Origin of the sequence: Bradyrhizobium sp. RD5-C2, assembly GCF_019972155.1 — a bacterium.
GTDB lineage: Bacteria > Pseudomonadota > Alphaproteobacteria > Rhizobiales > Xanthobacteraceae > Bradyrhizobium.
In genome coordinates, this window is the sequence record NZ_BOVL01000014.1 from 1 (window position 1) to 110,935 (window position 110,935).

Annotated in this window: 107 protein-coding genes and 2 pseudogenes (1 of these 109 cut by a window edge); 71 read left to right on the forward strand and 38 right to left on the reverse strand. The window is 65.1% G+C overall.

From position 1 onward, the window contains the following. From BraRD5C2_RS18040 to BraRD5C2_RS18065, 6 genes are all read left to right on the forward strand, one after another. Window positions 1–409 (forward strand): cupin domain-containing protein (locus BraRD5C2_RS18040; RefSeq protein ID WP_223968798.1); only part of this gene is annotated, 409 nt, incomplete at its 5' end. 249 nt (window positions 410–658) lie between these two features. Then, on the forward strand, window positions 659–1,675 hold the full coding sequence (locus tag BraRD5C2_RS18045; RefSeq protein WP_223970119.1) for a Gfo/Idh/MocA family protein: 1,017 nt from the start codon (window positions 659–661) through the stop codon (window positions 1,673–1,675). A gap of 50 nt (window positions 1,676–1,725) precedes the next feature. Then, window positions 1,726–2,877: a DegT/DnrJ/EryC1/StrS family aminotransferase gene (locus tag BraRD5C2_RS18050; protein ID WP_223970121.1), complete on the forward strand. Its 1,152-nt coding sequence runs from the start codon at window positions 1,726–1,728 to the stop codon at window positions 2,875–2,877. A gap of 42 nt (window positions 2,878–2,919) precedes the next feature. Beyond that, on the forward strand, window positions 2,920–4,449 hold the full coding sequence (gene murJ, locus BraRD5C2_RS18055) for a murein biosynthesis integral membrane protein MurJ (protein WP_223970124.1): 1,530 nt from the start codon (window positions 2,920–2,922) through the stop codon (window positions 4,447–4,449). Window positions 4,450–4,577: 128 nt separating this feature from the next. Continuing rightward, window positions 4,578–6,887, forward strand: a complete 2,310-nt coding sequence (locus BraRD5C2_RS18060) for a xanthine dehydrogenase family protein molybdopterin-binding subunit (protein WP_223970126.1) — start codon at window positions 4,578–4,580, stop codon at window positions 6,885–6,887. Window positions 6,888–6,989: 102 nt separating this feature from the next. Then, complete coding sequence (locus BraRD5C2_RS18065) at window positions 6,990–7,436, forward strand: c-type cytochrome (protein WP_223970128.1); 447 nt, start codon at window positions 6,990–6,992, stop codon at window positions 7,434–7,436. A gap of 81 nt (window positions 7,437–7,517) precedes the next feature. Here BraRD5C2_RS18065 and BraRD5C2_RS18070 read toward each other — a convergent pair whose 3' ends face one another. Beyond that, entirely contained in the window at window positions 7,518–7,940 is a 423-nt protein-coding gene (locus BraRD5C2_RS18070) for a CHRD domain-containing protein (protein ID WP_223970130.1), read from the reverse strand. A gap of 166 nt (window positions 7,941–8,106) precedes the next feature. On the opposite strand from BraRD5C2_RS18070, the gene BraRD5C2_RS18075 reads away from it, so the two are divergent. After that, on the forward strand, window positions 8,107–9,045 hold the full coding sequence (locus BraRD5C2_RS18075; RefSeq protein WP_223970132.1) for a c-type cytochrome: 939 nt from the start codon (window positions 8,107–8,109) through the stop codon (window positions 9,043–9,045). A gap of 24 nt (window positions 9,046–9,069) precedes the next feature. On the opposite strand, the gene BraRD5C2_RS18080 is transcribed toward BraRD5C2_RS18075, so the two are convergent. Both BraRD5C2_RS18080 and BraRD5C2_RS18085 read right to left on the reverse strand, forming a co-directional pair. Beyond that, the gene (locus BraRD5C2_RS18080) at window positions 9,070–9,423 is read right to left on the reverse strand and encodes a DoxX family membrane protein (protein WP_223970134.1); all 354 of its coding nucleotides are present in this window, start codon (window positions 9,421–9,423) and stop codon (window positions 9,070–9,072) included. Window positions 9,424–9,443: 20 nt separating this feature from the next. Beyond that, window positions 9,444–10,118: a hypothetical protein gene (locus BraRD5C2_RS18085; RefSeq protein ID WP_223970136.1), complete on the reverse strand. Its 675-nt coding sequence runs from the start codon at window positions 10,116–10,118 to the stop codon at window positions 9,444–9,446. Window positions 10,119–10,243: 125 nt separating this feature from the next. Between BraRD5C2_RS18085 and BraRD5C2_RS18090 the strand changes: the two genes are divergently transcribed. Next, window positions 10,244–10,849 (forward strand): TetR/AcrR family transcriptional regulator, encoded by a 606-nt coding sequence (locus BraRD5C2_RS18090; protein WP_223970138.1) that lies wholly within the window; start codon window positions 10,244–10,246, stop codon window positions 10,847–10,849. 43 nt (window positions 10,850–10,892) lie between these two features. Here BraRD5C2_RS18090 and BraRD5C2_RS18095 read toward each other — a convergent pair whose 3' ends face one another. Beyond that, the gene (locus tag BraRD5C2_RS18095) at window positions 10,893–11,138 is read right to left on the reverse strand and encodes an Lrp/AsnC ligand binding domain-containing protein (protein WP_016845986.1); all 246 of its coding nucleotides are present in this window, start codon (window positions 11,136–11,138) and stop codon (window positions 10,893–10,895) included. 193 nt (window positions 11,139–11,331) lie between these two features. Between BraRD5C2_RS18095 and thiD the strand changes: the two genes are divergently transcribed. The 4 genes from thiD to BraRD5C2_RS18115 all read left to right on the forward strand — a co-directional run bounded on the left by thiD (window position 11,332) and on the right by BraRD5C2_RS18115 (window position 15,309). Then, window positions 11,332–12,129 carry a bifunctional hydroxymethylpyrimidine kinase/phosphomethylpyrimidine kinase gene (thiD, locus tag BraRD5C2_RS18100; protein WP_223970140.1) on the forward strand — a complete coding sequence of 266 codons (798 nt, stop codon included), beginning with the start codon at window positions 11,332–11,334 and terminating at the stop codon, window positions 12,127–12,129. A 247-nt stretch (window positions 12,130–12,376) separates the two neighbouring features. Then, entirely contained in the window at window positions 12,377–13,189 is an 813-nt protein-coding gene (locus BraRD5C2_RS18105) for a UDP-2,3-diacylglucosamine diphosphatase (RefSeq protein ID WP_223970142.1), read from the forward strand. Continuing rightward, complete coding sequence (locus BraRD5C2_RS18110; RefSeq protein ID WP_223970144.1) at window positions 13,186–14,277, forward strand: glycosyltransferase family 4 protein; 1,092 nt, start codon at window positions 13,186–13,188, stop codon at window positions 14,275–14,277. Before BraRD5C2_RS18105 ends, BraRD5C2_RS18110 begins: the two co-directional genes overlap by 4 nt. A gap of 42 nt (window positions 14,278–14,319) precedes the next feature. Then, window positions 14,320–15,309, forward strand: coding sequence for a threonine/serine dehydratase (locus BraRD5C2_RS18115; RefSeq protein ID WP_223970145.1), 990 nt, complete (start codon window positions 14,320–14,322; stop codon window positions 15,307–15,309). Window positions 15,310–15,399: 90 nt separating this feature from the next. Here the strand turns inward: BraRD5C2_RS18115 and BraRD5C2_RS18120 are convergent. Then, window positions 15,400–15,636 (reverse strand): annotated as a pseudogene (locus BraRD5C2_RS18120) (ADP-ribosylation/crystallin J1); the annotation flags it as partial. Window positions 15,637–15,646: 10 nt separating this feature from the next. Further along, window positions 15,647–16,978: a hypothetical protein gene (locus BraRD5C2_RS18125; protein ID WP_223970146.1), complete on the reverse strand. Its 1,332-nt coding sequence runs from the start codon at window positions 16,976–16,978 to the stop codon at window positions 15,647–15,649. A gap of 75 nt (window positions 16,979–17,053) precedes the next feature. On the opposite strand from BraRD5C2_RS18125, the gene BraRD5C2_RS18130 reads away from it, so the two are divergent. After that, window positions 17,054–18,226, forward strand: coding sequence for an MFS transporter (locus BraRD5C2_RS18130; RefSeq protein ID WP_223970147.1), 1,173 nt, complete (start codon window positions 17,054–17,056; stop codon window positions 18,224–18,226). Here the strand turns inward: BraRD5C2_RS18130 and dgcA are convergent. Then, a complete protein-coding gene (gene dgcA / locus BraRD5C2_RS18135) occupies window positions 18,223–19,224 on the reverse strand; it encodes an N-acetyl-D-Glu racemase DgcA (protein WP_223970148.1) in 1,002 nt (333 codons plus the stop codon). The two genes, BraRD5C2_RS18130 and dgcA, sit on opposite strands and share 4 nt — an antisense overlap. Window positions 19,225–19,358: 134 nt before the next feature. Between dgcA and BraRD5C2_RS18140 the strand changes: the two genes are divergently transcribed. From BraRD5C2_RS18140 to BraRD5C2_RS18150, 3 genes are all read left to right on the forward strand, one after another. Then, on the forward strand, window positions 19,359–20,492 hold the full coding sequence (locus BraRD5C2_RS18140) for an MlaE family ABC transporter permease (protein ID WP_223970149.1): 1,134 nt from the start codon (window positions 19,359–19,361) through the stop codon (window positions 20,490–20,492). A gap of 2 nt (window positions 20,493–20,494) precedes the next feature. Next, on the forward strand, window positions 20,495–21,265 hold the full coding sequence (locus BraRD5C2_RS18145) for an ABC transporter ATP-binding protein (protein ID WP_223970150.1): 771 nt from the start codon (window positions 20,495–20,497) through the stop codon (window positions 21,263–21,265). A gap of 121 nt (window positions 21,266–21,386) precedes the next feature. Next, window positions 21,387–22,256 carry an MlaD family protein gene (locus tag BraRD5C2_RS18150; RefSeq protein WP_223970151.1) on the forward strand — a complete coding sequence of 290 codons (870 nt, stop codon included), beginning with the start codon at window positions 21,387–21,389 and terminating at the stop codon, window positions 22,254–22,256. Window positions 22,257–22,476: 220 nt separating this feature from the next. On the opposite strand, the gene BraRD5C2_RS18155 is transcribed toward BraRD5C2_RS18150, so the two are convergent. After that, a complete protein-coding gene (locus BraRD5C2_RS18155) occupies window positions 22,477–28,449 on the reverse strand; it encodes an apolipoprotein A-IV repeat region-like domain-containing protein (protein WP_223970152.1) in 5,973 nt (1,990 codons plus the stop codon). 380 nt (window positions 28,450–28,829) lie between these two features. On the opposite strand from BraRD5C2_RS18155, the gene BraRD5C2_RS18160 reads away from it, so the two are divergent. Continuing rightward, complete coding sequence (locus BraRD5C2_RS18160; RefSeq protein WP_092115455.1) at window positions 28,830–29,207, forward strand: Hpt domain-containing protein; 378 nt, start codon at window positions 28,830–28,832, stop codon at window positions 29,205–29,207. 162 nt (window positions 29,208–29,369) lie between these two features. Then, window positions 29,370–29,690 (forward strand): 2Fe-2S iron-sulfur cluster-binding protein, encoded by a 321-nt coding sequence (locus BraRD5C2_RS18165; RefSeq protein WP_092115454.1) that lies wholly within the window; start codon window positions 29,370–29,372, stop codon window positions 29,688–29,690. 104 nt (window positions 29,691–29,794) lie between these two features. On the opposite strand, the gene BraRD5C2_RS18170 is transcribed toward BraRD5C2_RS18165, so the two are convergent. Continuing rightward, window positions 29,795–30,256: an acyl-CoA thioesterase gene (locus tag BraRD5C2_RS18170; protein WP_223970153.1), complete on the reverse strand. Its 462-nt coding sequence runs from the start codon at window positions 30,254–30,256 to the stop codon at window positions 29,795–29,797. Window positions 30,257–30,418: 162 nt separating this feature from the next. On the opposite strand from BraRD5C2_RS18170, the gene BraRD5C2_RS18175 reads away from it, so the two are divergent. Next, window positions 30,419–31,447, forward strand: a complete 1,029-nt coding sequence (locus tag BraRD5C2_RS18175) for an NAD(P)/FAD-dependent oxidoreductase (protein ID WP_223970154.1) — start codon at window positions 30,419–30,421, stop codon at window positions 31,445–31,447. A gap of 127 nt (window positions 31,448–31,574) precedes the next feature. Further along, window positions 31,575–32,150 (forward strand): DUF2147 domain-containing protein, encoded by a 576-nt coding sequence (locus BraRD5C2_RS18180; protein WP_223970155.1) that lies wholly within the window; start codon window positions 31,575–31,577, stop codon window positions 32,148–32,150. Between the two features lie 63 nt (window positions 32,151–32,213). Here the strand turns inward: BraRD5C2_RS18180 and BraRD5C2_RS18185 are convergent, their stop codons facing one another. Next, complete coding sequence (locus tag BraRD5C2_RS18185; protein ID WP_374708019.1) at window positions 32,214–34,160, reverse strand: SGNH/GDSL hydrolase family protein; 1,947 nt, start codon at window positions 34,158–34,160, stop codon at window positions 32,214–32,216. A 115-nt stretch (window positions 34,161–34,275) separates the two neighbouring features. Beyond that, window positions 34,276–35,352 carry a lysylphosphatidylglycerol synthase transmembrane domain-containing protein gene (locus BraRD5C2_RS18190; protein ID WP_092115450.1) on the reverse strand — a complete coding sequence of 359 codons (1,077 nt, stop codon included), beginning with the start codon at window positions 35,350–35,352 and terminating at the stop codon, window positions 34,276–34,278. A 618-nt stretch (window positions 35,353–35,970) separates the two neighbouring features. Here BraRD5C2_RS18190 and BraRD5C2_RS18195 point away from each other — a divergent pair. The 3 genes from BraRD5C2_RS18195 to BraRD5C2_RS18205 all read left to right on the forward strand — a co-directional run bounded on the left by BraRD5C2_RS18195 (window position 35,971) and on the right by BraRD5C2_RS18205 (window position 42,012). Continuing rightward, entirely contained in the window at window positions 35,971–37,389 is a 1,419-nt protein-coding gene (locus BraRD5C2_RS18195; protein ID WP_223970156.1) for an MFS transporter, read from the forward strand. Between the two features lie 78 nt (window positions 37,390–37,467). Next, the gene (locus BraRD5C2_RS18200) at window positions 37,468–39,462 is read left to right on the forward strand and encodes a S9 family peptidase (RefSeq protein WP_223970157.1); all 1,995 of its coding nucleotides are present in this window, start codon (window positions 37,468–37,470) and stop codon (window positions 39,460–39,462) included. A gap of 147 nt (window positions 39,463–39,609) precedes the next feature. Further along, on the forward strand, window positions 39,610–42,012 hold the full coding sequence (locus BraRD5C2_RS18205; RefSeq protein ID WP_223970158.1) for an EAL domain-containing protein: 2,403 nt from the start codon (window positions 39,610–39,612) through the stop codon (window positions 42,010–42,012). Here the strand turns inward: BraRD5C2_RS18205 and BraRD5C2_RS18210 are convergent. Then, window positions 42,009–42,443, reverse strand: a complete 435-nt coding sequence (locus BraRD5C2_RS18210; protein ID WP_223970159.1) for a hypothetical protein — start codon at window positions 42,441–42,443, stop codon at window positions 42,009–42,011. The two genes, BraRD5C2_RS18205 and BraRD5C2_RS18210, sit on opposite strands and share 4 nt — an antisense overlap. A 44-nt stretch (window positions 42,444–42,487) precedes the next feature. On the opposite strand from BraRD5C2_RS18210, the gene BraRD5C2_RS18215 reads away from it, so the two are divergent. The 3 genes from BraRD5C2_RS18215 to BraRD5C2_RS18225 all read left to right on the forward strand — a co-directional run bounded on the left by BraRD5C2_RS18215 (window position 42,488) and on the right by BraRD5C2_RS18225 (window position 44,251). Then, entirely contained in the window at window positions 42,488–43,141 is a 654-nt protein-coding gene (locus tag BraRD5C2_RS18215) for a hypothetical protein (protein WP_374708020.1), read from the forward strand. Window positions 43,142–43,213: 72 nt separating this feature from the next. Next, window positions 43,214–43,807, forward strand: a complete 594-nt coding sequence (locus BraRD5C2_RS18220; protein WP_223970161.1) for a YdcF family protein — start codon at window positions 43,214–43,216, stop codon at window positions 43,805–43,807. An 87-nt stretch (window positions 43,808–43,894) separates the two neighbouring features. Further along, complete coding sequence (locus BraRD5C2_RS18225) at window positions 43,895–44,251, forward strand: hypothetical protein (RefSeq protein WP_223970163.1); 357 nt, start codon at window positions 43,895–43,897, stop codon at window positions 44,249–44,251. 277 nt (window positions 44,252–44,528) lie between these two features. Here the strand turns inward: BraRD5C2_RS18225 and BraRD5C2_RS18230 are convergent, their stop codons facing one another. Beyond that, a complete protein-coding gene (locus tag BraRD5C2_RS18230) occupies window positions 44,529–45,872 on the reverse strand; it encodes an aminotransferase-like domain-containing protein (protein ID WP_223970165.1) in 1,344 nt (447 codons plus the stop codon). A gap of 181 nt (window positions 45,873–46,053) precedes the next feature. On the opposite strand from BraRD5C2_RS18230, the gene BraRD5C2_RS18235 reads away from it, so the two are divergent. The 10 genes and pseudogenes from BraRD5C2_RS18235 (at window position 46,054) to BraRD5C2_RS18280 (ending at window position 57,788) form a co-directional block, all read left to right on the forward strand. Next, on the forward strand, window positions 46,054–46,290 hold the full coding sequence (locus BraRD5C2_RS18235; RefSeq protein WP_223970166.1) for a DUF1127 domain-containing protein: 237 nt from the start codon (window positions 46,054–46,056) through the stop codon (window positions 46,288–46,290). Between the two features lie 253 nt (window positions 46,291–46,543). Next, the gene (locus BraRD5C2_RS18240) at window positions 46,544–49,087 is read left to right on the forward strand and encodes an EAL domain-containing protein (RefSeq protein WP_223970167.1); all 2,544 of its coding nucleotides are present in this window, start codon (window positions 46,544–46,546) and stop codon (window positions 49,085–49,087) included. Window positions 49,088–49,379: 292 nt separating this feature from the next. Then, window positions 49,380–50,471 carry a helix-turn-helix domain-containing protein gene (locus tag BraRD5C2_RS18245; RefSeq protein WP_223970168.1) on the forward strand — a complete coding sequence of 364 codons (1,092 nt, stop codon included), beginning with the start codon at window positions 49,380–49,382 and terminating at the stop codon, window positions 50,469–50,471. A gap of 33 nt (window positions 50,472–50,504) precedes the next feature. Then, the gene (locus BraRD5C2_RS18250) at window positions 50,505–51,650 is read left to right on the forward strand and encodes an acyltransferase family protein (RefSeq protein WP_223970169.1); all 1,146 of its coding nucleotides are present in this window, start codon (window positions 50,505–50,507) and stop codon (window positions 51,648–51,650) included. A 246-nt stretch (window positions 51,651–51,896) separates the two neighbouring features. Next, a complete protein-coding gene (locus BraRD5C2_RS18255) occupies window positions 51,897–53,282 on the forward strand; it encodes a serine hydrolase domain-containing protein (RefSeq protein WP_223970170.1) in 1,386 nt (461 codons plus the stop codon). Between the two features lie 308 nt (window positions 53,283–53,590). After that, window positions 53,591–54,001 (forward strand): annotated as a pseudogene (locus BraRD5C2_RS18260) (VOC family protein). A 160-nt stretch (window positions 54,002–54,161) separates the two neighbouring features. Next, complete coding sequence (locus tag BraRD5C2_RS18265; RefSeq protein ID WP_223970357.1) at window positions 54,162–54,299, forward strand: hypothetical protein; 138 nt, start codon at window positions 54,162–54,164, stop codon at window positions 54,297–54,299. A gap of 235 nt (window positions 54,300–54,534) precedes the next feature. After that, window positions 54,535–55,683 (forward strand): HlyD family secretion protein, encoded by a 1,149-nt coding sequence (locus tag BraRD5C2_RS18270; protein WP_223970171.1) that lies wholly within the window; start codon window positions 54,535–54,537, stop codon window positions 55,681–55,683. A gap of 6 nt (window positions 55,684–55,689) precedes the next feature. Next, window positions 55,690–57,315: an MDR family MFS transporter gene (locus BraRD5C2_RS18275; protein ID WP_223970173.1), complete on the forward strand. Its 1,626-nt coding sequence runs from the start codon at window positions 55,690–55,692 to the stop codon at window positions 57,313–57,315. 50 nt (window positions 57,316–57,365) lie between these two features. After that, window positions 57,366–57,788 (forward strand): Ohr family peroxiredoxin, encoded by a 423-nt coding sequence (locus BraRD5C2_RS18280; protein WP_223970175.1) that lies wholly within the window; start codon window positions 57,366–57,368, stop codon window positions 57,786–57,788. A 16-nt stretch (window positions 57,789–57,804) separates the two neighbouring features. Here the strand turns inward: BraRD5C2_RS18280 and BraRD5C2_RS18285 are convergent, their stop codons facing one another. Beyond that, window positions 57,805–58,728 (reverse strand): LysR family transcriptional regulator, encoded by a 924-nt coding sequence (locus tag BraRD5C2_RS18285; protein WP_223970177.1) that lies wholly within the window; start codon window positions 58,726–58,728, stop codon window positions 57,805–57,807. 172 nt (window positions 58,729–58,900) lie between these two features. On the opposite strand from BraRD5C2_RS18285, the gene BraRD5C2_RS18290 reads away from it, so the two are divergent. From BraRD5C2_RS18290 to BraRD5C2_RS18305, 4 genes are all read left to right on the forward strand, one after another. Then, the gene (locus tag BraRD5C2_RS18290) at window positions 58,901–59,488 is read left to right on the forward strand and encodes an FMN-dependent NADH-azoreductase (RefSeq protein ID WP_223970179.1); all 588 of its coding nucleotides are present in this window, start codon (window positions 58,901–58,903) and stop codon (window positions 59,486–59,488) included. Between the two features lie 23 nt (window positions 59,489–59,511). Next, complete coding sequence (locus BraRD5C2_RS18295) at window positions 59,512–60,459, forward strand: alpha/beta fold hydrolase (protein ID WP_223970181.1); 948 nt, start codon at window positions 59,512–59,514, stop codon at window positions 60,457–60,459. A gap of 44 nt (window positions 60,460–60,503) precedes the next feature. Next, window positions 60,504–61,373 carry an alpha/beta hydrolase gene (locus BraRD5C2_RS18300; RefSeq protein WP_223970183.1) on the forward strand — a complete coding sequence of 290 codons (870 nt, stop codon included), beginning with the start codon at window positions 60,504–60,506 and terminating at the stop codon, window positions 61,371–61,373. 296 nt (window positions 61,374–61,669) lie between these two features. Continuing rightward, window positions 61,670–62,104, forward strand: coding sequence for a hypothetical protein (locus BraRD5C2_RS18305; protein ID WP_223970185.1), 435 nt, complete (start codon window positions 61,670–61,672; stop codon window positions 62,102–62,104). A gap of 271 nt (window positions 62,105–62,375) precedes the next feature. Here BraRD5C2_RS18305 and BraRD5C2_RS18310 read toward each other — a convergent pair whose 3' ends face one another. Further along, window positions 62,376–62,801 (reverse strand): universal stress protein, encoded by a 426-nt coding sequence (locus tag BraRD5C2_RS18310; protein ID WP_021077991.1) that lies wholly within the window; start codon window positions 62,799–62,801, stop codon window positions 62,376–62,378. 157 nt (window positions 62,802–62,958) lie between these two features. Next, window positions 62,959–63,501 (reverse strand): SixA phosphatase family protein, encoded by a 543-nt coding sequence (locus tag BraRD5C2_RS18315; protein ID WP_223970187.1) that lies wholly within the window; start codon window positions 63,499–63,501, stop codon window positions 62,959–62,961. 94 nt (window positions 63,502–63,595) lie between these two features. On the opposite strand from BraRD5C2_RS18315, the gene BraRD5C2_RS18320 reads away from it, so the two are divergent. The 5 genes from BraRD5C2_RS18320 (at window position 63,596) to BraRD5C2_RS18340 (ending at window position 71,641) form a co-directional block, all read left to right on the forward strand. Next, window positions 63,596–65,089, forward strand: coding sequence for an NAD(P)/FAD-dependent oxidoreductase (locus BraRD5C2_RS18320; RefSeq protein ID WP_223970189.1), 1,494 nt, complete (start codon window positions 63,596–63,598; stop codon window positions 65,087–65,089). A 78-nt stretch (window positions 65,090–65,167) separates the two neighbouring features. Then, window positions 65,168–65,668 carry a peptide-methionine (R)-S-oxide reductase MsrB gene (msrB, locus tag BraRD5C2_RS18325; protein WP_212310076.1) on the forward strand — a complete coding sequence of 167 codons (501 nt, stop codon included), beginning with the start codon at window positions 65,168–65,170 and terminating at the stop codon, window positions 65,666–65,668. A gap of 325 nt (window positions 65,669–65,993) precedes the next feature. After that, the gene (locus BraRD5C2_RS18330) at window positions 65,994–67,829 is read left to right on the forward strand and encodes a flagellar hook-basal body complex protein (protein ID WP_223970191.1); all 1,836 of its coding nucleotides are present in this window, start codon (window positions 65,994–65,996) and stop codon (window positions 67,827–67,829) included. A gap of 46 nt (window positions 67,830–67,875) precedes the next feature. Continuing rightward, window positions 67,876–69,753 carry a flagellar hook-associated protein FlgK gene (flgK, locus tag BraRD5C2_RS18335; protein WP_223970193.1) on the forward strand — a complete coding sequence of 626 codons (1,878 nt, stop codon included), beginning with the start codon at window positions 67,876–67,878 and terminating at the stop codon, window positions 69,751–69,753. A gap of 7 nt (window positions 69,754–69,760) precedes the next feature. Beyond that, window positions 69,761–71,641: a flagellar protein gene (locus tag BraRD5C2_RS18340; RefSeq protein WP_223970195.1), complete on the forward strand. Its 1,881-nt coding sequence runs from the start codon at window positions 69,761–69,763 to the stop codon at window positions 71,639–71,641. 132 nt (window positions 71,642–71,773) lie between these two features. On the opposite strand, the gene flbT is transcribed toward BraRD5C2_RS18340, so the two are convergent. Next, window positions 71,774–72,205, reverse strand: a complete 432-nt coding sequence (flbT, locus tag BraRD5C2_RS18345) for a flagellar biosynthesis repressor FlbT (RefSeq protein WP_223970197.1) — start codon at window positions 72,203–72,205, stop codon at window positions 71,774–71,776. 363 nt (window positions 72,206–72,568) lie between these two features. Here flbT and BraRD5C2_RS18350 point away from each other — a divergent pair, with 363 nt between their 5' ends. The 3 genes from BraRD5C2_RS18350 (at window position 72,569) to BraRD5C2_RS18360 (ending at window position 74,701) form a co-directional block, all read left to right on the forward strand. After that, a complete protein-coding gene (locus BraRD5C2_RS18350) occupies window positions 72,569–73,738 on the forward strand; it encodes a flagellin N-terminal helical domain-containing protein (RefSeq protein WP_212310071.1) in 1,170 nt (389 codons plus the stop codon). Window positions 73,739–73,944: 206 nt separating this feature from the next. Beyond that, the gene (gene flaF / locus BraRD5C2_RS18355) at window positions 73,945–74,310 is read left to right on the forward strand and encodes a flagellar biosynthesis regulator FlaF (protein WP_212310070.1); all 366 of its coding nucleotides are present in this window, start codon (window positions 73,945–73,947) and stop codon (window positions 74,308–74,310) included. Between the two features lie 28 nt (window positions 74,311–74,338). Further along, window positions 74,339–74,701: a hypothetical protein gene (locus BraRD5C2_RS18360; protein WP_223970198.1), complete on the forward strand. Its 363-nt coding sequence runs from the start codon at window positions 74,339–74,341 to the stop codon at window positions 74,699–74,701. A gap of 18 nt (window positions 74,702–74,719) precedes the next feature. Here BraRD5C2_RS18360 and BraRD5C2_RS18365 read toward each other — a convergent pair whose 3' ends face one another. The 4 genes from BraRD5C2_RS18365 to BraRD5C2_RS18380 all read right to left on the reverse strand — a co-directional run bounded on the left by BraRD5C2_RS18365 (window position 74,720) and on the right by BraRD5C2_RS18380 (window position 77,270). Then, complete coding sequence (locus BraRD5C2_RS18365; protein ID WP_223970199.1) at window positions 74,720–75,106, reverse strand: hypothetical protein; 387 nt, start codon at window positions 75,104–75,106, stop codon at window positions 74,720–74,722. A 162-nt stretch (window positions 75,107–75,268) separates the two neighbouring features. Continuing rightward, window positions 75,269–75,766, reverse strand: a complete 498-nt coding sequence (locus BraRD5C2_RS18370) for a hypothetical protein (RefSeq protein WP_223970200.1) — start codon at window positions 75,764–75,766, stop codon at window positions 75,269–75,271. Window positions 75,767–75,789: 23 nt separating this feature from the next. Continuing rightward, window positions 75,790–76,146: a flagellar assembly peptidoglycan hydrolase FlgJ gene (flgJ, locus tag BraRD5C2_RS18375; protein ID WP_373851884.1), complete on the reverse strand. Its 357-nt coding sequence runs from the start codon at window positions 76,144–76,146 to the stop codon at window positions 75,790–75,792. Further along, entirely contained in the window at window positions 76,146–77,270 is a 1,125-nt protein-coding gene (locus BraRD5C2_RS18380) for a flagellar basal body P-ring protein FlgI (protein ID WP_223970201.1), read from the reverse strand. Before BraRD5C2_RS18380 ends, flgJ begins: the two co-directional genes overlap by 1 nt. A gap of 266 nt (window positions 77,271–77,536) precedes the next feature. Here BraRD5C2_RS18380 and BraRD5C2_RS18385 point away from each other — a divergent pair, with 266 nt between their 5' ends. Further along, window positions 77,537–77,950: a flagellar assembly protein FliX gene (locus BraRD5C2_RS18385; RefSeq protein WP_223970202.1), complete on the forward strand. Its 414-nt coding sequence runs from the start codon at window positions 77,537–77,539 to the stop codon at window positions 77,948–77,950. 25 nt (window positions 77,951–77,975) lie between these two features. On the opposite strand, the gene BraRD5C2_RS18390 is transcribed toward BraRD5C2_RS18385, so the two are convergent. Continuing rightward, complete coding sequence (locus BraRD5C2_RS18390) at window positions 77,976–78,362, reverse strand: winged helix-turn-helix transcriptional regulator (protein WP_223970203.1); 387 nt, start codon at window positions 78,360–78,362, stop codon at window positions 77,976–77,978. 102 nt (window positions 78,363–78,464) lie between these two features. On the opposite strand from BraRD5C2_RS18390, the gene BraRD5C2_RS18395 reads away from it, so the two are divergent. From BraRD5C2_RS18395 to BraRD5C2_RS18405, 3 genes are all read left to right on the forward strand, one after another. Beyond that, on the forward strand, window positions 78,465–79,076 hold the full coding sequence (locus BraRD5C2_RS18395) for an NAD(P)-dependent oxidoreductase (protein WP_223970205.1): 612 nt from the start codon (window positions 78,465–78,467) through the stop codon (window positions 79,074–79,076). Window positions 79,077–79,298: 222 nt separating this feature from the next. Beyond that, on the forward strand, window positions 79,299–79,664 hold the full coding sequence (gene dksA / locus BraRD5C2_RS18400; RefSeq protein ID WP_021077973.1) for an RNA polymerase-binding protein DksA: 366 nt from the start codon (window positions 79,299–79,301) through the stop codon (window positions 79,662–79,664). 257 nt (window positions 79,665–79,921) lie between these two features. Beyond that, on the forward strand, window positions 79,922–80,728 hold the full coding sequence (locus tag BraRD5C2_RS18405) for a phytanoyl-CoA dioxygenase family protein (protein WP_223970207.1): 807 nt from the start codon (window positions 79,922–79,924) through the stop codon (window positions 80,726–80,728). A gap of 30 nt (window positions 80,729–80,758) precedes the next feature. On the opposite strand, the gene BraRD5C2_RS18410 is transcribed toward BraRD5C2_RS18405, so the two are convergent. Next, entirely contained in the window at window positions 80,759–81,187 is a 429-nt protein-coding gene (locus BraRD5C2_RS18410) for a winged helix-turn-helix transcriptional regulator (RefSeq protein WP_223970209.1), read from the reverse strand. Window positions 81,188–81,284: 97 nt separating this feature from the next. Between BraRD5C2_RS18410 and BraRD5C2_RS18415 the strand changes: the two genes are divergently transcribed. Next, window positions 81,285–82,313: an SDR family oxidoreductase gene (locus BraRD5C2_RS18415; RefSeq protein ID WP_223970211.1), complete on the forward strand. Its 1,029-nt coding sequence runs from the start codon at window positions 81,285–81,287 to the stop codon at window positions 82,311–82,313. Between the two features lie 109 nt (window positions 82,314–82,422). Beyond that, window positions 82,423–83,208 (forward strand): 2-keto-4-pentenoate hydratase, encoded by a 786-nt coding sequence (locus tag BraRD5C2_RS18420; RefSeq protein WP_223970213.1) that lies wholly within the window; start codon window positions 82,423–82,425, stop codon window positions 83,206–83,208. A gap of 36 nt (window positions 83,209–83,244) precedes the next feature. Here the strand turns inward: BraRD5C2_RS18420 and BraRD5C2_RS18425 are convergent, their stop codons facing one another. Both BraRD5C2_RS18425 and BraRD5C2_RS18430 read right to left on the reverse strand, forming a co-directional pair. After that, window positions 83,245–83,604 carry a ClpXP protease specificity-enhancing factor SspB gene (locus BraRD5C2_RS18425; protein WP_223970215.1) on the reverse strand — a complete coding sequence of 120 codons (360 nt, stop codon included), beginning with the start codon at window positions 83,602–83,604 and terminating at the stop codon, window positions 83,245–83,247. A gap of 96 nt (window positions 83,605–83,700) precedes the next feature. After that, window positions 83,701–84,453, reverse strand: coding sequence for a carbonic anhydrase (locus tag BraRD5C2_RS18430; protein WP_223970217.1), 753 nt, complete (start codon window positions 84,451–84,453; stop codon window positions 83,701–83,703). Window positions 84,454–84,929: 476 nt separating this feature from the next. On the opposite strand from BraRD5C2_RS18430, the gene BraRD5C2_RS18435 reads away from it, so the two are divergent. The 6 genes from BraRD5C2_RS18435 (at window position 84,930) to BraRD5C2_RS18460 (ending at window position 88,345) form a co-directional block, all read left to right on the forward strand. After that, complete coding sequence (locus BraRD5C2_RS18435) at window positions 84,930–85,253, forward strand: ArsR/SmtB family transcription factor (protein WP_223970219.1); 324 nt, start codon at window positions 84,930–84,932, stop codon at window positions 85,251–85,253. Beyond that, entirely contained in the window at window positions 85,250–85,681 is a 432-nt protein-coding gene (locus BraRD5C2_RS18440) for an SRPBCC family protein (protein WP_223970221.1), read from the forward strand. Before BraRD5C2_RS18435 ends, BraRD5C2_RS18440 begins: the two co-directional genes overlap by 4 nt. 162 nt (window positions 85,682–85,843) lie before the next feature. Continuing rightward, window positions 85,844–86,077 (forward strand): hypothetical protein, encoded by a 234-nt coding sequence (locus tag BraRD5C2_RS18445; protein ID WP_223970347.1) that lies wholly within the window; start codon window positions 85,844–85,846, stop codon window positions 86,075–86,077. A gap of 33 nt (window positions 86,078–86,110) precedes the next feature. After that, on the forward strand, window positions 86,111–86,545 hold the full coding sequence (locus BraRD5C2_RS18450) for a DUF1801 domain-containing protein (protein WP_223970223.1): 435 nt from the start codon (window positions 86,111–86,113) through the stop codon (window positions 86,543–86,545). A gap of 40 nt (window positions 86,546–86,585) precedes the next feature. Continuing rightward, entirely contained in the window at window positions 86,586–87,107 is a 522-nt protein-coding gene (locus BraRD5C2_RS18455; RefSeq protein ID WP_223970225.1) for a GNAT family N-acetyltransferase, read from the forward strand. 194 nt (window positions 87,108–87,301) lie between these two features. Then, window positions 87,302–88,345, forward strand: a complete 1,044-nt coding sequence (locus BraRD5C2_RS18460; RefSeq protein ID WP_223970227.1) for a phosphatase PAP2 family protein — start codon at window positions 87,302–87,304, stop codon at window positions 88,343–88,345. 26 nt (window positions 88,346–88,371) lie between these two features. Here BraRD5C2_RS18460 and BraRD5C2_RS18465 read toward each other — a convergent pair whose 3' ends face one another. The 8 genes from BraRD5C2_RS18465 to flgF all read right to left on the reverse strand — a co-directional run bounded on the left by BraRD5C2_RS18465 (window position 88,372) and on the right by flgF (window position 93,948). Next, window positions 88,372–88,779 (reverse strand): hypothetical protein, encoded by a 408-nt coding sequence (locus tag BraRD5C2_RS18465; protein ID WP_223970230.1) that lies wholly within the window; start codon window positions 88,777–88,779, stop codon window positions 88,372–88,374. A 147-nt stretch (window positions 88,780–88,926) separates the two neighbouring features. Then, window positions 88,927–89,226, reverse strand: coding sequence for a hypothetical protein (locus BraRD5C2_RS18470; protein WP_223970231.1), 300 nt, complete (start codon window positions 89,224–89,226; stop codon window positions 88,927–88,929). A 244-nt stretch (window positions 89,227–89,470) separates the two neighbouring features. Further along, the gene (locus BraRD5C2_RS18475; RefSeq protein ID WP_176530232.1) at window positions 89,471–89,764 is read right to left on the reverse strand and encodes an antibiotic biosynthesis monooxygenase; all 294 of its coding nucleotides are present in this window, start codon (window positions 89,762–89,764) and stop codon (window positions 89,471–89,473) included. Between the two features lie 96 nt (window positions 89,765–89,860). After that, window positions 89,861–90,295, reverse strand: a complete 435-nt coding sequence (locus BraRD5C2_RS18480; protein ID WP_223970233.1) for a hypothetical protein — start codon at window positions 90,293–90,295, stop codon at window positions 89,861–89,863. Window positions 90,296–90,562: 267 nt separating this feature from the next. Next, window positions 90,563–91,315, reverse strand: coding sequence for a flagellar basal body L-ring protein FlgH (gene flgH, locus BraRD5C2_RS18485; protein WP_223970235.1), 753 nt, complete (start codon window positions 91,313–91,315; stop codon window positions 90,563–90,565). Window positions 91,316–91,320: 5 nt separating this feature from the next. Further along, the gene (gene flgA, locus BraRD5C2_RS18490) at window positions 91,321–92,376 is read right to left on the reverse strand and encodes a flagellar basal body P-ring formation chaperone FlgA (RefSeq protein ID WP_223970237.1); all 1,056 of its coding nucleotides are present in this window, start codon (window positions 92,374–92,376) and stop codon (window positions 91,321–91,323) included. 2 nt (window positions 92,377–92,378) lie between these two features. Continuing rightward, window positions 92,379–93,167, reverse strand: a complete 789-nt coding sequence (flgG, locus tag BraRD5C2_RS18495) for a flagellar basal-body rod protein FlgG (protein WP_173637555.1) — start codon at window positions 93,165–93,167, stop codon at window positions 92,379–92,381. 16 nt (window positions 93,168–93,183) lie between these two features. Next, window positions 93,184–93,948: a flagellar basal-body rod protein FlgF gene (flgF, locus tag BraRD5C2_RS18500; protein ID WP_223970239.1), complete on the reverse strand. Its 765-nt coding sequence runs from the start codon at window positions 93,946–93,948 to the stop codon at window positions 93,184–93,186. A gap of 383 nt (window positions 93,949–94,331) precedes the next feature. On the opposite strand from flgF, the gene fliL reads away from it, so the two are divergent. The 5 genes from fliL (at window position 94,332) to BraRD5C2_RS18525 (ending at window position 101,596) form a co-directional block, all read left to right on the forward strand. Beyond that, complete coding sequence (gene fliL / locus BraRD5C2_RS18505) at window positions 94,332–94,820, forward strand: flagellar basal body-associated protein FliL (RefSeq protein ID WP_223970240.1); 489 nt, start codon at window positions 94,332–94,334, stop codon at window positions 94,818–94,820. 18 nt (window positions 94,821–94,838) lie between these two features. Next, window positions 94,839–96,038, forward strand: coding sequence for a flagellar motor switch protein FliM (fliM, locus tag BraRD5C2_RS18510; RefSeq protein WP_223970241.1), 1,200 nt, complete (start codon window positions 94,839–94,841; stop codon window positions 96,036–96,038). Next, window positions 96,035–96,508: a DUF6468 domain-containing protein gene (locus tag BraRD5C2_RS18515; RefSeq protein WP_223970242.1), complete on the forward strand. Its 474-nt coding sequence runs from the start codon at window positions 96,035–96,037 to the stop codon at window positions 96,506–96,508. Before fliM ends, BraRD5C2_RS18515 begins: the two co-directional genes overlap by 4 nt. Beyond that, entirely contained in the window at window positions 96,505–97,308 is an 804-nt protein-coding gene (locus tag BraRD5C2_RS18520; RefSeq protein WP_223970243.1) for a MotE family protein, read from the forward strand. Before BraRD5C2_RS18515 ends, BraRD5C2_RS18520 begins: the two co-directional genes overlap by 4 nt. A 445-nt stretch (window positions 97,309–97,753) precedes the next feature. After that, complete coding sequence (locus tag BraRD5C2_RS18525; protein WP_223970244.1) at window positions 97,754–101,596, forward strand: tetratricopeptide repeat protein; 3,843 nt, start codon at window positions 97,754–97,756, stop codon at window positions 101,594–101,596. A 94-nt stretch (window positions 101,597–101,690) separates the two neighbouring features. Here the strand turns inward: BraRD5C2_RS18525 and BraRD5C2_RS18530 are convergent, their stop codons facing one another. Then, window positions 101,691–102,536, reverse strand: a complete 846-nt coding sequence (locus BraRD5C2_RS18530) for a glyoxalase superfamily protein (protein ID WP_223970245.1) — start codon at window positions 102,534–102,536, stop codon at window positions 101,691–101,693. A 270-nt stretch (window positions 102,537–102,806) separates the two neighbouring features. Between BraRD5C2_RS18530 and BraRD5C2_RS18535 the strand changes: the two genes are divergently transcribed. The 5 genes from BraRD5C2_RS18535 to BraRD5C2_RS18555 all read left to right on the forward strand — a co-directional run bounded on the left by BraRD5C2_RS18535 (window position 102,807) and on the right by BraRD5C2_RS18555 (window position 106,462). Further along, on the forward strand, window positions 102,807–103,043 hold the full coding sequence (locus tag BraRD5C2_RS18535) for a hypothetical protein (RefSeq protein WP_092115402.1): 237 nt from the start codon (window positions 102,807–102,809) through the stop codon (window positions 103,041–103,043). Between the two features lie 25 nt (window positions 103,044–103,068). Next, window positions 103,069–104,028 (forward strand): LysR family transcriptional regulator, encoded by a 960-nt coding sequence (locus BraRD5C2_RS18540; protein ID WP_223970247.1) that lies wholly within the window; start codon window positions 103,069–103,071, stop codon window positions 104,026–104,028. A gap of 88 nt (window positions 104,029–104,116) precedes the next feature. After that, window positions 104,117–104,827 (forward strand): SDR family NAD(P)-dependent oxidoreductase, encoded by a 711-nt coding sequence (locus tag BraRD5C2_RS18545; RefSeq protein ID WP_223970248.1) that lies wholly within the window; start codon window positions 104,117–104,119, stop codon window positions 104,825–104,827. Window positions 104,828–104,846: 19 nt separating this feature from the next. Further along, entirely contained in the window at window positions 104,847–105,098 is a 252-nt protein-coding gene (locus BraRD5C2_RS18550) for a tautomerase family protein (RefSeq protein WP_223970249.1), read from the forward strand. Between the two features lie 122 nt (window positions 105,099–105,220). Further along, the gene (locus tag BraRD5C2_RS18555; RefSeq protein ID WP_223970250.1) at window positions 105,221–106,462 is read left to right on the forward strand and encodes a YbfB/YjiJ family MFS transporter; all 1,242 of its coding nucleotides are present in this window, start codon (window positions 105,221–105,223) and stop codon (window positions 106,460–106,462) included. Here the strand turns inward: BraRD5C2_RS18555 and BraRD5C2_RS18560 are convergent. The 4 genes from BraRD5C2_RS18560 to BraRD5C2_RS18575 all read right to left on the reverse strand — a co-directional run bounded on the left by BraRD5C2_RS18560 (window position 106,459) and on the right by BraRD5C2_RS18575 (window position 110,321). Beyond that, window positions 106,459–107,610 carry an aminotransferase class V-fold PLP-dependent enzyme gene (locus tag BraRD5C2_RS18560; RefSeq protein ID WP_223970251.1) on the reverse strand — a complete coding sequence of 384 codons (1,152 nt, stop codon included), beginning with the start codon at window positions 107,608–107,610 and terminating at the stop codon, window positions 106,459–106,461. The genes BraRD5C2_RS18555 and BraRD5C2_RS18560 overlap by 4 nt on opposite strands. A gap of 56 nt (window positions 107,611–107,666) precedes the next feature. Then, window positions 107,667–108,554, reverse strand: a complete 888-nt coding sequence (locus tag BraRD5C2_RS18565; RefSeq protein ID WP_223970252.1) for a hypothetical protein — start codon at window positions 108,552–108,554, stop codon at window positions 107,667–107,669. 85 nt (window positions 108,555–108,639) lie between these two features. Continuing rightward, a complete protein-coding gene (gene fliP / locus BraRD5C2_RS18570) occupies window positions 108,640–109,392 on the reverse strand; it encodes a flagellar type III secretion system pore protein FliP (RefSeq protein WP_223970253.1) in 753 nt (250 codons plus the stop codon). Beyond that, on the reverse strand, window positions 109,389–110,321 hold the full coding sequence (locus BraRD5C2_RS18575; RefSeq protein WP_223970255.1) for a flagellar biosynthetic protein FliO: 933 nt from the start codon (window positions 110,319–110,321) through the stop codon (window positions 109,389–109,391). The genes fliP and BraRD5C2_RS18575 overlap by 4 nt, the downstream gene beginning before the upstream one ends. Before the next feature lie 370 nt (window positions 110,322–110,691). Here BraRD5C2_RS18575 and flgB point away from each other — a divergent pair, with 370 nt between their 5' ends. Further along, a protein-coding gene (gene flgB, locus BraRD5C2_RS18580) for a flagellar basal body rod protein FlgB (protein ID WP_223970256.1) crosses the window boundary here: on the forward strand, window positions 110,692–110,935 show its 5' portion. It continues 167 nt past the right edge of the window; the window shows 244 of its 411 coding nt (coding positions 1–244); its start codon is at window positions 110,692–110,694; its stop codon lies beyond the right edge, outside the window.

Sequence of the window (110,935 nt, forward strand, 5' to 3'; positions counted from 1 at the left end):
GGACGCCAACGGGCTGAAGCGGCTGGTCGCGAAATTGAAAGTGGCGGCGCCCGGGGTGACCGAGAACCACATCAAGGTGCATCGGCCCTGGGGCTCCTATCAGTCGGTCGACAATGGCGATCGCCACCAGGTCAAGCGCATCATCGTCAAGCCGGGCGGGCGGCTGTCCTTGCAGAAGCACCATCACCGCTCCGAGCACTGGATCGTGGTGCGTGGCACCGCGCAGGTCACCGTCAACGAGCTGGTCAAGACGGTGCATGAGAACGAGTCGATCTACATCCCGATCGGCGCGGTGCACCGGCTGGAGAATCCCGGCAAGATTCAGCTCGAGCTGATCGAGGTGCAGACCGGCAGCTATTTCGGCGAGGACGACATCATCCGCATCGAGGACGACTACCGGCGCAGCTGAGGCGAGCCGGTTCCCGCGCCGATCGCCGGACGCGGGACGATGTAACTCTTTGAATCAAAACGTGTCCGGATTTCGTCCTTGGCATTCGCCACATTTGTGACGCCGTGCTATAGCGGCTGCCAACGAAGCGGGGTGATTTGCGCCAGAGGCGCAGATCGGGACGAGGGGCCTTGGTCTTACTCCCTCGGAGCCGGGATGGCTCCCTGAGGAGCCGGGACAACCGCCAGAACGCTACTTGGGGTCTACGATATGAATGCAAAAGTGTCCGCAGCCGGCGCGAGGGCCGATATCGGCCGCGCATTGCGCGTCGGCGTGATCGGCGCCGGCGTAATGGGCAGCAACCATGCCCGCGTGCTGGCCGGACTGCCCGGCGTCGTGCTGATCGGCATCGTCGACCCGCTGCCGGAGCACCGCACGCGCGCTGTCGACCTGGTCGGTTGCCGCGCCTTCGAGAGCCTCGATCAGCTGCTTGCCGAGGGCGTCGATGCGGTGACGATCGCAGCCCCCACCCACCTGCATCACGAGATCGCGCTCGCCTGCATCGCGCGCAACATCCACATCCTGGTCGAGAAGCCGGTCGCATCCACGGTCGAAGAGGGCCGCGAGATCGTCGCGGCCGCCGAGCGGGCTGGCGTCACGTTGATGGTCGGTCACGTCGAGCGTTTCAATCCTGCGGTCGCCGCGATCAAGCAGGCGATCTCGGGCGAGGATATCCTGTCGATCGGCATCACCCGGGTCGGCCCGTTCCCGCCGCGGATGTCCAATGTCGGCGTCGTGATCGATCTTGCCGTGCACGATATCGACCTGATCCGCTGGTTCACCGAGTCCGACATCGTCGAGGTGCAGCCGCAGCTCTCGAGCGCGGTCGCCGAGCGCGAGGACATCGCGCTGCTGCAGTTCCGCACGGCGTCCGGCGTGCTCGCCCACATCAACACCAACTGGCTGACGCCGTTCAAGGCGCGCAACGTGACGGTCGCAACCCGCGGCAAATACGTGATGGGCGACCTGCTCACCCGTCAGGTTACCGAATGCTTCGGCTTCAAGCCGGACGGCAGCTATTCGATGCGTCATCTGCCGGTCGGTCACGACGAGCCGCTGCGCGCCGAGCTGATCGCCTTCCTCGAAGCCGTCCGCAGCGGCAAGGTGCCGGCGGTGTCCGGCGACGAGGGCGTGGCGAGCCTCGAGATCGCGATCCGCTGCCTGGAATCGCCGGCGCGGCCCGCCGCCTCGACGATGCGCAAGGGACCGCGCCGCATCGCCGGCTGATTGCCTTCACTGGCTGATTGTCATTCATTCAACACGTGCAAAGAGCTTCCATGAACCAGCATATGCAGCTTGAGCCCATTCCCTTCATCGATATCGTCGCGCAGCGCCGGCGGCTCGGCAAGTCGATCGATGACGCGGTCGCGCGCGTGCTCGACCATTGCCAGTTCATCAACGGTCCGGAAGTCATCGCGCTGGAGAAGGCGCTGGCGGACTATAGCGGCGCCAAGCATGTGGTGAGCTGCGCCAGCGGCACCGACGCGCTGCTGATGGTCCTGATGGCGAAGAATGTCGGGCCGGGCGATGCGGTGCTGTGCCCGACCTTCACCTTCTGCGCGACCGGTGAAGTCGTGACGCTGACCGGTGCGACGCCGGTTTTCGTCGATGTCGATGAGGAGACCTTCAACATCGACGTCAATTCGCTGAAGCGCGGCATTGCGACGGCGCGGGCACGCGGGCTGAAGCCGGTTGCCGTGATCCCGGTCGATCTGTTCGGCCAGAGCGCCGATCACGACGCGATCGGCGCGGTCGCCGAGGCCGAGGGCCTGTTCGTGCTCGACGACGCCGCGCAGGGCTTTGGCGCAACCTACAAGAACCGCAAGCTCGGCACCTTCGGGCTCGCGACCGGAACCAGCTTCTTCCCGGCCAAGCCGCTCGGCTGTTTCGGCGACGGCGGCGCGATCTTCACCGACGACGAGGAACTGGCGCGCACGCTGCGCAGCATCCGCGTCCATGGCCAGGGCTCGGACAAATACGACAACGTGCGGCTCGGCCTCACGGCGCGGCTCGACACCATGCAGGCGGCGATCCTGCTCGAGAAGCTGAAGATCTTCGATGACGAGATCGCGGCGCGCAACAAGGTGGCGGAACGCTATTCGCGGGCGCTCGGCAACCTGGTCGCGGTGCCGCGCGTTGCTCCCGGCTGCACCTCGGTGTGGGCGCAGTACACCATCCGTCTGACCAACGGCATCGATCGTGACGCCTTCGCGGCCGCCTTGAAGGCGCAGGGCGTGCCGACCATGATCTACTATCCGAAGTCGGTCCACCAGCAGACCGCCTACAGCCACTATCCGGTTGCCGACGGCGGCCTGCCGGTCAGCGAGCGCCTGTCGAAGGACGTCATCGCCCTGCCGATGCACCCCTATCTCGACGAGGCGGCGCAGGACCGCGTCATCGCGGCTGTGCGTAGCGCGCTTTCTTCCTGATACGTCATTTTGACGTAGGGTGATGATGCGCTAGAAGCAGCCATGCTTGGGCGCATCTTCACCGTCGGCGGCTATACCCTGCTATCGCGGGTCACCGGGTTCGCGCGCGACATCATGCTCGCGGCGATCCTCGGTGCCGGGCCGGTCGCCGACGCCTTCTTCGTGGCGCTGCGGCTGCCCAATCATTTCCGCGCGATCTTTGCCGAAGGCGCGTTCAACGCCGCCTTCGTGCCGGCCTATGCCCATGTTCATGGCGAGCGCGGCGAGGCGTCGGCGCGGCTGTTCGCCGACCGCATCTTCACGCTGCTGTTCGCCTCGCAAGTGGTCCTGCTTGTCGTGGCGATGGCGTTCATGCCGCAGGCGATGAGCATTCTCGCGCCGGGCTTCACCGAGGACGCAGCCCAGCGCAAGCTCGCGATCGAGCTGACGCGGATCACCTTCCCCTATCTGCTGCTGATCACGCTGGTGACGCTCTATGGCGGCATGCTCAACGTGATGCATCGCTTCGCCAGCGCCGCCGCGGCGCCGATCTTCCTCAACCTCGCCATGATGATGACGCTGGCGCTCGCGGCGTTCTTCCCCAGCGCCGGCCACGCCGCGGCCTGGGGCGTCCTGATCTCGGGCTTCCTGCAGTTCTTCCTGCTCGCCGGCGACCTCGGGCGCCACGGCGGCCTGCCGCGATTCGCGCCGCTCAAGCTGGACGAGGATGTCCGCGCCTTCTTCCGTGCGCTGGGGCCGGCGACCTTGGGCTCAATGGGAACGCAGGTCGCGCTGTTCGCCGATACCATCATCGCGACCTTCCTCCCCGCAGGCGCGCTGTCTGCGCTGTATTATGCCGACCGTCTGAATCAGTTGCCGATCGGCGTGATCGGGATCGCGATCGGCACCGTGCTGCTGCCGGAGATGTCGCGGCGCCTGTCCGCCGACGATCACACAGGCGCCATGGCCGCGCAGCGCCGCGCCTTCGATTTCACGCTGCTGTTCTCGGTGCCGTTCGTGGCGGCGTTCCTGACCGTTGCCGATCCGATCATGCGCGCGATGTTTGCCCGCGGCGCGTTCTCGAAGGCCGATGCCGCCAGCGCCGGCGCCACGCTCGCGGCCTATGCGGTCGGGCTGATTCCCTTCGTGATGATCCGCAGCGCGGTCGCGACCTTCTACGCCCGCAAGGACACCGCAACCCCTGTCAAGGCGGCGCTGACGGGGGTCGCGGTCAATGTCGCGCTGAAGATCGCGCTGGTCGGCTCACTGGCGCAGGTCGGGCTCGCGCTGGCGACCGCGGTCGGGGCCTGGGTCAATCTCCTGCTGGTGCTGCTGTTCGCGGTGCGCCGCGGCTATCTCGTGTTCGATCGCGCGCTGATCCGCTCGTTCGGCACTTTTGCGCTGTGCGGCGTGCTGCTCGCGCTTGCGCTGTGGCTGACCTCGCATTTCGCCTATGTGTGGTTCGCGCCGATGCAGATCTTTCGCGATGAGATGATCCTGCTGTTGCTGATCACGGTCGGCGCCTTCGTCTACGCGCTGCTGATCCTCACGCTGTTCGGCCGCGGCTGGTTGTTCGCGCTGCGGCGCGTATAGTTTTACCTGTCAAATCAAATGCATAGGAGTTGGCCGTGGGATAGCGCCGCGTGCGGCGGAAAGCGGTTTGCGCTTCGCTGACAACCACGCCAATATGCGCGCAAACAACCAAGGCAATTGGAGAGACGATGGCAGCTCCCATCAAGTTCGGCGTCGGACAAAGTGTGCGGCGCAAGGAGGATGACGCTCTGATTCGCGGCAAGGGCCGCTATACCGACGACGTCGCCCCGTCTCCCGCATTGCACGCGCTGATGCTGCGTTCGCCGCATGCGCACGCGACCTACACGATCGATGCCGGCAAGGCCCGCGGCATGCCCGGCGTGGCGCTTATCCTGACCGCGGCCGATGTCGCCGAGCTCGGCGGCCTGCCTTGTCTGTTCAATCTCGAAACCGATCCGTTCACTGCACCGCCTTATCCGATCCTCGCCAAGGATGAGGTGCGCCATGTCGGCGACGCGATCGCCTTTGTGGTCGCCGATACCCTCGATCATGCTCGCGACGCAATCGAGGCGATCGAAGTCAAATGGACGCCGCTGCCGGCGGTGGCCGGCCTGATCAATGCGGTGAAGAAGGGCGCGCCGCAGGTGTGGCCGGACAAGCCCGGCAATCTGCTGTTCGACGTCTCGATCGGCGACAAGGGCGCGGCCGAGGCCGCCTTCGCCAAGGCGCATGCGGTGGCCGAGATCACCATCGTCAATCCACGCGTCATCACCAACTTCATGGAGACCCGCGCCGCGGTCGCCGAATACGACGCCAAGAAGGATCATCTGACGCTGACGATCGGCAGCCAGGGCAGCCACCGCCTGCGCGAGATCCTCTGTGACATGATCCTGAAGATGCCGAAGGAGAACATGCGGGTGATCTGCCCGGATGTCGGCGGCGGCTTCGGCACCAAGCTGTTTCCCTATCGCGAGTATGCGCTGATCTCGGTCGCGGCGCGCAAGCTCAAGAAGTCGGTCAAATGGACGGCCGAGCGCTCCGACCATTTCATGGGCGACGCGCAGGGCCGCGACAATCTCACCACTGCGAAGATGGCGCTCGCCGAGGACGGCAAATTCCTCGGCATGGATGTCGACCTGATGGGCGACATGGGCGCCTATCTCTCGACGTTCGCGCCATACATCCCGCATGGTGGCGCCGGCATGCTGCCGGGCCTCTATGACATCAAGGCCTTCCACTGCCGCGTCCGCACCGTGTTCACCAACACGGTGCCGGTCGATGCCTATCGCGGCGCCGGCCGCCCGGAGGCCGCCTACGTGATCGAGCGGCTTGTCGATGCCGCCGCGCGAAAGCTCGGCATGACGCCGGATGCCATCCGGCGGAAGAACTTCATCCCGCCGAAGTCGCTGCCCTATACGACGGCGACCGGCAAGGTTTACGACTCCGGCGACTTCGTCGCGCATATGAAGCGCGCGATGGAGATCGCCAATTGGAAGGAGTTTCCGAAGCGCGCCAAGGCCGCCAAGAAGGACGGCCTGGTGCGGGGCATCGGCATGGCGAGCTATGTCGAGGTTTGCGGCACCATGGGCGAGGAGACCGCCAATGTGGCGCTCGATCCCAATGGCGACATCTCGATCCTGATCGGTACGCAGTCGAGCGGACAGGGCCACCAGACCGCTTATGCGCAGATCGTCGCCGAGCAGTTCGGCGTGCCGCCGGAGCGCGTCCATGTGCTGCAGGGCGACACCGACAAGATCGCGACCGGCCTCGGCACCGGCGGCTCGGCCTCGATCCCGTCCGGCGGCGTCAGCGTGCAGCGGGCGACGCACGAGCTCGGCAACAAGCTGAAGGAGCTTGCGGCGCAGGCGCTGGAAGCCGGCGCCGGCGACCTCGAGATCGCCGATGGCCGCATCCGCATCGCCGGCACCGACCGCTCGGTCAGCTTTGCCGATCTCGCCAAGCGTCCCGGCGGCGATACGTCGAAGATGAATTCGAGCGCGACCTTTGCCAGCGCCGACGGCACCTATCCGAACGGCACGCACCTCGCCGAGGTCGAGATCGATCCCGCCACCGGCATCATCAAGATCGTCAGCTACGTCATCGTCGACGATTTCGGCGTCACGCTCAATCCGCTGATGCTCGCGGGCCAGGTGCATGGCGGTGCGATGCAGGGCATCGGGCAGGCGCTGATGGAGCAGGCGGTCTACAGCCCGACCGACGGTCAGCTCGTCACCGGCACCTTCATGGACTATGCGATGCCGCGCGCCGCCGACGGGCCGTCCTTCGTGTTCGAGACCAACAACGTGCCGTGCACGACCAACCCGCTCGGCGTGAAGGGTGCGGGCGAGGCCGGCGCGATCGGCTCATGTCCGGCGGTCGTCAACGCGATCGTCGAGGGGCTGCATCGCGAGTTCGGGATCGACCACATCGACATGCCGGCCACGCCGGAGCGGGTCTGGATCGCGATCCGCGAGGCGCAGCGCCGCCATAATCTCTGATGAATTGTCGCAGGCGGAATGAAGATTCCGCCTGCGGTGTTTGCAAACCAGGCCGGCCGCGTCCTGCGGACCGGGACAGAGCAGGATTGAGGGGTTTTACCGATGAAGCGGATTGTCATCGTTGCAGCGATGCTTGCGTTGAGTGCGGGGGCGGTGGTGGCCGACCAGGAGCAGGTCAAGGTGACCCAGGCCCAGATGAAGGAAACCGGCAAGAACGCCGGTGCGCTCGGCGCCATCATCAAGGGGGAGAAGCCCTACGACCAGGCAACGGTCGACGCCGCGCTGGCGAAGTTCGAGGACACCGCCAAGAAGCTGCCGACGCTCTTCCCTGATAGCAGCAAGGGGCTCAAGACGGAGGGCGATTACTCCGCCGGGCCGAAGATCTGGGAAGACAAGGCCGGCTTCGAGCAGCACATCGCGAGCTTTGCCAAATCCGTCACCGACGCCAAGGGCAAGATCAAGGATGTCGACACGCTGAAGGCCGAGCTGACCGTGATCGGCAAGCAGTGCGGCGGCTGCCACGAGACCTATCGCCTGAAGAAGGGCTGATCGCCATTCGGTCAACGAGAAGGGCGGACGCTGCGAGGCATCCGCCCTTTTTTGTGCCGGCCGTTTCTTGCTGGTGTGCCTCTACTTGGTGACCTGGCCGCGGATTTCGCCGCCCGGGTTGGCCGCGGTGTGGACGTTGACGTAGTACTTGCCGGCGAGGAGATCGGCGGCTTGCGCGTCGGTCAACGTCGCGCTGCCCTCGGCCGGGCTCGACGTCGCGTTCGGGATGGCAACCGCGACACCGGAATTCTTGCCGGCCTCGGCGGGGCCGTGGAAATGGGCGGCGGTCGCAGGGCCCGACAGGCCGGAATAGGTCAGCTTCCAGCTCAGCTTCTTGGAGGCCGCGTCGTAGTCGATGTCGGCGGTACCGGTGCCGGCGCTGGCGTTGGCAGGCACTTCGGACTTGCCGTCCAGCTTCGCCGTCAGCTTCTCGGCGAAGGCCGGACCGGCGAGGGCGATTGCTGCGCCCAATGTCAGCGTGGCAAGCAAGGTCTTGTTTGGCATGGTTCTCTCCCCTTTGACGTCACACGATGGTTGCAAATCTTCAAACCGCGGCTCTCCGGATTTATTCCCAAAATGATCGTGAGTGCGGCAAATTTGATGCGAGCTTGTGCGAACGGTTGCCATCATACTGGTTGATGAACTGACGCGACCAATGACGGATCGGTGAATGTTGCGACGAATTCTCCTCCTGGCCGGTTTGGCCGGCTTGATCGGCTTCGGTGTGTTCTGGTGGCTGACGATCCCCGCGACCGTCGCCGCGAGCGCGCTGCCCGCCTACCAGCCCAACCTGGCCAACGGGCTCACAACGTTCAATGCGGGAGGATGTTCCTCCTGCCACGCGGTGCCGAAGCAGGACGACCGCACCAGGCTCGGCGGCGGCCTCGCGATACCGTCGCCGTTCGGGACCTTCTATGCGCCGAACATCTCGCCGGACCCGAACGACGGCATCGGCCGCTGGAGCGAGGCGGATTTCGTCACCGCGGTCATGAAGGGCACCTCGCCGGCGGGGACGCACTATTTTCCGGCGTTTCCCTACACGTCCTATCAGCACGCCAGGGTCAACGACGTGCGCGACCTGTTCGCCTATCTGAAGACCCTGCCGTCGGTCGCCGGCAAGGTGCGCGACCACGACGTGCCTTTTCCCTTCAACATCAGGCGCAATGTCGGGGTCTGGAAATTCCTGTTCATGGACGGCAAGCCGTTCGTCGCGGATGCGAGCCGCTCGGCGCATTGGTATCGCGGCGCCTATCTCGTCAACAGCTTCGGCCATTGCGCCGAGTGTCACAGCCCGCGCAATTTGCTCGGCGGCATCATCACTTCGCAGCGCTTCGCCGGGGGCCCTAATCCGGAAGGCGAAGGCTGGGTGCCCAACATCACGCCGCGGGGGCTCTCGGACTGGAGCGCGAAGGACGTCGCCTACTTCCTCGAGAGCGGACAGACGCCGGACGGCGATAGCGCCGGCGGATCGATGGTGCGCGTGATCCGCAACACCTCGCAGCTCTCAACAAGCGATCGCGATGCAATCGCCGAATACATCAAGTCGCTGCCGCCGGTCGACGGGCCGCCGAAGCCGACGCGCAAGACGGACAAGACTGATCCTTCCTGATTGCGCCGGGCGATGCTTGGCCTGCTATCCGCGCCAAGCACTGGCGGCAATGACCATCAAGCCGCCGGCAATCGCGAGGTCCTTGAAGAATAGCGTTCGTTCCACCTTGTTGGCGAGGTCGAGATGAAACCCGAACGCGGTCGCGAGGCAAAACAGCGCCAGCGCGCCGGCGGCGAATGACGACTGCCAGCCGATCAGCAACGCCAGGCCGGCACCAAGCTCGAGTGCGATGACCAACGGCAGCAGCATGCCGGGAATATGGTGTGCCGCCATGTGGTCGAGGAACGGCTTCGGGCCGGCGATCTTGGCTCCGCCGGCAAGGATGAACAGCAATGCGAGCAGGCTTCGTCCGGCAATCGTGACCATCGTGATCGGCATCGGGGGATCCTCCGGGTTTGTTATTGGCTGTTTTGACCGTGGCTTCTGGCCTGTGAAGCGAACAGGACGGCGGACAGGATGAAGGCAAAGACGAAGAAGATCGTCCGTCCCAGGACCAGCGCCTTCGCCTGCTCCACCGGCGTGACCGAAATCAGCACCCCGAACGGGATGTAGCACCACAGCACAACCGCGATGGTCTTGCCGAGCCTGCCGAGCTGCAGGAAGCCGAACGAGAACAGCAAGACTGCGAGATAGCTGGCGTGAAACTTGACCTGGGAAGCGATCATCTGCAGCTCCCCATCGGCCGGCGACAGCGGCAATCCGTTCTGGATCGCGTGCGCCATGGTCATGATGTGGTGGTTCTCGACGCAATCGAGGATCACCGTGAGCATCATGGAGGCGAGCGCGATGCCCAGCAGATACGGGTCCATGATGGTGCGCAGCCGGGCGGCCAGTACGGTGAAAAACGCCCCGTAGAAGATCATGAAGAGATTATCGAGCCCGAGATTGAGCCGCAGGCCGAACGGCACCAGCGGGGTCCCGAGATACGCGCCATAGGCTTCGACGGAGCGTGCGGTCTGGAAGAAATCCTGCGAACCCTTGGTGGTGAGGATACCGATCACCATGGCCGCGACGGTCGACGCCGCGAGCGTCGCCAGAATCGCGAGCGTGCGGTCCAATCGGCTGATCTGCATGATATAGCTACTCCGTGTCCGTAAAGCCGACTCGTCGAGTTACAAATATCAGCTGCTATCTGAAAATAGATATCAGATGATATCTGAAAATCAATTGGTATTTGTAAGTTCGGGAGCCCAATCCGTTGCCCAGGCTAAATCGCGAGGAAAGTCAGGCCCGTACCAAGAGTCTCCTGATCGAGGCGGCGCGCGAGGAGATCATCAAGAAGGGGTTTGCGCAGGCGTCCGTGCGCGACATCGCCGACGCGGCCGGATTTTCGCAGGGCGCGTTCTATTCGAATTTTCCCGACAAGGAGGCGATCCTCCTGGAGTTGGTGCAACAGCACCAATCCGAGGAGCGTGCAAAAATCGAAAGCGTGCTGGGGCAGACGCCGGGCGAGCCAGCGAAGGTGATGGCGGGCCTCGAAAAATGGGCCGCCACCGCCAATTCGGATCCGGGGTTTGCCGTGCTGGCGATCGAGCTGCAATTGCAGGCGCTGCGCAGCCCGACTTTCGCGCAAGGCTATAACGAACTCAACCGCAAGCACCGCCGCGCGCTGGGCGTGCTGGTGACGCGCCTGTTCGAGGTGCTTGGCAAGCAGGCGCCCGCCGATCCTGTGGAGATCGCTACCGGCTTCATCGCATTGGGCCGCGGCATGGCGCTGTTGTCGAGGGGCGGCGAGGTCAGTCGCAGCGGCCGGATCGTCGTCACGTTCCTGAAGGCGCTGATCGACTCGGCGCCGGCCGCCTAGCGGCGCGCGCCTCGCCAATCGGACATGTGTGAAGATCGATGCGCTACTTCGCGCCGAACGCCTTGAAGGTGATGATGGTGAGGGTGTCCTGGATGCCCGGGATCACCTGAACCTTCTCGTTGATGAAATGGCCGATGTCGGTGTCGTGGTCGACGTAGAACTTGACCAGCAGATCGTAATTGCCCGCGGTGGAATAGATCTCGGACGCAATCTCGGCTTCCGCCAGCGCGTTGGCGACGGTGTAGGACTGGCCGAGCTTGCATTTGATCTGGACGAAGAAAGGAACCATCGAAGTCGTCTCCGGGGATTTCGGCGACTATAGGCCCAAAACGGGCGGTCAAGGCAAGGGGGCAAGGCAACGGGGCAACAAGGCCAACTCGCGGTAAAATCAGGCGAACTTGCTGCCGATGGGCGGCCGGGCTAGGACAGGTCATGATCCTGTTCGCAACGGTCTCATTCGTCTCAACCGCCGGTGCCGCACAATGACGCCGGTCGCGCTCACCATCGCCGGCTCGGATTCCTCGGGCGGGGCGGGCATCCAGGCCGACCTCAAGAGCTTTGCCGCGTTCGGGGTGTACGGCGCCTCCGCGATCACGGCGCTGACCGCGCAGAACACCACCGGCGTCAGCGGCATCCATCCGGTGCCCGCTTCGTTCGTCACGGCCCAGATCGATGCGGTGTTCTCCGACCTCGACGTCGGCGCGGTGAAGATCGGCATGGTGGCGCAGGCCGAGACGATCGTGGCGATCGCCGACGGGCTGAAACGCTGGGCGCCGCGCCACATCGTGCTCGACCCGGTGATGGTGGCAACTTCGGGCGATCGGCTGCTGGCTGCCGAGGCGATCGATGCGCTGAAGACCATGCTGTTTCCGCTGGCCTCGCTGATCACGCCGAACCTGCCGGAAACGGCGGCGCTGCTGAACGAGCCGGTCGCTGCGAGCGAGGCCGACGTCGCGCGACAGGGCAGGCAATTGCTGGCGATGGGATGTCGCGCGGTGCTGGTCAAGGGCGGCCATGGGCACGGCGCCGAGAGCATCGACTATCTGATCGATCGCGAGCGCAGCATCGCGCTCGCGGCGCCGCGCATTGAAACTGCCAACACGCACGGCACCGGCTGCTCGCTGTCATCGGCGATCGCAGCCGGACTCGCGAAAGGCGAAGGCCTGGAGACCGCCGTGCGCAACGCCAAGGCCTGGATCACGGAAGCGATCGCCGCCGCCGATCGCTTCGCCGTCGGACATGGCCACGGGCCGGTGCATCACTTCCACAAATTTTACTGACCGCTGCGCTTCATCCGGGCTACGTATTCAACCGCCACGCATTCGCCGCTCCGTTGTTCCGCTGCGATATGCAGGCAACACAACGCCTGTTCCGCACAGCTTCGCCCACCCATGTCGCCAGATTGTCGCACGCCGCTGTTATCCGCAGGGAAGGGGGCGTGCGGCTGATTCTCGTTAACTGTTAGTGAGGCCTTGGGGCGCGAGGGTCGTCATCGCCTTGTCACAGGAATCTGTTAGGTGCACAGGCATGGGAAGTGACTCCTTGAGTGAAGAGAGCCCCGAGCGGCGCTTTCGCACTTTGTTTATCTCCGATGTCCATCTCGGAGCCCGCGGTTCGCAAGCCGACCGCCTGCTGGACTTCCTCCGCTCCCACGATGCCGACACGATCTACCTCGTTGGTGATATCGTCGACGGCTGGGCGCTGAAGTCGAACTGGCACTGGCCGCAGACCCATAATGATTTCGTGCAGAAGATGCTGCGCAAGGCGCGCAAGGGCGCCAAGGTGATCTACGTCCCGGGCAACCACGACGAGTTCCTGCGCAAATATTACGGCACGCATTTCGGCGGCATCGACGTGGTGGAGAACACCGTTCACACCGGCGCCGACGGCAAGCGCTACCTCGTGATCCACGGCGACATCTTCGATCTCGTGGTGCAGAACGCGCGCTGGCTCGCCCATCTCGGCGACAAGGCCTACGACTTCGCGATTCAGATGAATCGCTTCGTCAACTTCTTCCGCAAGATGTTCGGCGTGCCGTACTGGTCGCTGTCGCAATGGGCCAAGCTGAAGGTCAAGAAGGCGGTGAACTATATCGGCGCGTTCGAGGCGACGCTGGCCGGCGAAGCGCGGCGTCACGGCTGCGACGGCGTGATCTGCGGCCACATCCATTACGCGACGATTCATGACGAGCACGGCATCCGCTACATGAATTGCGGAGACTGGGTCGAGAGCTGCACGGCGCTCGCCGAGCATGAGGACGGCAGCTTCGAAATCATCACCTGGACCGACCCGGTGCGCCGGATCGCGCCGGTTCCGCGAGTGACGGCACGCGCTGCATGACGCATATCCTGGTCGCGACCGATGCATGGCATCCCCAGGTCAACGGGGTTGTCCGCACGCTGACCATGATGGCACAGGCGGCGAAATCGCTCGGCGTCGAGGTGAGCTTCCTGACGCCGGACGAGTTCCGCACCTTCGCGATGCCGAGCTATCGCGATCTCCGGCTTGCGCTGCCGTACCAGGCCAAGGTCGCAAGCCTGATCGAGGCGGCCAAGCCCGACAGCATCCATATTGCGACCGAAGGTCCGATCGGGCTGTCGGTCCGCCGCTATTGCCGCAAGCACGGCCTGCCGTTCACGACAAGCTTTCACACCCGCTTTCCCGAATACGTCTCGGCACGGACGCCGGTCCCCGAGGCCTGGGTGTGGCGCGCGCTGCGCTGGTTCCACCGGCCGAGCCGGGCGGTGATGGCCGCGACCCCGGCGCTGGCCGCCGAATTGCGCCAGCGCGGCTTCCGCAACGTGGTGCTGTGGTCGCGCGGCGTCGACACCGCGTTGTTCCATCCGCGCGATGTCGATCTCTGCCTGCCGCAGCCGGTCTATCTCAGCGTCGGCCGGGTGGCGGTGGAGAAGAACCTCGAGGCGTTCCTCGATCTCGATCTGCCCGGCACCAAAATCGTGGTCGGCGATGGCCCGGCGCGGGCGGCGCTGGAGCGGAGATATCCGGAGGCCGTCTTCCTCGGCGCCCGCCATGGGGAAGAATTGGCTGAAATCTATGCCGCGGCCGATGTGTTCGTTTTCCCCAGCCGCACCGATACGTTCGGTTTGGTGCTGCTCGAGGCGCTGGCCAGTGGCCTGCCGGTTGCCGCTTTTCCAGTCACCGGCCCCCGCGACGTGATCGGCGCCGCGCCGGTCGGGGTGCTCGACGAGGATCTGCACCACGCCTGCCTGGAGGCGCTCGGCATCTCGCGGCAGGCTTGCGTCGATTTTGCCGCGCTCCACACTTGGCAGGCGTCGGCCCGGGTGTTCATCGACCGCTGCATGAACGTCCGCCCCGTCGCGCCCGACAGCGAGGGGGAGGCGTTCGAATTCGGCGCCGAAGAGCACCATTTTGCGGCATTGCCGGCGCCACAGCCAAACTCACGCTAAAGCGTCTTGCCCGCCGGGCCGCCGCCGCGATACAAATCGTGGATGACGGACATCACTCTCAATCCACCCGTCGCTGCCGCGGACATCGATGCCGCCGCACGGGTGGTCGCGCCGTTCGCGGTGCGCACGCCGCTCCTGACTTTCCCCGTTCTCAACGAACGCGTCGGCACCCAGGTCTTCCTCAAGCCCGAGATGCTGCAAAGGACCGGATCGTTCAAGTTCCGCGGCGCCTTCAACAAGCTCGCCTCGATACCGCAGGACAAGCGGAGCGGGGGCGTGGTCGCGTTCTCCTCGGGCAACCACGCCCAGGGCGTTGCCGCGGCGGCAAAGATTCTCAACATGCAGGCGACCATCGTGATGCCTGCGGACTCTCCGATCACCAAGCGCGAGCGGACCAAGTCCTATGGCGCCGAGGTCGTTCTGTACGATCGCGATCGCGACGACCGCGAGGCGATCGCCAATGGCATCGCCAGCAAGCGCGGCGCGACGTTGGTGCGTCCCTATGACGATCCCTTCGTGATCGCAGGCCAGGGCACCGCCGGCCGCGAGATCGCCGAGGACATGGCCGCGCTCGGGCTCGTGCCCGATATCGTGGTCGCGCCGGCTTCCGGCGGCGGCCTGATCGCGGGTGTTGCCACCGCGGTGAAGGCGAAATTCCCGCAGTCCCAGGTGATCGTGGCCGAGCCCGCGGGCTATGACGATCATGCTCTGTCGCTCAAGGTCGGCCATCGCGAGGCGCATGCGGTCGCGCCGCGCACCATCTGCGATGCGCTGATGGCGATGATGCCGGGCGAGCTCACCTTCGCCATCAACAGCAAGCTGCTCGCAAACGGCGTCAGCGTCTCCGACGACGAGGTCGGTGCTGCCGTCGCTTTTGCCTATCGCGAGTTGAAGCTCGTGGTCGAGCCCGGCGGCGCAGTCGGCCTCGCGGCGCTGCTGGCGGGACGGATCGACGCCAAGGGCAAGAACGTCGTCATCGTGCTCTCGGGCGGCAATGTCGACGCCGACCTGTTCGCGAAGCTCGTCGCCTGAGAACAGCATCTTGAAGAGAAACGGGGCAGGGCGGTAGTCGCTCTGCCCCGTTTCGTTGTGCGACGCCGCTGATCAATGCCTGAAGCCGCCATAGCGATCGATGAAGCTTCGTTTGACCTGAAACCGTGTGACGAATCCGGCGCCGCTCGCGGGCACGTTCCAGTCGCGCGCAATCTTTGCGGCGTACTCTTCCGTCAGGACCGGATAGAAGATCGGTTGATCGGGAAGCCGCGGCGGAAAGGCACGCATGCCACCCTGCTCGATCAGCGCGAGCTCCTGGGGGCCCACCGGCCGCCAAAGAGTGATCGCGTCGGTTTCGTCGGGCATCGGACCGCGCTTACGAGAAGAACGCGATTCTCTCGACCTGGCTCATACGGCGGATCGGCGCGAGCGGATCGTTGGCTGCGACGCTCGGCTTTTTCAAAAGCCCACTCGCGATGATGGTCGAGCCGAGTGAGATTTCTGCCGCGGGAGCCGCGGCAGCCTCGACGGCGGGCCGGAGGGGCGGCGGCACGGCGGCCGGAGTCGCGGCAACCGGTGCTGCAGCAACTGGCGCTGCAGCAATTGGCGCTGCGGCCATCAGCGGCGGCTCGACCTTGACCTCGATCGGCTCAGGCGCCGGTGCGGGCTCGGGCTGAATCGCCGGTGCATCCATCTCGGGCTCGTCAGCCATTGCCTCGGCGACGCGCATCTCCTCGGCAGCGCGCATCTCTTCGGCGATTGCTTCTTCGTCGATCGGATCGGGCGCGCCCATCTCCATCGCGATGAGATCGAGCATCGCTTCGTCCTGGGCGTCAGCGGCGGCCTCGGTGACGCGGGCGAGCTCTGCGGCTTCGGCGTCGGCCAGCGCGGCCTCCGCCTTGATCCAGGCTTCGTTCGGCTCCGGCGTGGCGGCAGCCTCAATGCTCGGCGTTGAGGCAGGCATCGTGGCTTCGGCGGGCGGCGTTGCAACGGCTTCCTGAGGCGGCGCCGGTGGCGTGGCGGCGATCGTGGCTTCGGGCGCGGCGCTCTCGGCGGCAGTGCCTTCGGCTACCGGTTGCGGCGAGGGCGCAGCAACGAGCGGTTCCGCAACCGGTGCTTCGGTTACGGCCGCCGGCTCAGCCACGGGCGTTTCCGCCTTATCCGGATCGAATTCGCTGAGCCGGCGGGCGAGTGCCGCGAAGGCAGCATCCAGCACCGCCTTGGCGTCGTCCATCGAAACCTCGGTCGCACCGGCCTCGATCGCGCTGGCCTGCGAATCGATGATGTCGCAGATCCGGCCGTCATTGCCGATCTCGCGCAGCCGCCAGGAGATTTCCCGAATCACCCGCACGCCCTTGCGCACCGGCGCGAGGTTCGGCTCGAAGCTGATGCCGTCGAGCGCCGCGATGGCGGAGGCCTGGGCGGCCTCGATCGCGCCGCGCAGGGCGGCCAGCGCCTGCGCCAGCTGCTCGTCCCTGATGGCCGCTGCGGCGGCTTGCCGCTGCGCGCTGAGGCTGTCCTCGATCCGCGCCACGGCATCGAGCACCATGCGGGTATCCGCATTGCGGTTGCGCTTGGCGTATTCGCCGAGGAACCAGCGGCCCCGCGAGGTCTCCATGAAAGCCGCGCTGATCGCAGCATAGTCCTCCTCGCTCGGCAGGGCCGCGCGGGCGGATATCGGAGACAGGGCGAATGCTTCTTCGGCCATCACAATCTCTCCGCGCAAATCACTGCGCGTTACGCTAACGATCACCACGATATCGCGCGAATCGCAATTGAATTGATGTCTTCCGAATCACAAATCCCCATCGCAGCCAAAGTTGCGCCGCGGCGATTCGCGCGCAGCCTCGCGGCATTCTATGCCACGACGTTCGGGATGACCGGGGTCCACCTGCCGTTCTTCACGGTGTGGCTGAAGGCGATCGGGATCGATGCCACCTGGATCGGCCTCATCACGGCGGTGCCGCCGGTGACGCGCTTCACCGTGTTGCCGCTGGTCACCGCGGCTGCGGAGCGGCGCCAGATGCTGCGCGGCGCGATGATCGCCACGGGATTCGCCACCGCGGTGGGCTTTGCCGTGATCGGCACCCAGCACCAGCCGTTGGTGTTGCTCGCGGTCTATGCGCTGACCTGCTGCGTCTGGACGCCGATGGTGCCGCTCACCGACGCCTACGCGCTGCGCGGCGTCAGGCAATTCGGCCTGAGCTACGGACCGCTGCGGCTGTGGGGCTCGGCCGCCTTCGCGGTCTGCGCGCTGATCAGCGGGTTCTTGCTCCGCTATGTCGCCGAGGTCGATCTGATCTGGATCATCACCGCCGTGACCGTGCTCGGCGCGCTGGTCGGGCTGACGCTGCGGCCGCTGGGCCGCCCGGTGGCTACAGTCGCGCACGCGGCCGGCGTGCCGAGGCTGCTGCGTAATCCGACGTTCCTCGCGATCATCGTGTCCTCGGCGCTGATCCAGGGCAGCCACGGCGCCTATTACATCTTCGCATCGATCGCCTGGCAGCAGGCCGGCTTCAGCGGCCTGACCATCGCGGCCCTTTGGGTGCTCGGCGTGATCGCCGAGATCGTGCTGTTTGCAGCGTCGCCGCGCTTCACGCTGCCGTCGGCTGTGCTGGTGATGATCGCGGCCGCCAGCGCTATGGCGCGCTGGGCGATCACCGCGCAGGATCCGTCGCTTGCGGTGCTGGCCGTGGTCCAGCTCGGACACGGGCTGAGCTTCGGCCTGACCCAGGTCGGCATCATGGGGCTGATGGTGCATCACGTGCCGGTTCATGTGATGGCGCGCGCGCAGGGCTATCTCACCGCCTGCGGCGGCATCGTCGCCAGCACCACGGCGATCGTCAGCGGCTTGGTCTATGCGCGCTTCGGGCTTGGCGTCTACGACATGATGGCGGCGATGGCGGCGACGGGCGGGCTGGTGATGTGGTTCGCGCGCAAACGACTAACCCGCTAGCCCCAGAGTGCGGCGTCGGGCGGATAGACCAGGCTGCCTTCATAGCGCAGGCCGTTGTCGCGGTCCCTGGCCAGCAGCAGCGGGCCGTCGAGATCGACGAAGCGCGCGGCTTGCGCGATCAGCATCGCCGGCGCCATCGCGAGCGAGGTCGCGACCATGCAGCCGATCATGATCTCGAAGCCGAGCGCGCGGGCGGCATCCGCCATCGCCAGCGCTTCGGTCAGTCCGCCGGTCTTGTCGAGCTTGATGTTGACGGCGTCATAGCGGCCGCGAAGGCCCTCGAGCGAGGCGCGGTCATGCACGCTCTCGTCGGCGCAGACCGCAACCGGGCGCTTGATCCGCAGCAGCGCCTCGTCCTTGCCCGCCGGCAGCGGCTGCTCGATCAGCGTGACACCGGCATCGGCACAGGCCGCGAAATTGGCGGCGAGATTGTCCTCGGTCCAGGCTTCATTGGCATCGACGATGAGTTCGGAGGTGGGCGCCGCCTTGCGCACGGCGACGATCCGCGCGGCGTCGCCAGTGCCGCCGAGCTTGATCTTGAGCAGCGCGCGATGTGCGGCCTTCGCGGTGGCCTCCGCCATTACCTCGGGCGTCCCGAGCGAAATCGTATAAGCGGTGGTGCGCGGCTCGGGCGCAGGCCGGCCGAGCACATTCCAGATCCGCTGACCGGCGCGCTTGGCCTCGAGGTCCGCCAGCGCGCAATCCAGCGCATTGCGGGCGGCGCCGGCGGGCATGCTGGCTTGCAAGGCGATGCGGTCCATGCCATTGGCGAATGGCTCCTGCATCGCCTGGATCGCCCGCAGCGTCGCCTCGGGCGTTTCGCCGTAGCGCGGGTAGGGCACGCATTCGCCGCGGCCGGTGAGGCCACCCCGGCTCACCTCGACCACCACGACGACAGCCTCCGTCTTGGCGCCACGGCTGATCGTGAAGGTTCCGGCGATCGGCCAGCGCTCGATCCGCGTGGTCAGGGAAATCGCTCCGGGAGGGGTGGAAGTCATTTTAAAGTCTACTATTTCCTGAACCGTAGCTTGCGACGCGCAACCAACTATGGCTGGTTAGCGGCAGATTCGACAAGCCGATCCGGCAAGCCGCCGGAGATCAACGGCCAGCCGGCTTGAGGGGTAGGCAAAAGGTGAGCGGCGACCCGACACTGGAGCGGATAGCCCAAGGCGAAGGACTCGCGTTGTGCGCGGCGGGTAACTGGACAGCCCGCTTTGCTCCAGCGCTCGAGCGGATCGTCTCCGACGCTGAGAAACTGCGCGGCAGCCGTTCCCACATCTTCATCGACGTGTCGCAGGTCGCGAGCCTCGACACGTTCGGCGCGTGGCTGATCGAGCGGCTGCGCCGCAGCCTGAGCGATGCCAGCGCCGAAGCGGAGATCGCGGGCCTCTCCGCCAATTATTCCAGCCTGGTCGACGAGGTGCGCCGCGTCGGCCCTGCGCCCAAGACCGCGAGCAACCAGCTCTTGATAGTAGGCATGCTGGAGCAGATCGGGCGCACCGTGGCCGGGATCAGCGGCACCATCATCGGCCTGGTGGATATGCTCGGCGCGGTGCTGGCCGCCGCCGGCAAGGTGCTGATCCATCCGCGCAGCTTCCGCCTGACCTCGACGGTGCATCACCTCGAGCAGGTCTGTTTGCGCGCGGTGCCGATCGTGGTCCTGATCACCTTCCTGATCGGCTGCATCATCTCGCAGCAGGGCATCTTCCATTTCCGAAGGTTCGGCGCCGACATCTTCGTGGTCGACATGCTGGGCGTGCTGGTGCTGCGCGAGATCGGCGTGCTGCTGGTCGCGATCATGGTCGCGGGCCGCTCCGGCTCGGCCTATACCGCCGAGCTCGGCTCGATGAAGATGCGCGAGGAGATCGACGCGCTGCGCACCATGGGCTTCGATCCGATCGAGGTCTTGATCCTGCCGCGCATGCTGGCACTGGTGCTGGCGCTGCCGATCCTGGCCTTTCTCGGCGCGATGGCCGCGCTCTACGGCGGCGGGCTGGTAGCCTGGCTCTACGGCGGCGTCGATCCGGAGGCCTTCCTGCTCCGCCTTCGTGATGCCATATCGATCGACCATTTCATCGTCGGCATGGTCAAGGCGCCTGTCATGGCCGCGGTGATCGGCATCGTCGCCTGTGTCGAGGGGCTTGCGGTGCAGGGCTCGGCGGAGTCGCTCGGTCAGCACACCACCGCGTCGGTGGTGAAGGGGATCTTCTTCGTGATCGTGATGGACGGCGTGTTCGCGATCTTCTTCGCCTCGATCGGGATGTGATCATGGCCGAGCAGGACATCGACGCCATCATCCGGGTCCGCGACATCACGGTTCAATTCGGCAGCACGCGCGTGCTCGACGGCCTCGACCTCGACGTCAAGCGCGGCGAGATCCTCGGCTTCGTCGGGCCGTCGGGCGCCGGCAAGTCGGTGCTGACGCGAACCATCATCGGCCTTGTGCCGAAGGTCTCCGGCCGCATCGAGGTGTTCGGCGTCGATCTCGATGCCGCGAACTCGGCGCAGCGCCGCGGCGTCGAGCGGCGCTGGGGCGTCTTGTTCCAGCAGGGCGCGCTGTTCTCCTCGCTCACGGTGCGCCAGAACATCCAGTTTCCGGCGCGCGAATACTTGCGCGTCTCGCAGCGGCTGCTCGACGAGATCGTGGTGGCGAAGCTCGTAATGGTCGGGCTGAAGCCCGAGGTCGCCGATCGCTATCCGTCGGAACTGTCCGGCGGCATGATCAAGCGCGTCGCGCTGGCGCGCGCACTCGCGCTCGATCCCGAGCTCGTGTTTCTCGACGAGCCGACGTCGGGCCTCGATCCGATCGGCGCCGGCGATTTCGACGAGCTGGTGCGCACCCTGCAGCGCACTTTGGGGCTGACCGTTTTCATGGTAACCCACGATCTCGACAGTCTTTACACGGCGTGCGACCGTATCGCCGTTTTAGGGAACGGCAAGATCATTGCTGCAGGATCGATCGCCGACATGAAGGCATCGCAGCATCCGTGGCTGCAGCAATATTTCAACGGCAAGCGCGCCCGCGCCGTTGTGGCTTAGCCCATGATCCCGAAACGAAAAGACCGGTTTTCGGACGAGATCATGCGCCAACAGGGAATTCGACGGGCTCGAACGCAGGCCGACTGCGTGAGCGCCCAAGAGTGATGAACGCGAGCAATTGATGGAAACGCGGGCGAACTACGTCTTGATCGGGGCTTTCACGCTGGCGGTAATCGCCGCGGCGTTCGGCTTCGTGCTGTGGTTCCAGAGCCTGCACACCACCAAGCAGCGCAGCCCGTTGCGGGTGATCTTCGAGGGGCCGGCGTCGGGCCTGCGCAATGGCGGCAATGTCAACTTTAACGGTATTCGGATAGGGGAGGTGGTCTCGGTCAAGCTCGACAACCCCCGGCGCGTGGTCGCGCTGGCGATGATCGAGAACAACGCACCGCTGCGCAAGGACACCCTGGTCGGCCTCGAATTCCAGGGCCTGACCGGCGTCGCCGCGATCTCGCTGAAAGGTGGCGAGGAGGCCGCCCCGCCGGTGCCGCTGGATGAGGACGGCATCCCGGTTCTGACCGCCGATCCGAACGCGTTGCAGGACGTCACCGAGGCGATCCGCGCCACGCTGCAAAACGTCAACCGCATCGTCGCCGACAACCAGCAGTCGGTGAAGAATTCGCTGAAGAATCTCGAGGTCTTCACCCAAGCCTTAGCGCGCAATTCCGAGAAAATCGACAACGTCATGCTCAAGGTCGACGGCGTGATGGGCAAGGCCGACAATCTGATGCTGGGCCTCAATGCGATCGCGGGCGGCAACAATGGCAGCGAGCTGAACCTGATGGTGAAGTCGATCCGCGAGCTCGCCGACAACGTCGACAAGCGGTCCAATCTGCTGATCAACGACGGCCGCCGCACACTGTCCGACATCAGCCGCGCCGTGAACAATTTCGACCGCAACCCGAGCCGGGTGATCTTCGGCGGCAGCAACAACGCCGCACCCGAGCCCGCGCCGGCTCCCGCCGCAGCGCCGACCGGGCCGCGGCGGCGGTAGTAGGTTGCGCGAGTAGCTTTTCCCCGCTGCCAGGCCCGTCATTGCGAGGAGCGAAGCGACGAAGCAATCCATCGTGCGCCGAGTTGAGAGGTGGATTGCTTCGCTCCGCTCGCAATGACGGTTGTTCTCCATCGCGTCTCCGCGAGCCGCACGCCTTAGCCAAAACAAAAACGGAGACCTTTAGGTCTCCGTTTTCCATTCGCTAGTCGCTATTCGCAGCTTACCCCAGCCGTCCTGCCGCGTGGGCGAGCAGGGTGTAGACCAGCCCGGTCTCCGAGGTCAGGTGGCTGCTCAGCTCCTGCTGGCCGCGACCTTCGCGGGCGACTTCGTCGAGCAGGCGCTCGAACTCCGCGATGTAGCGGTCGACCGTCTGCTTGAAGCCGCGGTCGGCGCGGTACTTGCGGGCCACTTCATCGAAGGCCTTCTGGCCGGCCGGCGTGTAGAGGCGCTTGGAGAACGCCTTGTTCTCGCCGCGCTGGTAGCGATCCCACATCTCGGCGGCGAGCGTGCGGTCCATCAGCCGGCCGATGTCGAGCGACAGCGATTCCAGCGGATTGGCGGCCGGCTGCGGCTGCGGCGGACGCGGGCGCTGCTGGGCGTCGCGGCCCTGCGGGGCAGGCGGCGGCGCGTCGCTGCGGTTGAGCAGGTCGGACAGCCAGCCGTCGCCGTTGTTGTTGGGACCGGCCGGGCTCACCGACGGGGCCTCGGTGCGGCGCGAGGTCGCCATGCCGAGATCAGGCGGCGGCAGCGTCGAGGCGCTGTTGCCATTGTCGCGCACGCTGTCCCGCATGCGCACGTCGGCGCGGCCGCCGGCGGCAGCCATCACCGCCGGCTCCTCGTGGCGGACGCTGGCGCGGTTGGTCGAGACCACGTCGAGGCCGCGGCCGTGATGGGCGACGATGCGGTTCAATTCGGCCAGGGCCTCGATCTGGTCGACGATCACCTTGCGCATCTGCGCAGTGTTTTCGGCGGCCTCCTGCGGCATTTCCAGCACGCCGCGGCGCAGCTCGTTGCGGGTGGCCTCGAGCTCGTTGTGCATCTCGCTCGCCATCTGCTTCATCGCCGTGACCATCGCGGAGAACTTCTCCGTCGATTCCCTGAACATCGCATCGGTCTCGGCATTGCTCTGCTGGTAGAGGTCGTTCATGGCGTCGACGGTCTGCTGACGCTCGTTCTCGGCGGCCATGCGCACCGCCTCGAACTGCTTGCTGATCGCAGCCGAACCTGCGCCTGCGGTCTCCGCCACCACGCGCGCGATGTCGCGAGCGCGTTCCTCGGCCGCGCCGAGTGATTCATCGAGCAGTCCGGTGAAGCGCGACAGCCGCTGGTCGAGATCGGTGGTGCGCAGGTCGATGGTCGTGACCAGCGATTCCAGCGCCGACTTGCGCTCGCTGACGGAGGTCGTCGTCGAACGGTTGGCCTGCTCGACCACGGCAGCCGCATCGATCAGCGCCTTGCCATGGGTCTCGAACTGGCTCGACAGCGCACCGAGATCTTCCAGCGCCTTGCCGGTCTTGCTGTTGAACACCGTGAGCTGGTCTTCCAGCGTCTGGGTCGCCACGCCGTTGCGCGAGGTGACGTCGTTCATGGCGGACACGAAGTCGGCCACGCGGGTCACCAGCGCGCGCTCCAGCGAGTTGAGGTTGTCGTGGGCGCCGGTCAACACTTCCTGCAGCAGGATGTTGCCCTCGCGCAGCCGCTCGAATAGCGCCACCGTGTCGGTGCGCAGGATCTTGCTGGTCTCCTGCATCTCCGTGACGGCGGAGATCGAGACCTGGCGCGACTGGTCGATTGCCGCGCGCGAGGCATGCTCGAGCTCCTTGAGCGACTTCGCCACCGCACCGGTCGCCTGATCGCCGGCCGAGGTGATGTTGCGCGCGACATCGCCGCCGTGCGCCGCCATCGACTGCGAGAAGGCGAGGCCGCGGGTTTCGATCGCCTTCAGCGCGTCCGCGGTGGCGCGATCCATGTCGTTCGACAGCTGCGTGGTCTTGGCGGTCAGCGCCTCGACCAGCGAGCCGCGGCGGCCGTCGACCATCTGCGACAGCCGCTCGGTCTGCTGCTGCACATAGGTGACGATCTCGTCGGTCTTGCCGGTCATCGCCGAGCCGAATGCGCTGGAGGCCGACAGCACCGAACGTTCGATGTCGGCGGAGGTCGTCTTGACCTTGGTCGAGACCTCGTTGGACATCGTGATCAGCGCGGCCTGTGCGTTCTGCGCAGAGGTCTGGATGTTGTCGGTGGTCTTGGCCGTGACCGAACCCAGCGCGCGCTCGATATCGGTCGAGAGCGTGCGGATCTGGGCGGCGGCATCGGCGGAGGTCGCCGCAAACGAGCTCTGGGCCTCGCGGGCGCTGCCCAGGATGGTCTGTGCGGTCTCGGCGCTGGCCGCGGTCAGCGAGCGCTCGATCTCGACCGAGATCGCGCGCATCTGGCTTGCGGCCTCGCTCGATGTTGCCACGAACGAGTTCTGGGCATCGCGGGCACTGCCGACGATCGTCTGGGCGGTGTTGGTGCCGACCGACGTCAGGGTGCGCTCGACATCGGCTGCCAGCGACTTGACGTGGTTGGCTGCTTCGGTCGACGCGGTGACGAGGGTGTTCTGCGCCTCGCGAGCGCCGGCCGTCAGCGCCTCGATGGTGCCGGAACCGGCCATCGACAGCGCGCGCTGGATATCGGCGGCAAGCGCCGACACCTTTGTCGCAGACTCGGTCGATGCGTTGACCAGCATGCTCTGGGCTTCACGCGCGCCTGATGTGATCGATTCCGCGGTGGCGGAGCCGGCCATCGACAGCGAACGCTCCATGTCGGCGGCCAGGGTGCGGACCAGATCGGTGGCCTCGGTGGATGTGCTCGCCAGCGTGCTCTGGGCCTCGCGCGCCGAGGCGACGATGGCTTCCGCGGTGGCGGAGCCCGCCATCGACAGCGAGCGCTCGATATCGGCCGACAGGGTGCGGACCAGATTGGTGGCGTCGGTGGACGCACCGGCCAGCGTGTTCTGGGCCTCGCGGGCGGAGGCGACGACTGCTTCCGCGGTCGCGGTGCCGGCGGTCGAGAGCGAGTGCTGGATGTCGGCCGCGAGCGTGCGGGCGAGGTTGGTGGCTTCGGTCGACGCGCCGGCCAGCGTGCTCTGAGCTTCGCGAGCGGAGGCGACGACGGCTTCCGCGGTAGCGGACCCGGCCATCGACAGCGAGCGCTCGACGTCGCTGGCGAGCGACTTGACCTGGCCGGTGACGTCGTTCGACGTCGCGATCAGCGTGGTCTGGGCCTCGCGGGCACCGGTCATGATCGCTTCGGCAGCGGCAGAGCCGGACATCGACAGCGATTGCTCGACGTCGGCGGCAAGCAACTTGACCTGGCTTGCGGCTTCGATCGAGGCCGAGACCAGCGTGGTCTGCGCGTCGCGGGCGCCGGACAGCACGGAGGCCGCGGTGGCGCTACCGGCCGCCTGCAGCGTGCGCTCGACGTCCTCCGACAGCGCCTTGATCTGCGAGGCGACGTCGCCGGATGCGGAGACCAGCGACACCTGGGCGTCGCGGGCACTGGTGAGGATCGAGTTGGCGGCGCTGGTGCCGACGGCGGTCAGCACGCCCTCGACCTCGGCCGAGCTCAGCTTGAGCTGGTTGCCGACATCCGCGGACACGGTGAGCAGCGCCTGCTGCGCGGTGCGCGCGCCGGTCTGGATGGTTTCGCTGGTGTTGACCACGAGGTTGGTCAGCGAGCGCTCGGCGTCCTCAACATGGGACTTGATGCTCGACGACAGCAGCTCGGCGCGGGACATCATGTCCTCGCTCGCCTGGCGGCCGCTGCTCTCGATGCGGCCGGCGACGGCCTCGACGCGCGAGCCCAGCAGGTCCTCGAACTGCGCGACGCGGGTGTCGATGTCGCCGGCGATGGCGCCGACGCGGCTCTCGATGCCCTGCTGGATGTCGGCGAAGCGCGCCGAGATGGTGTCGGTCACGTTCGAGCTATGGCCACTGATGGTCTCGACGAGGCGGGTGTTGTGACCGTTGATGGTATCGGCGAGGCGGGTGCTGTGACCGTCGATGGTCTCGGCGAGGCGCGTGCTGTGGCCGTTGATGGTGTCGACCAGGCGGTTGCTGTGGCCGTCGATGGTCTCGGTGACGCCGTTGATGCGATGGTCGACCGCGGCGATCGCCTGCACGGTGCCCTCGGTCAGGGTCGTGGTCAGCAGGCCGAGGCGCGAGTCGATCGAGTGGATCGCCTGGGTGGCGCCTTCGGTCAGCTGGGTCGCGAGCGTGCCGAGATGGCCGTCGATGGTGTCGGTGACCGACTTGGCGCGGCTCTCGAAGGTGACTTCGAGCGACCTCATGCGACCGTCGATCGCGTCATCCAGCGACTGCAGGCGGCCGTCGAACGAGCCGATCTTGGTGGCGAGCGATGAATCGAACGACGACAGCTTGTCGGTCAGCGAGGCGTCGAGATTGGTGACGCGGCTGCCGAGCGTGGTCTCGAACTGCAGCAGGCGCTGGTCGAGCGAAGCGGTGATCTCACCGCTATTCGAGGTGACGCGATTGTCGAAGGTGTCGACATAGGTCTTCAGGCTGTCGGCGATGTCCTGGGTCCGCTGGCCCATGCGCTCGACGATGTCGCCGCCGAATGTTTTCACGGTGCGGTCGAATTCCGAGATGTGGCGGGTGATCAGCGCGCCGAGCGTGCCGGAGTCGCGGGCGAATTTCTCGGCGAGCTCGCTGCCGTGGTTCTTCACCAGGTCGTCGAACGCGCTCATCTGCAGCGACAGCGAGTCGTGCGCGGTCTCGGTCTGGCCCACCACCTTGGCGACCAGCGAGTTGACGGTGACGTCGAGCGCTTCGCTCGCCCTGTCGCCAGAGGTCATGATCTGGCCGGCGAGGCGGTTGCCGGCGTCGTCGATCTTGCTGACGAGGTCGTTGCTGCGCAGCTCGAGCTCGAGCAGCAGCGAGTCCGCGGAGTTCTTCAGGGAGTCGTGGACCTCTTCGGTGCGGTCGGAGATGCCGTCGACGATCGCGGACGAACGCTGCTCGAACTCGCCGGTGATGCGGTCGATGCGCTCGTTCAGCATCTCGTGGACGCGATCGGCCAGATCGACGAACTCGTCATGGACGTGACCGGTCTTGAAGTTGAGGCTGGTGGTGAGCCGCTCGGAGGCGTCCATCACCGCGCGCGTGGTCTCGGCGCTGGCTTCCTCGAGGCGGTCCAGCAGGTCGCCGCCGCGTTCACCGAGCGCGAGGATCATGTTGTCGCCGGCATGGCTCAGCGCGGTCGTGATGTGCTGACCGCGCTCTTCCAGTGCGCCGGTGATGCTCTTGGCGACCTCGTCGACGCGCGAGGCAATCGCGTCCGAGATCAGCGCGATGTCGTGGCGCAGGTCGATCTGCACGCCGGAGATCGCGCTGCGCACCTGCTCGGCCTGGCCGACCAGATTGTCGCGCTGGTGGGCGATGTCCTGCAGCAGCGCGCGGATGCGCACTTCATTGTCGGAATAGGCGCGCTCCAGCGCCGCCACCTCGTTGGCAACCAAAGTCTCGAGTTCGCCGGCGCGCGCGATCGCGCGCTCGACGCCGTCGCCCATCGCCGCGACCTCGCGGCGGATCGCCTGGCCGACCGTCACCATGGAATCGGCGGCGGCGTTTTCCGGCTCGGAGAATCGCATCGCGACCTGCGCCATCGATTGCGCGATCATCTGCATGCGCTGGCCGTGCGAGGCGAGGCTGGCGAGGTAATAGAACAGCAGCACCGGAACGGCGAACAGCGCGGCGAGGCCGGCGAGCACCAGCACGCCGGTGCCCTGGGCCATCGAAGCCTGCAGGGCCGGCCAGAACGCGATGGTGAGGATGACGCCGCCGAGCAGCCAGGCGCCGGAGCAGACGAAGAACAGCGTGAAGGCGTTGCGGGCGCGGCCTCCCTGCAGCGTCTGCAGCATCTGGCCGATGGTCTCGCGATCATCATTGGCGGCGCGGCGCGGCGCGCGCGGTTCCTCGCTCGGCTCGAACACCGAACGATCGCTATTCGAGCGGGACTCGAACGATGCGGCTGAAAAATCCGGAGCTGACGGCGGCAGGTTCGGCGGCGCGGCGCCGTCGTTGAGGGGGCTGCGGCTCTCAGCGCCTTGCTCGCCGATGTTGAGGGCTTCCTGGATGGCAGAAAGCGCGACCTCGGTGGGATCTTTGACCTTCTTGGGAGTGTTCGCCATGTTCAGTCTGAGCCCTCTCACTATTTTACGCGTCGGCGAGCCTGCGAAACGTCCCCGCGCAAGCTCGAAGCCGGTGCCCACAAGCGGAGCGCAAGCGCCCCCTCGGCGGCTTGTCCGCTACATCCGCAAACATCCTATTGGGAGAGCGATGCGAATGAAATGCTTGCGATTAATACTTTCTTAATCATCGTTAACAGCTTTGCGCCATAAGGCCTTATGGGTGCTCGAAATTCCCGCTGGAGAGGGCCGATTGTGTCCGGAAATTGTCCAGAATCGGGCGGTTTTGCCGATCATCCCGACAACAATTCGTTAACCAGTTTCGTGATTGGCTTGGCGAACGGTCCGCCGGTGAAGCCCGGCAGAGACGACAGGGACAGGCCATGCCGCTTCATCTCGAACGGGTTGAATGGACGCAATCGCCGCCGCTCGCGCCGGGCGACGGGCCGATCGACGTCGATCACCTTCGACGGATGACGCTGGGCGACCCGGGCCTGGAGCGGGAAGTGCTGGCGATGTTCTCGACCCAGTCGGCCCGGATCCTTGGCGAGCTGGCTGCCTTGCCGCCCGAGGCTCCGACCCACGCCCACACCCTGAAGGGATCGGCGCGGGCGATTGGCGCCTTCGGTGTCGCCGAGGCTGCCGCCAACCTGGAAACCGCGCTGACCGCCGGTTCCGACCCGGCCCAGCCGCTCGCCGCGCTCGGGGCCGCGATCGCCGAGGCGCGTACGGCGATCGAGCTGATTCTGGGCCGCTCCTAGGCTTTCCAGCAACTCCACGGCCTGCGGCAATGGTCTGGGCGCCGTCCCGGCCGGCCGGCAGGTTTTCGGTCTCCGCGCTAGCGCTGTGAAGATCGACCCGTTATACGACTGCCCGGGACCTTTCCAACCATCGTCCGGCGCATTCCGGCAGCACGAGCAATCATGGCCAAAATCCACTTTATCGACCATTCCGGAGAGAAACGCTCCATTGATATCGAGAACGGCGCGACGGTGATGGAAGGCGCGATCCGCAACGCCATTCCCGGCATTGAAGCCGAATGCGGTGGCGCCTGCGCCTGTGCGACCTGCCATGTCTATGTCGATGACGCGTGGCGCGAGAAGGTCGGCGCGCCGTCGCCGATGGAAGAAGACATGCTCGATTTCGGCTTCGACGTGCGTCCGAATTCCCGGCTGTCCTGCCAGATCAAGGTGACCGACGATCTCGACGGACTGGTCGTGTCGACGCCCGAGCGCCAAGCCTAGAGCCTTTCGTTCCGATTGAATCGGAACGAGGCTCTAGATCTTGTTTTGACGCGTTTTCTTCACGCGAACCGGTATCCACTTCGCTCGAAAACGCTCTGTCGTCTCTATTCGCCGTCCGGGTTCACACCGCGACGGACCCAGCGGCGGAAGTTCTCCTTGACCTCCGCCGGCAGCGGCGTCGGTCTGCGCGTGGTCTCATCGATCATCACGGTTACCGCCTTCGCCGACGCCACGCATCTCCCTTCCGAAAATACCACCTGATCGAAAGTGGTCGACGTCCGTCCGAACTTGACGAGACCGAGCCCGAGCTCGATCTGGCCCGGCCAGTGCAGCTCGGCGCGGAAATGGATGTCGAGCCGTACCATGATCCAGCCAAGCCCGGCCGGCATCAGCCCCATGCTGAGGTCCTTCACCAGCGTGACACGGCCGGTTTCAAAATAGCTCGCATAGACGGCATTGTTGACGTGCCCGTTCGGGTCGAGATCGGCAAAGCGCACATTGTCGGACAGGCGATAGGGAAAGTCTTCCAGGCGCAGCGCCTCGTCGGCGCGGACAGGGGCATTCACGAGGGGGATCTCCATCGGTTTCCCGCCCATACAGCCGAGTTACGCAGGCTCGGCAAGGGGTTGCCGCGCCAGCCACTGTCCCTATTATGCATGTCCCGATCCGGCCCATTTGGCTGGGCAGGCGAGAGCCGTCCAGTCGATCTCAACTGAAAAGAAGCGGACATGAGCGAAGCGATCAAGACCGATGTGCTGATTATTGGCGCGGGCCCCTGCGGTCTGTTTGCCGTGTTCGAACTGGGCCTGCTCGACATGAAGGTGCATCTGGTCGACATCCTCGACAAGATCGGCGGGCAGTGCGCCGAGCTCTATCCCGAGAAGCCGATCTACGACATTCCCGGCATTCCCTTTGTCACCGGCCAGGGCCTGACCGAGCAGCTGCTGGAGCAGATCAAGCCGTTCGGCCCGACCTTCCATCTCAACGAGATGGTGGAGAGCATCGAGAAGATCGGCGATCCGCTGTTCCGCGTGAAGACCGATGCCGGCAAGGAGTTCGAGGTCAAGGTCGTCGTGATCTCCGCGGGCGGCGGTTCGTTCCAGCCGAAGCGTCCGCCGGTGCCGGGCATCGAGGCCTATGAAGGCACGTCGGTGTTCTATGCCGTGCGCAAGATGGAGCAATTCCGCGACAAGAACATCCTGATCGTCGGCGGCGGCGACTCTGCGCTCGACTGGACGCTCAATCTGCATCCGATCGCCAAGCGCATCACGCTGCTGCATCGGCGCGACGATTTCCGCGCAGCGCCGCACAGCGTCGAGCAGATGCGCTCGCTGGTTGCCGACGGCAAGATGGATCTGAAGATCGGCCAGGTCACCGGGCTCGAAGGCGCCAACGGTCAACTCTCGGGCGCCGCGCTGAAAGCCAACGACAATGCGATGTCGACGATCGCCTGCGATACCATGCTGCCGTTCTTCGGGCTCACCATGAAGCTCGGTCCGGTCGCGAACTGGGGCGTGGCGCTGGAGAACAATCTGGTGCCGGTCGACACCGCAGCGTTCGAGACCAACGTTTCAGGCATCTTCGCGATCGGCGACATCAACACCTATCCGGGCAAGCTGAAGCTCATTCTCTCCGGCTTCCATGAGGGCGCGCTGATGGCGCAGAAGGCGCATCGCTACGTGTATCCGGACAAGCGCCTGGTGTTCCAGTACACAACCTCGTCATCAAGTTTGCAGAAGAAGCTTGGAGTGAACTGATTCCACTTCAGCAGCGACCAATGCCAGGGGCATGGGCCATTGCCCGTGCGGCGCGGGTACTGGAACACTCCGCGAAATGGCCGTAGTCTGCTCGTAGTCGGGTTTGTCGATTGATCAGGTGATGATGATGCGGAACACGCTATCCAGACTTCGGCTGATCCTGGCGATCGCCTCGGCCTTTGCGCTAGCTGCTCCGCTTGCAGCTTCCGCGGCCGAGCTATCGGCGGCCGGACTCTGGCAGAAGATCGAAGACGGCAAGCCCGAGGGCTGGTTCCTGGTGATCGAGCGCAACGGCCTGTTCGAGGGCATGATCGCAAAGATGTTCTCGGCGCCCGGCGATCCGCCCAACCCGGTCTGCTCGAAATGCACCGACGATCGCAAGGACATGCCGTGGCTTGGCATTCCCCTGATCCGCGACATGAAGCGCAACGGGCTCGCCTATGAAGGCGGCAACGTGCTCGATCCGCGCAACGGCAAGATCTACAAGGCCAAGATGACACTGAGCGCCGATGGACAGACGCTGACCATGCGCGGCTATCTCGGCATCTCGCTGTTCGGCAAGGACGAGGTCTGGACCCGGCTGCCGGACACGGCGATGGCGCAGCTCGATCCTACAATCGTCGCCAAATATCTGCCGGCGCAAGCCGCGGCAATGAAGCCGCCGCCGCCGCCGGCGCCTCTGCCCGCGACGAAGCGGCACTAGGACCCTCATTGGGATCAGGTTCGTTCGCGGCCGCACGCGCGCGGTCTCGCGAGCGTGCAGCGTTCAGCGTTGCTCCGGTGCGGTCGGCAACGGCGCGACCGGTTCGGAGATCACCTCAGGCACCGTGGTGTTCAAGCGCAGCACGGTGGCGGCTGCGGGGACCGCGGCATCGGCCATCGCCGCATGACCTTCGGCGCTTGGATGCACCGCGCCGCCATACACCGCCGACAGGATGCCCCATGTCGCATCGTGGATGTCGGTTGGCTGCATCGAGGACGGCAGCCCCTGCGGGTAGGTCATCGCCGCGAAATAGCTGTCATTGGCGTCGCGGATCCAGCGCGCACGCGGCAGGTAGGCGCGGTATTCGCCGGCGCTGCGGCCGCATTTGAGCGGCTGGCTGGCTGCGGCGACGATGTCCGAGACGAAGCTGTCGCCGTTGGCGGCGAAGCAGTCGCGGTCGAACTCCGGATCGGTCGACGCGCGTGCGCAGAAGCCGTGGCTTGCAAACGCATCCTGATGCGCATCGACGAAGGTCATGCGGTCGGCCTGCGGATTGCGGCAGATGATGCCGGACTGGCACTGCGCGATCGCCTTGAGCTGCGGCAGGAACTCGTTTTGCACGAAGCCCGAGACCGCGGCGAGCCGCTTGGGATCGGCGTTGAACGAGGGATGGATCTCGAAGCCGGCGCGGCCGCCGGGGCAGGGCGCGCCGCCATTGGCCAGCGCCGGATTGGCGTAGGCCGTGTAGACCACGTGCGAGAGGTCGCCGCCGACCAACGGCTTCAGCGCATCGCGCAGCTTGGCGAAATCGGCCGGCAGGTCGCGCGCCAAGGCTGAGCGGGCATCGTCGACGCTGGCCATCGAGCCGCCCTGGCTGAACAGTGCGCGTTCGGTCGGTGTGTCGACGATCACGTTGGCGACGAGGCCGGAGAAGTAGATGTCGTTGGCGCCGACCGACAGCAGCACGAGATCGAGCGTGCGGTCGGGCTGCCGGCGCTTGGCGGCTGCGAGCGCCGTGCGCAGCTCCGCGATCTGGCCGTTGACGGTGCCCGAGCAGGTGTTGGCGGTTTTCGTCGGCAGACATTCCCGCGCCTGCTGCGAGCCGAGCAGGCCGTCGGCGATGGTGGCGCCAGTGCAGGCCAGCGGCAGATAGGTCACCGCGATGTGCGGATATTGCACGGCGAGCGCAAGCGCGGTGCGGGTCTGGTAGCTGTACAGCGAACGGTGACAGGCCGAGTTGAGCCACAGCGCGCTCTGGCGCTGCCAGTTGGTCAGGGTGTCCGGCGCTTCGCAGGCGCGGCCGCCTTTGAAGCCGGCGCGGCTCGGCCGGTAATATTGCGCGCCGCCGAGATAGGAGCGGAAGCAGAACCCCTCGTCGGAGAGGGCGATGGCGCGATCGGGATTGCCTTCGCCGGATGCGATGCTGTCGCCGAGGCCGGCGATCAGCAAATCGCGCACCGCGATCTGGGTCGTCACGCGCTGGTTGGCATCCGAGCCGCTGGCGACGTCGACGGTCGCGACCGTGGTACGGCCGTAGCGGACCCGCAGATTGACCGGCTCGGCGCAATCGAATATCGAGGATTGCGGCCCGTCGCCGTCGTCGAACGACCAGGCGCAGGTCGCGCCGACCGGAACCGGGCCCGTGAGCCGCACCACGATCGGGTGGTCGATCGGCGTCAGATAGCTTTCCTTGACGTTGTCGCGGGTGCAGAGCTCGCTGACGCGGCCCTGCAGGTCGATGCAGAGCCGGTTGACCGTGTTGCGCGCCCAGCCGCGGCCGTCGCTCTGCAGCTCCAGCGCCTGTTCCGAGGCCAGCACGCTGCGGCCGAGCCCGCTTTCGACATGCAAGCGGAAGTCGCGTTCCTCGCGGAACAGCCGGAAGCGGTTGCGGACCTCCCATGAGATCGAGAGCTGGCTATCCTGCGCGTCCGCGGCTGAAGCCAATACCGCCGCGAGCGCGCTGCCGAGCAGCACGCTGCAGACCGTTGCACGAAACGAAAATCGAACCAAAGAGCCAATCATGGCGCGGTTTGACGCGAGTGGTACGGCGAAAATAAGAGAAGCGGCTGCAGAGACCAAAATCCGGGACCGAGACACCGGGGCGAGGGACCGATAACGTTCGCTGTTACCGTCTCAGCCGCCTGATCTGCTGCTGCCGGCTTTCGATCGGTTGCCGCACGGTCGCCGAAGCCGTGCAGGCTTGGCTGAGTCTTTTTCGTTCTTGCCACGGCCGCACCACGTTGAGCCACAGCTCGCGCATGCCCATGATCGAGATCGAGATCCCGAACGGGATCAGGAAATAGAGGATACGGAACACGACCAGCGTCGCCAGCAATTGCTCCTTGCTGAACTCCGGCAGCGCCACCAGCATCGCAGCGTCGAACACGCCGATCGAGCCGGGGGCGTGGCTCGCAAAGCCGAGCAGCGTCGCCAGGATGAACACCACCGCCAGCGAGACGAAGTCGATATGCGGCTCAGTCGGCATCAGAAGATACATCGCAAGCGCGCAGAAGCCGAGATCGACCACGCCGATGATGATCTGCAGCAGCGTCAGCTTGGCCGAAGGCAGCACCACCTTCCAGCCGTTCTGGCCGAGCTCGCGGCGCTTCTCGCCGGTCAGGAGCCAGACGAAATAGGCGCCGATGCCGGCAAGGCAGCCGAGCGCGATCAGCCGGTTCATCGCCGGCGGCAGCAGGTCCATCGCCGATGCCGCCGCGGGGTGCCAGGCCATGCCGAAGCCGAGCACGAACAGATTGCCGAGCCAGAACGTCAGGCCCGAGAGAAAGCAGATCTTGGCGACGTCGATCGCGGAGAGGCCGTAATCGGAATAAATCCGGAATCGGATCGCGCCGCCGGTAAAGACGGTGGCGCCGATATTGTGGCCGATCGTGTAGCTGGTGAAGCTCGACAGCGCTGCGATGCGGTAAGGGACGTGGGTCTTGCCGATCGTGCGCAGCGCGAAGAAGTCATAGAAGGTCAGGGTGCAGAACGCGCCGACCACGCAGAGCGCCGCGAGCGCGATCCGGTGCGGCGCGATGTCAGTCAGCGCGGTGAGGATGATACCGGTGTCGACGCCCTTCAGGGTGTGGACCAGCGTCGTGACCGCGAACACGATGATGAGCACGCTCGCAGCGATCCCGAGCCGTTTCCAGCCGATCTTTTCCTTGAAGCCACGCCCAAGCGTGGTCAGCAGCCGAAGCATTCATCCTCCCGGCAGGGACAATTTCAGTGGGACCCGGTCACGAACAGCGACGGGTGACGGGCAAACGCACCGTACGCGATGACCCATAAGGCAAAACCGATGCGTTGTGCAGCCCTTGACAATCCAACCTTCGGCTCCCGTCCAGCGCTGTTGTCATACTGGCTACATATGTTCTCGCTCTGCGGAATGTGAGTCGCTGCCATGTCGTGGTCCGTGACGAGACCACTGCATGTTCCACCGTCCCTCAGCCGTTCCAGGCGATTTCGTCGGTATTTTTGCCAATTTTGCCGCTGTCGCAGCGGCGCTGCGGAGCCGTCGGAGCGGAGCGAATAGACGATATGCATCAGCGTGGGGGAGGTCCGGGCCGGCTGCGGCGTTTACCAAAGTGTGAAGTCGCTGTGCGCAACTGCGTGATCGGGCTGTGGGCCGCGGTTCGGGCCGCAATGAGGCGCCCGCGGGGCGGTCCGTAGGTCTATTGAGGCAAAACGCCGCGCAACATCGCCGCGGCTATATGGCCCCGGCCGGCCTGACGATACCATACTTCGATACGCAGCGAAGGATCATTGAGAAACGAAGACCTATCTCTCGCATTGGTTGCCGAGAAGCGAGGTCAAGACCATGCAACAGACATCCCTGAACCTCCGGCGCGTGCCGGACCAGCGCGCGGCGTCGCATCAGTCGCCGACCGGGCTTGCGGCGACGTTGACGCTCGCCGCGATGAGTCTCGGCTACGGCGTCGTGCAGCTCGACGTCACCATCGTCAACACGGCGCTCAACGCCATCGGCGGTTCGCTCGGCGGCGGCGTCGCCGAGCTGCAATGGGTGGTCAGCGCCTACACCATCGCGTTCGCCGCCTTCATCCTGACCGCGGGCGCGCTCGGCGACCGGATCGGCGCCAAGCGCATTTTCATGGCCGGCTTTGCCATCTTCACCGCGGCGTCGGTTGGCTGCGCCGTCGCGCCTGATGCCGTGACGCTGATCGCCGCGCGCTGCGTGCAGGGGCTGGCCGCGGCCATCCTGGTGCCGAACTCGCTCGCGCTGCTCCGCCACGCCTATACGGACGAGAAGGCGCGGGGACGCGCGGTCGGCATCTGGGCCGCAGGCGCGAGCCTTGCGCTGACCGCAGGCCCGTTCGTCGGCGGCGCGCTGATCACGCTGGTCGGCTGGCGCGCGATCTTCCTGGTCAATCTGCCGATCGGTCTGGCCGGGCTGTGGCTTGCCTGGCGCTTTGCCGGCGAAACCACGCGCCGTCACCAGCACCGGCTCGATCTGCCGGGACAAATTGCGGCGATCGCCGCGCTCGGCACGCTGGCCGGCGCGCTCATCGAGGGCGGCGCGCTCGGCTGGGACAGTCCGTTCGTGGTCGCAGGCTTCGCGCTGGCGGCCGTCTGCTCTGCGCTGTTCGTCTGGCGTGAGGCGCGCGCCGCGCAGCCGATGCTGCCACTCTCGCTGTTCAGCCACAGGATGTTTGCTCTGACCTCGCTGGTCGGCCTGCTGGTGAACGTTGCGTTCTACGGGCTGATCTTCCTGCTCAGCCTCTACTTCCAGCAGGTCAACGGGCTGTCGGCATTCGCCACCGGCCTCGCATTCGTGCCGATGCTCGGCGCCGTGCTGCCCGCCAATTTGATCGCGCCGCATGTCGCGGAGCGGATCGGCGCGCCGCGGACGATCGCGCTCGGCGCCGCGCTCTCGGCCGCCGGATGCCTGGCGATGCTGTTCATCGGTCCCGCTACCAGCTATCTCGCGATCTGCCTGCAACTGCTGGCGATCAGCGGCGGCCTCGGCCTGCTGGTGCCGCCCCTGACATCGGCGCTGCTCGGCAGTGCCGAGCCGCAGCACGCCGGGATCGCGGCCGGGGTGCTGAACGCCACCCGGCAGACCGGCAGCGTGCTCGGTGTCGCTCTGTTCGGCTCGATGGTCGGCCGGTCCGCGGCCTTCATCGCCGGCCTGCATGCGGCACTCGTGATCTCCGCCGGCGTGCTGCTTGCCGCCGCCGCGCTGATCTGGATCGGTGCATCATCACAACCGCGGCAATGAGCGAGGCCGTCGTTGCGCGGTCACGGCGCGGCATCTAACCTTGCGGCGTCGGGGACTGTCGCCGAGGGGGCTGACCAGATGCCTGCGCCGATCGACCGTCGTGTGCTGCTGCGCCGCGCCGCCTCGCTGCCGTTTGCCAACCTGATAGCTCCGGCGCGCGGAGAGGCGTCCGCTCTGATCGCGCGCAGGGTGTTCTTCGACAATCCCGATTACATCAATGTCCGCCTCAGCCCGGACGGGACGCAGCTGTCCTATGTCGCGCCGCTCGACGGTGTGAACAATCTCTGGGTCGCCCCGCTGTCCGATCCCAAGGCGGCGCGGCCGGTGACCCGCGTCACCGATCGCAACATCTCGGCCGGCTATCGCTGGGCGCATACCAACCGCCATGTGGTGTTCTTCCGCGAGCGCGACGGCGACGAGAACTGGCGTGCCGCCAGCGTCGACATCACCGACGGCAAGATTGTGCCGTTGACGCCGGAAACCGGGGTCAAAGCCTTCCTGCAGGAGTCCGATCGCAGATTCCCCGAGGAGATGCTGCTGCGGCACAACCAGCGCGACAAGCGCTACTTCGACATGTACCGCGTCAACATCGTGACCGGCGCGAGCGCGCTCGTCTACGAGAACCACGACTATATCGCGCTGATCACCGACAGCACATTCCAGTTGCGGCTGGCGTCGCGCCTGATCGCAGACGGCTCCGCCGAGGTGTTCGAGCGCGGTCCGGACGGCAGCTGGGCGCCGTTCATGACGGTGCCGATCGCCGAGACCGATACGACCCAGCTGCTGGATTTCAACGAGGACGGCAAGACGCTGTACCTGATCGATTCACGCGGCCGCGACAAGGCGGCGTTGTTCGCCCTCGACATGGCGACGCGCCAGACCACGCTGCTTGCCGCCGATGACGATGCCGACATCGTGCGGGCGATGTTCGACGAGAATCGCCGGCCATTGGCGGCGCTGGCGATCACGGACCGGATGCGCTGGCACGCCGTCGATCAGAGCGTCGCCAACGACCTCGCCGATCTCAGCCGCTATGGCGCGGGCGACATCAATTTTGTCAGCAACAGCGACGATCGTCGGCTCGGCACGGTCCATTTCGAGCGCGACACCGAGAGCGGTGAATTCGCGCTGCTCGACCGCAAGACGCGCGAGGTGCGCAAGCTCTTCACCCAGCGCCACACGCTCGACGGCCTTGCGCTGCGCAAGCTCGAGCCGGTCGTGATCCCCTCGCGCGATGGTCTGCGCCTCAACGGCTACCTGACTCGGCCGGTCGAAGCCGCGGCCGGGGCGGTGCCGCTGGTGCTGGTGATCCATGGCGGGCCGTATTACCGCGACACCTGGGGGTTCAGCCCGGTCCATCAATGGCTCGCCAATCGGGGCTATGCGGTGCTTGCCGTCAACTACCGGGGCTCGACCGGCTTCGGCAAAGCCTTCATCACGGCCGCCGACCACGAATGGGGCGGCAAGATGCATGACGACCTGATCGACGCGGTCGATTGGGCGGTCGCGCAAGGCATCGCCGATCCGAAGCGCGTCGGCTTCTTCGGCGGCAGCTATGGCGGCTATTCGGCGCTGGTCGCCGCAACCAAGACGCCCGATGTCTTCGCCTGCATCGTCGATCTGTTCGGCATCTCCAATCTCGTCACCTTCATGGCGACGATCCCGCCCTATTGGGGCCCGTGGATCAGCGTCTGGAAAAATCGGCTCGGCGATCCCGGCACCGAGACCGGTCGCGCGTTCCTGGTCGAACGTTCGCCGCTGACCCACATCGAGCGTGCCGTGAAGCCGATCCTGATCGCGCAGGGCATGCGTGACGTGAGGGTCGTGGCGGCCGAGTCCGAACAGATGGTCAATGCGCTCAGGCAGCGCGGCGTCCCCGTGACCTACATCACATTTGCAGACGAGGGGCACGGTTTCGTGCGGCCGGAAAATCGGCTTGCCTTCTATGGCGTCACCGAAGCGTTCCTCGCCAAACATCTCGGCGGCAATTGCCAGCCGATCGGAAACGATTTCACCGGCTCATCGCTCAAGGTCGAGACGGGGGCTGAACTGGTGCCCGGGCTGCGCGGTTAGGGCCAATTACATCGGCGGATTGCGGTTTTCGCAGGTCGTCTCGCGTGCATTCAAGGCTTCTTCACCATGCGTGGAGCCTTGTTGCGGTGCGGTTACCGTTCGTACACGAATGCGCCTGTTTTTATGGGTCCATAAATGGGGCCTATAATGTATCGCGTTTTTACCTGTCTCACCCTGGAACATGACTGGCGGTTGGTCGTCCTCGGTGGTGTGATCTGTCTGCTCGCCAGCGCCGTCGCGATCAGCCTGTTTCACCGGGCTCGCGCGGCAGAGGGCCGGGCCCGCGAGATCTGGATCGGTCTCGATGCGGCGGTTGGCGGTTGCGGCATCTGGGCCACCCATTTCGTCGCCATGCTCGCGTACGACCCCGGCATCGAGGCCGGATACAACATTCCGATCACGCTGCTGTCGCTGGTGCTCGCGGTTGCGATCCTGGCCGTCGGCCTGGCGGTCGCAACGCTCAACGAACGCTGGCAGACGGTTGCGGCCGGTGGCGCGATCGTCGGCGTCGGTGTCGCGGCGATGCATTACACCGGCATGCTGGGGCTGGAGTTGCCCGCGCGCATTATCTGGTCGCCGGGCATCGTCATCGCATCGATCGTATTCGGAAGCCTGTTCGGCGCGATTGCGCTGGTCGTCGCCACGCGCGGCGAACGCCTTGGCACCACGGCGGCTGCGATCGGTCTTCTGACCGTTGCGATCGTCTCGCATCATTTCACCGGGATGGGTGCGGTGACGCTGGTGCCGGATCCGACCATCGCTCCCGACGGACTTGCGGTCTCGCCGCGCGTGCTCTCCTTCATGACCGCGGTTGCGGCCTTCGCGATCCTCGGCCTCTCGCTGATCGCCTCCATCCTCGATCGTCGCGCCAAGACCGAGCTTCACAAGCAGAAACTGGTGCTGGATACCGCGCTCGAGAACATGTCGCAGGGACTGTGCATGTTCGATGCCGACGGCCGCATCATGCTGTTCAACGAGCGCTACAGCGAGATCATGGGGCGCAATCGCGTGCCGCTGCAGGGACGCCTGTTGATCGACGTGTTGCAGGACCTGCATTCGATCGGTGAGTGGGACGGTGATCCCGAGGAATTCTGCAACGCGCTCGTCGCCGAGGCAAAGGCCGGCCATGGCGCGACGCGGGTCGTCAGCCGCAACGAGCGCGCGATTCGTGTCGTCGATCAGCCGATGAAGGGTGGCGGCTGGGTCGCGACCTTCGAAGACATCACCGAATGGCAGCAGGCCCAGGAACAGATTTCACACATGGCGCGGCATGACGCGCTGACCAACCTGCCGAACCGGACGCTGTTCCGCGAGCAGCTCGAGAAGGCCTCAAGACTGGCCAAGCGCTCCGACCAGCTCGCGGTGCTCTGCCTCGATCTCGATCACTTCAAGGAGATCAACGACACGCTCGGACATCCGATCGGCGACGCGCTGCTGCGCGAGGTTGCGCGGCGGCTGGGCGAATGCGTGACCGAGCACGACACCGTGGCGCGGCTCGGCGGCGACGAATTCGCCATCGTGCAGTTCTGTAGCAACTGCGAGCCGTCGGTGGTGTCGTCGCTGGCAAGCGCGGTGGTCGAGCGGATCGCCGCACCCTATGAGATCGGGGGCCATCAGCTCGTGATCGGCGTCAGCATCGGCATCTCGCTCGCGCCCGAGGACGGCAAGGATCCCGACGAACTGCTGCAAAAGGCTGATCTCGCGCTCTACCGCGCCAAAGCCGACGGTCGCGGCACCTATCGGTTCTTCGAGACCGGGATGGATGCGCGGGCACAGGCGCGCCGTCTGCTCGAGCGCGACCTGCGGCTTGCGCTGCAGCGCGACGAGTTCGAGGTCTATTATCAGCCGATCCGTGATGTCGTGGGCGACCGGGTCGTCGCCTTCGAGGCGCTGGCGCGTTGGAATCATTCGCTGCGTGGCCTGATCGCGCCGAACAATTTCATTCCGGTCGCCGAGGAAACCGGGCTGATCGTTCCGCTGGGCGAGATCGTGCTGCGCAAGGCCTGCGCGGAGGCCGTGAGATGGCCTGCGGACATCGCGGTCGCCGTCAACCTGTCTCCGGTGCAGTTCAAGAATCCGAACCTGGTGTCGTCGGTGAAGGCGGCGCTGGAGGCGTCGGGCCTGTCGGCGGACCGGCTCGAGCTCGAGATCACCGAATCGGTGCTGCTGCAGAACAGCGAGGCGACGCTCGCGGTTCTGCACGAGCTGCGTGGTTTCGGCGTCCGGATCTCGCTGGACGATTTCGGCACCGGCTATTCCTCCCTGAGCTATCTGCGCAGCTTCCCGTTCGACAAGATCAAGATCGACCGTTCCTTCGTGACGGACCTTGCGACGCGCGAGGACTCGATGGCGATCGTGCGCGCCGTCACCGGTCTCGGCAAAAGCCTCGGCATCGTCACCACCGCCGAGGGAGTCGAGACCGATACCCAGTTCGACCTGCTGCGTCAGGAAGGCTGCACGCAGGCGCAGGGCTACCTGTTCAGCCCGCCCCGGCCGGCGGCTGACGTCGCCAAGATGTTGCGCCGGGCGCCGGAACGATCGGTCGCCTAGCTCCTGCGCTGGGCAAAATAGGCGCCGCAAAACGCCATCACCGCGCCGAGGCACAGGGCGGCGAGACCGGCGAGCACGGCGGAAATGGTCGAGACCGTGCTCGGCGCCGCCGCGGCCTGGCCGGCGCCGGCCAGCATCAGCACGCCGACGACGATCAGGAACTGCCGCATCCGCTGCGGGATCTGGCCGGCCGCCGCACTGTGCATCAGATTGGCGGTGAAGTAGCCGCCCGAAAACCCGACGCTCGCGATCAGCCACCAGGCGATCGCCGCGCCTGCCGGCATGAACTCGTGGGTATCGGAGCGCCACAGGCCGCCGAGATCGAGCCCGTAGCGCGCGCCCAGCATGTGCACGGCAAGCGCCAGCAGCACGCCGGATATCATCGCGCCGCCGAGGATGAGGTAACGCGGAAAATAGGTCGTCTCGGGCATGGCTCGCTTGTAGGATAGGCGTGACATCCCATGCAAGCGTGCGGATGTGTCTGAACAGGTGGAACGGCGGATTGCCAACAACGTTGCAGGACCGGTCGGAGGCAGGCGAGGGCACAGCGGTGCGCTACGCCTACAAGGCCTCATTGGTCGGCTCGGCGCACCAGTTCGAGCTGACCGGGGCCGGGCTGTCGTGGCGGATCGCCGGCAGGTCGGGCGTGTGGGATTACAAAGACATCTCCGTCGTCAAACTGTCCTACCGTCCGGTCTCGATGCAGCAGCAGCGGTTTCGCGCCGATATCGACAACGCCAAAGGCGGGCGGATCGCGATCCTGTCGACCACCTGGCAGACCGCGACGCTGGTCGCGCCGCAAGGACATCTCTACCGCGACTTCATTGTCGAGCTGCATCGCCGGATGCAGACGGCGGGCAGCACGGCGAGGCTGGTCGGAGGCCTCGGGCCGAAGACATACACCGCCGCGCTGGTGCTATTGGCGTGTCTTGCGGTGGCAATGACCGGGTTGCTGGTGATGGCGCTGCTGGCTGCGAACTGGATGGGCGCGCTGTTCCTGGTCGGCTTTGCCGCGCTGTTCACCTGGCAGGTCGGCGGCTTCGTCACCCGCAACCGCCCGCGGCGCTACAGCTTCGATCAGTTGCCCGATGCGCTCTTGCCGAAGGCTGATCGCAATCAAGCGCAATGAAATGTGACTTCGTGCGGTCGTCCGTGCGCGGCATCGTCGGCGCATGGTGTGGCCGGCGGAGCGAGCATCGGGATGGACGATCGAAGTTTGCGGATGCCGTCACGCGCGGAGATCGCCGCGATCAATGCCCGGCACCTGATCGAGACGCCGCTCAAGCCCGCCGATCTGCTGTTCGTGTTCGGCACACGCGGCGATGTTGCCGGTCGGGTCGACGCGGCGGTCCGGCTCTGGCGCGACGGCTTTGCGCGCTGGTCGATCGTGAGCGGTGGCGTGACGCCGGGCGACGACCGCTCGGAATGCGAGATCATCAAGGCTGCGATGGTGGCGGGCGGCGTGCCCGCCGAGCGGATCCTCGAGGAGCATCGCGCGCAGAACACCGGCGAGAACGTGATCTTCTCGCTGCCGGTGATCGACGCGGCGCTGGGGCTCGCCAATATCAGGAGCGTGATCTGCCTCGGCAACAGCTGGACCGCGCGGCGCTATCCGATGACGCTGCACCGGCACTGGCCGGAGGTCGACAAGATGCTGGTGACGGTAGATCATTTTGCGGTGCCGCGTACGCATTGGCACACCATTCCCGAGTTTCGCCGCCGGGTCCTCAGCGAATGGGACAAGATCGAGCCGTACAAGGCGAGGGGGTTCATCGCGGAATGGCCGGTTGCCTGAAGGCACCGCTCGCGAGCGGACTGTAAGCAGGCTGTAAGCAACGCGCTGTAAACTCGGCGCCTGATCTGCTTTTGGCTGGAGTGTCAGATGACAATCCGGACTCCATTCTTGGCTCTATGCCTCGTGCTCCCGAGCATCGCCCCGGCTCTTTCCAAGGGCAGTGTAGGCAACAAACATGATCCGCTTGACCACAATCACGTCGACAACCTGCCCCTCGATGTGCGGCAGTACGTTGCCGGAATTTGCAAGGGCACGCCTGTCGCACAGCACGACTTCGCGACCTACTCGCCGCAAGAAAAGCGCTGGCGGATCAACCTCGAATATCTGCAGTGCGGCGTGATCGGGGAATATCGCAGAGGCAACCAATGCCTGGATGTCGACTTCGTCGCCGAGGGCGGGCATTTTCGTCTCGCCAGAAAGACCTATGCGGCCTGTGGCTTTTGAAGCCTAGCGCTCCGACCACCACGAATAGGCCGCTGCAACAGCTGTGATCGCGAGCGCGACCAGTATCCAGTTCTGAACTGTTGCGCCGCTTACGAGCCAATCGCCCATCAGAGCCCCCTTGCGCGACGCTACCTTCCGCCGCTGACCGGGGACTTACGGGGCGCTGACGACGTATCGGGCCGAGGTCGTGCTCGACAAGAATTGCGGAGGTGAGAGTGTTCACCGGACTGCTATTGTGGACGGAAGAAGGCCGCTGCCTCGCAGTGTAGATGCGACGTCATTCCGTCGAATCAAAATCCTCCTCCGTCGCGCTCAGCATTCCCGCCAGGGTCCGCAGGCCGAGGTCGAGTTGCTCCATCGGCGGCGCGGCAAGCGCGAGCCGCACCGCATTGGGCGCGTGCCCCGGCGTGGCGGCGAAGGTCGTCGACGGCGTCAGCGCGATGTCGCGCCGCGCCGCGGCCGCGACCAGGGTCTGCGAGCGCCAGTGCGGCGGCAAGGTCAGCCACAGATGATAGGATTTCGGGTTGGTCTGGATCTCGAAATCGGCCAGATGCTTGGCCGCGATCTGCTGCCGGCGGCCGGCGTCGATCCGCTTCAGCCGTGACAGTTCGGCGGCGGTGCCGTCGGCCATCAGCCGCTGCCCCGCGGCGAAGGCGTAGCCCGATGCGGTCCAGCCGCCCGAGCGCACCGCGGCCATGATGTTCTCGCGCAGCCGCGGCGGTGGGACGATGAAGCCGAGCGCGAGACCGGGTGCGACCTTCTTCGACAAACTGTCGAGCACGATGCAGCTGTCCGGCGCAAGCGCGGCCAGCGGCACCTCATCGTCGAGGAATCCGTAGACGCCATCCTCGATGACGACGAGGCCGAGCTTCTCCACCACGCGCAACAGCTCGGCGCGGCGCTCGGCCGGCATCGTGATGCTGAGCGGGTTCTGGATCGTGGGCTGGATGTAGAGCGCGGACAGATGCGCCTCGCGGTGCGCCTTCTGCACTGCGTCAGGGCGCACGCCGTGCTCGTCCATCGCGAGCGGCACCAGCGCGATGCCGAGCCGTGCTGCAATGCCTTTGACGAACGGATAGGTCAGCGCCTCGACGCCGCAGCGTCCGCCCGGCGGGACGACCGCGGCGAGCGCAGAGGCGATGCATTGCCGGCCATTGGCGGTGAACACGATCTGGTCGGGATTCGGCGCCCAGCTCTTGCGCGTCAGGAATTCCGCGGAAATGGTTCGCGCCGCCCGCGTGCCGAAACTGGTCGCGGGCCGCAGCGCGCCTTCGAGCACCTCGGGCCGCTCCAGCCCTTCGAGGCTCTTGGCGATCATCGTCGCCTGATGCGGCAGCAGCGGATAGTTGAATTCGAGGTCGATGCGGGCGCCGCGCGGTTCGGGCGGAGCGGCGATGCCGCGACGCGCTTCGCCGGACACGAAGGTGCCGCGGCCGACTTCACCGACCACCAGCCCGCGCCGCAACAGCTCGGTGTAGACCCGGCTCGCAGTCGAGACCGCGATGTTGCGGTCATAGGCGAAATGGCGTTGCGGCGGCAGGCGGTCGCCCGCCTTCAGCGCGCCGCTGGCGATCTCGGCGGCCACCGCATCCGCCAGTTTCAGATATTCGAACCGCGACATTATTGCACCGAGAGCAATGTTTTACTTGCTCCGAGTAATGTACCGGATCATTTAAGAGGGAACAAGCCCATGATTGCACCGAAGATCGCGCAAGCGATCCGAGGTTATGACGGCGCAGGTGTCGAAACGACATTTGCGTCAACGGCATAGCTTTGCCATTTGGGCACCGAAGGAGATGACAATGACGATGATATCCTCAGCCGCCGCATCGCCCGTGCGGTCCAGTATGATGGGCGGATTGCTCCGATTGCTCCGATCGTGGGGCGATGCACTCGCGACCTATTGGGTGCGCCGCGAGGCGATCAAGACGCTGCGGCAGCTCGATGACCGGACGCTGCGCGATATCGGAATCTCGCGCTGCCAGATCGAGCCCGCCGTCACCGGCGATTTCGATATGGAGCTGGTGCGGATCCGCTGAGCAGCGGCGTGGTGCGACGGCTTCGCGTGATCGGAGCGGTCGCATCGCAGACGGCCGCGATGGTCCAGTGTTCGAGCGCGGCGAAGGACTGTTCAGATTGGGCCGCGCCCCGGACACCAGGCCGGTTGCAGAATTCACCGAAACTACACCAAAGATGCGGAAGAGCCCCGGTATGTGATCGGCGTCGCTGCAAGGTTGTGACGCTCCATGCTAACGTATTGGTTGCGTACGCTAGCGTTGTAGTTGGGGACCGATGGCCGCTCGCAAATTGTCGCAAGGGCAGGCCCCGACCCGGGAAGCGCGCCGCCGCTGGCACGAGGAGCGGTCGCTGCGGTGCGCCATCAGATTGGCCCGCATGGGCTACTGGGAATCGCAGAGCGCCGCCGCGACCGATCTCTGGATATCGCCCGAGCTTGCTGCCTTCTACGAATTCGAGACGGTCGACGGCTACATCCCCATCGCCACGGTGCGCGCGCGCTACTTGCCCGAGAGCCGCAAGGTTCTGGAGGCGCATTACGCGGCGTGCTGGGCGGAGGGGCAGCCCTATGCGGTGCGGACGAGGCTGCGCAGTTCCGATGGCAGCGTGCTCGACTGCGTGGTGCAGGGCGAGCCGGAATTCGACGCGCGCGGTCAGGTCCGGCGCGTGTCCGGCATCGTCCGCGACGTCACGGAAGAGACGTCCGCGCTGCGGCGCCTGACGGAGAGCGAGCAACGGCTGGCCGATTTTGTCTCGACCGCCTCGGACTGGTGCTGGGAGAGCGACGCCGCCCACCGGCTGCTGCCCTATCCCAAATCGCTGGCCGGCAACGCGGCCTTCCAGACGGTGGCGTCCGGCGGCAAGGCGCGCTGGGAACTGGCTTACGCGCCCGAGGACGGCGAGGCCATGGCGCGGCACCGGGCCGACATGGAGGCCCATCGCCCTTTTCGCGACTTCATCTATACGCTGATCGGCCAGGACGGCTCGCGCGTCGGTATCTGCACCAGCGGCAAGCCGATCTACGCCGATGATGGCAGCTTTCTCGGCTATCGCGGCACGTCCAGCGACATCACCCAGCTCAGGGCGGCCAAGGCATTGCTCGACCAGCGTACGCGGGCGCTGGAGGAAGCCCACCGGCTCGGCAAGATCGGCACCTGGGGCTACCGCCTGGACACCGGCCGCACGACCTGGGCGCCCGAGCTCTACCAGCTGCTCGGCTTCGACCCCGACACGTTCGAGCCGACCGATGAGAGCATGGGCCCCTATTTCCTGGACGGCGACGCCGACCGCTTCAAGGACCTGCAGCGGAGGGTCGTCCGCACCCGAAGGACCGAGGCCACCGACCTGCGCATCCTGCACGCGGACGGCACAGCCCGCGATCTGGCCGTCATCTGCAAGGCGGAGGTCGCCCACGACAAGGTCATCGGCATCATCGGCACCGTGCAGGACGTGACCGAGCGCAAGGAGGCCGAACGCCAGCTCGAGCAGCTCGCCTATACCGACCCTTTGACCGGCCTCGCCAATCGTGCGCTGTTCACGCGCCAGCTCGCAGCATCGATCGAGGGCTGCACCCGGCAAGACCGACGCGCCGCGCTGCTGCTCATCGATCTCGATCGCTTCAAGGAGGTCAATGATTCCCTCGGCCATGCCGCCGGCGACAAATTGCTGATCCAGGTGGCGGCTGCGCTGCGGCAGGAGTTGGGGCCGCGCGCCTTCATCGCCCGGCTCGGCGGTGACGAATTCGCGGTGCTGGCGGAGGGATGCGGCACGTCCGACACAGCGCTCACCAGGCTTGCTGATCGGCTCATCGGCAAGCTGTCGGTCCCGGTCGATCTCGCCGAGGGCGAGGCCTTCGTCGGCGCCACCATCGGCATCGCCCGCCTGCCGGAGCATGGGGCGACGGCGGAGACCGCCGTGCGCAATGCGGACCTCGCGCTCTATATGGCCAAGGAGGCCGGGCGCGGCCGCGCGCAACTGTTCGAGCCGGTCTATGCCCAGGCCGTCGATCAAAGGCTCGATCTCGGCCGGCATCTGCGCCACGCGGTTGAGGCCGGCACCCTCGAGGCCCATTACCAGCCGCAGGTGGACCTGAGGACCGGCCGCGTCACCAGCTTCGAGGCGCTGCTGCGCTGGACCCATCCCGAGCGCGGACCAATCTCGCCGGCCGAGTTCATCCCGATCGCCGAAAGCACCGGGCTCATCGTCGATCTCGGCCTGTGGGTGCTGCGCGAGGCCTGCCGGCAGGGCCGCGCCTGGCTCGATGCCGGGTTGCCGCCGCGCTCCGTCTCGGTCAACGTCTCGCCGGCGCAGATATGGAACGTGGATTTCGATGCGGCGGTCTCGGCGGTGTTGGCTGAGACCGGCTTTCCGGCGAAGCTGCTCTGCCTGGAGCTGACCGAAAGCCTGTTCGTCGATCATACCGAGCAGCGGATCAGCCGCACGCTGACGGCGCTCTCCGGTCTCGGGGTCCGGCTGGCGCTGGACGATTTCGGTTCGGGCTATTCCTCGCTCGGCTATCTGACGCGCCTGCCGTTCCACTGGTTGAAAGTTGACCGCGCCTTCGTCGATGGCATTTCCACCGCGCCGGAGAAGCGCAAGCTGCTCGGCGGCATCATCGCGCTGTCGCACGGGCTCGGCATGACCGTCGTGGCGGAGGGCGCCGAACTGGCGGCCGAACTGGACGTGCTCGGCGGGCTCGATTGCGACCTGGTGCAGGGCTTCGTGTTTTCCCCGCCCGTCGCCGCCGACAAGGCGCCGCTGGTGGCCGCCGGCATCGAGCGCGAGGCGTGCCGGATCGAGCCAAAACGGAATCGCCTCTAGGCGAAGGCCGCTTTGGCAGCATTCTTTTGCCCGTGGCTTTGCCTCGATGGCGGCCGCTGACCGATTAGCTAGGCCATGTACTCACAACTCGGAATTTGGATGAGGGGCGACGTCCGCTCTCACCCTGACAGCGGCGAGAAGGCGGATCTCGCCGGAGGTTCGAGAAGGGCCAAGAGGCGCCATGGCAACCGGACGGTGATGAGCACATCGATGCAACGATCAGGCTTTCGCAGTGTCTTGAGGCCTTGCATCCGGTTATTGTTCAAGTCCGATAGGCTTTGAAGGTTCGCCAATGCTGCTCGAAACGGGGCTCCGAGGCGCCGCACTGGCGCTGCTCGGCTTACTTGCGATCATTGGTCTTCCTGGCACGCTTCGATCGTCGATCGGTCGCGCCACACTGCTATTCGACCTGTGCGTCATCGCGTTCCTCATCGAAACAGCTCCCGGAATACACGAAGAGCTCGTCTGGTGGATCATTCCACTGCGGATTCTCAGCAACTCGATCGCAGGCATCTTCGTTGTGTGGGCCGAGACAGTGTTCGGTGATGCATCCGCGGCGACGCGATGGCGGTGGGCGGTCTTCGTTGTCGTTTTGCCGCTCGCAGCCGTGGCAACCTTATCCGGCTCGAGCCTGGCGTGGAATGCGACGCATGCTGTGACGCTGATCGTGGTCGTCATCGAAACCGCCCGGGTCCTTGCAGGACGTAAAGCAGACCTGGTTGAGGGGCGACGGCGCTTTCGGATTATTTTCGCCTGTGCTGTGGGTCTGGTCATTCTGGCAACAACGGTGCTCGACGCAGCCGGTGTCCGCTGGCTCCCTGGGCTTTCGGCCGTGCTGGGCTTGGCCATAGTCGCCGCCATGACACGTCTGCGTGCTGTCTTGCCTGAGCCAACGCTTGAACCGGCGCCGGCTGCGCGAGCGGGCCTTACGATCCCCATCGCGGCAACGGAAATGAACGCTGAGGAGCGCCAACTGGCGGAGCGGCTGCGACGGGCGATGGAGCAAGACCGTGCCTACCGCGACCCGGACCTCTCGGTGGATCGACTGGCCGAGCAGTTGGGAGTGCCTGAATATCGTCTCCGGCGAACGATCAACCAGCGCCTCGGCTATCGGAACTTCACTGATTTCGTCAACGAGCACAGGTTGAGAGAGGCGCGGGAGGCGTTGTCTGACCCCTCGCAATCGCGCGTCCCGGTCCTCACCATCGCCCTCGATGCCGGTTGGGGATCGATCGGCCCGTTTAATCGCGCCTTCAAGGGTCAAACCGGGCAGACCCCCACTGAGTTTCGCCGTCGCGCGCTGGCCGATTTCGCAATCGGCCATGTTTTGCCAGTATCAGCCAGGTCCGACGCGACTTCTGGCAAGACCCCGACCTCGGCTTAAGGCCTGATCCCGGCGCAAACCGGAGGACAGGTCATGCCTGGAGAGAGGCCGAGCCATCGCCTTTTATATATCGACAACCTGCGTTGGTCAGCGATCAGCATGGTTGTCGTCATGCACGCGGCCGTGACCTACTCGCCGTTTGGCGAGTGGTACTACCGTGAGCATCCGGAGCTGGGTATCGGAGCGAAGATTGCCTTCGCTGCCTATCAATCGTTCCAGCACGCGGTGGCAATGGGTTTACTCTTCGGCCTTGCAGGCTTCTTTTCAGCCGGTGCCGTTGCACGCAATGGCGTCCGCAGCTTCGTCTGCGAGCGGCTACAAAGGCTTGGCCTGCCATTGCTGCTCTATGTGATCTTGATCGGTCCGCTGACCGAATATTTCGTCGCAGGGTCGTGGCGGTCGAACCCGCCGCGAACGTTCATCCAGGACTGGTGGCTGCACCTTCGTTCCGGGGAGCTGCTCGACGGCTCGGGACCCCTATGGTTCTGCCTGGTCCTTCTCCTGTTCTCCGCCGCCTACGCAGTCGTGTGCCAGGCACGCCCGATACGGTTCGCTCCGCGTGATCCGCCTTCGGCAGGGGCCGTGTTAGGTTACGCGGCCCTGATTGCCATCGTGACCTTTGTCGTCGGCGCTGCTTTTCCGAACGCGACGACTGTTCTCAACATCGACGTACACGACTTTCCGCAATACCCCTTCATGTACGTTGCCGGTATTGCCGCATGGAAAGGTGACTGGTTGCGCCAGATACCATCACGCGTCGGCAGGCGTTGGTTGTGGAATGGCATTTGGATCGGTGGTGCGCTGTGGATCATCCTCGTCGCTGCGGGCGGTGCCATGCGCGGCGACGTGTCCCCCTATGGCGGGGGCTGGCACTGGCAGGCTGCCGGCATCGACGCCTGGCGCTCATTCACCTGTCTTGCTCTCTCGCTCGGGGCAATCGTCCTCTACCGAGACCGCTTTGACGGCCAAGGACCCATCGCTCGCTTCCTCACGCGCAATGCGTTTGGCGTCTACGTCTTGCACGCGCCGATCCTGGTCGCGATTACGCGTTTGCTGCACTTTCTATCCGCTTCAATTGCCCTCAAGTTCGCGCTCGCCAGTCTGGGCGGCATCTTGGCTAGCTTTCTCATTGTCGGCTTTGTGGCCCGGCGAACGCCTGGTTTGCGCGCAGTTCTCTGAACGTCTGCTGTGGGTCAAAAGCCGCCTGTTGCGGCCAAACCGAGCAACGTCCGCTCTGCCCAAACGAGCTGACGTGCTGACAAGCGAGTGGACTTCGGCGGCGAGCCAACAAGAGATGTCGCTATGAGAACGCGTTGACGGGAATCCAATGAAAATACTTCAACAGGCGTTCTGCCTGGCTCCGTTCTAGCTTCGTTAATGAGTATTGTGCTGCGATCAGGCCAAGCTCGCAGCACGTGGGATCCAATGTATATTCGCCAGGTTGCTTTCGCCGTCGTGCTGCTCGGCGCTTTGGTTCGGTTCGGGGCTGCCGCAGCTGAAGATGGCTTCCCAGCAGCGGAGTGGGAGCGCGTCACCCCTGCAGAGTTGGGTTGGTCAGAGACCGAATTGGCCCAAGCGCGATCCTTTTCGGATCAGATTCGCTCGAGCGCGGTTGTGATCGTTCAGCACGGAAAGGTGGTGGCCGAGTGGGGCAATACGACGAAGCCAACGGAACTCGCTTCAATCCGCAAGAGCCTGCTCAGCGCCCTGATCGGCATCGCAGTGTCGGATCACCTGATCAACCTCGACAGCACGCTTGGCGAACTCGGCATCGACGATAATCCGCCTGGCTTGACCGGGATCGAGAAGGGCTCGACGGTACGCGAACTCCTCAAAGCGCGTTCCGGGGTCTACCACGCGGCGCTCTATGAAACACCGGACATGGCCAAGATGAGACCGCCGCGCGGCACCCACCCGCCCGGCACCTTCTGGTATTACAACAATTGGGACTTCAACGCGCTGGGCACGATCTACGAGCACGCAACCGGCAGCGGCATCTTCGAGGCGCTCGACCAAAAGATCGCAAAGCCGATCGGCATGCAGGACTACCGGCAACAGGATGGCAGCTACGTCCGCGGCGAAGCGTCTATCCACCCCGCCTATGCGATCCGCATGAGCGCACGTGACTTGGCGCGTTTTGCACTTCTCTATCTGCACAAAGGCAATTGGGCCGGACACCGGATCGTGCCGCGGGAGTGGGTGGAAGAGAGCACGCGTGGCTATTCGAGAGCGGCGTCCGGGATGGGCTATGGCTATCTCTGGTGGATCGGTTTTCTGGGCGGCGCCGTTGCGCCTACGGTGACTTTGCCCGAGGGCAGCTTTTTGGCCGAAGGGTTTGGCGGCCAATACGCCTTGGTCGTGCCTGCGCTCGACCTCGTCGTGGTGCATCGTGTCGACCAGGACACGCCCTTCACCGAACCTTCTATGCGCAGTATTGGCAGGCTCTTCTGGCTGATCCTGAAGGCCGAGGGCTATGATCCGGGGCCCGATGCCTCGCTCACCGCAGCGACTGGAGAACGACCGACAGGTGAGACCCTGGCCGCAAAATTCCAGGGCAAGACGATCAGCTTCGGTACCAAGCTCAAGGATGGTCCGTTCACAATGCGATTCGAGCCCGACGGCCGGATGACCTATCCGCACTGGAACGAGGCCCTTGGACCTGCAGCCGGGACATGGACGGTCGCGGAGGATAAGCTCTGCATCTTGGGTGCCAGACGTCGTTGCTACATTCCAGTGCTGAACGGTGAACAGATTGAGTTGTTCGACGAGCTTGGCGTCATGCAGATCGCCGGGGTGGCGCTGCCTCAGTGATCTGCATGCAGCAATCGGCTCGCGACGTCCGTTCAGGGTCAATCGCGTCGTTTTTTACAGTCGGCCAGCTACTTCCGGTCTAACCTCAACTTCGGGTATGTCGCAGCACTGCGCCAATTGACGCGAAGGGCCATAAGCCGCCCTCATATCGTTGATGCAACCTGCCTAGCGAGAAACGGACGATAGTCGTTCATCTTGCCCGGCCGTCGGTAGTCTGGACCTCAGCGCAACTTCGCGGCAATCTAGCGCCTCGGGCTCTTCAGGGCCACTTCGCGACCGATCTTTCCGGGCAATTAGGGAGGTAAGCGATGTTTTCACACGTCATGATCGGCACCAACGATATCGAAAAAGCCAAGGCATTTTATGACTCGGTGCTTGCCACGCTCGACATTCGCCCGGGGCCCCTTGAGGCTCTTCAGGACGGTCGGTTGCGTGTCCTCTATCGAGCGTCCGGTGGTGTGTTCGCTCTCACGCAGCCGCTGGACTGCAGGCCCGCATCGTAGGGAAACGGCGAGACCATCGGCTTCCGAGCTTCATCACCCGAACAGGCCAACGCATGGCATAGTGCTGGCATCGCCGCCGGTGGCCAGTCGATCGAGGACCCACCTGGCGTGCGTGTAAACTCCGCAGGCAAGCTCTATGTCGCCTACTTGCGTGATCTCGACGGCCACAAGATTTGCGCTTTGCACCGAATCGGCGACGCGCCTCAGGCGTGTTAGTCCAGCATTCATGTCCGTTCTGGGTCAAAAGGTGAAGAACTCAACGTGAGCACAACGCGTCCGCTCTTGCGGTCCATAGCGACCAATCGCCGTCGGTCAACGCCTCGTTGAGCCTGACTGACGAGCCGTGGTTCCAGCGCCTGACCGAAGAGGCTGAGTCATGCGCCAGGAACTCTCCGACGATGAATGGACTGCCATCGGGCCGATGCTGCCCAACAAGCCGCGCGGCGTGCCGGATCGAGCCAAAACGGAATCGCCGCCAGGCGAAGACCGCTTTGGCGGCATTCTTTTGCCGTAGCTTTGCCTCGATGATGCCGGGGCGAGCGTAGCAGCGCCCGCCAAGCAGCGGATCCCCACCTGATCGCTTGAGTCACGGCCCCCTTTAATGACCGACCAATAGGCGCGTTCGATTGGTCGCTCCGCGGAAACAATCATGTTCCGTTTTGGTCGATTATCGGGACCGCCGCCCTGGTGCATCTAGACCCGTGACGCGGCGGCTTCCTCCGGGGCCGCCTGGCAAACGGGAGGGCATCATGTCGACACTCTGCTACGCATCCGATAGGTCCACGAAGTCCGACACCAGCCGGCGGCAGGCACTCAAGCGCGTTGCGCTGGCGCTCGCTGTCGGGGCGACGACAGTTTCCGTCGCCGACCTCGCCTACGACTACCTGACCGTTGGCCGCTATCTCGAAACCACCGACGACGCCTACGTGAAGGCGGACTCGACCATCGTGGCGCCGAAGGTCTCTGGATACATCGCTGAGGTGCTCGTCTCCGACAACGAAAGCGTCAAGGCGGGGCAGCCGCTCGCCCGGATCGACGACCGGGACTTCCGTACCGCCCTGAACCAGACCAAAGCCGACGTTGCGGCCGCAGAGGCCGCCATCCGAAACCTCGACTCGCAGATCGAACTGCAGCAGCCCCTGATCCAGCAGCAAGCCGCCGATGTCGATGCAGCCGAGGCCAATCTCAAGTTCGCACAGGAAGAGCGCAGCCGGTACGACGACCTGATGAGGTCGGGCTCCGGCACCATCCAACGTGCTCAACAGACCGACGCCGCGCTGCGGGCCCAGACTGCACAATTGCTCCAAAGCAAGGCCGGACTGATCGCGGCGAACAAGAAGGTCGAAGTGCTGTCGACGCAGCGCGCTCAAGCCGTGGCTCAGGCCGATCGGGCGCGTGCGGTCGAACAGCTGGCCGAACTCAATCTCTCCTACACCCGGATTGTCGCGCCGGTTGACGGCACGGTAGGCGCACGCTCGCTGCGGGTCGGCCAATTCGTGCAGGCCGGAACGCAGTTGATGGCGGTGGTGCCGCTCGATGCGGTCTACGTCGTGGCCAACTTCAAAGAAACGCAGCTGACCCACGTCCGCGACGGCCAACCGGTCGAGCTCAAAGTCGACAGTTTCCATTCGACGACGCTTAAGGGCCACGTCGACAGTCTCTCACCCGCCAGCGGCCTTGAGTTCGCTCTACTGCCGCCGGACAACGCTACCGGCAACTTTACCAAGATCGTGCAGCGCGTCCCGGTCAAGATCATGCTCGACGACCGAAGACTGAACGGCCTGTTGCGGCCGGGCATGTCGGCGAGCCCGACGATCAACACCAAGGCCACCGTGAAGGACGAACGCCGCGCGCAGCAGAACGCCGCTCCCGGTTCCGAGCACTCGAACGGAGGCTAGGCGGTCATGATCACGCTCCAGGCAGCTCTTGGCCAAGCCGCGCCGAGTCCCACCTCGAACACCCACAAAGAAATTCCGACCGCAAGCCCCGTGGTCTCCGTCAAGACTTGGCTTGCCGTCATCGGTGCGACATTGGGCGCCTTCATGGCAGTTCTGAACATCCAGATCGTCAACGCCTCGCTGGCCGACATCCAGGGGGCGATCGGCGCCGGCATCGACGACGGCGGGTGGATCTCCACCTCCTACCTGATCGCCGAGATCGTGGTGATCCCGCTCTCCGGCTGGCTCGCCCAGGTCTTCTCCGTCCGCGTTTATCTGCTGGTCAACGCCGTGTTGTTCCTGTTGTTCTCGGCCGCTTGCGCCTTCGCTCAAGACCTGCCGCAGATGATCGCACTGCGGGCCGTGCAGGGGTTCACCGGCGGCGTGCTGATCCCCATGGCGTTCACGCTGATCATCACGCTGCTCCCGAAGGCGAAGCAGCCGATCGGGCTCGCGATGTTCGCGATCTCGGCGACCTTCGCGCCGGCGATCGGTCCGACCATCGGCGGCTATCTGACCGAGAACTGGGGCTGGCAGTACATCTTCTACGTCAACGTCGTGCCCGGCGCGATCATGATCGCCATGCTGTTCTTCTCGCTGGAAGCCAAGCCTATGAAGCTCGAACTGCTGCGCGAGGGTGATTGGGCCGGCATCATCACCATGGCCATCGGCCTGTCCGCTCTGCAGACAGTGCTGGAGGAGGGCAATAAGGACGACTGGTTCGGTTCCCCCTTCATCGTCCGCCTCGCAATCATCGCCGCGATCGCGTTGACGCTCTTCGTCGTGGTCGAACTGACCGCCAAGAAGCCACTGTTGAACCTCCGCATCCTGCTCCGCCGCAATTTCGGGTTCGGCGTGCTCGCAAACTTCCTGCTCGGCGTCGCGCTCTACGGTTCGGTCTTCGTGCTGCCGGTCTATTTGTCGCGCATCCAGGGCTACAACTCGGAACAGATCGGTCTTGTGCTGGCCTGGACCGGCCTGCCGCAGCTGATCCTGATCCCGCTGGTGCCGCGGCTGATGAAGCGCTTCGATCCGCGTATCGTGATCGGAGCCGGCTTCGTGCTGTTCGCCGCCTCAAATTTCATGAACATCTACATGACCGGCAACTACGCGAGCGACCAGCTGTTCTGGCCCAACGTGGTTCGTGCGCTCGGCCAGGCGCTTGTGCTGACGCCGCTGTCGGCGGTCGCGACAGCCGGCGTCGAGGCGGAGAACGCCGGATCCGCGTCGGGACTGTTCAACATGATGCGTAACCTCGGAGGCGCCATCGGCATCGCCGCGTTGCAGACCGTGCTGACCAAGCGGGAACAATTCCACTCCAACGTACTGTCGCAATCCGTCTCGCTGTTCGAACAGGCGACGCGCACCCGGATCGACCAGCTCACCCAGTATTTCATGAATCACGGCGTGCTCGACCGCGTCGACGCCGCGCATCGTGCCTACGTGGCGATCGGCAAGATCGTCCAGAAGCAGGCGTTCATCATGGCCTTCAGCGACACCTTCTACCTGCTCGGTGCTGCGTTGATCGTCGCCCTGGTCGCCACGCTTCTTCTCAAACGTCCGGATCACGTGGAGGCGGGCGGCGGGCACTGACGGCCGCCGATGCGCCTCCATGACCAACCCAAAGACACAAAGAGATCTACATGAGCAACATCTATCAAGCGGAAGCGACCTCGATCGGAGGCCGCACGGGTCTGGCCGCTAGTTCGGACGGTCACCTGCGGGTGAAGCTCGACGCGCCGGTGTCTCTCGGAGGCCAGGGCGGCGAAGGCACGAACCCGGAGCAGCTTTTTGCGGCGGGGTATGCGGCGTGCTTCCTGTCGGCGATCCGGTCTGCTGCTGCCGAAGAGAACGCGACCATCACGGATGACGCTAACGTTACGGCGACGGTCGCGCTCGACACCCGCCAGGACGGTGCGGGTCTCGCGCTGCGGGTGGCGCTCGGCGTCGATCTGCCGGGCGTGGATCGCAGGACGGCAGAGCGCATCGTCGCGGCCGCCCAGGACAACTGCCCCTACACTTACGCCACGCGCGGCAACGTCGATGTGCGGGTTAGGATCGCCTGACCCTAATTGATCGGCTTCAAGTCTCGATGCCCTGGGCCCACGGCTGGGCCGCGAAGTGCCGCCGCAGAAACTCGACCAGCGCCCGCACCCGGGCGGGGCGAGCCCTGCCGGGCGGCGTGATGACGTGAACGACCGCAGGCGTGATCGGCCAGTCGCTGAGAACTTCCACAAGGCGGCCTTCCTTCAACTCGTTCGAGACATAAGCCTCGGGCAACGCGGTCATGCCGAGCCCGGCGACGAGTGCCGGCACTGCGGCCATTCCGTTGTTGACGTGGAACGGCCCGTCGACGTGAACACTCAGATCCCCCTTCGTGGGGTGCTTGAAGTGCCAGGTTTCCGCGCCGACCATGTGCGTGAAGACCAGTGCCGGAAAGCGGACGAGATCGTTCGGATGTTCAGGTTTGCCGTGCTTCTCGAAATAGGCCGGCGAGCCGACCACCGGCACCCGAAAGCCGAACAGCTTGGTGATCCGGAGGGAAGAATCCGGCTCCGGCCCGACCCGCAGCACCAAATCGACGCCCTCTCCGACCAGGTCGATACGCCTGTCGGTGATTTCGAAGTCGATCTCGATCTCCGGATACAGCTTAACGAATTCCGGCAGGAGCGGCGCCAGCTGCGCCATCCCGAAGGCGGTCGTGGAAGCGAGACGGATCATGCCGCGTGGAATCGCCGCCTCTTCCAGGATTTCCGCTTCGACGGCGGCTCCGTCCGCCAGAATTCTGGTGGCGCGGTCGAGCGATTGCCGGCCGCTTTCGGTCAGCGACAGCGACCGCGTGGTTCTGTGCAGCAGGGTTGTCTGCAGGCGCTCCTCGAGCCGGGTCACCGCCTTGGAAACGGTCGTCTTCGCGAGCCCGAGCTCCTGCGCCGCGTCGCTGAACGAACCCCGCTCGGCGACCTTGGCGAAGATCGCCCAGGCTTCGAAATCCGGCATATGCGGCATGAAAGACTCCCCAACCCCTACCCAGTCAATCTAGGGGAGGTGGCTGGCGAAATCACCCCCGGCCGGCCGGAATTGGGTTCGAATCGGCAACAATGATGTGCCGCGCTGGCGGATAATCTCGCTGGCATCGCCGAGCTACTTGTTCGTCACCAACAAACAAGGAGCAACGGCAATGAACATCCTGCACATCGATTCAAGCATCCTCGGCGTCAACTCGGTCACCCGCCCGCTTTCCGCCTTGGCGGTACGACGCCTGGTCGCCGAGAATCCCGGCGCCCACGTCCAGCATCTCGATCTTGGCGCCGACCCGATCGATCACCTGAGCGGCGAGCAGTTCGCCGCTCGCGGCAAGACGGTCGATCCCGTTCTCCAGCAGTTCAAGGCTGCCGATGTCATCGTCATCGGTTCGCCGATGTACAACTGGACGATCTCGAGCCAGCTCAAGGCCTGGATCGATCGGGTCGCCGTCGCCGGCGAGACGTTCGCCTACACCGCCCAAGGCCCAAAAGGACTGGCCGGCGGCAAGCGCATCATCGTCGTCACCGGCCGCGGCAGTTCGATGCTCGACGCCCGTTACGACGGCTACGATCACCAGGAGCCGTACCTGCGTAGCGTCTTCCGCTTCCTCGGCATCGACGATGTGACCTTCGTCCACGCCCAGGGCCTTGCGCTCGCACCTGATGCCCGTCCGGAGATCGTCGCGAAGGCCGAGGCCGAGATCGAAAACCTGATTCCTCCTCCGCAGCCGATCGCTGCCTGAAGCATCGGAAACGGAGAAGTCCCATGTTTTCCTCTTTCGCAAAATCGCTCTGGATCCGCGGCGCCGTCACGCTGATGTCGGCCATCAACCTCCTCGCCGCGCCCCCGGCGCGGGCGCAGGTCAAGAGCTGGCCTGCGACCTTCCACGCCGAGCAGGTGCCGGTGAGCAACGGCACGCAGTACGTCCGCGTCGGCGGCTCCGGACCCGCCGTCGTGCTGCTGCACGGCTTCGGTGACACCGGCGACATGTGGGTACCGCTCGCCGAAGTGTTGGTGAAGGACCACACCGTGATCGTGCCCGACCTTCGCGGCATGGGACTGTCGTCCCACCCGGAGGGCGGTTACCGCAAGGTCGAACAGGCCCGCGATCTCGCCGGCATCCTGGATCGCATCGGCGTCAAGGACGTCACGCTCGTCACCCACGACATTGGCAACATGGTCGGCTACGCCTTCGCCGCGCAGTACCCGTCGCGGACGACGAAGTGGGTCGCCATGGATGCGCCTCTGCCGGGTCTCGGACATTGGGACGACCAGTACAAGAATCCGAAGGTCTGGCACTGGAATTTCCGCGGCCCGGACGTCGAGCGTCTCGTCGCCGGCCGAGAGCGGATCCTGCTCGATCGCTTCTACAACGAAATGTCGGCCGATCCCGCCCGCATCGACGAAGCAACGCGCGAACACTATGCGGCGCTCTACGCACGACCGCTGGCGATCCACGACGCCTTCAGCGGCCAGTTTGCGGCCTTCGCCGACGATGCCGTCGACAATCGGAAGCTGGTCGAAAAGGGCACGCTGACGATGCCGGTGCTTGCGATCGGCGGCGACCATTCCTACGGCGCCCGACTCGTCGTCGAACTCCAGCCTGCCGCGGCCAATATTTCGTCCGGCATCGTCAAGGACTCCGGCCACTGGATCATGGAGGAGCAGCCCGACCAGGCCGTCGCCCTCATCACCTCGTTCCTCGCCAAATAGCCCTTAGCCGGAACCTCATCTCATCCAACACAGGAACTACGACCATGAAAACCGCTCTCAAGATCGCTTCCAATCCCTCCACCGCTTCCGAGACCGAGGAAGAAACCTTCACCGGCGTCGGCGGGGTCGCCATCTTCACACGATCATGGCACCCGGTGAGCACGCCGCGCGGTGTCATCGCGATCTCGCACGGCTTCAACTCGCACAGCGGACAGTACGTTCGCTCGGCAGAGCAGTTCGTCGCGGCAGGGCTTGCCGTCTACGCGCTCGATCACCGCGGACGAGGCAAGTCCGGAGGCGAACGCTTCCACGTCGAATCCTTTGCCGATTATGTGGATGACCTCGCGACTTTCATCCGGCAGGTCAAAACCCGCGAGCCCGGGCTTCCGGTCTTTCTGCTGGGTCATAGCGCGGGTGGCGTGATCGCGTCGATCTACGCCGTCGATCATCAGTCTGAACTCGCGGGTCTCGTCTCTGAGAGTTTCGCCTACAAGCTGCCGGCGCCGGCGTTCGCGCTGTCCGCGCTCAAGGGCCTCGGTTGGTTGGCCCCGCATCTACGTGTGCTGAAGCTGAAGAATGCGGACTTCTCACGAGATCCAGAAGTCGTCGAGTCCATGAACCGCGACCCGTTGATCGCCGGTGAGAACGAGACGGCTAAGACCGTCGCGGCGCTGGTCCGGGCCGACGAGAAGCTCAAGATGAGTTTTCCGCTCATCGAGCTTCCCCTGTTGATCCTCCACGGCACCAAGGATCGCGCGGCGCTGCCGGAAGGCAGTCGGCTCTTCCGCGACACCGCCGGTTCGAAGGACAAGACCCTCAAGCTCTACGATGGCGCGTTCCACGATCTACTGAACGACGTCGACGGAGACGAGGTGGCAGCGGACATTATCGCCTGGATCGACAAGCGCATCTGATCGTTCGAGCCATCATGCGGGGCGGGCACTTCGATCGGTGCTCGCCCCACATGCGTTTTCGAGCTCTGAAGATTGGTCCCCCGGTCGACGCGGCACCGGTGTCGGTCAGCGACCCGGATTGACGCATTTCCGGCATCAGTGAGGTGCCGCGCTCCCGGATTATCGATCGACTGATCCCGAACTAGCGTGAGCCATCAACTGCAAGGGACATCGACGGTCCCTGCAGAGGACCCCGGGGTGAGGAATCATCCATTTCATCGCGCCGCCAGTGCCGCGGCCACCAAAGGAGAACGTCCATGTTCGCTCTGCACAAGGGTTTTGACAGCGAAATCACGCCGATCGTGCGTCCTCGCGATTTGCCGGCTCGCGCCGCCATCATGGGAGAAGCCGCCGTACCGGATGTGCCCGCCGCCGTCGGCTGGATGATCCTCGGCGCCTACGCGTTGATCATGGCGTCCTTTCTGGTGTTTTTTGCACGCGATATGGAAGCCGGCCTGATGGTGGCGATCAGCGGCGTGTACTTCACGGTCTATCTCGGGGTGCCGGCCGTGATCTTCCGTACCGAGGGACGCAGTGGCGATGTCGACCTGCACCGCTTCCTGAAGGACGGGCTGAACACGTGGACCGGCCACGTTGACGGCCACGAAGCGATCGTTCAAATCCTGCTGATCCCGGCCGCACTCTTCATCGCGATCACCGCGATCGGGATCATCTCGATCGTGGTTTCCTGACCGGATGCCTTCGCCGCGATCCGCAGACGAAACGTCGTCCGGATGCCCGGGCGGCGTTGCTTTTTGCCAAGTGGTCTGGCGTCGATACTCCCACCTGCGACGTGTGGGGGAGGGGACCTCTACGCAATTTCGGAATATTAGAAGAATATCCCTGAGTTGCCCGACGTGTCAAGTCGCCTGGTCGAACGCCGGCGGCCGCCCGCTACTTTGCATGGGGTTGTTTTCGATATTTTGGCGGCGCCGCCTGCGACGGCCCCGTAACTCGTCCGCTTTAGTGCCGCACCACCAGCACCGAGCATTTGGCGTAGCGCACGACGTGTCCGGCATTGGAGCCGAGGAAGTAGGTGCGCATCGCCGGGCGGTGCGAGGTCATCACGATCAGGTCGGCCTTCATGGTCGCCGCCTCTTCGAGGATCTCGTGATAGATGCCGCCCTGGCGAACCACGCCCGAGATGCGCCCGGGCGCGATGCCGGATTCGCGCGCGACGATCGCGAGCGCTTCCTCCGATGTTTCACGCTGCTGGCTGTCGAAATCCGCCGGGACATACTCGGCGAGCATCACCGGCGTCATCGGCAATACGTTGAGCAGCCGCACCGCCCCGTTCCAGGTTTGCGACAGCGTCGCAGCGGTTGCGATCGCAGGCTTCGCCAGATCGGTATCGGCGAGGTCGATCGGCACGAGAATTGACTTGTACATCTGCGCCTCCTGTCCGCGATTGGTCTGGAGCCGTTTGGTCCCTGTGCCGGGACGCGCGCCTTCTTTTTCTTGAAGTAGCTCGTCGTGTCGCCGCGAACCGGTCCCCCTGTCGCGCCGACATCAATATAGCATGGCAGAGCTGCGTTGTCCGCTTGCGTCAGCCGCGCGAGGCCTGCTTCAACAGTTTAGGGCTAACGAACAGCACGAGCTTGCCGCGCCGGAAGGAGACCTCGTTCCAGTCGTCGGTCGCGAAGTCGAACACGGCGAGCCCCGAGGTCGGCAAATTGTCGCCGAGCGCGCGCTTGGCGGCCTCGTCGCCGCTGCCGGTCAGCGTCAGCGCGAGCTCGTGCATGCCGGGATTATGGCCGATCAGCATCAGCCGCTTCGGGTCGGTGACGGAGGCCATCCGGATCGCGGTCAGCAGCTGCGCCGGATCGGCGCCGTAGAGTTCCGGCACGAATTCGACTTTCGGCGCGGGTCCGGCGCCCTTCAGCGCCTCGCGCACGATCTCCCAGGTCTGCGTGGTGCGGGCTGCCGGCGACACCAGCGCCAGATTGGGCAGGGGCGGGTGGCGGGCGATCCAGCCCCCGATCTCCGCCGCATCGCGGTGGCCGCGCTCGTCGAGACGACGGTCCTGGTCCTGCCCCGAAGGCGCGTCGGTTTCGGTCTTGGCGTGACGCAGCAGCAGCAAACGGCGCATGGACTTCCATCTCGATTCGGTCTGGTCGAATTAATTCTACAGGCGCATGCCCTGGACAAGGTGACAAGCGCCGCAGCGGTTCGTAAGAAACGACATGAGCGAGACTTCCACAAGTGCGGCGGACGGCCCCGACGAGGCGGCCTCGCCGTCCCGCGACCGTCTGGCATTCGACCTCGACGTCGACATTTGCGTGGTCGGGGCGGGGCTGGCCGGCCTGACCGTGGCACGCGAGGCGGCGCGGCTTGGCGCCAGCGTCGCCGTGCTCGAGGGCCGTCAGGTCGGCTGGAACGCCTCCGGCCACCATCTCGGCACCGTGATGCCGGGCTTCGGGCTGCCGATATCGGATGTGATCGAGCGCGTCGGCCTCGATGATGCCCGCGAATTATGGGCGCTGTCGAAGGAGGGCGCCGATTATGTTCGCGCCACCGCCACCGAGGATCTGATCCCGGGCATCAGGGCGAGCGACGGCGCGCTGGAAGTCTCTAATGTCGATGTCGGCGAAGCGCTGATCAGCCGCTTGCAGACGCTGGGCGAGGAATTTGCCACCGAAGTCGAAGGCTGGCAGGTCGATCGCGTGCGCAGCGTGCTCAGGACCGGTCGCTATTTCCACGGCATCTATTATCCGAAAGCGTTCCAGATCGACGGCCGCAAATATGTGCACGGTCTCGCCGCGCTGGCGACGCGGGCGGGGGTGCGGATCTTCGAGGAGACGCCGGTCGTCAGCATCGATTTTTCCGGCATCCGCAAACGCATCGTGACGCCGACGGCGCGACTGCGTGCCAACCATATCGTCCTCGCCGGCAATATCCATCTCGGCGCGCCGCTGAAGCGTCTGTCCGATACGCTGCTGCCGGTGTGGCGCTACGCGGCGTTGACCGAACCGCTCGGCGAACGGTTGGCGGAGGCGATCGCCTTTTCCGGCTCGGTCATCGACAGCGACGGCATCGATCACTTCCGCGTCGTCGATGGCGATCGCCTGTTGTGGGCCAGCCCCGAAACCACTTGGAACGCGCGGCCGAAGCGGCTCGGTGCGGCGGTGCAGCGTCGCATCGCCACGGTGTTTCCTCAACTCGGCAAGGTTCCGATCGCCGACACGTTCGGTGGCGCAGTCGGCATCACCGTGCATGGCATGCCGCAGATCGGGCAGTTGCGCCGAGGCCTGTGGGTGGCGAGCGGCTTCGGCCGGCAGGGGCTCAACACCTCGGCGCTCGCCGGGCAGTTGATCGCCCGCAGCATCCTGTGGGGCGACGACCGCTGGCGGCTGTTTTCGCCGTTCGAGCTGGTCTGGGCTGGCGGCACCACCGGTCGGGTCGCCGGTCATTTCATCGGCCTGTGGGCGAGGGGCGCCGCGTCCGCGGCGGGCGTGCTGGCGCGTTACCGCGAGGGTGCACGTGCGAAGGAGCGCCGCCGCGAGGCGCGGCTGGCCGAGGCCAATCTGAAGGCGGGAACCCGGGGACCGGCGCCCCGCCGTCCGCCGCCGTCCGCGGTGCGGCCGGTGCGACCCGCGCCTCGCCAGGTTGAGGACGGCGAGCAGCCGTCTGCTCATCCCTCGCAAGAAAGTGAGCGGATCTCCGACGGGCGGATGTAACGTCTGGCGGCGGGGTTCGTATTTGGTGGCAAGCCAGTCTTGTTCGCCAGCTTTGGCCGCCCGCATCGGAGATGATTGATGATCGATCGCCGCATCCTGCTTGCTTCCGTCGCCAGCCTGTTCGGCCTCGCCGCCTTCCGCTGGCTGCGCGCCTCGCCGGCGCAGGCCGCCGAGAAATTCGAGATCGAGAAGACCGACGCCGAATGGCGCGCCCAGCTGACGCCGCAGCAATACGAGATCCTGCGCAAGGAGGGCACCGAGCGGCCGGGATCGAGCCCGCTGCTCAAGGAGCACCGGAAGGGCACCTTCGCCTGCGCCGGCTGCGACCTGCCGCTGTTCTCTTCCGAGACCAAGTATGAGAGCGGCACCGGCTGGCCGAGCTTCTGGAAGCCGCTGGACAATGCGATCGGCACCACGTCGGACCGCACCTTCGGCATGCTGCGCACCGAGGTGCATTGCCGCCGCTGCGGCGGCCATCTCGGCCATGTCTTCGACGACGGCCCGAAGCCGACCGGGCTGCGCTACTGCATGGACGGCTTTGCGCTGGTGTTCCACCCGGCCGCACCCTCGGCGACCTGACGCCCCCAGCGTTTTCGAGCGAGGTGGGTACCGGTTCGCGTCAAGAAAACGCGTCAGCAAGGAGGCGTTTTCGAGCGAGACGGCTACCAGTTCGCGCTAGGAAAACGCGTTAAAACAGAAGGGAAGGAGCGCGGCCAGAACTGCGCTCCGCCCCGGCAATTGTTGCCTGCCCGGCAATTGTGCCCCGGTTAAACGGCCGGGGCTTTTTTTTCAAGCGCATGATTTTGTTACGTTTCGTTTCGTGGCACGACCTTTGCGACATGCTCCGCCGATGCGGCCATTCCTGTGATTGCCAGCCGCCGGGAATCGAATTGGAGAACATGTCATGGGTATCTTCGGCGCTCTCACGACGGCGGTCGGTGGTTTGCGCGCAGGGTCGTACGCGCTCGAAAACATCTCCGGCAACATCGCCAACTCGCAGACCACGGCCTTCAAGCGCATCGATACCTCGTTTCTCGACCTCGTTCCGCAGACCGCGCTGACCGCGCAGCTCGCCGGCGGCGTCACGGCGCAGTCGCGCTCGACCAACTCGGTGCAGGGCGACGTGCAGTCGGCGTCGGTCGCGACCTTCATGGCGATCAACGGCAACGGCTTCTTCGCGGTGCAAAAGCCGGGCGGCTTCACCGACGGCTCGCCGGTGTTCGACGGCGTCGACCGCTACACCCGCCGCGGCGATTTCCAGCTCAACAAAGACGGCTACCTCGTCAACGGCGCCGGCTATTATCTCGAGGGCGTCCCGATCGATCCGACCACCGGCAACCCCTCGGGCTCGTCGCCGCAAACGCTGCGGTTCAAGAACGACTTCCTGCCGGCGCAGCAGACCACCAAGATCGATTATCGCGCCAACCTCGCGTCCTATCCCTTGACCACCGCGCACGACACCTCGGTTCCGGGCTCCGAGCTGATCCGGCCGGGCGCATTCAGCGCCGGACATAACCCGCTGGTGCTGGGCACGCCGGCCGCGCCGTATACCGATTCCTCCGTCACCGGCACCGCGCAAAACAACAAGGCGACGCCGTCGGTCGCCAATACCGCCGCGACCCTGCTTTCGGGCGCTGCGGGCAGCGATTCGATCAATGCCAGCTTCAGCGCCGGCTCCGCCGGCCCGCCGGTCGTGCCCGCCGATACGATCACGGTCAACGGCACCGTCATCACCTTCGTGGCGTCGGGGGCGACCGGCAACCAGCTCAACGTCACCGACAGCATCGGAACGATGCTCGCCAAGATCGACGCGATTACCGGCACCGCGACGCCATCGACCATCAGCGGCGGCAAGATCACGCTGCATTCGGGCACGTCGGCCGACCTCAACGTGACCAGCTCGAACTCGACCGCGCTCGCGGCGCTCGGCTTCACCGGCTCGGCGGTTGCGACCCGCGGCGGCGGCGGCACGGTCGGCACCGGTCAGGTGGTCGGCAACGACAACTCGACCTTCCTGAACCAATCCGTCTCGGGCGGCGCCGTCACGGCTTACGACGTGTCCGGTGCGCCGGTGAACCTGCAATTCCGCTGGGCCAAGTCCGACAGCTCCTCGCTGGGCACCGGACATACCGATAGCTGGAACCTGTTCTATCAGGTCAATCCCAATGCAACCGGCACGCAAGTCTCCTGGCAGAACGCCAACATCAACTTCACCTTCGCGTCGAACGGCCAGATGTCGCCGGCGATCTCCTCGGTGGCGCTCAACAATGCCGTCGTCAACGGCGTGTCGCTCGGCAGCCCCGTGATCAATTTCGGCTCCGGCGGCGTGACCCAGTTCGCGGACGCCAACGGCAACGTCCAGGTCAACCAGATCCAGCAGGACGGTTTCCCGGCCGGCCAGCTGCAGTCGGTCAGCGTTTCCACCAACGGCCGCATCGTCGGCAACTACACCAACGGCCGCAACATCGACCTTGCCGAGATCTCAGTGGCGACATTCAACGGCACCAACTTCCTGAAGCGCATCGACGGTGGCGCGTTCGAGGCGACCGACGAGTCCGGTGGCGCGCTGTTCGGCAAGGGCGGTAGCACCATCGTCGGTTCATCGCTCGAGAGCTCGAACACCGATATCGCCGACGAGTTCACCAAGCTGATCGTGACCCAGCAGGCCTATTCGGCCAACACCAAGGTGATCACGACAACGAATTCGATGGTGCAGGATCTCCTGAACGTCGTGCGCTGATCGCAGCTGTCATGCACGTGTGAAGCAGTAAAGGCGAGTACACATCATGGGTTTGAGCCAAGCCCTTTCCACCGCGATGTCCGGCCTGCGCGCCACGCAGGCCTCGCTCTCGCTCGTCTCGTCGAACGTCGCCAACGCGGAGACGCCCGGCTACGTCAGGAAGACGCTGAACCAGGATACCGGCACCACCGGCCAGTTCGGGTCGAGCGTTCTCATCACCGGCGTCAACCGCCAGCTCGACGAATTCCTGCAGACCCAGCTTCGCACCGAGACGTCGGGCGCGTCCTACGCTGACGTCCGTTCCAGCTTCCTTGCCAATCTGCAGGGTGTCTACGGCAATCCCGACTCCACGGGCACGATCGAGGACGCCTACAACAAGTTCCTGACTGCGCTGCAGGGTTTGTCGACCAGCCCGGACTCGCAGTCGGCCCGGATCGGCGTCGTCAATGCCGCGCAATCCATGGCGCAGCAGCTCAACGCAACCTCGCAGGGAATCCAGTCGCTGCGCGCCAACGCCGAGGCGGGCATCAGCGACTCCGTCACCACGGCCAACAATGCGATGCAGCAGATCGCGCGCCTCAATGTCCAGCTGCAGGCCACTGGCGGCACGCAGGACGCCTCGACCGCGGCATTGCTCGATCAGCGCGATCGCTACGTCACTCAGCTTTCGCAGCTGATGGACATCCGCACTGTCACCAACAGCCAGAATCAGGTGACCGTGTTCACCAATTCCGGCGTGCAGCTGGTCGGCACCGAGGCGGCGACGCTCAGCTTCAACGCCCAGGGCACGATGACGCCCAACACGCAATACAATACCGACCCGACCAAGAGCACCGTCGGCACCATTACCATCAATTTCCCGCATGGCGGCACCTATGACATGGTGTCGACCAACTCGATCCGGTCAGGCAAGATCGCCGCCTACCTCGAGCTGCGCGACAACACGCTGGCGCAGGCCCAGACGCAGATCGACCAGTTCGCCGCCGCGATGTCGAGCGCGGTGTCGGACAAGACGACGGCGGGCACCGCGGCGACGGCGGGAGCGCAGTCCGGCTTCGACCTCGATCTCTCGGGGCTGCAGAGCGGCAACACCATTCACGTCTCCTACAAGGACAACACCACCGGCATCACGCACAATCTGTCGCTCGTCCGCGTCGACGATCCGAGCGTGCTGCCGCTCAGCAACAACGCAACCGTCGATCCGAACGACGAGGTGCTGGGTGTGGATTTCTCCGGCGGCATGAGCTCGGTGCTGTCGCAGCTTAACGGCGCGCTCGGCGGAACCGGTCTGCAATTCTCCAATCCCTCCGGGTCGACCCTGCGCGTGCTCGACGACGGCGCCGCCAACAAGGCCGATGTGACCGCGGCGTCGGTCACGTCGACTGTTTCGTCCCTGACGTCGGGCGATCCGCAGCTTCCGTTGTTCACCGACAATGGCGGGCTCTACACCGGCGCGATCACCGCGAACGGCTCGCAGTCGACCGGCCTTGCCGCGCGCATCAGCGTCAACACCGCTCTGGTCGGCGATCCCTCGCGCATGGTCGTGTACTCGACCAATCCGCAGACGCCGGCCGGCGACACCACGCGCGCCAACCTGATTCTGAACCAGCTGTCGAACGCGTCGTACAGTTATTCGCCGAAGACCGGCCTCGGTACGTCAGGCGCGCCGTTCACCGGTACGCTGTTGAACTTTGCCAAGCAGTTCATCAGCCAGCAGGGCGAATCGGCGACGGCGGCCAAGCAGTTGGCCGACGGTCAGGACGTCGTGCTGAATACGCTGCAAACCAAGATGGACTCGACCTCCGGCGTCAACATGGACGAGGAGATGGCGCATCTGCTGTCGCTGCAGAATGCCTATTCCGCCAACGCGCGCGTGATGTCGTCGATCAAGCAGATGTACGACGCGCTGCTGCAGCTCACGTGAGGGTAACATGTCGATCGACGGCGTAAGCGGCAGAACTTCCTATATCGGCACCACGATTCTCAACCTGCGCAGTCAGCTCAATGACCTGACGACGCAGCTTGCGACCGGCAAGGTATCGACGACCTATGCGGGGCAGGGGCTCGATCGCGGCTTCGCGCTCAGCCTGCGCGCCCAGATCAGCGGCATCAACGCGTTCTCGGATACTGCGACCAACCTCAACACGCGGCTGGGTGTCGCCAACCTCACACTGCAGGGGCTGTCCGACGTCGGGAGCCAGGTGAAGAACGCCGCGACGACCGCGACGCTGACGCTCAACAACAGCGGGCAGACGTCGGGCCAGATCACGGCGCAGGCCGCGTTCTCCAATGCGGTTGCGATGCTGAACAGCCAGTCGGGCGACCGCTATCTGTTCTCCGGCCGCGCCATGGATACGCCGGCCACGGTGTCCGCCGACACCATGTTGAAGGGCACGGCAACCCAGGCCGGCCTCACCCAGCTCATCAACGAGCGCAAGCAGGCCGATCAGGGCACCAGCCTGATGGGACGCCTGAGCGTCTCGTCGCCGCCGGCGACCACGACAGTGACCAGCGTCGCCGAGGACGGCTCGCCGTTCGGCCTCAAGCTGCTGTCGGTGCAGTCGTCACTGACGGGCGCCACCGTGACCCAGCCGGCCGGTACGCCGAAGTCCACCTCGGTCGATCTCGGCGCCGTCAATCCGAAAGATGGCGACAAGATCAAGTTCAACTTCACGCTGCCCGACGGCACCACCGATGCGATCGAGCTCACGGCGACGACCACGAACCCGCCGCCGGCGGGCTCGTTCCTGATCGGCGCCGACACCACGGCGACGACCGCCAACCTTCAGTCGACGCTGACGTCGTCCATCAAGACGCTGAGCGACACGTCGCTGGTGGCGGCCTCCGCGGTCGCGGCGTCCAACAACTTCTTCAATCCGGTCGCGACCGTCGCGGGCGCCGCCGTCAACAACCAGAACGCGCCACCGGCGCCGATCAGCGGCGCCACGGCCCTTTCGGGCGCCGCGGGCACCAACTCGCTGTCGACGAGCTTCGCGGCCGGCGACACCATCACGGTCAACGGCACCCCGATCACCTTCGTTGCCTCGGGCGCCACCGGCAACCAGCTCAACATCACCGACAGCGTCCAGACGCTGATGGCGAAGATCGACCAGGTCAGCGGCACCAAGAACCCGTCGACCATCAGCAACGGTGCGATCACGCTCCATGGCGCCGACGGCGCGAACCTCTCTATCTCGAGCTCCAACACCGCCGCACTCGGCGCGCTCGGCATCGCCAACAACACGACCGCGACCCCGGCGCCGCTCAGGGTAGGGGGACCGCCGTTCGACACGGCGACCAACCTGGTCGCGGGCACGCCCGACAACACCGTGTACTGGTACACCGGCGAGAACGGCCCGGGATCGGCGCGCGGCACCGCCGTCGCGCAGGTCGATCAGTCGATCACCGTGCAGTATGGCGCGCGCGCCAACGAACAGGCGTTCCGCTACCTGCTGCAGAATGTTGCGGTGTATGCGGCGGTGACCACCAACGCCAGCAACCCAAATGCAAGCGCGCAGGTGACGGCGCTCGCGCAGCGCGTCGGCGCGAACCTCGCGCCGCAGAACGGCCAGCAGCAGATCCAGGACGTGCAGGCCGAGTTCGCCGGCGCGCAGACGGCGACCAAGGCGGCCACCGATCGTCAGACCCAGCTCAAGGCCATGGCGGAAACGATGCTCGACTCGGTCGAGGGCGTCAATCAGGACGAGGTCGCGACCAAGATCCTGGCGCTGCAGACCAGCCTGCAGGCGTCGTACCAGACCACGTCGATGCTGTATCAGACCACGCTGCTGAAATATCTGCCGCCCGGTTGAACGCACGCTCTCATCTCCAGCCAGGAAAAAGGCCTCCTCGCGGAGGCCTTTTTCGTTCGGGCGAGGGCTAGAGCGATTTCAAGCGAAGTGGATGCCGGTTTGCGTGAAGAAAACGCGCCGGAACGAGAAGCTCTAGGCGCTCTTGCGGGTATCGTCCTGATTGCCGTTTTGCCGGCCGCGCGCGGTTTCCAACAGCTTCTCCTCGTGCGCGATCAGCTTCTTGGATTCCTTCAGCGCGTGATAGAGATCGCCGTTGAGGATGAAGTTGTTGACGCTTTCGATGAACGGCCAGGCGCTGGGCGTCGCGGTGATGATGTCGCGCACCAGGCTGAAATAGGTCGGGTGGTGCGCCATCGGGTCCGGCGACAGATACATCAGCTGCACCGCGAGATAGATCAGCTTCGCCGGCGTGTCCGCGGTCTCCGGCGTCAGGATATCCTTCTCGCGCAGGATCGGGATGCGGTCGCCGTCGATCAACAGGCGGGCGCGCTGATCGGTGTTGGTGATCACGCAATTGCCGACGATGATGCGCTCGTTCGGTTTGAGTTCGACCTTCAGGGCCATGACCGTTCTCCTTTGCCGGCAGTCGCGCGATATCGCCGCTAGCGGAACATGTTCGGCGCTGCTTAGCAGCCGCCGTTGCGGCCCGGGGCCGATGCGACAGCGATCCTTTCCCATGATGGTTAACGCTTGGTGAACGGCGGGGCCGCGCGAGGAGCAGCCCTCGGCCGAAATCGGCAATCGTCTCAGTAGTTTTCGCGGCGAACTTCGCCCAATGGCGACAATTTTATTCTTCGGCATTTGCCTTAAATGCCGCGTTGGAGATTTCTTTTTCCTTCGAGGCTTGACCGGCAGGATCGGCCATCCGCCCGATCAGAAAGGATTGGCGCGGCTTTTTCCTCAGTTTCACACCAGAAAGGTATGAAAATGTCCGGTATCATTCTCTCCTCCTCCGTTCGTCAGAACCTCCTCTCCCTCCAGTCCACCGCCGATCTGCTCTCCACCACGCAGAACCGTCTCGCCACCGGCAAGAAGGTCAACACGGCGCTCGACAACCCGACCAACTTCTTCACCGCACAGTCGCTCGACAACCGCGCCAGCGACATCAACAACCTGCTCGATGGCATCGGCAATGGTGTGCAGGTGCTGCAGGCTGCCAACACCGGCATCACCTCGCTGCAGAAGCTGGTCGATACCGCAAAGTCGATCGCCAACCAGGTGCTGCAGAGCCCGACCGGCTACACCACCAGGTCGCAGGTCACCTCCACCGCGGCGCTCGGCGGCACGTCCGCCAACCTCGTCGACGGCACCACGATCAAGAGCGGCGACGTGCTGGCGATCGCGGCCTCGGCCGGTCAGCCCGCCTTCAGCTTCACCTTCGGGGCCAGCAGTTCGCTGACGCAGCTGAATGCGTCGCTCGCGGCCAGCAACCTGACTGCGAGCCTCGACAGCTCCAACAAGCTCGTGATCACCACGACCAACGATGCGGCGTCCTCGACGATCGGTGCGGTGACCTTCACCAACACCGGCGGCGGCACTGCGACGTTCAGCGCAGCCGGCACGGCTCCGGTTGCCGATCCGGCCTCGCAGTCGGCGCGCGCCGCCTTGGTGACGCAGTACAACAACACCATCGCGCAGATCACGACCACGGCGCAGGACGCCTCGTTCAATGGTATCAACCTGTTGAACGGCGACAACCTGAAGCTGACCTTCAACGAGACCGGCAAGTCGACGCTCGCGATCAGCGGCGTCACCTTCAATGCCACCGGCCTCGGCCTGAAATCGCTGGCCGCCGGCACCGACTTCCTCGACAACAACTCGGCGAACAGCGTCATTGCGTCGCTGAGCTCGGCGAGTTCCTCGTTGCGCAGCGAAGCCTCGACGCTGGGTTCGAACCTGTCGATCGTGCAGATCCGTCAGGACTTCTCGAAGAACCTGATCAACGTGCTGCAGACCGGTTCGTCGAACCTGACACTGGCCGACACCAACGAGGAAGCGGCCAACAGCCAGGCGCTGTCGACCCGCCAGTCGATCGCGGTGTCCGCGCTTGCTCTGGCCAACCAGTCGCAGCAGAGCGTGCTGCAGCTGCTCCGCTAAACGCACCGACAAGCACTTCGACAACGGCGGGGGAAACCCCGCCGTTTTTCTTTGTCTCCGGGATATTACGGTGTCTTTCCCTGCCGTCAGAACGGCGCATTTCGTAACGCCTGCTAACCATATTTAAAGGCGCCGGATGCATAAATATCGAGCGCTAGAATTGCGTCTCCGCGGCCCGAGAAATCCGCATCCCATCGAGGTCATTAATGTCGAATGCAGCCCAGGCCTACGCCCGTACGTCAACGACGACGGCCTCCCCCCGTGAAATCGAAGCGCAGGCGTTGTTGAAGGCCGCGCGGCAGCTGCAGGAAGTCCAGGCGAACTGGAACGGCCTCGACAAGGCGCTCGATCATGCATTGCTGTTCAATCGCCGCCTCTGGTCGATCTTTCTTAGCGCCGCAGAGGGTGCCGACAATCCGCAACCGCTCGAGGTGCGTCAGAAGATCGCGAACATCAGCGTGTTCGTGATGAAGCAGACCATCGACATCCAGATGAATCCGGACCCGGCGAAGCTGAAGTCGCTGATCGACATCAACTGCAATATCGCCGCTGGCCTCTCGGGCCGCGCCTGATCGACCGGTTCACGACGGAGCCCTCGGCATGGCGGACGTATTGAGCATCTTGTCGGCCAACTACAAGGCCGCCGGCCTGACGGTTCCGTCAAAGACGCCGTATGTGGCTGTCGATCCGAAGCTCTATGAGGGCAGCTGGAGCGGGAAGTACGCCAACAACAAGTCGTTCAACCTCTCGGTGTCGAACGTCGATGGCTTCCGCGCCAAGGTCCACTATCAGAGCGACGGCACCAGCAAATATCAGGACGTGCTGATCAAGGACAGCTCGTTCCGGGTCGGCGATACCAAGTTTTCGCTGGTGCAGCAGGGGACGGCATTGATCGCCAATGTCGTGACCGATCCGGCCACCGGATCGACCTATCTCGACAAGGCCTACGCCACACAGAAGTGAGGGTTCCGATCGCTTGCGTTACGCGCGGCGGTCGGTCGCGCGCGCCCGCGTCGGCGCGTCCTTGCTGAGATCGAGCGCGTGGAAATAGGCGCGGCGGCGCAATACGGCTTCTTCCGGAAACTGCCTCACCACCAGGTTCGTGCGATTGTCGACCACCTGGTAGACCACGGCACGCGCGTCGCGGTCGATGATGACCTGGTCGGTGACCGATGGCGCCTGATTTGAGAGCGACGCATTGACGGCGTTGGGATCGATCGTGACGCGCACGCTCGGCTCCGGAGCAGTGACGCTCTGGCTCGCGGGCAATTCGGTCTTCACCGCCTTCTGCGCCGTATCGCTCACAGGAGTGATTATCGGCGCTGCAACCGGTGCCCCCACCGGCTTGATGTTGAAATCTGTACTCATGGCAGCCTCGTAGTGCACATGCACTAGTTTGCTTGAGTCAAATCCCAACCCCTCACGATCCGCAACTCTACGGGGAACCTCTCAACAGGCTGTTAGGGAACACGCTGAATGCCGCGCTGCCGCAAGCGCGCCGAATTGAACTAAATTGTCGACGTGCGCGCGTCAGAGCGTGCGGCTGACGGCGATCGGCGTCGTGTTGCGCGGACCCGGCGTGGCGCGCTGTCCGTTCGCGGTATAGGTGTTCGGGATGTTGCGGCGCTGGACCTCGGCATTGACGCCGCGCACGATGCCTTCGGAGACCGCGTGTGCGGTCGCGAGCACGGTCAGGTTGACCTGCAGCATGGCGCGTAATGTCTCGTGATGACGCCGCAGCGTGGCGAGCAGTTCGGGTTCGGTCTGCGACAGCATCTTCTGCATCGATTTCAGGTGCTCGACCGCGAGCATGTAGCGCCGCGACAGCTCCGACTTCTGTGCCTCGAGCTGCATGCCCTCGCGGATCTTGCCGACGCGGACGAACTCGGTCTCCTGCTCGACGACGGCGAGCAGTGCGCTCATCACTTCGGTCAGCTCGTTGGCGAGACGTGCGACGTCGGGAGGCGTCGACGTCGCGGGCCGCGCGGCGGGGGCGGCCGGCCGATGCTGCTGTGGACGCTGATTCATCGCGCTGCTCCTTGAAAACCGAATTAGCTTTTGTTGGCCTGCTGCAGGATCAGCGAGCGAAACACTTCGTTGGAAATGCCGACGCCGCCCGCCTTGGCGAAGTTCTTCGAATATTCGTCGGTCAGCATCGAGCGCCACGCGCCGGTGCCGACCGTGTCGCCGTAGGGGCCTTCACCCTTCAGGCCGGTGGTCATCTGCGAGAACATCGTATTGAGGAACATCGATTCGAAATCGGTCGCGGTCGCCTTCGCCTTGGTGATCTGCTGCGGCGAGACCTTCTTCATCGCATCCTGCAGCACGGGATCGGGACGGCCATTGAACATCGGCATCAGCGCCTTGTTCGGCATGCTGCCGGTGGTGCTGTTGATCAGGCTTCCCATCACATCACCTCGATGTCGGCTTCGATCGCGCCGGCGGCCTTGATCGCCTGCAGGATGCTGATGAGATCGCGCGGTCCGATGCCGAGGCCGTTGAGGCCGTCGACGAGCTGCTGCAGCGAGACGCCGTCCTTGACGACGGCGAACTTCTTGCCGTCCTCGGTGACCTGCACATTGCTGCGCGGCGTCACCACGGTGCGGCCGCGCGACAGCGGATTGGGCTGGCTGACCTGCGGGCTCTCCGAGATCGTGACGGTGAGGTTGCCTTGCGCCACCGCGACGGTGGCGACGCGAACGTCGCGGCCCATCACGATGATGCCGGAGCGCTCGTCGATCACGATCCTCGCGGCGAGGTCGGGTTCGACCTGCAATTGCTCGATCTCGGTCAGGAAGGCGACGACGTTGCCCTTGAACTCCGGCGGGATCGAGAGCTGCACCGTGGAGGGATCGAGCGGCTCCGCGGTCTTGACGCCGAGATAGTCGTTGACCGCGGCGGCGATCCGCTTGGCGGTGGTGAAGTCGGCGTTGCGCAGCGCGAGGCGGACATTGGGCAAGCGATTGAGCGCGAACTCGATCTCACGCTCGATGATCGCGCCGTTGGCGATGCGGCCGACCGTCGGCACGCCGCGCACCACCTTGGCGGCCTCGCCCTCGGCGTTGAATCCGGAGATCGCCAGCGTGCCCTGCGCGACCGCGTAGACGTTGCCGTCGGCGCCGAGCAGGGGGGTGACGAGCAGGGTGCCGCCGCGCAGATCCTTGGCGTCGCCGAGCGCGGAGACGGTGACGTCCATCCGCGTGCCCTGGGTGCCGAACGCCGGCAGATTGCCGGTGACCATCACGGCGGCGACGTTGCCGGTGCGGATGGTGGCGCCGCGGATGTTGACGCCCATGCGCTCGAGCATCGCCTGCAGCGATTGCTTGGTGAAGGGGATGTTGTTCAGCGTGTCGCCGGTGCCGTTGAGGCCGACCACGAGGCCGTAGCCGATCAACTGGTTCTGGCGCACGCCCTCGATATTGGCGAGATCCTTGATCCGCGACGTCGCGGCCGCCGGCATGACGGAGGCCGCCAGCGCCAGCAGCGCGGCGCAGGCCAACCCGAATATGCTTACGATGCGGATGCCGGGCATCCAATGCTCCCCTCGAACTGCAACTCGCGGATCACGCGACACTCCCATGACGGCGATCCGCCATTAACCATGCGAGCCGCGTGCCACTTCGTTTCGCCGGGGCAATGCATTGATATGTTTATCGAAAATGTCGGGCCGCCGTTCGGTTCCGGTTCGCCAGGGAGCGCGAAACTGCCGTGCGGCGGCAGAAATTGCCGGGTCGTTTACACACCGTTAACCATAAAACGGCGATGCTCTGGGGCATTCAGGCCTGCGGGATCATGACGATGCGCATCTACGGACCGAACGGCACCACGCTTGGCACGTCGACCAGCTCGACGCGGCGCACCTCGTCGAGCGGCTTCTCGCTGCCGGATGCGACCAGCGCGCAGGAGGAGGTTCGCTCCACCGCTGCGCCGAAGGTCGCCACCAGCCTCGATGCACTGCTCGCGCTGCAGGGCGTCGAAGATCCGACCGAACGCCGCAAGCGCTCGGTGGCGCGCGGCAAGGGCGCCCTCGACGTGCTCGACGCGCTGAAGCTCGGATTGCTGTCCGGCAATTTCGATTCCTCGACCGTGAACCGGCTGCGCGATGCCGCGGCGAGCCTGAAGGAATCCTCCGGCGATCCCGGCCTCGATGCCGTGCTGGGCGAGATCGAGCTGCGCGTCGAAGTCGAGCTCGCCAAGGCTGGGCAGTATTAGACTCCTCTCGATCAATTAACCTACATCAAGCCGCCAGTGCCTTGCGCTGCGTGTCGTAGCGGCGCTGCGCGGCCAGCACCTCCTTCAGATTCTGCTCGGCCCAGTCGCGCAGCGGATCGACCGCTTCGGCGAGCGTCGATCCGAGCGGCGTGATCGAATACTCCACGGTGACCGGAACGGTTGCGATCGCACGGCGGCGCAGCAGCCCGTCGCGCTCCAGGCTCTTCAACACCTGCGACAGCATCTTCTGCGAAATGCCTTCGATGGCGCGGCGTAGCTGGTTGAAGCGCATCGGCTCGTTGCGCAGCAGCAGCAAGATCAGCACCGCCCATTTGTCGCCGACCCGGTCGAGGATCTGGCGCGTCGGGCAATTGGCGGCATAGGCGTCCGGTTTCAGGCTGGCGGCGTTCATCGGGTTACTCCGGCGTAATCAGGTGAGACAAGAGTGCCTTCTTCACACCTACATGCATTTCGCTATCTAGTCACCATTGGAAACCAACAATCGGAGACTTTGATGAAGATCGCCATTGCCGGCGCGTCCGGCCAGGCCGGCTCGCGCCTCACCGCGGAACTCGCCCGCCGCGGCCATGCCGTCACCGCCATCGCCCGCAACCCGGAGAAGATCGCAACCCTGCCGGGCGTCACCGCCGTGAAGGGGGATGTGAACGACCAGGCCGCCCTGACCGCACTGTGGGCCGGCCACGATGCCGCGATCAGTTCCGTCCATTTCAGCGTCAGCGACCCGGTCAAGCTGATCGGGGCTGCCAAGGCGTCCGGCGTCGGCCGCTATCTCGTGGTCGGCGGCGCCGGCAGCCTCGAGGTGGCCCCGGGCGTCCGCCTGGTGACCACGCCGAACTTCCCGGCCCAGTACAAGGCCGAGGCCTCGAAGGGGGCCGAGTTCCTTGACCTGCTGCGCCAGGAAAAGGACCTGAACTGGACCTTTTTGTCGCCCTCGGCGCTGTTCGTGGCGGGCGAGCGGACCGGCAAGTTCCGGCTCGGGACCGACCAGCTTCTGACCGCGGCCGACGGCAAAAGCTCGATCTCGTTCGAGGACTTCGCAGTTGCACTCGCCGACGAAATCGAGCGCCCGGCCCATATCCGGCAGCGCTTTACGGTCGGCTACTGACGGGCGAGGAGAGGGGGAAGGGCTGGCTCCAGGCAGGGCGGATAAGTTTGCCTGTGCAAGGCCTTGGGGGCAGCCCGCCTTTCGCGGTGGCAGATATTGTCTGTCACATGACGTGGCTATATAAGGCGCCGCGCGGAGGGGTTTTGTTCCCTCCGCCAGACAGGGACATGGCTGCCTTTGGAAAAGCTGAAGAACTACCGGCCGACTGAAAAAGAGCCTTTCATGAATGAGCGGCAGCGTGATTATTTCCGCGCCAAGCTGCTGGCCTGGAAGGATGAGATCCTCCGCGAATCGAAGGTCACGCTGCAGACGTTGCAGGAAGAGAACGTCAACCACCCCGACCTCGCGGACCGAGCTTCCTCGGAAACCGACCGCGCGATCGAACTTCGAGCCCGCGATCGTCAGCGCAAGCTGATCTCCAAGATCGACGCGGCGCTCCAGCGCATCGAAGACAACACCTACGGCTATTGCGAAGAGACCGGTGACCCGATCTCGCTGAAGCGGCTCGAAGCCCGCCCGATCGCGACGCTGTCGGTGGAGGCGCAGGAACGCCACGAGAAGCGCGAGAAGGTCTATCGCGACGAGTAGTGGTGGCGGATCGCCCCCACTGATTGATTCCGGCGCGCACCGGTTGTAGGTTCGCGCCGCCATGATGACATGCACTCTCAACATCGCATCGGTCTTCTTTCTGGGCTGATCCCGTTTCCGCACGGAAACACGCTTCCGCACAGAAGCGCTGATCGTCCCCGCGCGCTCGGGCTCGCGGGATTCCAGTGAACCGAATGAGCCGGCCAACTTCGCGCACAGCGGAGCATCGACGGCTGGCGACGATTTGAGAGACAATCATGACCGATCGAGACGACACGCGTGCGCTCAGCGACGCGCAAATCGAGCAATTCATCGAACAGGGCTTTGTCCGGATCGACAATGCCTTTCCCCGCGAACTCGCCGATGCGGGACGTGCCATCATGTGGCGCGACCTGCCGTGCAGCGAGCATGATCCCTCGACCTGGACGCGACCGGTGGTGCGGCTGCCCGGCTATGGCGAAGAGCCGTTCCGGTTGGCGATCAACTCGCCGCTGCTGCATCGGGCGTTCGACCAGATCGCAGGTCCCGGCCGCTGGTCGCCGCGTCACGACATCGGAACCTTCCCGGTGCGGTTCCCGCATTCGGACGATCCCGGTGACGCCGGCTGGCATATCGATGTCAGCTTTCCCGGCGACGATTGCGATCCGAACGAACGGAGTGACTTCTCGGCATGGCGAGTGAACGTCAACTCGCGCGGCCGGGCGCTGCTGATGCTGTTCCTGTTCTCCGACGTCGGCGATGACGACGCGCCGACCCGGATCAGGGTCGGCTCGCACTTTCCGATGGCGCGTCATCTGGCGCCGGCGGGCGAGGCCGGACGAGCGCGGATGAACCTCGCGCAAATGGGTGCCGACTGCGAGCTAGCGCTGGCGACGGGTGAAGCGGGCACGGTCTATCTGTGCCATCCCTTCCTGGTGCATGCCGCGCAGAAGCACCGGGGCACCAGGCCGCGCTTCATGGCCCAACCGTCGCTCAGTCCCGCCGAGCCCTACCGGCTCGAGCGTGACGACGGCGCCTACTCGCCGGTCGAGATCGCGATCCGGCGCGCGCTCGGCATGGGTTGACCGCGTGCCGCTCTGAAGGCGAGACGACGTTCAGGCCAGTCCGGCCCCGAGTGTCGTCTCGCTTGCCTCCGTGTGGCGGCGCGGGCCGTAGGCCTTCGACCATGCCAGCAATTCGCGGAAGGCCGGCGTCAGGCCCCAGGCCGAATCCGTCAGCTCGTATGCGACCTGCAACGGCTTCTCGGCGAGCACCTTGCGCGCCACCAGCCCGTCGTGCTCGAGCTCGCGCAGTTGCGCGGTCAGCATGTGCTGGGTGATCGGCAGCAGCGCGCGGCGCAGCGCGCCGAACCGCACGCCGCCGTTCATCAGCGTGAACAGGATCTCGAGCTTCCATTTGCCGCCGAGCGCGTGGATCGCGCCCTTGAACTCGATCAGCAGATTGGGGTCGGTCGGGCAGCTCTCGCATTCACCGCCGTCACACAGTTCGCTGTTATTTTTTTCCATACCGGTCTCGAATTTCATTCTACTTGTCCAACGTCAGATAGTGACCAGATGCGGCCTGTGCAGGGTGGGCGGCCCAATGTGTGCCCCATCTGCCAAACCATGAAGAGGCAGCGACATGAGCACGGTTTTGGTCACGGGCGGATCCGGTTTCATTGGCGTGCATACCATCCTGCAGCTGCTTGCCGACGGGTATGCGGTGCGAACCACGCTGCGCAACCCGGATCGCAGCAAGGACGTGATCGCGATGCTGCGCGAGGGCGGTGCGCTTGCGGCCGACCAGGTCGGCTTCGTCACTGCCGACCTCACGCGCGATGCCGGCTGGCGCGAGGCGGCCGCGGGATGCGATTACGTGCTGCATGTCGCATCGCCGCTCGGCGCGCATGTGCCGGAGGACGAGAACGAGCTGATCGTTCCGGCGCGCGAAGGCACGCTGCGGGTGTTGCGCGCGGCGCGCGACGCCGGCGTCAAGCGTGTCGTCGTGACGTCGTCGTTCGCGGCGATCGGCTATGGCCATCCGCCGCAAGCCAAGCCGTTCGATGAGACCACCTGGTCCAATCTCGATGGCCCCGATGTGCAGGCCTATCCGAAATCCAAGACGCTGGCCGAGCGCGCCGCCTGGGATTTCATCGCGCGCGAAGGCAATGGCCTCGAGCTTGCCGTGGTCAACCCGACCGCGGTGTTCGGCCCGGCGCTCGGGCCCGATTTCTCCGAGTCGATCGGCATCATCAAGGCGCTGCTCGACGGCGCGATGCCGGCGGTGCCACGGATCCATTTCGGCCTTGTCGACGTGCGCGACGTCGCCGACCTGCATCTGCGCGCCATGACATCGCCCAAGGCCGGCGGCGAGCGGTTCCTCGCGGTCGGCGGCGAGACCCTGTCGGTGCTGCAGGTGGCCCGGGTGCTGCGCAGGAAACTCGGCAGAAAGGCGCGGCGCGTGCCCCGGTTCCAGGCGCCGGACTGGATGATCCGGCTCGCCGCGCGGCGCAACCCGTTGGCCCGCGCCACCCTGCCGCTGCTCGGCAAGGTGCGCCGCTCGACCAGCGCCAAGGCGCAGAACCTGCTCGGCTGGCGTCCGCGCGGCAATGAGGAGATGATCGTCGCGACCGCCGAGAGCCTGATCAGGCTCGGCCTGGTCAAGGCCTGACGGCCGCTTCCGTCCGGCGTGCTTGCCAGACGGGTCGGCGAGTGCTGAATTGCCGTGAGCAGACGGAGGCGCCACCGCGCCGCTGGAGAATTTCAGGGAGGCTGCGCAGATGGAACGGATCCTCGCGGCCGCAAAGGCGATTGCCAGCGCGCGCCGCAGCCGCGCGCCGCTCAAGGCGCTCGCCAAAGACATCGTGCCGCGCGACGAGGCCGAAGGCTATCAGGTGCAGTACGCGCTGCACGATCTGCTGCAGCCACAGGTCGGCAGCCTGGTCGGCTACAAGATCGGCTGCACCAGCGCGGTGATGCAGGAATACATCAACATCCCGCACCCCTGCGGCGGCGGCGTGTTCGAGAAGGTCGTGCATGAAAGCGGCGTGCGGCTGCCGGCGGCCGATTTCGTCCATGTCGGCGTCGAATGCGAGATCGCGGTGCGGCTAGCGCGCAGCCTCGCTCCCGGCGAAGCGCCGTTCACCGCCGAATGGGTCGCGGAGGCGATCGAGGCCTACCATCCGGCGATCGAGATCGTCGACGACCGCTACGTCAAATGGGAGACGCTCGGCGCGCCGACGCTGATCGCCGACGACTTCTTCGCCGCCGGCTGCGTGCTCGGCGAAGCCGTGCCGCGCATCACCGTGCCCGATCTGCGCAAGGTCACCGGACGCGCGCTGGTCAACGGCAAGGAGGAGGGGCGCGGCACCGGCGCCGACGTGCTCGGCCATCCCCACAACGCGCTCGCCTGGCTCGCCAATCATCTCGCCGCCGAAGGCCGTGGCCTGCATGCCGGCCAGATCGTGCTGACCGGTAGCCTGGTCAAGACGCTGTGGCTGAAGGCCGGCGATACCGTCGTGATGGAGCTCGATGGGCTGGGCAAGGCGGAAGCGGCGTTCATCTGACTTTGCATGCTTTCTGCGCCGCGACGTCACTGTTTCCTACAGTTGATTGTTCGTGCACATCAGAACCTTGCCGTCCCACAGGCTCCTGATCGCGTCGAACGGCACGGCCAGCCTGGCATATTTGCGATTGAACCAGACGCCGACCTCGAAGCCGTTATCCCTCACCACGAGGCGATCGAATTCGTGCTGCAGGATGATCGTGATCTCCTCGGGATATTGCTCGATCACGGCGGCGGGCAGCTTCACGCCATCGGCCCGGGTTGCGAAGGTGATGTTGACCGGCCGATCCTCCGCGGCATGGCGGAGCAACGCGGTCATTTCGATCCGCTTCTGCGCCGTGTTGCAGGGCTCGACGCCGGCGCGCGCCGGCAACGAGGCCACGGCTAGAAGCAGCACTCCAGCAATCCACCCGCGCCGGCGCCACATCCGCCTTCTCCATGTCGCTCACGCGATGTCGTTCTTGGCTTCAGTGGTCGCAGGTGGCGCCGAGGTTCAAGTCGCCGGTCGCTTGGCGTCCGTGACGAGCTCGACCTTGCCGTCGGTCAGCCGATAGACCGCGCCGACGATCCTGAGCTTGCCCTGATCGACCGCAGCGCTAAGGATCGGCGTTGCCGTCTTGAGCTTCGCGACGTTGCCGATGACGTTTTGCCTGACGGCGTTGGCGAGCCGGTCGCCCGGCTTGCCCTCGGTCGCCTTTACCGCAGGCGCGATCGCGGTGACCAGCTCGGGCAGATGGCCGGGCAGGGTGGTGTTGTCCTTCAGCGACTTGATCGCGGCGTCGACCGCCCCGCAGCTGTCGTGGCCCAGCACCATGAACAGCGGCACGCCGAGCACGGACTGCGCATATTCCAGACTCGCGATCATCTCGTCGCTGGCGAAATTGCCGGCGACGCGGCAGACGAACAGGTCGCCGCGGCCGGTGTCGAAGGCGTATTCCGGCGCGATGCGGGAGTCTGCGCAACTCAGGATGCCGGCGAACGGGTTCTGTCCGCCGGCAAGCGCCTCGCGCTCGTGCTTGAAATCATGCCGCCGCGAGACGCCTTCGACATAGCGGAGATTGCCCTTCACCAGCCGGTCGAGCGCGGCGTCCGGCGGCAGCACGTTCTGCGGCTTCGGCGACGGTTTTGTTTCCTTGGCCGTCACAGCCGGTGGCAGGGCGAGGCTGGCCGCGGTGCACGCCGCAGCAGCGAGGAAGACGCGCCGGGAGGTTCGGCTGGGAGGCGTGATCTCGCAGAGCTGGCACATCAAGGTTCTCCGTGAACAAGGACCGCATCAGCGCGATATGTGTAGGTCATGCGCAGCGCTGTCGCAACGAGGTGCATGCGTAGGCTGGCGTCGGCCGTATCCACAATCGTCGTCCCGGCGAAGGCCGGGACCCATACGCCGCAGCAATTGTAGTTGACGGGACTCGTCGTTCCGGCGGCGCTCAACAACATCCTCTCCCGGCCTTCGCCGGGACGACGGTGAATGTGTGGGGCGATCCGTGAGCCACCGCGTTCTCGCGACAAGGATTGTCCGAGTCTTGCATCGTTGCCCGACGGGCAACTCAGCGGCCAGGATATAGCCAGTCAGTTATGAGTGCGTCGGCGCGGCTGAATTGCGCCAAACTAGCCTAGAATAGACAGTCAGAGCGCCGGTGGATTTTCCCCAACTTTCACTTGACCAATCCATAGCTGCTCAGTTATACGTTAATCCATAGCCAATGGGTTATTGATCGCAAAATGCCGGACGCTCACGACGTGCTGTTTCGAACCCTCGCAGACCCGACCCGCCGGGCGATCTTCGAGCGCCTGTGCCGCGAGGGCGAGCAGACCGTCGGTGCGCTGACGGCGCGGGCAAAAATCTCGCAGCCGGCGGTGTCAAAGCATCTCGGCGTGCTGAAGCTGGCCGGGCTGGTGCGCGATCGCCATGAAGGAAGGCAGACGCATTACAGCGCACAACTCGGCGCGCTGGCGCCGCTGATCGACTGGACCAGCCAGATGGCGGGCTTCTGGCAGAACCGGTTCGACCACCTCGAAGATCTTCTCAAAAGGATGGACCAATGAACAAGACCACCCGTGAAACGCGCTCCGCAATCGTGGAGCGCGAATTTCCCCATCCGCCGGAAAAGCTCTGGCGCGCGCTGACGCAACCGCATCTGATGGAGGAGTGGCTGATGAAGAACGACTTCAAGCCCGAGGTCGGGCACAGCTTCAATCTGCGCGGCGAGTGGGGCGGCGTGCTGGACTGCAAGGTGCTGGCCGTCGAGCCGCACAAGACGCTGTCCTACACCTGGAATTTCGCCCATGACGATGCCGCCTACAATCTCGAGAGCGTGGTGGTCTTCACGCTGACGCCGACGGCGAAGGGCACCCACCTGCGCGTCGAGCAGTCCGGCTTCCAGCCGCATCAGAAGCAGGCTTATGGCGGCGCCCATGCCGGGTGGAAACAGTTCCTGGAGAATCTCGATCAGCTGCTGGTGCGGGAAGGCTGATCGTCTCTCGTCATTGCGAGCCAACGGGTCGGCGCGCTGCGCCGCCCGATGACAGGCTCCGCGAAGCAATCCATCGTGCCGCATGTACGGATAGATGGATTGCTTCGTCGCTTCGCTCCTCGCAATGACGATTTTACACACATCATCCAACAGGAGGTCACATTGAACTGGAACAACTGGATCTGGCAATTTCACCGCTGGCTCTCGATCGCCTTTACGGTTGCCGTCATCATCAACATCGTCGCGATGGTCCTGCAACAGCGAGCCGTCTGGATCGGCCTGCTGGCGCTGTTCCCGCTGATCTTGATGCTGCTGAGCGGCCTGTATCTGTTCGCGTTGCCCTATCTGGCGCCGCGGCGGATGCAGGGAGGATCGACCTCCGCATCACAAGTGTGATTGCATGGGACAGGCTGGGAACGCGAGGCAGCAATGACGGCATCGGAACGTATCGACCAGATGATCGAGGATCTCACCGACTGGCGCGGCAAGACGCTCGCCGGTCTGCGCAAGAGCATCCTCGCCGCCGACTCCGAAATCATCGAGGAATGGAAGTGGATGGGCAGCCCAGTGTGGTCGCGCGACGGCATCATCGCGGTCGGCAACGCCCACAAGGGCAAGGTGAAGCTGACCTTCATGTACGGCGCGCAACTTCCGGACCCCGACAGGCTGTTCAACACCGGCTTCGAAGGCAATGTGCGGCGCGCGATCGACCTGTTCGAGGGCGACAAGATCAATGATCGCGCGCTGAAGGCCCTGATCCGGGCTGCGATCGAACTCAACCAGGCCAAATCCAGCAAAACTGCGAAGAAGCCGGCGAAGAAAGCGGCCGCGGGCGCTCGCGCAACCGCGAAGAAGAAGGCATGAACTGCGCCGGCATGTGGCCCGCTGTTTCGGTCCGTCCGAGATGATCGAGACCAGGCTCGCTACATCGTCGGATGCGGAAGCGATCTCGGCGCTGCTGACAGCCAACGCCGGCGATCGCGGCGGCATGCTGCTCGGGCAATGGCCGCGCGAGGTGATTGCAACGCGCATCGCAAGCGGGCAATCGATCGTCATCGCGACCGGCGATGAGGGCAGGTTGCTCGGCGCGCTCCTGACGTCGGAGAAAGGATTCGGCGAGGCCGCGCCGGTGCAAGCCATGCTGAAGGCCTGGCCGGGCGGCCCCGGTGCGTATGTGTATGGCCCTGTGTGCGTCTCCCCTGACGCGCGCGGCCTCGGCGTTCTCGACGCGCTCTATGCAAGGCTTCAGGCAATTTTTCCCGCCCGCGAAGCGATCCTGTTCATCAGGGAAGACAATCCGCGCTCGCTCAAGGCGCATCTGCGGCTCGGCATGCGCGAGGTCGCGCGATACGACTTCGGCGGCAAAGTTTTCGTGGTCCTGAGCGACGGGCCCGCCCCAAATAGCCCGGACCCGCCGGGAACCTGAGTTCTGCGCACGGGAACTCCAGTCCCGTTGTCAGCAACATATGGAAATAGGTCATTCACCGTCGGATACGAAAGACCGGTGGCCTGCCACCGGTTGTATCGGCTTACCAATGCAATCGAAGGCGTGGCTGCTAAACCTGTGGCTGTAGATTGAGCGGGCCTCGCGTCGAGTCGCCCGTTGGAATGGCAGTCGCAATGTTCAGTCAGTTGGTTGGTCCGTCACGGACCGCGACATCGGCCGACACCGATATCGCACAGCAGGCCTCTCCGAGAACAGCAGCCACGAGCGAGGAAACTCGCATCCCGCAACCCCATCAGCGGGTCGAGCGCGGCGCGTGGTTGATCGGCATCGCGGCGAGCGGTTTCGCCGGCTTCTTGCTCTGGAGATTCGAGATCGCCGTCGAGCCCGAAAGTCTGGCGCTGTTCTTGGGCCCGATGGGGTTTCTCCTTGCCGTCGATATCGTCTATGGCAGATGGCGGTCCGCGCCGGTTCTGTCCAACCTGGCAGGAGCGGTTGCCGTGTTCTTCTGGTCGGCTGCAGCGGCAGCAACGATCAGCCTGGTTGGCCTGAGATACAAGTTTCCCCTGATCGATGACAGTCTCGCCGACGCCGATCGCGTCATCGGGATCGATTTGCCGTCCATCATCCTGTGGTTTGCAAACCATCCCTTGCTGACCGAGTTGCTCGCCGCCGCCTATTGCAGCTCCTTCGTCCAGGTGGCCGCGCTGTTCGTGCTGCTGGCGGCGACAAAGCGCTTCGACAAGCTTTGGCAACTGGCGTTCGTGTTTGCCCTGACGATCGTTGCATCGACGATGTTTTCGGTGTTCTGGCCGGCCAAGGGGGCCTTTGTCTATTTCGACCATCCCGTCGCGATCCTCGATGCGCTGCCCGAGCACGCGGGGATTTATCATCTCGCGAAGTTCGAGTACTTCCGCAACGGGGCGTCTCTGGAATTGTCGTTGAGCAATCTGCAGGGCGTGGTGACCTTTCCGTCGTTCCACACCTGTCTTGCCTTGATGACGATTTTCGCGACGATCGGCACACGGTGGCTGTTCGGCATCACGCTGATCTGGAATCTCCTCGTCCTCGTCTCGACGCTTCCGATCGGCGGCCATTACGTCATCGACCTGACCTGCGGTGCGCTGCTGTGGCTGGCGGCGACGAAGATCGAGGCGATGCTCGGCAGATCGTTCATGACCTTGCGCGAAATGCCGATGCCGGAAGCCGTGTCCGCCTAGCGCGCGAGCGTGGAGCGGATGAACGATCAAGGGATCGTTCGCGGCTCCACTGTATCGGCAAGGCGTTTTGCGTCGCGGACCAGCGGGTAGATTCCGATGCACGTAAGCACGCCGAACACGATTGCGCCGAATGTTCGCGTGAAGTCTGCCGACTGCAAGACCACGGCCATCACCGCGATGCCAAAGCCCGACGAGAGCATGGTGATGAAGAGATATGACCAGAGGAATTGAGTCGCCTGCTGATTGGCGGCATCGCCGGCAGCGAGCTGGCGAACCTCACGGCGCGTCCAGAACCAGTCGGAGACGACAGGGATCGCGAATAGAACCGTGACAGCGAGATAGAGGCCATCGAAGCGCCTGATCGCGGCTGCGAGGCACAAGCCGAACACGAAGGCGCCGACGGCGCCGCAGGACGCATGTGCGACGAGCTTCATGACCGTGCTCGGCCTGGTGCCCATGGCGGTCGTGTCCGTGATCGTTCGGCCCATGTGGCGTTTGCGCCATCATACCGCGAACCCCGGCGATTGTCGCGTGGATCGGAGCTCCGATAGCTCCGTCCGGGCCCCCGCCGCGCGACGTCGCTACGCCGAGATGTCGACTGCCTGGCCGGCCTTGCCGGCGTTCTTCTGAAACGACTGCTCGATCAATTGCTTGATCTTCTGCTCGACCGCGGCGAGTTGATCCGGCGTCATGGCCTTCAGGTTCTGCTCCGACAGACCCATGCTCTTGAGGATGTTCGCGCGCATGCGGTCCATCGGGCTCATCTGCGCGTATTTGAGAAATTCCTGCTCGACGGTGCCGTCGGATGGGCTGCCGCTGGCGGCTTGCGTGGATCCGCTAGCGTCGGCCGTCAGCGGCTTCTTCAGTGTGCCAGTCGTCATGCTGGCTGTGACTGGTCCAAAGGCCGAGATCGACGTCATCTGCGCGCGCTGTCCCCGTTGCAATGCTGCAGCCGCGGAGCAATTGGTGTGCCATCCGGCGCATCAGCAATTTCAAGGAGATCGCGACGAAGCGGCACACGCCAACCGTGCCGCAGGAAAGTTCTGCCGGGCGAACCTTGCCGGGGAAGCGGCCGTCACGCCTTGGTGTGCACGATCACCGGACCGGGCAATCCGGTTGCGGCCCTCATGCCTTGGTGTGCACGATCACTGGACCCGCAATCGCCGTGACTTGCCCGACCAGCAATGGGCCGAGATTGTCATCGATCCAGGCCAATGCGCGGCGGTTGGCTTCCTCGGCGCCGGCATGATTGTTGAAGACGCTGATCGCGGTGACCGTGTCGTCGCCGGCATAGACCACGTAATAGGCCATGAAGCCTTCGACGTCGCTGATGATCGGAATTGCGCCTTCCTTGATCCGGCGCGCGAGTTCTTCGGCGCTACCAGTCTTCGCCTTGGCGTGACGGATGGCGGCATACATGCGTTCCTCCTTCCGGCTGCATCGATCGGGCTGCGCTTCGCGCATGGCCGATGGTACGCCTGAAGGCGCGGAGATGCCATCGCGATTGCGGACGGATCAGCTGAAACGCCTTGTCACGACGGTCGTGCGGCGGTCGGGGAGCTTCGGCAGCCTCGTCACATCCGCGCGGGTCGTCGTGGTCTTTGGGCCACCGGCGGGCGCCTGCTCCTGTTGCTGCAGAAACAGCGTGGCCTCGAACAGTACGCCGGGGGCTTGCTTGGCGCTGCCCGAGCACACCGCGCGATTGCCGCTGAAGGTGCCGGTCAGCTGCGCCTCGACCTCGTCGCATCCGAACACGGTGGTGAACGGGCCGTCGGCATATCTGTGCGTCGTCAGGACCGCCGTGAAGCGGTCCTCATCGAGCTGATAGGAGCCGCCATAGGTGAACATGGCGTCGCCGCCTGAGATCCTGCCGTTTGCGAGCTGGACTATTCCGGTGCCTTCGCCGCGCGGCGTGCGAAACCACGCCGCATATCGACCGTCTCTTTGCATGACTGTCACGAACTGCAAACCCTGCGTTGTCGTCTAGCTACGTTGCAAGCGTCGGGACTGCTACTGCGGGTTGCTGCAACGGTTAACGAACCGAGAAAGCGATCGCGCGACTTGCGCGAAGCAGTATCGGACTGGTGCGCGACGATCGCGCGAGTGCATGCGACCGGTCACAAGAACGCCACGGCCCTCGCCAGGGGAGCTAGCGAGGGCCGTGTTGGTACACCGCGCCGCGCCTAGGTTCGCGACGAGATGTGGGAGCTCGAGAAGCTAGAAGGGCAAGAGCACGTCGAGAACCTGCTGGCCGTAGCGCGGCTGTTGCACGTCGGTGATCTGGCCGCGGCCGCCATAGGCGATGCGGGCCTGGGCGATCTTCGAGGAGTCGATGGTGTTGTCGCTCTGGATGTCTTCCGGGCGCACGATACCGGCCACGACCAGCTCGCGGATTTCGTAGTTGACGCGGATCTCCTGCTTGCCTTCGACCACAAGATTGCCGTTCGGGAGAATCTGGGTGACGACGGCGGCGACGTTGGTCTGCAATGCTTCCTGCCGGTTGACCGAACCCTTGCCGTCGCTCGAAGCCGTGGAGTCGGCGGTCAGGATGCGGCCGGGCAGGATCTTGTTCGCCTGCGTGATGGTCTGCGAGCCCAGGAAGTTGGTCACCCCGGAATCTTCGGAATTGGTGCGGCTGCGCTGGGTTTCGTTGGCGATCGCGGCCTTGTCGGTGATGTTCACCATGACGGTCAGGATATCGCCGACACGCGCGGCGCGCTGGTCCTTGAAGAAGGCGCGTGAGCCGCTGCGCCACAGCGAGTTGGGGCTGTAGGAGGCGACCTCGGGCTTCGGCATCGGCATCTGCACCGGCTTGTAGCCGGGCTGCGCTGTCGGGTTCTCGATCTCCGTCAGCTTCGGCTTTTCACCGATCTGGGAGAGACGGTCGATCGACGAGCAACCGCTGGCGATCGTTCCGAGTGCGAGCAGCGCACCGGTCAGGATGAGGCGGTTGATGCGGTACTGGGACATGAACTTTACTCGGCGTTTGGTGCGACTGAACTCAGCTTGACGGGAGCGGAATCTGAAGAGGCGGCGTCGGCGGCCGGCGCGGCGCGTGGGGACGCGACCGAGATCGAAACCTCGCCGCGGCCGGTGACGACGCCGGTGACGGCGCGCTTGGACTGCAAATTCATTACGTTGACGACATCGCCCTCGGCGCCGCCATCCATCGCCTTGCCGCGGATCGTGAGGTAGAGACCGGAGGTGCGGTAGACCAGCGTGACGTTCTGGTCGCGGGTGACGAGATCGGGCTTTGCCATGTCGGCGGTGCGCAGCGCCTGGCCGGCGCGGATCTGGCGGCGCATCTGCATGCCGACGGCGCCGTCGCGCGCCGCCGCGTCGTTGCCGATTTCGGCTTTCGGACGGCGCTCGACCGCAACGTCGGAGGCTTTCAGCACGTCGCCGCGTTCGACATTGCGCGTCAGCACGGCGGCCTCGATGGTTTCGATCGCGGTGCCGGTGAGGCGCAGCTTGTACGGAGCCGTGCCGGCTTCGTTGCTGACCTCGAAGGTGACGTCGAAACGCGTCGAGCGCGGGTCGTAGCGCACGGCGACGGGCTGCATCGCGCCGGTGTTGGTTGCCTCGAGTCTGATATCGCCGGGATCGCGGTCGAGGGTCAACGCGATATTGCCGGCCCTGCCGAGCCCGTGGCGGCCTTCCAGCGCGCGTGACAGCTGCTGCTCGATCTCCTTGCCGTCGATGGTGCGCGCCAGCCGCGTGACGGTGATCTCCTTCAGCTCGCGGGTGTCGACGCCGATCACCTGATGGGTGCGCAGCAGGTTCAGCACCTGTGCGACCGGCAGCGTGCCTGTGGTGCCGAGATCGGGCGCGCGGTAGATCGCGACGCTGCCGGCGCTGCCGGCGTTGTCGATGAGGTCGCCGACCCGCACGATGTCGTCCGCGACCGTGACGCTGGCGCGCAGCGTCGGCACCGCGATGGTCTCGCCGCGGACTTGCGCCGTGGCCAGTAGCGCGGTCACCGCGAGGAGTGCGGCTGCGATCAGGAATGAGCGGGCGATCATCGACATCATCCTCAGCGGAACAGGTTGGAGGTCGACTGCATCATCTGGTCGGCGGCGGAGACCACCTTGGAGTTCATCTCATAGGCGCGCTGCGCGGCGATCAGGTCGGAGATTTCCGAGACCACCTCGACGTTGGCCTGTTCGAGGTTGCTCTGCTGCATGTCGCCATAGCCGTCGGTGTTGGCGATGCCGTCCTGCGGCTGGCCGGAGGCCGGCGTTTCCTGGAACAGGTTGTCGCCGATCGGCATCAGGCCGGCCTTGTTGATGAAGCGGGTCAGGCCGATCTGGCCGATCGTGGTCGACGCGGTCTGGCCCGGCAGCGTCACCGAGACCTGGCCTTGCGCATTGATGGTAAGGCCGGAGGCGTTCTGCGGGATCGTGATCGTCGGCTGCACCAGATTGCCCTGTGCGTTGACGATGCGGCCCTGGTTGTCCATCTGGAACGAGCCGTCGCGGGTGTAGGTGAAGGTGCCGTCCGGCATCAGGATCTTGAAGAAGCCTTCGCCGCGGATCGCGATGTCGAGATCGTTGCCGGTCGGCGACAGCGTGCCCTGGGTCATCATCCGCGGCGTGCCGACGGTCTTGACGCCGCCGCCGAGGTCGATGCCCATCGGCATGATGGTGTTCTGGTCGGAGGCCTGCGCGCCGACCCGGCGCACATGGTCGTAGATCAGGTCCTGGAACGCGGCGCGCTGCTTCTTGTAGCCGGTGGTACGCAGGTTCGCGATGTTGTTGGAGATCACCTGAACGCTGAGTTCCTGTGCCGCCATTCCGGTCGCCGCGGTATAAAGTGCGCGCATCGTTCAATCCCCCGGATCAGTTCGGCACGTCGGCGAGCTTCTCGATCGCCGATTTGTGCAGGTCGCTCTGCTGCTGGAGCAGCGAGGCGATTTGGGTGTAGGTCCGCGTGATCTCGATCATGCGGCTCATCTCGACGACGGAATTGACGTTCGACTTCTCGATGAAGCCCTGACGGATCTGCGCCTTGGTATCCGGCAACGGCTGCGCGCCTTCGCCCGGCACATAGAGGTTGGAGCCCTCCTTGAGCAGGCGCTGGGCCTGCGCGAACGAGACCAGCCGCAGCTTGCCGCGGATCGAGTCGAGGCGGGACGTGCCCTCGAGCACGCTGACGTTGCCGTCGGGGGCGATGTTGACGTCGTGATCGGTCTGCTGGAACGTGATCGGGCCGGCGGTGCCGAGCACCTGGTAACCCGAGGCGGTGACGAGCTGGCCGCGATTGTTGATCGCGAGGTTGCCGTCGCGGGTGTAGCGCTCGCCGCCCGGGGTCTGCACCACCAGGAAGGCGTTGCCGTCGATCGCGACGTCGAGCGGGTTCTTGGTCTCTTCGGTCGGGCCCTGCGAGAAGTCGTGGAAGGTCGCGCGGTCCTGCACGAAGGAGACGCGGCGGTCGGAGGACGCGAAATTGTCCTCATGCGCGTTCGAGGACAGGTATTCCTGGAACAGCGACCGGTCGGCCTTGTAGCCGTTGGTGTTCATGTTCGCGATGTTGTTGGAAACGACATCCAACTGCCGTTCCAGCACCATCTGCTTCGATAGTCCGACCAGAAGCGTATTCTGCATCGGTGGTTCTCCCCTGTGAGGTGATCCGATGCGAAAGGTTCTCCCAAACCTTCACGCCGGACCGTCGGTAACCATTGGGTTCTCCCAAACCCGCCAGTTACGTCGTCCTCTCAGCGAAACCCGTGCCAACTTTAAATAATGAGATATTTGAATGGGTTAGGTGTTTTGCAGGGCGCCGTGCCGGGCGGCAGAAAGGTCTTGTTGACCATGTTTGCCCGGCAGTTTTTTCCTAGTGGAAGGTAAATCCTAAGCTTCCGTTAACCATTATGGCCCCAGTGTTGCCGGCATTGGGGCGCGTGTGCGCCGGCGGCCTTTGTATCGCGTCTTCAAGCCAAAGCTGGGGCAAATCGCGTTCGCATCCTTCGGGTTGAAGCGAGCGGACGATGGCGGATGAGGAAAAGACGGAAGGCGGCGAGGGCGCGGCCGCTCCGAAGAAGGGCAAGCTCAAGCTGATCATTGCCGTCGTCGGCTTCCTCGTCGTGCTCGGCGCGGGCGCGGGCGGATGGTTCTTCTTCATGCGCGGTCACGGCGAGGAGCAGCACGCCGAAGCGCCGCCGCCGAAGCCGCCGAGCTTCGTCGACGTGCCCGACATGCTGGTCAATCTGGTCGGCGCGCCCGGCGAGCGGGTGCAATATCTCAAGCTGAAGCTCGTGCTCGAGATCAAGGAAGAGAAGCAGGTCGAGGCGATCAAGCCGGCGCTGCCGCGCGTCACCGACCTGTTCCAGACCTATATGCGCGAGTTGCGCCCGAGCGATCTCAACGGCTCGGCCGGCCTGTTCCGCCTCAAGGAAGAGCTGACCAAGCGCGTCAATCTCGCGCTGGCGCCCAACCAGGTGAACGCGGTCCTGTTCAAGGAAGTCGTGATCCAGTGACGGGGCGGATGTAAAGCCATGGCCGGCAACGACCAGATGGACCAGGACGCCATTGCGGCCCAATGGGAAGCCTCGCTCGATTCCGAGGATCCCGCGGCGGCCGCGGCGGAAGCTGCCAAGAACGAGCTCACCGAGAACATGGCGCTGCAATGGGCCGCCATGGTCGAGGACGGCAGCCGCGACTTCGGCGGCAAGACTAACGGCGAGCGCGTGCTGTCGCAGGAGGAGATCGACAATCTCCTCGGCTTCACGGTCGGCGACGTCAGCCTCGACGATCATTCCGGCATCCGCGCCATCATCGATTCCGCGATGGTGTCCTACGAGCGTCTGCCGATGCTCGAAATCGTGTTCGACCGCCTGGTGCGGTTGATGACGACATCGTTACGCAATTTCACCTCCGACAACGTCGAAGTCTCGCTCGACCGCATCACCTCGGTGCGCTTCGGCGACTACATGAACTCGATCCCGCTGCCGGCGGTGCTCTCGGTGTTCAAGGCGGAGGAGTGGGAGAATTTCGGCCTCGCCATGGTCGACTCCAACCTGATCTATTCGATGATCGACGTGCTGCTCGGCGGCCGCCGCGGCCAGACCCAGCTCAAGATCGAGGGCCGGCCCTATACCACGATCGAGACCAACCTCGTGAAGCGGCTGGTCGAGGTGGTGCTGTCGGATGCCGAGCAGGCGTTCCGGCCGCTGTCGCCGGTGACCTTCTCGATCGACCGGCTTGAGACCAACCCGCGCTTTGCCGCGATCAGCCGCCCGGCCAATGCCGCGATCCTGGTGCGCCTGCGCATCGACATGGAAGACCGCGGCGGCAATGTCGAATTGCTGCTGCCCTATGCCACCATCGAACCGATCCGCAACGTGCTGTTGCAGATGTTCATGGGCGAGAAGTTCGGCCGCGATCCGATCTGGGAAGGCCATTTCGCCACCGAGGTGGCGCAGGCCGAGATTGCGGTCGATGCAGTGCTGTACGAGGCCGATATCCCGCTCAAGGAGCTGATGAAGCTCAAGGTCGGCGACACGCTGCCGCTGGATATCCGCTCCGACGCGCTGGTCTCGGTCCGTTGCGGCAACGTCACCCTGACGGAAGGCCGCATGGGCCGCGTCGGCGACCGCGTCGCGATCCGCGTCACCAAGAATTTGCGCAAACCCCAAACCACCTTCGCGATGTTCGAGAAGGCGGATGAGCGGACCAAGATGATGGAGGCACCATGAGTCATGTGCTTGGACTAGCAATCGAGAGTCTGGTGGCCGTGCTGCTGATGCTGACGATCGGCTATTGCTGGCTGCTCAACAAGCGCCTGCAGCGGCTGAAGGCCGATGAGCATTCGCTGAAGGCGACGATTGCCGAATTGATCACCGCGACCGAGATCGCCGAGCGGGCGATCGGCGGGTTGAAGCACGCGGTGCGGGACGTCAACGAGAACCTCGGCAACCAACTCGATGCGGCGGTGCAGATGTCGGCGCAGCTGAAGAACCAGCTGGCGGAAGGCGACCACGTGGTGCGCCGTCTGTCCAAGATCGCGCTGGCCGCGCGACCGGCTGAGCCCGCGTATGCGCCGGCACCAGCAGCTGCGCCCGCCGCGCCGGTGGCGCAGGCGCCCAGGGTTTCGGCGGCGCGCGCGGTTGCCGCGGCGGCCGAAGCCTTCACCGAGCGCAGGAGGGCCGGCGGTCTCGCTGCATGAAGTTGCTTCGTGACATCAGAGTGATGCCTGTGGTGCTGGTCGCGATCTTCGGCCTGATGGTGCTGAAGGTCGCGGGCCTGGTGCTCGATGGCGGTTACGTGTTTGCCGAGGACGCGCCGCCGGCCGGTCCCTCTTGGGCGCAGCAGAATTTCAACTTCCCCGGCGCTCCCAAGGCGGTTGCCGACAGCAAGATCAAGGCCGATCCCGGCGACATCACCGGATCGGTCGAGGGCAAGGACGCGAAGAAGGACGAGGCACCGAAGCCGGCCGCACCGGCCGCGGAGGCGCCCAAGCCCGACGGCGTGGTGGTCAATCTGGATGCGCCGCCGCCGGTGTCGGCTTCCGAACGCGCGATCCTGGAGCGGTTGCAGTCGCGCCGCCAGGAGCTCGAGACGCGCGCCCGCGAGGTCGAGATTCGCGAAAGCCTGTTGAAGGCCGCCGAGAAGCGCATCGAGGCCAAGGTCGAGGAGGCCAAGGCCAACGATGCCAAGGCGAATGCCGATGCAGCAGCCAAGGTCGAAACCGACGCCGCCCGCTTCAAGGGCATCGTCACGATGTACGAGAACATGAAGCCGAAGGACGCCGCCAAGGTGTTCGATAGGCTGGAGATGACCGTGCTCTACCAGATCGCCTCGCAGATCCAGCCGCGCAAGATGTCGGACATCCTCGGCCTGATGCAGCCCGAGGCTGCCGAACGGCTCACGGTCGAGCTCGCCCGCCGCGCCGGCGGCGATAAGTCGGCATCGACAGACGATCTTCCCAAGATCGAAGGCAAGATGCTCGCGCCGAAGACGAATTGACGGAGCGCGTTAGCCTCAGAGGCTAACTTTCGGCGGGTTTGCGCCCGCGAGCCGGGCGACGCGCCTTCGCAACGTCGGCGACGGCCGTCGCGACGAGAGATGGATCGGCCTCATCCAGCGCCGCTGCAATACAAGCGGTTTGCTGCTCAAGTGCTTTCCGATGATCCTGGATGTCGAATCTCTTCGTATTGAGCCGCAGCTTGAACCACCCAGTTTCCGCGAGCCGTTCCAATGTGATGGCAAGTATTTCTTAACCATACCACGAACACGTTCGACTGTGGTCTGAAACAACCATCGCCGGTAGCGCAGGGGCCTGGTTCCTTCGCAGCCCCCTAAACAATCTATTGACGTTAACAGCTCCTTAACGCCGCCCGATCCAAGATCGGGACGCGTGGGCGAGGGCGCTTCGCGCTGGTATGGCTGAGGTCCGAGAAGACGTTTCGAGATGGCGCGAACGGCTGCCGCTGAAACATGGTCGCTAGGCCGCGCCTGGGCGCGGACCGCGCGTCTGTGCCTGCTTGCCACCGGCCTTGCCCTTACAACCCTCACATATCCAGCCACGGTGCGGGCCCAAGACCCGCCGCCGGTGCCGGGCGAGGCGACGTTCTCGGCCGCGAACGGCTATGCCCGGCTGGTGCTGAAGCTGAAGGAGGATGTCGAGTCGGAGGTCACGACCGCCGGCTCGATCATCGTGATCCGCTTCAGGCGTCCGGTCGATATCCCCGTCGAGAAACTCTCCGAAGCGGTGCCCGACTATGTCGGCGCCGCGCGCCGCGATCCGGACGGTTCGGCGATCCGCCTGTCGCTGGCGCGGCGCGTCACCATCAACACCATGACCGCCGGCGAGCGCATCTTCGTCGACTTCCTGCCCGACAGCTGGACCGGCCCGCCGCCGTCGCTGCCGCAGGAGGTGATCCGCGAGCTGGCGGAGCGCGCCCGTGCCGCCGAGCGCCTGTTGCGCATCCAGCGCGCGGCCGATGTCGCCAAGAAGAAGCCGCCGATCCGTGTCCGCGCGCTGGTGCAGCCCACCTTCGTGCGATTCGTGTTCGAAGTGCCCGACGGGGTCAGCGTTTCCTCGGTGCTGAACGAGCAGAAACTGACGCTGTCCTTCAACTCCGTCCTGGCCTTCGACCTGGCCGATGCCAAGGTCGCCGCTCCCCCGAACGTCGCATCGATCAGCTCGCGCGCCGATACGGATACCTCAGCGGTCGACGTGACGCTGATTGGCGATGTCGACGTGCATTCGTTCCGCGACGAGAAGAACTACATCGTCGATGTCGCCTTCCAGCAGGCCGAGCAGCAGCAGGCGGCGAAGCCCTCGCTGAGCTCGTTGTTGCCGACGCCGCGCAGCAAATCGAAAGGTGCGGCTGCGATCGCGCCGGTGACATCGGAGAGCATCGCGCAGCAGGCCAAGATCGAGATCAAGGCCGAGCAACCCAAATCTGAGCAATCAAAGGCGGAGCCGGCTAAGTCCGAACAGCCAAAGTCGGAACAGGTAAAGTCCGAGCCGGCCAAGCCCGAACAGGCCACGACCGAACAACCGGCGCCCGCGCCCGCCAAATCGGAACAGCCAAGGTCCGAGCTGCCCAATTCGGAGCTGCCGAAGATCGCCGCTGCGCCGCCGGCCGAGGTCGAGAAAGCCGCTATACCGGCCGCGCCGCGCGAGGGCGGCACTCCGACCGAACCGGGCGACGCGCCAAAGCCTGCGCCTGCCGCCGCGGCCGCGCCGGCGATGGAGGCGCCGAAGCCTGCGGCGGCGCCATCGCCGCCTGCCGAGGCCCGCGCCGGCGCCAAGTCCGCTGCCAGTTCCGTGGTCGAAGCCCAGCGCGACAGCGACGGGTTGCGGGTGACGTTCTCATTCCCCGGCGCGACGCCTGCGGCGCTGTTCCGTCGTGCCGACACAGTATGGATGGTGTTCGACACGCCTGAGGCGATCGACGTCGATCCGATCCGCGCCAAGGCCGGCTCGCTGATATCAGACGTCAGCCGGATCACGCTGGAGAAGGGGCAGGCGGTGCGCTTCCGCCTCAACCGGCCGCAGATGCCGTCACTCGAGAGCGACGATCGCTCGCGCGGCGTGAGCTGGACGCTGACCTTCGCCGACCGGGTGCAGAAGCCGCCGCTGCCGCTCAGCGTGGTACGCAATATCAGCGAGCCCTCGCTCGCCAACGTCAGCGTGCCGCTCGCCAATCCCGGCCAGCTCCACAGGCTGATCGATCCCGACGCGGGCGATACGCTCTGGGTCGTGACCGCACCGCCGCCGACCCGCGGCATCATCAAGCGGCAGGATTTCGTCGAGCTCTCATTGCTGGAATCGATTCACGGCGTCGTGGTTCATCCGAATGCCGACGACGTCAAGGCGGAGGTCGGCGCCGACAAGGTGACGCTGGGCCGGCCCGGCGGCCTGACGCTGTCATCGGCCGACGTCGCCGCCGAGCGCGCGACCGCGGCGGTGAAGCCGCTGTTCGATCCGGACGAGTGGCGCAAGAACCAGTCGGAGAATTTCCTCAAGCAGCTCGACGGCCTGATTGCGGCGGCTTCGACGGCCAATGCCGAGCAGCTGCCGCAGGCGCGGCTCGATCTCGCCGATTTCTACATGGCGCGCGCCATGTACCAGGAAGCCCATGGTGTCGCCAATCTGATGCTGTCCGAAAGCAAGCGCGGCAGCGAGGCGGCCTCCGTCGTGATGGTGCACGCGGTTGCCAGCATCCTGATCGGGCACCCGGCGCAGGGTCTCAAGGAGCTCGCCAATCCCGTGATCGGCAATGGCTACGATTCGCAATTGTGGAAGGGGCTGGCTTTCGCTCGCGAGGGCAAATGGCCCGAGGCGCGCGAAAAGTTCAAGAACGCCGAATTCGCGGTCGCGACGTTGCCGCCCGATCTGCAGCGCATCGTCACGATCGACTCGATGAAGGCCTCGCTCGAGGTCAAGGACTATGCCGGCGCTGCGCGGCGCAAGAGCGATCTCGACGTGGTCGGCGTTCCCGACGCACTCAAGCCCGCGGTTGCGGTGCTGCGCGGCCGGCTCGCCGAAGCGCTCGGCCAGGAGAAGGATGCGCTCGACGCCTACCGCTTCGCCGCCAATTCGCCCGACCGTCAAGCCGCCGCCGAAGGCAGACTGCTGGAAACGCTGTTGCGTCAGAAGCGCGGCGAGATCGGCCGCGACGATGTGCTGAAGGAGTTCGAGCTGTTGTCGATGCTGTGGCGCGGCGACAATATCGAGCTGAAGACGCTGTACGTGCTGTCGAAGATCTATGCCGAGACCGCGCGCTATGCCGATGCCTTCGCGGTCACCCGTGCGGCGACCCGGCTGCAGCCGAACGCGCCGGAATCGCGTCAGGCGCAGGATGCCGCGTCGGCGTTGTTCGTGCAGCTCTATCTCGGCCCTAAGGGTGACGAGATGGCGCCGATCGATGCGCTCGGCACCTTCTACGACTATCGCGAGCTGACGCCGATCGGCCGCCGCGGCGACGAGATGATCCGCCGTCTCGCCGACCGTCTCGTCGGCGTCGATCTGCTCGACCAGGCCGCTGACCTCCTGCAGTACCAGGTCGACAAGCGGCTCGAAGGCGCCGCGCGCGCCCAGGTCGCCGCGCGGCTTGCGATGGTCTATCTGATGAACCGCAAGCCCGACCGCGCCATCGGCGCGCTGCGCTCGACCCGGATCGCGGACCTCTCCGGAGAACTGCGTCAGCAGCGGTTGCTGCTCGAGGCGCGCGCGCAGAGCGACGTCGGCCGGCACGACCTCGCGCTCGACATCATCTCGAACATCACCGGCCGCGAGGCGATCCGGCTGCGCTCGGACATCTATTGGGCGTCGCGGCACTGGCGCGAGGCGTCCGAGCAGATCGAGCTCTATTACGGCGACCGCTGGCGCGATTTCACCCCGCTCAACCCGAGCGAGAAGGCCGACATCATCCGCGCGGTGGTCGGCTACGCGCTCGCTGAGGATGCCATCGGGCTGTCCCGGTTCCGCGAAAAGTACGCGCCGCTGATGTCCGGCGATGCCGACAGACTGGCGTTCGACGCGGCCAGCAAGCCGGTCGCGACCTCGAGCGCAGAATTCGCCCAGATCGCGCGGATGGCCGCCAGCGTCGACACGCTCGACGGCTTCATCCGCGAGATGAAGACCCGCTTCCCCGACGCCACCGCCCGCGCGCCGCTGCCCGATCCGGTCACGACCGGATCGCTGCCCGACGGGCCAAAGGCCGCGCCGGTCAGCACGCTCCCGGTCATCAAGGGCGAGCGCCGCGCCGGCGCGACGCCGTCGAGTTTCGGTTCTGATTGAATCAGAACCGAAACTCTAGATTCTAGTCTTGAGGCGTTTTCTTCACGCGAACCGGTGTCCACTTCGCTCGAAAACGCTCTGGCGGCACGGGCTGTTACGGGCCGGGAGTCACCCATGCGGTCGAAATGATGCCCTTGTCGTCGAGCGCGATGCGCCAGTGCGCGGCGCCGTTCGCCTGTCTGACGCTATAGACGTCTTCACCTTGCTCGCCGACACCGAGAAAGCGGATCGCCTGGATCGTCCCGAGGTCCGCGAGGGGCTGAAGCCACGTCATCTGCTTGCGGGTCGCCGCCGCCAGCGCCGGGCTCATCTCATCGTAGTTGGGATTCCCCGAGGCGATCCCATCGATCAGGCGGTGCAGCGCAGCCTCGGTTCCGGGACTGGCCGACTGGTTCTTGACGCGCTCCGCCGTCTGATCGGCGATCTTCCGTGCCGCCGCGGCATCGATACGCGTCATCGCAATATCGCTGCCGTTCTGATGCAGAATCAGCGAGGTGGCTCGTCCGTCCGGTCCGACGACGAAGCTGACCTGGGCGTCGACAATCCTGGCGAAGAATTCGGTCACGCTCTCCGCAAAGAACCGCACCGAGCGCTGTCCGGTCAGTTGCATCACCAGATGATGTTCGTCGGGTGTCACCGTGAACACGGCGCGGTCGTTGAGCCTGTAGAAGCCGGCATAATTGGCGAGCACGGCTGAATCCACCGTGATCTCCTGCCGCGCGGCGATCGGCGGTGATTCTGCAGTGAAGTCTGCAGCCTGGGCCGGCGTGCTCGGCGGTCCGGCCGACTGTATCCGCGCCGCCAGCGTATTCCAGTCGCGCTGGCCGAACAGCTTGGCGACAAGCTCCAGGCTGTCGCTGTGGGTCAGGGGCATCGATTTGGCGGCGAGCGCTTCGCGCAGCGTCTGCGCCATGGCCTTGGCATCACGAAAGTCGCGCATGGGATCAACCTTTGCATCAACGAACGGAAAGCGTCAGGGGCTTGCGTTGCTGACCCGTTCGTGCGGGCAAAGGAAGCCTGAAACCTGGCTTGATACGTTTACCGTCCCCGGGCGGGGTGCAAGCGGCGGGTGGTATCGACCCGATCCGATGTTCGCCGGGGACCTGCAATTTGTCAATTGCAACAGCCCGTGATCGGGTGCGTCCTCTCGACATTCTGCTGCCAAATCGGCAACCATAGCTAATGTCGCCAGCCGGGAGGACGTCGTCACATGAGCAAGCCGATCAAGACCGAAGCCGAACTCATCGCGATGGCGCGGGCCGAATTGAAAGTCCATGCCGACTGCCCCGACGGCATCGACATCTCCGTGCTGCGCGATGGCGACAGCTGGGAATTCCGCGCCAGCGCCAACGAGGCCACGGTGGCGCGGCCCGGATACCCCGAATGCGTCGCGATGCTGGTGCAGATCGGCGATCACCTCAGCAAGCAGTATGACGTAGAGGGTTAGCCACGGCAGCGAACCGGGGACAGCGATGGACCGCATCGACGCCATGAAGGTCTTCGTCGCGGCGGTCGACGAGGGCAGCCTTGCCGGCGCGGGGCGGAAACTGCGGCGCTCGCCGGCGGCGGTCAGCCGGGCGATCGCGTTCCTCGAGCATCATGTCGGCGCCGAGCTGCTTCATCGCACCACGCGATCGCTGAAGCTGAGCGAAGCCGGCCAGCGTTATGGGGCGGCGTGCCGGCGCATCCTCAGCGAGCTCGAGGAGGCCGACATCTCGGCCGGCGGCGAGCGGTCGGCGCCGCGCGGCACGCTGACCATTACCGCGCCGGTCGTTGTCGGCGAGGACGTGCTGCGGCCGCTGCTCGATGCCTTCGTGGCCGAACATCCGGCGGTGTCGGTGCGGCTCGCGATGCTTGATCGCACCGTCAATCTGATCGATGAGGGCATCGACGTTGCGCTGCGCATCGCCCATCTTGCCGATTCCAATTTCATCGCGATCAAGCTCGGCGAGGTCCGCCGCGTGGTCGCGGCATCGCCCGGTTATCTTGCGCAGCATCCCATGATCGGCGAGCCGGCCGATCTCGCCAAGCACCAGATCATCGCGATGACGCATTTCGGGCTCGACTCCTGGAGCTTCCCCCCGGCCGCGAAGTCGAAGGTCGCGCGCGCGGTCCAGTTCGCGCCGCGGCTGGTCGTCAACACGGTGCGGGCGGCGGTCGCCTCGGCCAGCGAGGGGCACGGCGTCACCCGGCTGTTCTCGTATCATATCGCCGAGGAAATCCGTGACGGACGGCTGCGGATCCTGCTCGCCGGCGACGAGCCTCCGCCGTTGCCGGTGCATCTGCTGGCGCCGCAGGGGCGCTTCGACGTGCCCAAGGTGCGCGCCTTCGTCGATTTCGCGACGCCGCGGCTGAAACGCTATTTCGAGCGGCTGTCACGCGAGGCCAGCCGGGCCAGTCGTTCGCGCCGCGGAAGAGTGTCTGCCGAATAGCGGGCATTCGCGCGCAATGCGGATGTATCTAGCTTGCTCTCCATCGAGGCGGCGCTGTTGCAGCCTCACCAACAGATGGAGAGAGATCATGGGTGCAGAGCAGAAGGTTGCCATCATCACCGGTGCGTCGCAGGGGATCGGCGAGGCGCTCGTCAGGGGCTATCGTGATCGCAACTATCGCGTCGTCGCCAATTCCCGCAGCATCAAGCCGTCGACCGATGCCGATGTGCTGGCGGTCGCGGGCGATATCGGCGATCCCGAGGTCGCCGATCGCATCGTCAAGCAGGCGCTGGCGCGCTTCGGCCGCGTCGACACGCTGGTCAACAATGCCGGCATCTTTGTCGCCAAGCCGTTCACCGATCACACCGACCAGGACTACGCGTCGGTGCTCGCCACCAACCTCAACGGCTTCTTTTACATCACCCGCCGCGTTGCCAAGGAGATGGTGAAGCAGGGATCCGGACATATCGTGCAGATCACGACGAGCCTGGTTGACCACGCCAACAGCAACGTGCCTTCGGTGCTGGCGTCGCTGACCAAGGGGGGGCTCAGCGCGGCGACCAAGTCGCTCGCGATCGAATACGCCGCCAAGGGGATCCGCGTGAACGCAGTGGCGCCCGGGGTGATCAAGACGCCGATGCACGCTCCCGAGACCCACGACTTCCTCGCCAAGCTGCATCCGGTCGGCCGCATGGGCGAGATGAAGGACATCGTCGACGCCGTGCTGTTCCTGGAAGGCGCGGGCTTCGTCACCGGCGAGATCCTGCACGTCGACGGCGGCCAGAGCGCCGGCCACTGACGACGATCGGGAGCGTGTGATGCCTGTTGTCACCATCCAGGTGACGCGTGAGGGGACGACGCCGGGTGCGTCGTCCACCACGCCAGAGCAGAAGGCGGCGTTGATCAAGGGCGCCAGCGAATTGCTGCGCGACGTGCTGGGCAAGCCAATGGAGTCGACCTTCGTGATCATCGAGGAAGTCGACACCGACAATTGGGGCTGGGGCGGACTGCCCGCGCTGGACTATCGCAAGAAGCTCGCTGCCGATGCGGCGTCCAAATCTTCCCGCTGACGGCCTTTGCCGCATCGAACTTTGCGCCTCTCCCGACCGGGAGAGGTGAGGTGTGATCGCTGCGAGCGATTGCTGCGATCGCAACTAATCATTTTTCACGAACGGCCGGAGGGCCTACTGCGATGTCCATGTCAGCCAATGTCGATCATGATAGACGTCATCACGCCGCGCCGCATCGCGATGCAGGCGGGCCGTTGTGGCTGTCGGCGGCCGCGGGACTGTGCGCCTCGCTGGTCGGGCTCGGGCTGGCGCGCTTTGCCTACACACCGCTGATCCCGGCGCTGATCGCGGCAAAATGGTTCACGCCGGCGGAAGCGGTCTATCTCGGTGCCGCCAACCTTGCCGGGTATCTCGCCGGCGCGCTGATCGCCCGCGATCTCGGCGCACGCATCGGCTCGGTGTGGGCGCTGCGCGGCATGATGCTTCTGGCCGCCGCCACGTGCTTTGCCTGCGCGGTGCCGATCTCGTTCATCTGGTTCTTCGGTTTTCGCTTCCTGGCCGGAATCAGCGGTGGCGTGATCATGGTGCTGGCGGCGACCGCGATCCTGCCGCACGTCGCGCCGAGCAAGCGCGGCCTGATCGGCGGCGTGATCTTCGCCGGTGTCGGACTGGGTGTCGCCGCGTCGGGCACGCTGGTGCCGCTGTTGCTGCAGCAGGGCGTCAAGCAGGCCTGGTACGGCCTTGGTGTGCTGTCGGCAGTGCTGACATTGATCAGCTGGAAGGCGTGGCCGGCGGAGGTGCCTGCCGCACATGCTGTGACGGAGCAGCCCGTTGCGGCGCATGGCGTGCGTTCGCCGCTGGTGATTGCGCTGTGCGTGGAATATGGCCTCAATGCCCTGGCGCTGGTGCCGCACATGGTATTCCTGGTCGATTTCGTTGCCCGCGGCCTCGGGCAGGGGATCGCGGCAGGATCGTATTACTGGGTGCTGTACGGCATCGGCGCCGTGATCGGCCCGCTGCTATCTGGACATCTCGCCGATCGCGCCGGCTTCGCTGCGGCACTGCGCGCGGCGTTCCTGATCGAGGCGGTTGCGGTCGCGCTGCCTGCCGTGACCACATCGCCTGCCGCGCTGATCGTGTCGAGCCTCATCGTCGGCGGCTTCACGCCCGGCATCGTGCCGCTGGTGATCGGCCGCATCCACGAGTTGATCCCGCATTCCGCCGCGAGCCAGCGCTCGGCCTGGGCGCAGGCGACCACGACCTTCGCGCTGTTCCAGGCGGCGGGCGCCTACGGCCTGTCCTATCTGTTCGCGCGGAGCGGCGGCGACTATGCGGTGCTGTTCGTGATCGGCGCGGCCGGAGTCGCTGTCGCGCTGGCGATTGAATTGTTCAGCGTCGTGGCGTTGGGACGCAAGCGAAGTTAACCGCGTAGCGCTTTGATCAAGACAGCGACGAGGCGGTCGACATCGGCCTCGTCGTTGAAGACGTGCGGCGAGATCCGCATCCGGCCGAGCCGCAGCGCGACATGGATGTTTTCGGCGGCGAGCCGCGCGATCAGCTCCTTCGGAATGCCGCCGGCCATGCCGAGGCTCAGAATATGCGGCGCGCGCAGGCCGCGCGCCGGCTGATTGAGCCCGAGATCGCGGACACCGTCGGCGATCCGCTCGGTGAGCATCGCGAGCCGTGCGCTGACGGCGGCAGCGCCCCATTCCGCCATCATCTCCATGCCGATCGACGCCATCTCGAGCGTGATGAAATGATCGCGCTCGCCCATATCATAGCGCCGGGCATTGTCGACATAGGCGAGGTCGCCGAAATAGACCGGCTTCTCGGAATTGACGTCGCGGCGGCCGGCGGAGGTCTGCTCCAGCGGCACACCGTTCTGGTGACGTTTTGCAACATAGAGGAAAGCGCGGCCGTAGGGACCGATCAGCCATTTGTAGGTCGGGAAGATCACGGCGTCAGGGTCGAGCGTTGTCACGTCCATCGCCACGACACCGGCGCTCTGCGTCGCGTCGATCACGAACATCGCGCCATGCCGCAGCAGTGCGGCTTGCACCTTGTCGACGTCGATGATGCCGCCGTCCGACCAATGCACCGACGAGATCGAAGCAAGGCCGACCGGCGGCGCGCCTGGCCGCTCGATCGTTGCAAGCACCGCCGACGTCCAGTCGCCGTCAGCGGGTTGGCGCACGGTGTCGACGACAAAACCCTGCGCCTCGGCGCGGGCATGCCATTCCAGCACCGGCGAGGAGTGATCGTTCTCCAGCACGATGACGCGGGTGCCGCGCGGAATGGTCAAGGCCTTCGCCACCGTCGCTATGCCGTAGCTGATCGCAGGAATCAGTGCGACGTCATCAGGGTCGGCATTGATCAGGCGTGCGGCCGCGGTGCGGGCGCGTTCATGCTGGCGGCCTGCAAAACCGGCATCGATCGTCCAGGGCTGGCCCTTCCGTCCAACCGCGGCGCGGCCGGCGTCGAGCGTCTTCAACGGCAGCGGACTGTACGACGCGGAATTCAGGTAGCAGACCTCGCGTGGGATCTCGAACAGATGGCGCTGGCAGGGAAGCATGTCGTCTCGTGGCTGGGGATACTGATGATGATGTCGTGACGCGGACGTGCGCGCGCTTATCCGTCGTACTGGTCCGGCCCCATCGCCCACGGCGCCTGGTCGTAGCCGTTGGCGAAGGTGCGGTTGGTCTGCGCCGGATTGCGGTTGACCAGCGGTCGCAGATACATCGGGTGGGTGGCGCTGCGCACCTCGTGCTCGACGGTGAACAGGTGCCGGCCATTGGCGGGATCGATGATGTCGCAGAAGCGGTACTGGTACTGATTGTCCTCGCGGGACACCAGGTTGCGCTCGCGCAGCCGTTTGTAGGGGCCGGAGAAGTCCGTGATGTAGATCTGGACGTGATGGCCGTCGAACTCGCCCTGCGCGTGGTCGGTCTCGCGGAACTGCAGATACTGGTCCTTGCCGACCTTGGCGCGCGCAACGACACCGTCGCCGTTCATGACGCTGGCGGGGATGCCCATGATTTCGGGATAGAACCGGCTGATCGCCTCGGCGGTGCCGCGCGGCACCTCGAACTCGACATAGGGTATGCCGAGCGCGATGCGGCCGAACCGCTCAGTATCTGGCTCGTAGCAGCGCAGCCGGTTGCCCCATGGGCAAATGGCCTCGACGTGATCGTTGTGCTCGCGATAGCTGAACGCGGTGCCCTCGAGCTTGGGCGCGACCGCGGCAAGCCGCGCGAGCAGGGCCTGCCGTCCGGCGATCACGATCGCCGTGTGGCCGCGCAGCACCTGCGGCCGTCCGCTCGGCAGATGAAACTGGCTGCGGCCGGCATTCACCCACATGTTGCTGTCGGAGACCATCAAATAGGGATCGCGGGTCAAGCCGATGCCGGCGACGTAGAACAGCGTGGCGAGGCGCTGGTCGGGCACCTGCACGTTGACATGCTCGAGATGGATGGCGTTGCCGAGGTCTTCTGCGGCGCGGTCGAATGGCTGCTGCACGGCGCGGCTCCCTGGATGCGGTGCCGCGCATGATAGTGCAACGGCACGGCCGATCCAGCGATGAGGCCATGAATGTTTCGCGGGGCTACCCCCCGTAACTCTGCACCAGGCTGCCGGCGACCAGCGCCCAGCCGTCGACCAGCACGAAGAAGATCAGCTTGAACGGCAGCGAGACCACCACCGGCGGCAGCATCATCATGCCCATCGACATCAAGACCGAGGCGACCACGAGGTCGATGATCAGGAACGGCAGGAATAGGAGAAATCCGATTTCGAAAGCCCGCTTCAGCTCGGAGATCATGAAGGCCGGCACCAGGATGCGTAGCGACATCTCATCCGGCGTCGCCGGCGGCGGCTCGCCGGAGAGATCCATGAACAGCTTCAAATCCTTCTCGCGGACGTTCTTCTGCATGAAGCCGCGCAGGGGGACCGAAGCGCGCTGCAGCGCTTCCTCGACGCCGATCTGGTTGGCCACCAGCGGCTTGATGCCGTCGTCATAGGATTTCTGCAGCACCGGCCCCATCACGAAGGCGGTGAGGAACATCGCAAGCGCGATCATCACCGAGTTCGGCGGCGCGGTCGCGGTGCCGAGCGCGGTGCGCAGCAGCGAGAGCACGACCACGATGCGCGTGAACGACGTCATCATGACCAGGATCGACGGCGCGATCGACAGCACCGTGAGCAGCGCGATCAGCTGGATCGCGCGCTCGGTCACGCCGCCATTGCCGCCGCCGAGATTGATGCTGATATCCTGCGCCATCGCCGGATCGGCGAAGGATCCGGCGGCGATCAGGACAGCGATGAAAAAAACTCTACGCGGGACCGACCCGAACCTCACGAAGGATTCTTCGGTCGGCCGAGCAGCGATGCCATCTCGTCCTCGAGATTCTCGAAGCCGCTCTTCTGTCCGCCGGCGGGCGGGGCAGGCGGCTCGCTACGCGGCGCGCGAACCGGCGGCGCCTCGGGCGCAACCGGCGGTGCGACGGTCTCGTTGGCGCCGGTCGGGCGGCGCAGCGCCGCCTCGAGCCGCTGCGCCATCTCGGCGAGATTTGCATCGGCATTCGATGCCGGCGGCACCGGCGGAGGCGCCTGGGTTGCGACCGGCGGCGGAGCAGGGGGCGGTGGTGGCGGCGTGACGGCGCGCTCGGGCGCCCGCGGCGGCGCCTTCGGCGGCTCGGCAGCGCGCGGCGGACGCGGGATCACGGGTTCGGAACGCGACGGCAGGCGCGGCGGCATCGGATCGGGCCGCGGTTCGCTGCGCTCGGCCGTGAAGCTCGTCAGCGGATCGTTGCGACGCTCGGCAATCGGCGGCGGAGGCCGGCGCAGTTCGTCGGCAAAGGAGGGGCGTGCCTGACGCGGCGGCAGCTCCGGTTCGGGAAGGTCGAAATTGTCGGAACGGGCGGCTTCGCTCTCGTTCCAGGCGGCATCCGGAAGCGGTGCCACGCGCGGCGGCGCGGCATCGGCCGCAACGGCAGGGCGGGTCGACATCTGGTCGCGCCCCGGCATCGCGCGGACGATATTCGGCTCGACGACGATGTCGGTGGGGCCACCGATCATCAGGAGATGCTCGATGTTGTCGCGGCGGACCAGCACCAGCCGGCGGCGGCCGTCGACGGCAGCGGCGTCGATGACCGCCAGTCGCGGCATCCGTCCGCGGTTGGCGTTAGCCCCGAGGCGGTTCCCGGCGAAGCGGCGGACGAGCCATGCGGTGACGCCGATCAGCGCCAGCACGACAACGAATGCCATGACGAATGTAATGACCTGCATATTGGAGTCCCCGGCCATCGTGGCCTTCCTCAGCTTCCGCCATCAACGAGCGCGGATTGATAGGTGCGGTTTGCGCAGCGAATCGCGCCCGAGATTCGCCTTATTTCTTAATTCCCAGCGGCTTGCAGCCGACTGTTCTATTAATAAACCAAGAATCGCTTGTCCCAAAACGACTTCTCAGCGCCCCACGCTGTCTTGGTTTGTGCTGGTTAACGCAGCATTCGTGGCGAAAATGCGCTCGCCGGCCGCAGTTGAGGCGTTCTCCACGGCTCCGTCCGACATTTTAACCACCCGTTAACCATACACCGGGCAAATTCTGCCTACCTCGGAAGGCCCAAGAGGCGCCCAAGAGGTTAACGGAGCCGCGGCGATGTCCATGAACGATCTGCCGATCCTGTCGGCGTTGCGCAGCAAGATGCAGTGGCACCAGGAGCGCCAGCGGGTGCTCGCCGAGAATATCTCCAATTCCGACACGCCGAACTTCCGGCCGCGCGACCTGGTCGAGCCGAAGTTCGACCGGGCCGGCGCCACGGTCGGCGGCGGCATGGGGACGCTGCCGATGATGCAGACCAGCGCCACCCACATGGCGGCGTCCGGCGCGCCGGACACATTCG

Bases quoted from the DNA above. Each gene is read 5' to 3' on its own strand.
- BraRD5C2_RS18045 (WP_223970119.1), top strand. From the start codon at position 659: ATGAATGCAAAAGTGTCCGCAGCCGGCGCGAGGGCCGATATCGGCCGC.
- BraRD5C2_RS18050 (WP_223970121.1), top strand. From the start codon at position 1,726: ATGAACCAGCATATGCAGCTTGAGCCCATTCCCTTCATCGATATCGTC.
- murJ (WP_223970124.1), top strand. From the start codon at position 2,920: ATGCTTGGGCGCATCTTCACCGTCGGCGGCTATACCCTGCTATCGCGG.
- BraRD5C2_RS18060 (WP_223970126.1), top strand. From the start codon at position 4,578: ATGGCAGCTCCCATCAAGTTCGGCGTCGGACAAAGTGTGCGGCGCAAG.
- BraRD5C2_RS18065 (WP_223970128.1), top strand. From the start codon at position 6,990: ATGAAGCGGATTGTCATCGTTGCAGCGATGCTTGCGTTGAGTGCGGGG.
- BraRD5C2_RS18070 (WP_223970130.1), bottom strand. From the start codon at position 7,940: ATGCCAAACAAGACCTTGCTTGCCACGCTGACATTGGGCGCAGCAATC.
- BraRD5C2_RS18075 (WP_223970132.1), top strand. From the start codon at position 8,107: ATGTTGCGACGAATTCTCCTCCTGGCCGGTTTGGCCGGCTTGATCGGC.
- BraRD5C2_RS18080 (WP_223970134.1), bottom strand. From the start codon at position 9,423: ATGCCGATCACGATGGTCACGATTGCCGGACGAAGCCTGCTCGCATTG.
- BraRD5C2_RS18085 (WP_223970136.1), bottom strand. From the start codon at position 10,118: ATGCAGATCAGCCGATTGGACCGCACGCTCGCGATTCTGGCGACGCTC.
- BraRD5C2_RS18095 (WP_016845986.1), bottom strand. From the start codon at position 11,138: ATGGTTCCTTTCTTCGTCCAGATCAAATGCAAGCTCGGCCAGTCCTAC.
- thiD (WP_223970140.1), top strand. From the start codon at position 11,332: ATGACGCCGGTCGCGCTCACCATCGCCGGCTCGGATTCCTCGGGCGGG.
- BraRD5C2_RS18105 (WP_223970142.1), top strand. From the start codon at position 12,377: ATGGGAAGTGACTCCTTGAGTGAAGAGAGCCCCGAGCGGCGCTTTCGC.
- BraRD5C2_RS18110 (WP_223970144.1), top strand. From the start codon at position 13,186: ATGACGCATATCCTGGTCGCGACCGATGCATGGCATCCCCAGGTCAAC.
- BraRD5C2_RS18115 (WP_223970145.1), top strand. From the start codon at position 14,320: ATGACGGACATCACTCTCAATCCACCCGTCGCTGCCGCGGACATCGAT.
- BraRD5C2_RS18125 (WP_223970146.1), bottom strand. From the start codon at position 16,978: ATGGCCGAAGAAGCATTCGCCCTGTCTCCGATATCCGCCCGCGCGGCC.
- BraRD5C2_RS18130 (WP_223970147.1), top strand. From the start codon at position 17,054: ATGTCTTCCGAATCACAAATCCCCATCGCAGCCAAAGTTGCGCCGCGG.
- dgcA (WP_223970148.1), bottom strand. From the start codon at position 19,224: ATGACTTCCACCCCTCCCGGAGCGATTTCCCTGACCACGCGGATCGAG.
- BraRD5C2_RS18145 (WP_223970150.1), top strand. From the start codon at position 20,495: ATGGCCGAGCAGGACATCGACGCCATCATCCGGGTCCGCGACATCACG.
- BraRD5C2_RS18150 (WP_223970151.1), top strand. From the start codon at position 21,387: ATGGAAACGCGGGCGAACTACGTCTTGATCGGGGCTTTCACGCTGGCG.
- BraRD5C2_RS18155 (WP_223970152.1), bottom strand. From the start codon at position 28,449: ATGGCGAACACTCCCAAGAAGGTCAAAGATCCCACCGAGGTCGCGCTT.
- BraRD5C2_RS18160 (WP_092115455.1), top strand. From the start codon at position 28,830: ATGCCGCTTCATCTCGAACGGGTTGAATGGACGCAATCGCCGCCGCTC.
- BraRD5C2_RS18165 (WP_092115454.1), top strand. From the start codon at position 29,370: ATGGCCAAAATCCACTTTATCGACCATTCCGGAGAGAAACGCTCCATT.
- BraRD5C2_RS18175 (WP_223970154.1), top strand. From the start codon at position 30,419: ATGAGCGAAGCGATCAAGACCGATGTGCTGATTATTGGCGCGGGCCCC.
- BraRD5C2_RS18180 (WP_223970155.1), top strand. From the start codon at position 31,575: ATGCGGAACACGCTATCCAGACTTCGGCTGATCCTGGCGATCGCCTCG.
- BraRD5C2_RS18190 (WP_092115450.1), bottom strand. From the start codon at position 35,352: ATGCTTCGGCTGCTGACCACGCTTGGGCGTGGCTTCAAGGAAAAGATC.
- BraRD5C2_RS18195 (WP_223970156.1), top strand. From the start codon at position 35,971: ATGCAACAGACATCCCTGAACCTCCGGCGCGTGCCGGACCAGCGCGCG.
- BraRD5C2_RS18200 (WP_223970157.1), top strand. From the start codon at position 37,468: ATGCCTGCGCCGATCGACCGTCGTGTGCTGCTGCGCCGCGCCGCCTCG.
- BraRD5C2_RS18205 (WP_223970158.1), top strand. From the start codon at position 39,610: ATGTATCGCGTTTTTACCTGTCTCACCCTGGAACATGACTGGCGGTTG.
- BraRD5C2_RS18210 (WP_223970159.1), bottom strand. From the start codon at position 42,443: ATGCCCGAGACGACCTATTTTCCGCGTTACCTCATCCTCGGCGGCGCG.
- BraRD5C2_RS18215 (WP_374708020.1), top strand. From the start codon at position 42,488: ATGTGTCTGAACAGGTGGAACGGCGGATTGCCAACAACGTTGCAGGAC.
- BraRD5C2_RS18220 (WP_223970161.1), top strand. From the start codon at position 43,214: ATGGACGATCGAAGTTTGCGGATGCCGTCACGCGCGGAGATCGCCGCG.
- BraRD5C2_RS18225 (WP_223970163.1), top strand. From the start codon at position 43,895: ATGACAATCCGGACTCCATTCTTGGCTCTATGCCTCGTGCTCCCGAGC.
- BraRD5C2_RS18230 (WP_223970165.1), bottom strand. From the start codon at position 45,872: ATGTCGCGGTTCGAATATCTGAAACTGGCGGATGCGGTGGCCGCCGAG.
- BraRD5C2_RS18235 (WP_223970166.1), top strand. From the start codon at position 46,054: ATGACGATGATATCCTCAGCCGCCGCATCGCCCGTGCGGTCCAGTATG.
- BraRD5C2_RS18240 (WP_223970167.1), top strand. From the start codon at position 46,544: ATGGCCGCTCGCAAATTGTCGCAAGGGCAGGCCCCGACCCGGGAAGCG.
- BraRD5C2_RS18245 (WP_223970168.1), top strand. From the start codon at position 49,380: ATGCTGCTCGAAACGGGGCTCCGAGGCGCCGCACTGGCGCTGCTCGGC.
- BraRD5C2_RS18250 (WP_223970169.1), top strand. From the start codon at position 50,505: ATGCCTGGAGAGAGGCCGAGCCATCGCCTTTTATATATCGACAACCTG.
- BraRD5C2_RS18255 (WP_223970170.1), top strand. From the start codon at position 51,897: ATGTATATTCGCCAGGTTGCTTTCGCCGTCGTGCTGCTCGGCGCTTTG.
- BraRD5C2_RS18265 (WP_223970357.1), top strand. From the start codon at position 54,162: ATGCGCCAGGAACTCTCCGACGATGAATGGACTGCCATCGGGCCGATG.
- BraRD5C2_RS18270 (WP_223970171.1), top strand. From the start codon at position 54,535: ATGTCGACACTCTGCTACGCATCCGATAGGTCCACGAAGTCCGACACC.
- BraRD5C2_RS18275 (WP_223970173.1), top strand. From the start codon at position 55,690: ATGATCACGCTCCAGGCAGCTCTTGGCCAAGCCGCGCCGAGTCCCACC.
- BraRD5C2_RS18280 (WP_223970175.1), top strand. From the start codon at position 57,366: ATGAGCAACATCTATCAAGCGGAAGCGACCTCGATCGGAGGCCGCACG.
- BraRD5C2_RS18285 (WP_223970177.1), bottom strand. From the start codon at position 58,728: ATGCCGCATATGCCGGATTTCGAAGCCTGGGCGATCTTCGCCAAGGTC.
- BraRD5C2_RS18290 (WP_223970179.1), top strand. From the start codon at position 58,901: ATGAACATCCTGCACATCGATTCAAGCATCCTCGGCGTCAACTCGGTC.
- BraRD5C2_RS18295 (WP_223970181.1), top strand. From the start codon at position 59,512: ATGTTTTCCTCTTTCGCAAAATCGCTCTGGATCCGCGGCGCCGTCACG.
- BraRD5C2_RS18300 (WP_223970183.1), top strand. From the start codon at position 60,504: ATGAAAACCGCTCTCAAGATCGCTTCCAATCCCTCCACCGCTTCCGAG.
- BraRD5C2_RS18305 (WP_223970185.1), top strand. From the start codon at position 61,670: ATGTTCGCTCTGCACAAGGGTTTTGACAGCGAAATCACGCCGATCGTG.
- BraRD5C2_RS18310 (WP_021077991.1), bottom strand. From the start codon at position 62,801: ATGTACAAGTCAATTCTCGTGCCGATCGACCTCGCCGATACCGATCTG.
- BraRD5C2_RS18315 (WP_223970187.1), bottom strand. From the start codon at position 63,501: ATGCGCCGTTTGCTGCTGCTGCGTCACGCCAAGACCGAAACCGACGCG.
- BraRD5C2_RS18320 (WP_223970189.1), top strand. From the start codon at position 63,596: ATGAGCGAGACTTCCACAAGTGCGGCGGACGGCCCCGACGAGGCGGCC.
- msrB (WP_212310076.1), top strand. From the start codon at position 65,168: ATGATCGATCGCCGCATCCTGCTTGCTTCCGTCGCCAGCCTGTTCGGC.
- BraRD5C2_RS18330 (WP_223970191.1), top strand. From the start codon at position 65,994: ATGGGTATCTTCGGCGCTCTCACGACGGCGGTCGGTGGTTTGCGCGCA.
- flgK (WP_223970193.1), top strand. From the start codon at position 67,876: ATGGGTTTGAGCCAAGCCCTTTCCACCGCGATGTCCGGCCTGCGCGCC.
- BraRD5C2_RS18340 (WP_223970195.1), top strand. From the start codon at position 69,761: ATGTCGATCGACGGCGTAAGCGGCAGAACTTCCTATATCGGCACCACG.
- flbT (WP_223970197.1), bottom strand. From the start codon at position 72,205: ATGGCCCTGAAGGTCGAACTCAAACCGAACGAGCGCATCATCGTCGGC.
- BraRD5C2_RS18350 (WP_212310071.1), top strand. From the start codon at position 72,569: ATGTCCGGTATCATTCTCTCCTCCTCCGTTCGTCAGAACCTCCTCTCC.
- flaF (WP_212310070.1), top strand. From the start codon at position 73,945: ATGTCGAATGCAGCCCAGGCCTACGCCCGTACGTCAACGACGACGGCC.
- BraRD5C2_RS18360 (WP_223970198.1), top strand. From the start codon at position 74,339: ATGGCGGACGTATTGAGCATCTTGTCGGCCAACTACAAGGCCGCCGGC.
- BraRD5C2_RS18365 (WP_223970199.1), bottom strand. From the start codon at position 75,106: ATGAGTACAGATTTCAACATCAAGCCGGTGGGGGCACCGGTTGCAGCG.
- BraRD5C2_RS18370 (WP_223970200.1), bottom strand. From the start codon at position 75,766: ATGAATCAGCGTCCACAGCAGCATCGGCCGGCCGCCCCCGCCGCGCGG.
- flgJ (WP_373851884.1), bottom strand. From the start codon at position 76,146: ATGGGAAGCCTGATCAACAGCACCACCGGCAGCATGCCGAACAAGGCG.
- BraRD5C2_RS18380 (WP_223970201.1), bottom strand. From the start codon at position 77,270: ATGCCCGGCATCCGCATCGTAAGCATATTCGGGTTGGCCTGCGCCGCG.
- BraRD5C2_RS18385 (WP_223970202.1), top strand. From the start codon at position 77,537: ATGCGCATCTACGGACCGAACGGCACCACGCTTGGCACGTCGACCAGC.
- BraRD5C2_RS18390 (WP_223970203.1), bottom strand. From the start codon at position 78,362: ATGAACGCCGCCAGCCTGAAACCGGACGCCTATGCCGCCAATTGCCCG.
- BraRD5C2_RS18395 (WP_223970205.1), top strand. From the start codon at position 78,465: ATGAAGATCGCCATTGCCGGCGCGTCCGGCCAGGCCGGCTCGCGCCTC.
- dksA (WP_021077973.1), top strand. From the start codon at position 79,299: ATGAATGAGCGGCAGCGTGATTATTTCCGCGCCAAGCTGCTGGCCTGG.
- BraRD5C2_RS18405 (WP_223970207.1), top strand. From the start codon at position 79,922: ATGACCGATCGAGACGACACGCGTGCGCTCAGCGACGCGCAAATCGAG.
- BraRD5C2_RS18410 (WP_223970209.1), bottom strand. From the start codon at position 81,187: ATGAAATTCGAGACCGGTATGGAAAAAAATAACAGCGAACTGTGTGAC.
- BraRD5C2_RS18415 (WP_223970211.1), top strand. From the start codon at position 81,285: ATGAGCACGGTTTTGGTCACGGGCGGATCCGGTTTCATTGGCGTGCAT.
- BraRD5C2_RS18420 (WP_223970213.1), top strand. From the start codon at position 82,423: ATGGAACGGATCCTCGCGGCCGCAAAGGCGATTGCCAGCGCGCGCCGC.
- BraRD5C2_RS18430 (WP_223970217.1), bottom strand. From the start codon at position 84,453: ATGTGCCAGCTCTGCGAGATCACGCCTCCCAGCCGAACCTCCCGGCGC.
- BraRD5C2_RS18435 (WP_223970219.1), top strand. From the start codon at position 84,930: ATGCCGGACGCTCACGACGTGCTGTTTCGAACCCTCGCAGACCCGACC.
- BraRD5C2_RS18440 (WP_223970221.1), top strand. From the start codon at position 85,250: ATGAACAAGACCACCCGTGAAACGCGCTCCGCAATCGTGGAGCGCGAA.
- BraRD5C2_RS18450 (WP_223970223.1), top strand. From the start codon at position 86,111: ATGACGGCATCGGAACGTATCGACCAGATGATCGAGGATCTCACCGAC.
- BraRD5C2_RS18455 (WP_223970225.1), top strand. From the start codon at position 86,586: ATGATCGAGACCAGGCTCGCTACATCGTCGGATGCGGAAGCGATCTCG.
- BraRD5C2_RS18460 (WP_223970227.1), top strand. From the start codon at position 87,302: ATGTTCAGTCAGTTGGTTGGTCCGTCACGGACCGCGACATCGGCCGAC.
- BraRD5C2_RS18465 (WP_223970230.1), bottom strand. From the start codon at position 88,779: ATGAAGCTCGTCGCACATGCGTCCTGCGGCGCCGTCGGCGCCTTCGTG.
- BraRD5C2_RS18470 (WP_223970231.1), bottom strand. From the start codon at position 89,226: ATGACGACTGGCACACTGAAGAAGCCGCTGACGGCCGACGCTAGCGGA.
- BraRD5C2_RS18475 (WP_176530232.1), bottom strand. From the start codon at position 89,764: ATGTATGCCGCCATCCGTCACGCCAAGGCGAAGACTGGTAGCGCCGAA.
- BraRD5C2_RS18480 (WP_223970233.1), bottom strand. From the start codon at position 90,295: ATGCAAAGAGACGGTCGATATGCGGCGTGGTTTCGCACGCCGCGCGGC.
- flgH (WP_223970235.1), bottom strand. From the start codon at position 91,315: ATGTCCCAGTACCGCATCAACCGCCTCATCCTGACCGGTGCGCTGCTC.
- flgA (WP_223970237.1), bottom strand. From the start codon at position 92,376: ATGATGTCGATGATCGCCCGCTCATTCCTGATCGCAGCCGCACTCCTC.
- flgG (WP_173637555.1), bottom strand. From the start codon at position 93,167: ATGCGCGCACTTTATACCGCGGCGACCGGAATGGCGGCACAGGAACTC.
- flgF (WP_223970239.1), bottom strand. From the start codon at position 93,948: ATGCAGAATACGCTTCTGGTCGGACTATCGAAGCAGATGGTGCTGGAA.
- fliL (WP_223970240.1), top strand. From the start codon at position 94,332: ATGGCGGATGAGGAAAAGACGGAAGGCGGCGAGGGCGCGGCCGCTCCG.
- fliM (WP_223970241.1), top strand. From the start codon at position 94,839: ATGGCCGGCAACGACCAGATGGACCAGGACGCCATTGCGGCCCAATGG.
- BraRD5C2_RS18515 (WP_223970242.1), top strand. From the start codon at position 96,035: ATGAGTCATGTGCTTGGACTAGCAATCGAGAGTCTGGTGGCCGTGCTG.
- BraRD5C2_RS18520 (WP_223970243.1), top strand. From the start codon at position 96,505: ATGAAGTTGCTTCGTGACATCAGAGTGATGCCTGTGGTGCTGGTCGCG.
- BraRD5C2_RS18525 (WP_223970244.1), top strand. From the start codon at position 97,754: ATGGCGCGAACGGCTGCCGCTGAAACATGGTCGCTAGGCCGCGCCTGG.
- BraRD5C2_RS18530 (WP_223970245.1), bottom strand. From the start codon at position 102,536: ATGCGCGACTTTCGTGATGCCAAGGCCATGGCGCAGACGCTGCGCGAA.
- BraRD5C2_RS18535 (WP_092115402.1), top strand. From the start codon at position 102,807: ATGAGCAAGCCGATCAAGACCGAAGCCGAACTCATCGCGATGGCGCGG.
- BraRD5C2_RS18540 (WP_223970247.1), top strand. From the start codon at position 103,069: ATGGACCGCATCGACGCCATGAAGGTCTTCGTCGCGGCGGTCGACGAG.
- BraRD5C2_RS18545 (WP_223970248.1), top strand. From the start codon at position 104,117: ATGGGTGCAGAGCAGAAGGTTGCCATCATCACCGGTGCGTCGCAGGGG.
- BraRD5C2_RS18550 (WP_223970249.1), top strand. From the start codon at position 104,847: ATGCCTGTTGTCACCATCCAGGTGACGCGTGAGGGGACGACGCCGGGT.
- BraRD5C2_RS18555 (WP_223970250.1), top strand. From the start codon at position 105,221: ATGTCCATGTCAGCCAATGTCGATCATGATAGACGTCATCACGCCGCG.
- BraRD5C2_RS18560 (WP_223970251.1), bottom strand. From the start codon at position 107,610: ATGCTTCCCTGCCAGCGCCATCTGTTCGAGATCCCACGCGAGGTCTGC.
- BraRD5C2_RS18575 (WP_223970255.1), bottom strand. From the start codon at position 110,321: ATGCAGGTCATTACATTCGTCATGGCATTCGTTGTCGTGCTGGCGCTG.